Source organism: Pseudoalteromonas aurantia (genome assembly GCF_005886875.1).
Classification (GTDB): domain Bacteria; phylum Pseudomonadota; class Gammaproteobacteria; order Enterobacterales; family Alteromonadaceae; genus Pseudoalteromonas; species Pseudoalteromonas aurantia_A.
The window spans coordinates 1-115,343 of the sequence record NZ_PNBY01000010.1; the positions used below are offsets into that span (position 1 = coordinate 1).

The 115,343-nt window shown below is 42.0% G+C and carries 114 protein-coding genes, 4 tRNA genes and 2 riboswitches (1 of these 120 running past the window's edge); of the genes, 39 read left to right on the forward strand and 79 right to left on the reverse strand.

Translation table 11 applies throughout. The features are described 5' to 3' along the window. Positions 1–587 (forward strand): hypothetical protein (locus tag CWC18_RS20935; protein WP_212747711.1); only part of this gene is annotated, 587 nt, incomplete at its 5' end. A 64-nt stretch (positions 588–651) separates the two neighbouring features. Here the strand turns inward: CWC18_RS20935 and groL are convergent. The 3 genes from groL to CWC18_RS01650 all read right to left on the reverse strand — a co-directional run bounded on the left by groL (position 652) and on the right by CWC18_RS01650 (position 3,254). Further along, positions 652–2,301: a chaperonin GroEL gene (gene groL, locus CWC18_RS01640; RefSeq protein ID WP_138674603.1), complete on the reverse strand. Its 1,650-nt coding sequence runs from the start codon at positions 2,299–2,301 to the stop codon at positions 652–654. A gap of 47 nt (positions 2,302–2,348) precedes the next feature. Next, positions 2,349–2,636, reverse strand: a complete 288-nt coding sequence (locus CWC18_RS01645; RefSeq protein ID WP_138593326.1) for a co-chaperone GroES — start codon at positions 2,634–2,636, stop codon at positions 2,349–2,351. 111 nt (positions 2,637–2,747) lie between these two features. Continuing rightward, positions 2,748–3,254, reverse strand: a complete 507-nt coding sequence (locus CWC18_RS01650; RefSeq protein WP_138593324.1) for an FxsA family protein — start codon at positions 3,252–3,254, stop codon at positions 2,748–2,750. Between the two features lie 397 nt (positions 3,255–3,651). Between CWC18_RS01650 and CWC18_RS01655 the strand changes: the two genes are divergently transcribed. The 5 genes from CWC18_RS01655 (at position 3,652) to CWC18_RS01675 (ending at position 8,276) form a co-directional block, all read left to right on the forward strand. After that, positions 3,652–5,445 carry a protein-disulfide reductase DsbD gene (locus CWC18_RS01655; RefSeq protein WP_138593322.1) on the forward strand — a complete coding sequence of 598 codons (1,794 nt, stop codon included), beginning with the start codon at positions 3,652–3,654 and terminating at the stop codon, positions 5,443–5,445. A 230-nt stretch (positions 5,446–5,675) separates the two neighbouring features. After that, positions 5,676–6,137 carry a type II 3-dehydroquinate dehydratase gene (gene aroQ, locus CWC18_RS01660; RefSeq protein WP_138593320.1) on the forward strand — a complete coding sequence of 154 codons (462 nt, stop codon included), beginning with the start codon at positions 5,676–5,678 and terminating at the stop codon, positions 6,135–6,137. A 19-nt stretch (positions 6,138–6,156) separates the two neighbouring features. Beyond that, the gene (gene accB, locus CWC18_RS01665; RefSeq protein ID WP_138674604.1) at positions 6,157–6,615 is read left to right on the forward strand and encodes an acetyl-CoA carboxylase biotin carboxyl carrier protein; all 459 of its coding nucleotides are present in this window, start codon (positions 6,157–6,159) and stop codon (positions 6,613–6,615) included. Between the two features lie 26 nt (positions 6,616–6,641). Continuing rightward, positions 6,642–7,985, forward strand: coding sequence for an acetyl-CoA carboxylase biotin carboxylase subunit (accC, locus tag CWC18_RS01670; RefSeq protein ID WP_138593316.1), 1,344 nt, complete (start codon positions 6,642–6,644; stop codon positions 7,983–7,985). A gap of 214 nt (positions 7,986–8,199) precedes the next feature. Continuing rightward, a tRNA-Ile gene (locus tag CWC18_RS01675) sits at positions 8,200–8,276 on the forward strand. A 291-nt stretch (positions 8,277–8,567) separates the two neighbouring features. Here CWC18_RS01675 and CWC18_RS01680 read toward each other — a convergent pair. Next, positions 8,568–9,059: a hypothetical protein gene (locus tag CWC18_RS01680; RefSeq protein WP_138591198.1), complete on the reverse strand. Its 492-nt coding sequence runs from the start codon at positions 9,057–9,059 to the stop codon at positions 8,568–8,570. Between the two features lie 465 nt (positions 9,060–9,524). Here CWC18_RS01680 and CWC18_RS01685 point away from each other — a divergent pair, with 465 nt between their 5' ends. From CWC18_RS01685 to CWC18_RS01695, 3 genes are all read left to right on the forward strand, one after another. Next, entirely contained in the window at positions 9,525–9,959 is a 435-nt protein-coding gene (locus tag CWC18_RS01685) for a transcriptional repressor (protein ID WP_138591197.1), read from the forward strand. Between the two features lie 79 nt (positions 9,960–10,038). Next, positions 10,039–10,506, forward strand: coding sequence for a chemotaxis protein CheX (locus CWC18_RS01690; protein WP_138591196.1), 468 nt, complete (start codon positions 10,039–10,041; stop codon positions 10,504–10,506). After that, on the forward strand, positions 10,503–10,934 hold the full coding sequence (locus CWC18_RS01695; protein WP_138591195.1) for a secondary thiamine-phosphate synthase enzyme YjbQ: 432 nt from the start codon (positions 10,503–10,505) through the stop codon (positions 10,932–10,934). Before CWC18_RS01690 ends, CWC18_RS01695 begins: the two co-directional genes overlap by 4 nt. Positions 10,935–10,944: 10 nt before the next feature. Here CWC18_RS01695 and alr read toward each other — a convergent pair whose 3' ends face one another. From alr to orn, 18 genes are all read right to left on the reverse strand, one after another. Then, positions 10,945–12,024, reverse strand: a complete 1,080-nt coding sequence (gene alr / locus CWC18_RS01700; protein WP_138591194.1) for an alanine racemase — start codon at positions 12,022–12,024, stop codon at positions 10,945–10,947. 44 nt (positions 12,025–12,068) lie between these two features. Further along, the gene (gene dnaB, locus CWC18_RS01705) at positions 12,069–13,448 is read right to left on the reverse strand and encodes a replicative DNA helicase (RefSeq protein ID WP_119859921.1); all 1,380 of its coding nucleotides are present in this window, start codon (positions 13,446–13,448) and stop codon (positions 12,069–12,071) included. 121 nt (positions 13,449–13,569) lie between these two features. Then, positions 13,570–14,514 (reverse strand): DUF4097 family beta strand repeat-containing protein, encoded by a 945-nt coding sequence (locus CWC18_RS01710; RefSeq protein WP_138591193.1) that lies wholly within the window; start codon positions 14,512–14,514, stop codon positions 13,570–13,572. Between the two features lie 9 nt (positions 14,515–14,523). Further along, positions 14,524–14,997 carry a tetratricopeptide repeat protein gene (locus CWC18_RS01715; protein WP_138591204.1) on the reverse strand — a complete coding sequence of 158 codons (474 nt, stop codon included), beginning with the start codon at positions 14,995–14,997 and terminating at the stop codon, positions 14,524–14,526. Next, complete coding sequence (locus tag CWC18_RS01720; RefSeq protein ID WP_138591192.1) at positions 14,990–15,553, reverse strand: RNA polymerase sigma factor; 564 nt, start codon at positions 15,551–15,553, stop codon at positions 14,990–14,992. The genes CWC18_RS01715 and CWC18_RS01720 overlap by 8 nt, the downstream gene beginning before the upstream one ends. A 358-nt stretch (positions 15,554–15,911) precedes the next feature. Further along, on the reverse strand, positions 15,912–17,696 hold the full coding sequence (locus CWC18_RS01725; protein ID WP_249348210.1) for a polymer-forming cytoskeletal protein: 1,785 nt from the start codon (positions 17,694–17,696) through the stop codon (positions 15,912–15,914). A gap of 7 nt (positions 17,697–17,703) precedes the next feature. Continuing rightward, positions 17,704–18,219: a PilW family protein gene (locus CWC18_RS01730; protein WP_138591190.1), complete on the reverse strand. Its 516-nt coding sequence runs from the start codon at positions 18,217–18,219 to the stop codon at positions 17,704–17,706. Further along, positions 18,219–18,710 (reverse strand): type IV pilus modification PilV family protein, encoded by a 492-nt coding sequence (locus CWC18_RS01735; protein ID WP_249348209.1) that lies wholly within the window; start codon positions 18,708–18,710, stop codon positions 18,219–18,221. Before CWC18_RS01735 ends, CWC18_RS01730 begins: the two co-directional genes overlap by 1 nt. After that, the gene (locus tag CWC18_RS01740; RefSeq protein ID WP_138591188.1) at positions 18,707–19,171 is read right to left on the reverse strand and encodes a GspH/FimT family pseudopilin; all 465 of its coding nucleotides are present in this window, start codon (positions 19,169–19,171) and stop codon (positions 18,707–18,709) included. The genes CWC18_RS01735 and CWC18_RS01740 overlap by 4 nt, the downstream gene beginning before the upstream one ends. After that, a complete protein-coding gene (locus tag CWC18_RS01745) occupies positions 19,158–19,571 on the reverse strand; it encodes a type IV pilin protein (RefSeq protein ID WP_171041007.1) in 414 nt (137 codons plus the stop codon). The genes CWC18_RS01740 and CWC18_RS01745 overlap by 14 nt, the downstream gene beginning before the upstream one ends. Positions 19,572–19,900: 329 nt before the next feature. Then, entirely contained in the window at positions 19,901–20,353 is a 453-nt protein-coding gene (rplI, locus tag CWC18_RS01750) for a 50S ribosomal protein L9 (RefSeq protein ID WP_010365594.1), read from the reverse strand. Between the two features lie 35 nt (positions 20,354–20,388). Continuing rightward, on the reverse strand, positions 20,389–20,616 hold the full coding sequence (gene rpsR / locus CWC18_RS01755; RefSeq protein ID WP_002962753.1) for a 30S ribosomal protein S18: 228 nt from the start codon (positions 20,614–20,616) through the stop codon (positions 20,389–20,391). A gap of 10 nt (positions 20,617–20,626) precedes the next feature. Further along, a complete protein-coding gene (gene priB, locus CWC18_RS01760; protein WP_138674622.1) occupies positions 20,627–20,929 on the reverse strand; it encodes a primosomal replication protein N in 303 nt (100 codons plus the stop codon). Between the two features lie 60 nt (positions 20,930–20,989). Continuing rightward, a complete protein-coding gene (gene rpsF / locus CWC18_RS01765) occupies positions 20,990–21,331 on the reverse strand; it encodes a 30S ribosomal protein S6 (RefSeq protein ID WP_138591187.1) in 342 nt (113 codons plus the stop codon). Positions 21,332–21,512: 181 nt separating this feature from the next. Continuing rightward, positions 21,513–21,588, reverse strand: a tRNA-Gly gene (locus CWC18_RS01770). Between the two features lie 36 nt (positions 21,589–21,624). Beyond that, a tRNA-Gly gene (locus tag CWC18_RS01775) sits at positions 21,625–21,700 on the reverse strand. Between the two features lie 25 nt (positions 21,701–21,725). Further along, positions 21,726–21,801, reverse strand: a tRNA-Gly gene (locus CWC18_RS01780). A gap of 104 nt (positions 21,802–21,905) precedes the next feature. Continuing rightward, on the reverse strand, positions 21,906–22,451 hold the full coding sequence (orn, locus tag CWC18_RS01785; protein WP_010365568.1) for an oligoribonuclease: 546 nt from the start codon (positions 22,449–22,451) through the stop codon (positions 21,906–21,908). Positions 22,452–22,655: 204 nt separating this feature from the next. Here orn and rsgA point away from each other — a divergent pair, with 204 nt between their 5' ends. Then, entirely contained in the window at positions 22,656–23,714 is a 1,059-nt protein-coding gene (gene rsgA, locus CWC18_RS01790) for a small ribosomal subunit biogenesis GTPase RsgA (protein WP_138674605.1), read from the forward strand. A gap of 51 nt (positions 23,715–23,765) precedes the next feature. After that, the gene (asd, locus tag CWC18_RS01795) at positions 23,766–24,635 is read left to right on the forward strand and encodes an archaetidylserine decarboxylase (RefSeq protein WP_138592432.1); all 870 of its coding nucleotides are present in this window, start codon (positions 23,766–23,768) and stop codon (positions 24,633–24,635) included. Between the two features lie 71 nt (positions 24,636–24,706). Here asd and CWC18_RS01800 read toward each other — a convergent pair whose 3' ends face one another. The 8 genes from CWC18_RS01800 to CWC18_RS01835 form a co-directional block, all read right to left on the reverse strand. After that, on the reverse strand, positions 24,707–25,495 hold the full coding sequence (locus CWC18_RS01800) for a HesA/MoeB/ThiF family protein (RefSeq protein WP_138674606.1): 789 nt from the start codon (positions 25,493–25,495) through the stop codon (positions 24,707–24,709). Next, positions 25,488–27,008, reverse strand: coding sequence for a thiamine phosphate synthase (gene thiE / locus CWC18_RS01805; RefSeq protein WP_138592434.1), 1,521 nt, complete (start codon positions 27,006–27,008; stop codon positions 25,488–25,490). The genes CWC18_RS01800 and thiE overlap by 8 nt, the downstream gene beginning before the upstream one ends. A gap of 58 nt (positions 27,009–27,066) precedes the next feature. Further along, positions 27,067–27,855: a thiazole synthase gene (locus CWC18_RS01810; protein WP_138592435.1), complete on the reverse strand. Its 789-nt coding sequence runs from the start codon at positions 27,853–27,855 to the stop codon at positions 27,067–27,069. 3 nt (positions 27,856–27,858) lie between these two features. Then, entirely contained in the window at positions 27,859–28,053 is a 195-nt protein-coding gene (thiS, locus tag CWC18_RS01815; protein WP_138592436.1) for a sulfur carrier protein ThiS, read from the reverse strand. After that, the gene (locus CWC18_RS01820; protein ID WP_171041008.1) at positions 28,050–29,075 is read right to left on the reverse strand and encodes an FAD-dependent oxidoreductase; all 1,026 of its coding nucleotides are present in this window, start codon (positions 29,073–29,075) and stop codon (positions 28,050–28,052) included. The genes thiS and CWC18_RS01820 overlap by 4 nt, the downstream gene beginning before the upstream one ends. Positions 29,076–29,194: 119 nt before the next feature. Continuing rightward, complete coding sequence (gene thiC, locus CWC18_RS01825) at positions 29,195–31,147, reverse strand: phosphomethylpyrimidine synthase ThiC (RefSeq protein ID WP_138592438.1); 1,953 nt, start codon at positions 31,145–31,147, stop codon at positions 29,195–29,197. A gap of 135 nt (positions 31,148–31,282) precedes the next feature. Next, positions 31,283–31,383: riboswitch (TPP riboswitch) on the reverse strand. 29 nt (positions 31,384–31,412) lie between these two features. Next, on the reverse strand, positions 31,413–31,823 hold the full coding sequence (locus CWC18_RS01830) for an META domain-containing protein (protein WP_138592439.1): 411 nt from the start codon (positions 31,821–31,823) through the stop codon (positions 31,413–31,415). 95 nt (positions 31,824–31,918) lie between these two features. Then, positions 31,919–32,308 carry an acyl-CoA thioesterase gene (locus CWC18_RS01835; protein WP_138592440.1) on the reverse strand — a complete coding sequence of 130 codons (390 nt, stop codon included), beginning with the start codon at positions 32,306–32,308 and terminating at the stop codon, positions 31,919–31,921. Positions 32,309–32,425: 117 nt separating this feature from the next. Here CWC18_RS01835 and CWC18_RS01840 point away from each other — a divergent pair, with 117 nt between their 5' ends. Then, complete coding sequence (locus CWC18_RS01840; RefSeq protein ID WP_138592441.1) at positions 32,426–34,510, forward strand: TonB-dependent receptor; 2,085 nt, start codon at positions 32,426–32,428, stop codon at positions 34,508–34,510. 73 nt (positions 34,511–34,583) lie between these two features. Here CWC18_RS01840 and speD read toward each other — a convergent pair whose 3' ends face one another. The 8 genes from speD to CWC18_RS01880 all read right to left on the reverse strand — a co-directional run bounded on the left by speD (position 34,584) and on the right by CWC18_RS01880 (position 42,375). Further along, a complete protein-coding gene (speD, locus tag CWC18_RS01845; RefSeq protein WP_138592442.1) occupies positions 34,584–35,393 on the reverse strand; it encodes an adenosylmethionine decarboxylase in 810 nt (269 codons plus the stop codon). Positions 35,394–35,477: 84 nt separating this feature from the next. Beyond that, positions 35,478–35,891: an OsmC family protein gene (locus tag CWC18_RS01850; RefSeq protein WP_138592443.1), complete on the reverse strand. Its 414-nt coding sequence runs from the start codon at positions 35,889–35,891 to the stop codon at positions 35,478–35,480. Between the two features lie 80 nt (positions 35,892–35,971). After that, a complete protein-coding gene (locus CWC18_RS01855) occupies positions 35,972–36,307 on the reverse strand; it encodes a DUF3802 family protein (protein ID WP_119860070.1) in 336 nt (111 codons plus the stop codon). Positions 36,308–36,483: 176 nt separating this feature from the next. After that, entirely contained in the window at positions 36,484–37,956 is a 1,473-nt protein-coding gene (gene astD, locus CWC18_RS01860) for a succinylglutamate-semialdehyde dehydrogenase (RefSeq protein ID WP_138592444.1), read from the reverse strand. A gap of 16 nt (positions 37,957–37,972) precedes the next feature. Next, positions 37,973–38,989: an arginine N-succinyltransferase gene (astA, locus tag CWC18_RS01865; RefSeq protein ID WP_138592445.1), complete on the reverse strand. Its 1,017-nt coding sequence runs from the start codon at positions 38,987–38,989 to the stop codon at positions 37,973–37,975. Between the two features lie 72 nt (positions 38,990–39,061). Further along, positions 39,062–40,273: an aspartate aminotransferase family protein gene (locus tag CWC18_RS01870; protein ID WP_138592446.1), complete on the reverse strand. Its 1,212-nt coding sequence runs from the start codon at positions 40,271–40,273 to the stop codon at positions 39,062–39,064. A gap of 311 nt (positions 40,274–40,584) precedes the next feature. Next, a complete protein-coding gene (locus tag CWC18_RS01875; protein ID WP_138592447.1) occupies positions 40,585–41,754 on the reverse strand; it encodes an HDOD domain-containing protein in 1,170 nt (389 codons plus the stop codon). A gap of 39 nt (positions 41,755–41,793) precedes the next feature. After that, positions 41,794–42,375, reverse strand: a complete 582-nt coding sequence (locus CWC18_RS01880; RefSeq protein ID WP_138592448.1) for an anthranilate synthase component II — start codon at positions 42,373–42,375, stop codon at positions 41,794–41,796. Between the two features lie 671 nt (positions 42,376–43,046). On the opposite strand from CWC18_RS01880, the gene CWC18_RS01885 reads away from it, so the two are divergent. Continuing rightward, entirely contained in the window at positions 43,047–43,619 is a 573-nt protein-coding gene (locus CWC18_RS01885) for a YceI family protein (RefSeq protein ID WP_138592449.1), read from the forward strand. Next, positions 43,603–44,121: a DUF1285 domain-containing protein gene (locus tag CWC18_RS01890; protein ID WP_138592450.1), complete on the forward strand. Its 519-nt coding sequence runs from the start codon at positions 43,603–43,605 to the stop codon at positions 44,119–44,121. The genes CWC18_RS01885 and CWC18_RS01890 overlap by 17 nt, the downstream gene beginning before the upstream one ends. 35 nt (positions 44,122–44,156) lie before the next feature. Here CWC18_RS01890 and yihA read toward each other — a convergent pair whose 3' ends face one another. Next, on the reverse strand, positions 44,157–44,789 hold the full coding sequence (yihA, locus tag CWC18_RS01895; RefSeq protein ID WP_138592451.1) for a ribosome biogenesis GTP-binding protein YihA/YsxC: 633 nt from the start codon (positions 44,787–44,789) through the stop codon (positions 44,157–44,159). Positions 44,790–45,097: 308 nt separating this feature from the next. Between yihA and CWC18_RS01900 the strand changes: the two genes are divergently transcribed. The 4 genes from CWC18_RS01900 to CWC18_RS01915 all read left to right on the forward strand — a co-directional run bounded on the left by CWC18_RS01900 (position 45,098) and on the right by CWC18_RS01915 (position 48,155). Next, positions 45,098–45,730: a c-type cytochrome gene (locus tag CWC18_RS01900; protein ID WP_138592452.1), complete on the forward strand. Its 633-nt coding sequence runs from the start codon at positions 45,098–45,100 to the stop codon at positions 45,728–45,730. A 654-nt stretch (positions 45,731–46,384) separates the two neighbouring features. Further along, on the forward strand, positions 46,385–47,062 hold the full coding sequence (locus tag CWC18_RS01905) for a class I SAM-dependent methyltransferase (protein WP_138592453.1): 678 nt from the start codon (positions 46,385–46,387) through the stop codon (positions 47,060–47,062). Then, entirely contained in the window at positions 47,059–47,640 is a 582-nt protein-coding gene (gene yihI, locus CWC18_RS01910) for a Der GTPase-activating protein YihI (RefSeq protein ID WP_138592454.1), read from the forward strand. The genes CWC18_RS01905 and yihI overlap by 4 nt, the downstream gene beginning before the upstream one ends. Next, a complete protein-coding gene (locus CWC18_RS01915) occupies positions 47,640–48,155 on the forward strand; it encodes a DUF2489 domain-containing protein (RefSeq protein WP_138674608.1) in 516 nt (171 codons plus the stop codon). The genes yihI and CWC18_RS01915 overlap by 1 nt, the downstream gene beginning before the upstream one ends. 74 nt (positions 48,156–48,229) lie before the next feature. On the opposite strand, the gene polA is transcribed toward CWC18_RS01915, so the two are convergent. Then, positions 48,230–50,977: a DNA polymerase I gene (gene polA / locus CWC18_RS01920; RefSeq protein WP_138592456.1), complete on the reverse strand. Its 2,748-nt coding sequence runs from the start codon at positions 50,975–50,977 to the stop codon at positions 48,230–48,232. Positions 50,978–51,409: 432 nt separating this feature from the next. Between polA and elbB the strand changes: the two genes are divergently transcribed. From elbB to CWC18_RS01935, 3 genes are all read left to right on the forward strand, one after another. Next, positions 51,410–52,060, forward strand: a complete 651-nt coding sequence (elbB, locus tag CWC18_RS01925; RefSeq protein WP_138592457.1) for an isoprenoid biosynthesis glyoxalase ElbB — start codon at positions 51,410–51,412, stop codon at positions 52,058–52,060. 177 nt (positions 52,061–52,237) lie between these two features. Then, complete coding sequence (locus tag CWC18_RS01930; RefSeq protein WP_138592458.1) at positions 52,238–52,627, forward strand: c-type cytochrome; 390 nt, start codon at positions 52,238–52,240, stop codon at positions 52,625–52,627. Between the two features lie 153 nt (positions 52,628–52,780). Continuing rightward, a complete protein-coding gene (locus CWC18_RS01935; protein ID WP_138674609.1) occupies positions 52,781–55,357 on the forward strand; it encodes a bifunctional diguanylate cyclase/phosphodiesterase in 2,577 nt (858 codons plus the stop codon). On the opposite strand, the gene rep is transcribed toward CWC18_RS01935, so the two are convergent. Together rep and CWC18_RS01945 are read right to left on the reverse strand one after the other, a co-directional pair. Beyond that, positions 55,346–57,361: a DNA helicase Rep gene (gene rep / locus CWC18_RS01940; RefSeq protein ID WP_138674610.1), complete on the reverse strand. Its 2,016-nt coding sequence runs from the start codon at positions 57,359–57,361 to the stop codon at positions 55,346–55,348. The two genes, CWC18_RS01935 and rep, sit on opposite strands and share 12 nt — an antisense overlap. A 108-nt stretch (positions 57,362–57,469) precedes the next feature. Continuing rightward, on the reverse strand, positions 57,470–57,739 hold the full coding sequence (locus CWC18_RS01945; protein ID WP_171041009.1) for a helix-turn-helix transcriptional regulator: 270 nt from the start codon (positions 57,737–57,739) through the stop codon (positions 57,470–57,472). Between CWC18_RS01945 and CWC18_RS20940 the strand changes: the two genes are divergently transcribed. Together CWC18_RS20940 and ubiK are read left to right on the forward strand one after the other, a co-directional pair. After that, positions 57,732–58,163: a hypothetical protein gene (locus tag CWC18_RS20940; RefSeq protein ID WP_171041010.1), complete on the forward strand. Its 432-nt coding sequence runs from the start codon at positions 57,732–57,734 to the stop codon at positions 58,161–58,163. The genes CWC18_RS01945 and CWC18_RS20940 overlap by 8 nt on opposite strands. A gap of 102 nt (positions 58,164–58,265) precedes the next feature. Continuing rightward, the gene (gene ubiK, locus CWC18_RS01950) at positions 58,266–58,529 is read left to right on the forward strand and encodes a ubiquinone biosynthesis accessory factor UbiK (RefSeq protein WP_138592462.1); all 264 of its coding nucleotides are present in this window, start codon (positions 58,266–58,268) and stop codon (positions 58,527–58,529) included. A 2-nt stretch (positions 58,530–58,531) separates the two neighbouring features. Here ubiK and can read toward each other — a convergent pair whose 3' ends face one another. The 8 genes from can to ilvG form a co-directional block, all read right to left on the reverse strand. Continuing rightward, positions 58,532–59,188 (reverse strand): carbonate dehydratase, encoded by a 657-nt coding sequence (gene can, locus CWC18_RS01955; RefSeq protein WP_138674612.1) that lies wholly within the window; start codon positions 59,186–59,188, stop codon positions 58,532–58,534. 17 nt (positions 59,189–59,205) lie between these two features. Next, complete coding sequence (locus CWC18_RS01960; RefSeq protein WP_138592464.1) at positions 59,206–60,384, reverse strand: methyltransferase; 1,179 nt, start codon at positions 60,382–60,384, stop codon at positions 59,206–59,208. A 25-nt stretch (positions 60,385–60,409) separates the two neighbouring features. Further along, positions 60,410–61,504 (reverse strand): ABC transporter substrate-binding protein, encoded by a 1,095-nt coding sequence (locus CWC18_RS01965; protein ID WP_138674613.1) that lies wholly within the window; start codon positions 61,502–61,504, stop codon positions 60,410–60,412. A gap of 66 nt (positions 61,505–61,570) precedes the next feature. Next, a complete protein-coding gene (gene ilvA, locus CWC18_RS01970; protein WP_138592466.1) occupies positions 61,571–63,112 on the reverse strand; it encodes a threonine ammonia-lyase, biosynthetic in 1,542 nt (513 codons plus the stop codon). A gap of 2 nt (positions 63,113–63,114) precedes the next feature. Then, positions 63,115–64,971: a dihydroxy-acid dehydratase gene (gene ilvD / locus CWC18_RS01975; RefSeq protein ID WP_138592467.1), complete on the reverse strand. Its 1,857-nt coding sequence runs from the start codon at positions 64,969–64,971 to the stop codon at positions 63,115–63,117. A gap of 92 nt (positions 64,972–65,063) precedes the next feature. Further along, on the reverse strand, positions 65,064–65,990 hold the full coding sequence (locus tag CWC18_RS01980; protein WP_138592468.1) for a branched-chain amino acid transaminase: 927 nt from the start codon (positions 65,988–65,990) through the stop codon (positions 65,064–65,066). A gap of 34 nt (positions 65,991–66,024) precedes the next feature. Further along, positions 66,025–66,267 (reverse strand): acetolactate synthase 2 small subunit, encoded by a 243-nt coding sequence (gene ilvM / locus CWC18_RS01985; protein ID WP_138592469.1) that lies wholly within the window; start codon positions 66,265–66,267, stop codon positions 66,025–66,027. Next, on the reverse strand, positions 66,264–67,913 hold the full coding sequence (gene ilvG, locus CWC18_RS01990) for an acetolactate synthase 2 catalytic subunit (RefSeq protein WP_138674614.1): 1,650 nt from the start codon (positions 67,911–67,913) through the stop codon (positions 66,264–66,266). The genes ilvM and ilvG overlap by 4 nt, the downstream gene beginning before the upstream one ends. A gap of 517 nt (positions 67,914–68,430) precedes the next feature. Here ilvG and CWC18_RS01995 point away from each other — a divergent pair. Together CWC18_RS01995 and CWC18_RS02000 are read left to right on the forward strand one after the other, a co-directional pair. Further along, positions 68,431–69,315 (forward strand): TraB/GumN family protein, encoded by an 885-nt coding sequence (locus CWC18_RS01995; protein WP_138674615.1) that lies wholly within the window; start codon positions 68,431–68,433, stop codon positions 69,313–69,315. 141 nt (positions 69,316–69,456) lie between these two features. Next, positions 69,457–70,077: a hypothetical protein gene (locus CWC18_RS02000; RefSeq protein ID WP_138592471.1), complete on the forward strand. Its 621-nt coding sequence runs from the start codon at positions 69,457–69,459 to the stop codon at positions 70,075–70,077. Here the strand turns inward: CWC18_RS02000 and CWC18_RS02005 are convergent. Genes CWC18_RS02005 through CWC18_RS02015 form a run of 3 tightly spaced genes read right to left on the reverse strand, consistent with a single transcriptional unit; the run spans position 70,074 to position 71,609 of the window. After that, positions 70,074–70,964 carry a response regulator gene (locus CWC18_RS02005; RefSeq protein WP_138674616.1) on the reverse strand — a complete coding sequence of 297 codons (891 nt, stop codon included), beginning with the start codon at positions 70,962–70,964 and terminating at the stop codon, positions 70,074–70,076. The genes CWC18_RS02000 and CWC18_RS02005 overlap by 4 nt on opposite strands. Then, positions 70,900–71,067 carry a hypothetical protein gene (locus CWC18_RS21900; RefSeq protein WP_138674617.1) on the reverse strand — a complete coding sequence of 56 codons (168 nt, stop codon included), beginning with the start codon at positions 71,065–71,067 and terminating at the stop codon, positions 70,900–70,902. Before CWC18_RS21900 ends, CWC18_RS02005 begins: the two co-directional genes overlap by 65 nt. 8 nt (positions 71,068–71,075) lie before the next feature. After that, the gene (locus tag CWC18_RS02015; RefSeq protein WP_138674618.1) at positions 71,076–71,609 is read right to left on the reverse strand and encodes a hypothetical protein; all 534 of its coding nucleotides are present in this window, start codon (positions 71,607–71,609) and stop codon (positions 71,076–71,078) included. Positions 71,610–71,931: 322 nt separating this feature from the next. Beyond that, positions 71,932–72,134: riboswitch (Lysine riboswitch) on the forward strand. 113 nt (positions 72,135–72,247) lie between these two features. Here CWC18_RS02015 and dapA point away from each other — a divergent pair. The 5 genes from dapA to CWC18_RS02040 all read left to right on the forward strand — a co-directional run bounded on the left by dapA (position 72,248) and on the right by CWC18_RS02040 (position 77,435). Next, a complete protein-coding gene (gene dapA, locus CWC18_RS02020) occupies positions 72,248–73,132 on the forward strand; it encodes a 4-hydroxy-tetrahydrodipicolinate synthase (RefSeq protein ID WP_138592473.1) in 885 nt (294 codons plus the stop codon). Positions 73,133–73,142: 10 nt separating this feature from the next. Continuing rightward, positions 73,143–73,883, forward strand: coding sequence for a 2,3,4,5-tetrahydropyridine-2,6-dicarboxylate N-succinyltransferase (locus CWC18_RS02025; protein ID WP_138592474.1), 741 nt, complete (start codon positions 73,143–73,145; stop codon positions 73,881–73,883). Next, positions 73,883–75,088, forward strand: a complete 1,206-nt coding sequence (locus tag CWC18_RS02030) for a PLP-dependent decarboxylase (protein WP_138674619.1) — start codon at positions 73,883–73,885, stop codon at positions 75,086–75,088. The genes CWC18_RS02025 and CWC18_RS02030 overlap by 1 nt, the downstream gene beginning before the upstream one ends. Before the next feature lie 10 nt (positions 75,089–75,098). Then, complete coding sequence (locus CWC18_RS02035; protein ID WP_138592476.1) at positions 75,099–76,211, forward strand: succinylglutamate desuccinylase/aspartoacylase family protein; 1,113 nt, start codon at positions 75,099–75,101, stop codon at positions 76,209–76,211. Positions 76,212–76,409: 198 nt separating this feature from the next. Continuing rightward, positions 76,410–77,435, forward strand: coding sequence for a phospholipase A (locus CWC18_RS02040; RefSeq protein ID WP_138592477.1), 1,026 nt, complete (start codon positions 76,410–76,412; stop codon positions 77,433–77,435). Positions 77,436–77,496: 61 nt separating this feature from the next. On the opposite strand, the gene metL is transcribed toward CWC18_RS02040, so the two are convergent. Together metL and metB are read right to left on the reverse strand one after the other, a co-directional pair. Next, positions 77,497–79,845 (reverse strand): bifunctional aspartate kinase/homoserine dehydrogenase II, encoded by a 2,349-nt coding sequence (gene metL / locus CWC18_RS02045; RefSeq protein ID WP_138674620.1) that lies wholly within the window; start codon positions 79,843–79,845, stop codon positions 77,497–77,499. Between the two features lie 4 nt (positions 79,846–79,849). Next, complete coding sequence (metB, locus tag CWC18_RS02050; RefSeq protein WP_138592479.1) at positions 79,850–81,073, reverse strand: cystathionine gamma-synthase; 1,224 nt, start codon at positions 81,071–81,073, stop codon at positions 79,850–79,852. A 295-nt stretch (positions 81,074–81,368) separates the two neighbouring features. On the opposite strand from metB, the gene metJ reads away from it, so the two are divergent. Continuing rightward, positions 81,369–81,689, forward strand: a complete 321-nt coding sequence (metJ, locus tag CWC18_RS02055; protein ID WP_138592480.1) for a met regulon transcriptional regulator MetJ — start codon at positions 81,369–81,371, stop codon at positions 81,687–81,689. A gap of 565 nt (positions 81,690–82,254) precedes the next feature. On the opposite strand, the gene rpsQ is transcribed toward metJ, so the two are convergent. Genes rpsQ through rpsJ form a run of 11 tightly spaced genes read right to left on the reverse strand, consistent with a single transcriptional unit; the run spans position 82,255 to position 87,219 of the window. Continuing rightward, the gene (gene rpsQ / locus CWC18_RS02060) at positions 82,255–82,512 is read right to left on the reverse strand and encodes a 30S ribosomal protein S17 (protein ID WP_010367075.1); all 258 of its coding nucleotides are present in this window, start codon (positions 82,510–82,512) and stop codon (positions 82,255–82,257) included. Beyond that, positions 82,512–82,703, reverse strand: a complete 192-nt coding sequence (gene rpmC / locus CWC18_RS02065; protein ID WP_010367076.1) for a 50S ribosomal protein L29 — start codon at positions 82,701–82,703, stop codon at positions 82,512–82,514. The genes rpsQ and rpmC overlap by 1 nt, the downstream gene beginning before the upstream one ends. Then, positions 82,703–83,116 carry a 50S ribosomal protein L16 gene (gene rplP, locus CWC18_RS02070; RefSeq protein WP_010367077.1) on the reverse strand — a complete coding sequence of 138 codons (414 nt, stop codon included), beginning with the start codon at positions 83,114–83,116 and terminating at the stop codon, positions 82,703–82,705. Before rplP ends, rpmC begins: the two co-directional genes overlap by 1 nt. 13 nt (positions 83,117–83,129) lie before the next feature. Continuing rightward, positions 83,130–83,831: a 30S ribosomal protein S3 gene (gene rpsC, locus CWC18_RS02075; protein ID WP_010367078.1), complete on the reverse strand. Its 702-nt coding sequence runs from the start codon at positions 83,829–83,831 to the stop codon at positions 83,130–83,132. 12 nt (positions 83,832–83,843) lie between these two features. Then, positions 83,844–84,176: a 50S ribosomal protein L22 gene (gene rplV, locus CWC18_RS02080; protein WP_010367080.1), complete on the reverse strand. Its 333-nt coding sequence runs from the start codon at positions 84,174–84,176 to the stop codon at positions 83,844–83,846. A 12-nt stretch (positions 84,177–84,188) separates the two neighbouring features. Next, entirely contained in the window at positions 84,189–84,467 is a 279-nt protein-coding gene (rpsS, locus tag CWC18_RS02085; protein ID WP_010367084.1) for a 30S ribosomal protein S19, read from the reverse strand. 16 nt (positions 84,468–84,483) lie between these two features. Next, positions 84,484–85,308 (reverse strand): 50S ribosomal protein L2, encoded by an 825-nt coding sequence (rplB, locus tag CWC18_RS02090; protein ID WP_138592481.1) that lies wholly within the window; start codon positions 85,306–85,308, stop codon positions 84,484–84,486. A gap of 17 nt (positions 85,309–85,325) precedes the next feature. Continuing rightward, a complete protein-coding gene (rplW, locus tag CWC18_RS02095) occupies positions 85,326–85,628 on the reverse strand; it encodes a 50S ribosomal protein L23 (protein ID WP_010367088.1) in 303 nt (100 codons plus the stop codon). Next, positions 85,625–86,227 (reverse strand): 50S ribosomal protein L4, encoded by a 603-nt coding sequence (gene rplD, locus CWC18_RS02100; RefSeq protein WP_010367090.1) that lies wholly within the window; start codon positions 86,225–86,227, stop codon positions 85,625–85,627. Before rplD ends, rplW begins: the two co-directional genes overlap by 4 nt. Before the next feature lie 17 nt (positions 86,228–86,244). After that, entirely contained in the window at positions 86,245–86,880 is a 636-nt protein-coding gene (gene rplC / locus CWC18_RS02105) for a 50S ribosomal protein L3 (RefSeq protein WP_010367093.1), read from the reverse strand. A gap of 27 nt (positions 86,881–86,907) precedes the next feature. Beyond that, positions 86,908–87,219 carry a 30S ribosomal protein S10 gene (gene rpsJ, locus CWC18_RS02110; protein WP_010367096.1) on the reverse strand — a complete coding sequence of 104 codons (312 nt, stop codon included), beginning with the start codon at positions 87,217–87,219 and terminating at the stop codon, positions 86,908–86,910. Positions 87,220–87,599: 380 nt separating this feature from the next. On the opposite strand from rpsJ, the gene plsB reads away from it, so the two are divergent. Then, entirely contained in the window at positions 87,600–90,026 is a 2,427-nt protein-coding gene (plsB, locus tag CWC18_RS02115; RefSeq protein WP_138592482.1) for a glycerol-3-phosphate 1-O-acyltransferase PlsB, read from the forward strand. Between the two features lie 152 nt (positions 90,027–90,178). Here the strand turns inward: plsB and tesB are convergent, their stop codons facing one another. Then, positions 90,179–91,039 (reverse strand): acyl-CoA thioesterase II, encoded by an 861-nt coding sequence (gene tesB / locus CWC18_RS02120; RefSeq protein WP_138592483.1) that lies wholly within the window; start codon positions 91,037–91,039, stop codon positions 90,179–90,181. Between the two features lie 168 nt (positions 91,040–91,207). Here tesB and CWC18_RS02125 point away from each other — a divergent pair, with 168 nt between their 5' ends. Further along, entirely contained in the window at positions 91,208–91,660 is a 453-nt protein-coding gene (locus CWC18_RS02125; protein WP_138592484.1) for an EVE domain-containing protein, read from the forward strand. Here the strand turns inward: CWC18_RS02125 and CWC18_RS02130 are convergent. Together CWC18_RS02130 and CWC18_RS02135 are read right to left on the reverse strand one after the other, a co-directional pair. Continuing rightward, complete coding sequence (locus CWC18_RS02130) at positions 91,657–91,860, reverse strand: hypothetical protein (RefSeq protein ID WP_138592485.1); 204 nt, start codon at positions 91,858–91,860, stop codon at positions 91,657–91,659. The genes CWC18_RS02125 and CWC18_RS02130 overlap by 4 nt on opposite strands. Further along, a complete protein-coding gene (locus CWC18_RS02135; protein WP_138592486.1) occupies positions 91,857–92,918 on the reverse strand; it encodes a potassium channel family protein in 1,062 nt (353 codons plus the stop codon). Before CWC18_RS02135 ends, CWC18_RS02130 begins: the two co-directional genes overlap by 4 nt. Before the next feature lie 185 nt (positions 92,919–93,103). Between CWC18_RS02135 and CWC18_RS02140 the strand changes: the two genes are divergently transcribed. From CWC18_RS02140 to CWC18_RS02160, 5 genes are all read left to right on the forward strand, one after another. Continuing rightward, positions 93,104–94,051 (forward strand): chemotaxis protein CheV, encoded by a 948-nt coding sequence (locus CWC18_RS02140; RefSeq protein WP_138592487.1) that lies wholly within the window; start codon positions 93,104–93,106, stop codon positions 94,049–94,051. A 147-nt stretch (positions 94,052–94,198) separates the two neighbouring features. Continuing rightward, complete coding sequence (gene uvrD, locus CWC18_RS02145; protein WP_138592504.1) at positions 94,199–96,364, forward strand: DNA helicase II; 2,166 nt, start codon at positions 94,199–94,201, stop codon at positions 96,362–96,364. Then, positions 96,342–98,429: a GNAT family N-acetyltransferase gene (locus tag CWC18_RS02150; protein WP_138592488.1), complete on the forward strand. Its 2,088-nt coding sequence runs from the start codon at positions 96,342–96,344 to the stop codon at positions 98,427–98,429. The genes uvrD and CWC18_RS02150 overlap by 23 nt, the downstream gene beginning before the upstream one ends. Continuing rightward, positions 98,401–99,507: an ABC transporter substrate-binding protein gene (locus CWC18_RS02155; RefSeq protein WP_138592489.1), complete on the forward strand. Its 1,107-nt coding sequence runs from the start codon at positions 98,401–98,403 to the stop codon at positions 99,505–99,507. Before CWC18_RS02150 ends, CWC18_RS02155 begins: the two co-directional genes overlap by 29 nt. A gap of 43 nt (positions 99,508–99,550) precedes the next feature. Further along, positions 99,551–100,399: a CZB domain-containing protein gene (locus tag CWC18_RS02160; RefSeq protein WP_138592490.1), complete on the forward strand. Its 849-nt coding sequence runs from the start codon at positions 99,551–99,553 to the stop codon at positions 100,397–100,399. A 68-nt stretch (positions 100,400–100,467) separates the two neighbouring features. Here CWC18_RS02160 and typA read toward each other — a convergent pair whose 3' ends face one another. After that, positions 100,468–102,291 (reverse strand): translational GTPase TypA, encoded by a 1,824-nt coding sequence (gene typA, locus CWC18_RS02165; RefSeq protein ID WP_138592491.1) that lies wholly within the window; start codon positions 102,289–102,291, stop codon positions 100,468–100,470. A 453-nt stretch (positions 102,292–102,744) separates the two neighbouring features. Here typA and glnA point away from each other — a divergent pair, with 453 nt between their 5' ends. After that, positions 102,745–104,151 carry a glutamate--ammonia ligase gene (gene glnA / locus CWC18_RS02170; protein WP_138592492.1) on the forward strand — a complete coding sequence of 469 codons (1,407 nt, stop codon included), beginning with the start codon at positions 102,745–102,747 and terminating at the stop codon, positions 104,149–104,151. A gap of 191 nt (positions 104,152–104,342) precedes the next feature. On the opposite strand, the gene CWC18_RS02175 is transcribed toward glnA, so the two are convergent. The 9 genes from CWC18_RS02175 to CWC18_RS02215 all read right to left on the reverse strand — a co-directional run. Further along, entirely contained in the window at positions 104,343–105,056 is a 714-nt protein-coding gene (locus CWC18_RS02175) for a LytR/AlgR family response regulator transcription factor (RefSeq protein ID WP_138592493.1), read from the reverse strand. Further along, on the reverse strand, positions 105,049–106,173 hold the full coding sequence (locus CWC18_RS02180) for a sensor histidine kinase (RefSeq protein WP_171041012.1): 1,125 nt from the start codon (positions 106,171–106,173) through the stop codon (positions 105,049–105,051). The genes CWC18_RS02175 and CWC18_RS02180 overlap by 8 nt, the downstream gene beginning before the upstream one ends. Further along, positions 106,166–107,359 carry an ABC transporter permease gene (locus tag CWC18_RS02185; protein ID WP_249348208.1) on the reverse strand — a complete coding sequence of 398 codons (1,194 nt, stop codon included), beginning with the start codon at positions 107,357–107,359 and terminating at the stop codon, positions 106,166–106,168. The genes CWC18_RS02180 and CWC18_RS02185 overlap by 8 nt, the downstream gene beginning before the upstream one ends. Positions 107,360–107,399: 40 nt before the next feature. After that, complete coding sequence (locus tag CWC18_RS02190) at positions 107,400–108,131, reverse strand: ABC transporter ATP-binding protein (RefSeq protein ID WP_138592496.1); 732 nt, start codon at positions 108,129–108,131, stop codon at positions 107,400–107,402. 8 nt (positions 108,132–108,139) lie between these two features. Beyond that, complete coding sequence (locus tag CWC18_RS02195; protein WP_138592497.1) at positions 108,140–109,291, reverse strand: efflux RND transporter periplasmic adaptor subunit; 1,152 nt, start codon at positions 109,289–109,291, stop codon at positions 108,140–108,142. An 11-nt stretch (positions 109,292–109,302) separates the two neighbouring features. Continuing rightward, positions 109,303–110,013, reverse strand: a complete 711-nt coding sequence (locus CWC18_RS02200) for a YIP1 family protein (RefSeq protein ID WP_138592498.1) — start codon at positions 110,011–110,013, stop codon at positions 109,303–109,305. Next, positions 110,010–110,303, reverse strand: coding sequence for a superinfection immunity protein (locus CWC18_RS02205; RefSeq protein ID WP_212747712.1), 294 nt, complete (start codon positions 110,301–110,303; stop codon positions 110,010–110,012). Before CWC18_RS02205 ends, CWC18_RS02200 begins: the two co-directional genes overlap by 4 nt. Positions 110,304–110,421: 118 nt before the next feature. Next, positions 110,422–115,251 carry an FkbM family methyltransferase gene (locus CWC18_RS02210; protein ID WP_138592499.1) on the reverse strand — a complete coding sequence of 1,610 codons (4,830 nt, stop codon included), beginning with the start codon at positions 115,249–115,251 and terminating at the stop codon, positions 110,422–110,424. A 15-nt stretch (positions 115,252–115,266) separates the two neighbouring features. Continuing rightward, positions 115,267–115,343 carry the end of an ABC transporter permease gene (locus tag CWC18_RS02215; protein ID WP_138592500.1) on the reverse strand. 697 nt of this gene lie beyond the right edge of the window, so the window shows 77 of its 774 coding nt (coding positions 698–774); its start codon lies off the right edge, out of view — the gene reads right to left on this strand; the stop codon is at positions 115,267–115,269.

Sequence of the window (115,343 nt, forward strand, 5' to 3'; positions counted from 1 at the left end):
CACTCACGATCTCACCCTGCCTGGATGAATTACAGCAGTTTAAGAATTTACGCACGTTAGCTTTCTCCAAAAACCTTTTTACTACAATTGATTTAAGTAGTTTAAAGGCATTAGAACATTTAACTATTTCTGATACGCCACTGAATTCAATAGACCTAACATATAACACAGAGCTAACACGGCTAAACATTTTTAATACTCACATTAGTCAGCTTGACACCACTTACAACTTGAAATTACAACAGCTCAATATTCCAAAAAATCAGTTATCATACTTAAATGTTGATCACTTAACCAAGTTACGATATCTTGGGATCAGCTATAATGAAATCAACTATTTATCACTCGCAGAACACCCCTTGTTAAAAATACTCGAAGCTAACGACAACAACCTTAAACAGCTTGATACATTTAGGTTACCCAACATTGAAGAACTCAAGTTACATAATAATAACTTTCAAATACTTAACTTAAGCCTTAACCAAAAGCTCTTCATTTTAAACATAGGCAACAACCCACTTACACCAAACACACAGCAATATTTAGAACAATTAAGTCAACTACGACGCTTTTATCTTTTCGATTAACGTAAAAGCAAAAAACCCGCTGAGTAGCGGGTTTTCTTTGCGCATTTAAGTGCTCAGAGGATGATTACATCATGCCGCCCATTCCACCCATGCCGCCCATGCCGCCCATATCTGGTGCTGCTGGTGCTGCTTCTTGTGGAATTTCTGCAACCATTGCTTCTGTGGTGATCATTAGACCCGCAATCGATGCTGCAAATTGTAGTGCAGAGCGAGTTACTTTAGTTGGGTCAAGGATACCCATTGCAATCATATCGCTGTATTCACCGTTTGCTGCGTTATAACCGTAGTTACCTTCACCACCTTTTACGTTGTTTACAACAACAGAGGCTTCATCACCCGCATTTGATACGATTTGACGAAGTGGTGCTTCCATCGCACGAAGTGCTACTTTAATACCGTGGTTTTGATCTTCGTTGTCACCAAGTAGTTCTGTAAGCTTGTTCGCTACACGTACTAGCGCAACACCACCACCTGGTACCACACCTTCTTCAACCGCTGCGCGTGTTGCATGTAATGCATCTTCTACGCGGTCTTTTTTCTCTTTCATTTCAACTTCAGTCGCTGCACCAACTTTAATGACTGCAACACCGCCAGCAAGTTTCGCCATGCGCTCTTGAAGCTTTTCTTTGTCATAGTCTGACGTTGCTTCTTCAATTTGTGCTTTAATTTGTGAAACACGACCGTCGATACCGTCTTGCTCACCTGCACCATCAATGATTGTTGTGTCATCTTTGGTGATCACAACGCGCTTAGCAGTACCTAAGTCTTCAATCGTTGATTTCTCAAGCTCTAGACCTATCTCTTCAGAGATAACTGTACCACCCGTTAGAGTTGCGATGTCTTGTAGCATTGCTTTACGACGGTCACCAAAGCCTGGTGCTTTAACCGCAGCAACTTTAACAATACCACGCATGTTATTTACAACGAGCGTTGCCAGTGCTTCACCTTCAAGGTCTTCAGCAATAATAAGTAATGGCTTACTTGTTTTAGCAACCGCTTCTAATGTAGGAAGTAATTCACGGATATTAGAGATTTTCTTATCAACTAAAAGAATAAGTGGGCTATCTAGTTCAACAGCCCCTTTTTCTGCGTTGTTAATGAAATAAGGAGAAAGGTAACCACGGTCAAACTGCATACCTTCAACAACATCTAGTTCATTTTCTAGAGATTGACCTTCTTCTACTGTGATAACGCCAGACTCACGGCCTACACGCTCCATTGCATTGGCAATGATTTCACCGATTTCTTTATCTGAGTTTGCAGAGATAGTACCTACCTGAGCAATGGCTTTTGTATCAGCACATGGCACAGACAATGCTTTAAGCTCATTAACCGCAGCAATAACTGCTTTATCGATACCACGTTTAAGATCCATTGGGTTCATACCCGCAGCAACCGCTTTTAAACCTTCGTTTACGATAGACTGAGCCAATACTGTCGCTGTCGTTGTACCATCACCCGCTGCATCATTTGCCTTAGATGCAACTTCTTTAACCATTTGTGCACCCATGTTCTCAAACTTGTCTTCAAGTTCAATCTCTTTTGCTACAGATACACCATCTTTGGTGATCACTGGTGCGCCAAATGACTTGTCTAAAATAACGTTACGGCCTTTAGGACCTAAAGTTACACGTACTGCGTTTGCTAGCGTGTTTACACCCGCAAGCATCTTTGTGCGTGCGTCGTTTGCAAAGAATACTTCTTTTGCTGCCATGATTAAATTCCTCTAAATTTGAATGCTTTGAAAGTTGAAAAGTAGGATTAGCCTACAATGCCTAAGATGTTGTCTTCACGCATGATCAGGTACTCTTGACCTTCGATCTTTTCAGTTTTTTCAACGTAAGAACCAAACAGCACAGTGTCGCCTGCTTTTACTTCTAATGCTCTTACTTCACCACTGTCTAAAACACGGCCATTACCAACAGCAACTACTTCACCGCGTGTTGATTTTTCTGCAGCAGAGCCAGTTAATACAATACCACCAGCAGATTTTGTTTCTTCTTCAAGGCGCTTGATGATTACACGATCATGTAAAGGGCGAATATTCATAAAATTTGTTCTCCTAACAGTTTCTGCAAATAACAGAAAAAAAGTTAATTTTCAGTTGCCATCATTAATGGGGATGGCATTTTTAAAACCCAAGTAAAAATTGTAATTTTTTTAATCTTTTCGCTGATATTCGCCTTCAATGGTGCTTGATTGCTCTTGCACACTCTCGGTTTTATCAAACTGTGATTGTGGTCGCTCAAATGGGTTTTGTTGCGCATGATGTGCAAAACCACCTTGCTGAGCCGACATTTTGGCATGCATTTGTGCGCCAATTTGCTTAACCAACGCATTGGCTAAATGCACTCGAATAGCAGGTGTTAATAACATAAAGCCAATTGCATCTGTCATGATCCCGGGGGTCATCAACAAAACACCGGCAATTATCACACATAAACCGCTAAACAGCTCACTGGCTGGCATTTGCCCTTGGGCCATTTGCCCTTGTACATTGGTAAATGCACTGAGGCCTTGTTTTTTGACCAACTTCGCACCAATGACCGCCGTCAGCACGACCAATGCAATGGTTGCAAAGCCACCGATAACATCACTGACTTGAATTAATAAAGCTATTTCTATAATTGGAATGACAATAAACAGTACAAATAAAATACGAAACATACTTTCTCCTAACGCTTATGAAAGATAAATATGGGTGATCAGGTCTCATTTCAAGCCAGCGCAATCCGCTTGGGAATTTTGAGTCAATCCGCTACTATGATCTTGATTTAAATTTCACACATATGATGTCTGTATGATGCCACAATTGTGAGGTTGTTTTAACAAAATGCGCTTATCAGCGCACGTTACTATGTAGACTCCCTATATATGTAACTAAAACCACCGTCTGCGGGAACAAACAGCGGGCGATGCGGTCTGCCTAACTAGCGTAAATAGTAAGTAATATATAAGGGAACAACAATACTGTTGTTCATACACAGTCAGATTACATCGACGCTTAGCCATTACGGTACATAAACTAAGCGGCGATTTCTGATATAGATGAGGTATTCAATTAATGAGATTGTTGGTTTTTCTTTTTTCTTTATTGTGGCTAAGCCCTATACATGCAAGCAACAATGTACTCGATAGCTTGCTTGCACCTAAACAAGACACTTTTTTACCCGTTGATGAGGCATTTAAGTTTGATTTTGATCAACAAGGTAACATTCTATTTATTGGCTGGGACATCGAGCCTGGATATTACATCTATCAAAAAAAGCTGGAGATCATCGCCAAAGAAGCAAAGATAAAAATACCAGACTTCGCCGACGGTGAAATTATCGAGGATGAATTCTTTGGTAAAACCCCTGTGTATTTTGATTCATTTTCTGTGGTATCAAAACTGAGTGATATAAAAGATGATGCCGTTGTGAAAGTGCGTTACCAAGGCTGCGCAGAAGCTGGGCTTTGCTACCCGCCGGAAGTAATCACACTACCTTTGACTAAACTGGTCAATACAAATGCTGAAACCAGCACAGGGAATAATAGCACTCCAGTTGCCCAAGATACCACCATGACAGGTGGAGAAAAAGAAGAATTATCGTTCACTGAACAACTTGCACAACAAAGCTTTTTGACGAATTTAGCTATTTTCTTTGCTGTTGGGGTTGGCTTAGCCTTTACGCCTTGTGTGTTCCCCATGTTCCCTATCCTTTCGAGCCTCATTGCGGGTCAACAAGGGTTATCGACCAAAAAAGCGTTTCGCTTATCATTTGTTTATATTCAGGGTATGGCGGTTACCTATGCGGCGTTGGGCTTAGTTGTTGCAGCTCTGGGCGGCCAAGTACAAGGGTATATTCAACACCCAGCTGTACTAATTAGCTTTAGTTTACTGTTTGTACTCCTCGCCATGTCGATGTTTGGCTGGTACGAAATAAAGCTGCCTAGCAGCATGCTGAATAAGCTGACCTCTGTCAGCAATAAACAACAAGGCGGCAGCTACTTTGGCGTCTTTTCTATGGGGGTACTATCAGGCTTAATTGCATCTCCTTGTACTACAGCGCCCTTATCGGCGGCACTGCTCTACGTTGCTCAAAGCGGCGACTATGTTGTCGGTGGTGTTACCTTGTATGTATTAAGCTTGGGTATGGGATTACCTTTATTATTGCTCGGCACATCAGGTGGTAAGTTACTACCCAAAGCAGGGGGTTGGATGGAGCAAGTTAAAACCCTCTTCGGATTTATCATGCTTGTGGTACCCCTTATATTACTTGAACGTATTTTGGACTTTAACACTATTTTACTGCTGGCTTCAGGCTTGATGGCTGCAACAGCGCTGTATTTACACTATTGGCAAAGCACGCAAACTGCTGGAAAACTCAAAACACTATTATGGGCTTGCGCTAGTATGCTACTGCTGGTTAGTGCGTTGACAACAAAACAAGTATTGTTGCCGAATCAAAATACCACCGTACAGTCCGCTGACGCAATCAGTAAAAAAGAGTTTAGCCTGCTAGCAGACCTTGCTGCGCTGAAAGTAGCCACCAGCGAGGCAAACGACAATGGTCAAATTGCCATGGTTGATTTATACGCTGACTGGTGCGTTGCCTGTAAAGAGTTTGAAAAATATAGCTTCCCAGCAGAGAACGTCCAAGCTGAGTTTAAACATTTTTCACTATTGAAACTTGATCTAACCGAAACAAACGAGACCAGCATTGAGATCATGGAAGAATATACGGTGTTTGGTCTGCCGAGCATTTTATTTTTTGATAAACAAGGCAATGAGGTGCCCGAGCTTAGAGTCACTGGCTTTTTAGATGCCGATGATTTTGCCGCTCACCTTCAAAAAGTCCGCACCGCTCTTCAGTAAAGTCGAATAAAAAAGAAGAGAAAGTGTCACTTCCTCTTCTTTTTACTTATTTTTATTCATTTCTAATACCTGCTCATTAGACCAGTATTTTGCTGCTATTTACCTCGAACTCTCTATAATAGTCCGCGAACGTGAGAAAAATTTGCTATTTCTTGTTGAACAGCTTAAGTTAACTTATAGAACAAGCTAAATTACTCGTTAGTTTAATATTTAAGGGAATTTCACGCATTATGTCTACACAGTTAAAGATTTTAGTCTTAAATGGACCTAACTTGAACATGTTAGGACGACGCGAACCAAATAAGTACGGTACGCAGACACTTGTTGACATTATGCAACCCTTAACTAACTACGCACAGCAACATAATGTGACACTCACGCATCTGCAGAGTAATAGCGAAGCAGAGCTTATAAATGCAATTCATGATGGATGGCAAAAAATAGATGCCATTATCATTAACCCTGCAGCGTTTACACACACCAGTATAGCGCTACGCGATGCATTATTAAGCGTTTCAATACCCTTTTATGAAGTGCATATCACCAATGTGTATGCACGAGAACCCTTTCGCCATAAATCTTATTTCTCAGATGTGGCGCAAGGCGTTATATGTGGATTAGGCGCAATGGGCTATCAAGCAGCGTTAACAGCTGCAATAAGTACATTGCAAAGCGAAAATAACTCAAATTAACTAACAGGCGGGTCATTGTATGGATATTCGCAAGATCAAAAAACTTATCGAATTAGTAGAAGAATCAGGCATTGCAGAACTAGAGATCACCGAAGGTGAAGAATCAGTACGCATTAATCGTTACAGTAACGCACCTGTAGTGGCTGCTCCACAGCAGTTCGCAGCGCCTTTAGCGCCTGCTGCACCAGCGCCAGCTCCAGAAGCGCCTGTAGCAGCGGCACCAGCAGCTCCAGCAGCACCTGCTGGCCATCAAATACTTTCTCCAATGGTTGGTACTTTTTACACAGCAGCTTCGCCAGAAGCACCGGCCTATGTAGAAGTTGGCTCTAAAGTAAATGTTGGCGACACGTTATGTATCGTTGAAGCAATGAAAATGATGAACCAAATCGAAGCTGACAAAGCGGGTGTTGTTAAAGCGATCCTAGTAGCAAATGGCGAACCAATTGAATTCGACCAACCGCTATTCATCATCGAATAATCACGCACTTTTAGAAGGCAAACGCTATGTTAGATAAAGTAGTCATTGCAAACCGAGGTGAGATTGCACTTCGCGTATTGCGTGCCTGCAAGGAACTTGGGATCAAAACTGTCGCTGTGCATTCAACAGCAGACCGTGATCTTAAGCACGTCTTGCTTGCAGATGAAACCATTTGTATCGGTAAACCAGCAGCAACTGAAAGCTACTTAGATATTCCACGTATTATTGCAGCCGCAGAAGTAACCGATGCTGTTGCAATTCACCCTGGATACGGCTTTTTATCGGAAAACGCCGATTTTGCAGACCAAGTTGAACAAAGTGGCTTTATTTTCATTGGTCCTAAAGGCGATACAATTCGCATTATGGGCGATAAAGTTGCAGCAATTGAGGCTATGCGAAAAGCGGGTGTACCTTGTGTACCAGGTTCTGACGGCCCATTAACTGATGATAAAGATCGTAACGTACAAATCGCGAAGCGTATTGGTTACCCAGTTATCATCAAAGCCGCTGGTGGTGGTGGTGGTCGTGGTATGCGTGTAGTACGCAATGAAGCAGAGCTTATTGACTCAATCGCGTTAACACAGCAAGAAGCAAAGCAGTTCTTTGGTAATGGCATGGTATACATGGAGAAATTCCTAGAAAACCCACGTCATATCGAAGTTCAGGTATTAGCCGATGGCCAAGGTAATGCTGTTCACTTAGGTGAGCGTGACTGCTCTATGCAACGTCGTCACCAAAAAGTCGTTGAAGAAGCGCCTGCGCCGGGTATTACTGAAGAAATGCGTAAGTTTATTGGTGAACGCTGTACCCGTGCATGTATTGAAATTGGTTATCGCGGTGCGGGGACATTTGAGTTCTTGTATGAGAATGGCGAGTTCTACTTCATTGAAATGAATACGCGAATTCAGGTTGAGCACCCTGTTACTGAAATGGTAACTGGTGTCGACTTAATTAAAGAACAGCTGAAAATCGCAGCGGGACAACCTTTGTCATTCACGCAAGATGACGTAGTGATCAGAGGTCACGCCGTTGAGTGCCGTATCAACGCTGAAGACCCAGATTCGTTTATTCCATCACCAGGTAAAATCACCCGATTCCATCCTGCTGGCGGTCTAGGGATTCGCTGGGACAGCCATATTTACGCTGATTACACAGTCCCTCCTCATTATGACTCTATGATTGGTAAATTAATCACTTATGGTGAAAACCGTGATGTGGCTATTGCACGTGCACGTAATGCGTTAAATGAACTTGTTATCGACGGGATCAAAACCAATACGCCACTGCATAAGAAAATTCTTGCTGATGAAAACTTCCATAATGGTGGCACAAACATCCACTATTTAGAGAAAAAATTGGGCATTGCCTAATTACATCACAAATCAGAAAGTCGGTTCATAGCCGACTTTCTGTTCGAAATATAGGTATTTCACTAAAATAGAATAAAAATTAACCGTTTGATTTACAGATAGTTAAATTTATGACATTTCCTAGTGACAAGGCTTTTAAAAGTTTTTATACTGCACCCGCTTGTTAATACTTTAAAGCAAAATTCAATATGACATGTCTTGTCATATTGTGGATGGCCCCTTAGCTCAGTTGGTTAGAGCACACGACTCATAATCGTTAGGTCCCCAGTTCGAGTCTGGGAGGGGCCACCATTTAGTTTTTTAGTTTCTTTATTAAAATAATCTTACCTCATAAAGTATTACAATTTTAAGCGATTTAACCACCCGACTCGTATTATGCTTTACCACTGCTAATCAGGCACACCTCCACACCATAGAAACTTAATGTTATTAAAGCTAATATTAAGAACGTTTCCGACCGATAAATAAATGGCTTTGTAAGATCGAGCGCTGAGTAAAATATTAACAAGAGCAGTTAGGAAGATAAGATCCGGTAAGCGATGACATGTTTGGAGCGGCCCTTTACACTACATACTGCCTCATTTATAGCAAAAATGTTCTTATGATCTTAGAAATGGATGCCAAATCAGTTGCTCGGCTTTGCGCCTCTGCTTTTCCGATCCCTTGAATAGCTTCATAATCATCTAAGAAGAACGCACTATCATATTGCTGAGTAGTTTGGCTTTTCACATATACTAATACGAAATAATACATGGACATATGATCTAAAGCTCGAAAAAAATCAATATCTACCGCTGAAATTGTGGGCTTTACTTGGTTTTTTATGTCATTTATAAACACATGTTTTATGAAGACAGAACGTGTTTTTAATGTGTATTTTGAGACATCTTCTACTGCGTGGTCTGTCACCTTTTCTGTTTTTACATCATCAATAAGTAACCAGTGCGGCGAAGGTATATTGCTCTTTAACGCTTGCTCAATGCCCATATCACTATTCGTATAACGACGATAATTAGGCCTGTGAGCTAAATTATGAAACCAGCATTTCAATTTTATCTGTGCACCTTGAAACATAACCACCTCTCAATGCTTTTTCGAGCCTAATTTCTCATTTATTTGCGTTAGTAGTCGTAATTTGTTCATAACTTTAGAACAAATCGCGCAATTATTAATCTGTAAAACTATACTCCAAACAATATAAATATGTTCATACTCGGTAAATTCGCCTAAAAATATAGATGCAAATGCCATAGATAAATGTTCAACGAAAGATACAAGTCACGAATACACTAATGAGGCCCTCAGTGACATCCTTTTATGCCTGTCTATTTCGCTTTCTAACACCATTGACTAACATTATTGAATCTCTCACTAAAACTCGCACATTTGCACTGATTCACTTACAATGTAATCCTATCCACAGCAACAGTGCTACATAGCAATATGATTCTACTTTGTTGACTTAAAAATAATTTTTAACAACACAAGACTATTAAAAAGAATATGTTAGTATTGCTAAGCAGTGTAAGGATTTAAATTATGAATATTGAATTATTGGTAAGTAAAGCTAAGCTAGTTTGTGATAACAAAGGGGCCCGCTTCACACCAATTCGTGAAAAAGTGTTTCGCCTTTTAGCGAGTAAACAAGGTGGCGTTGGCGCATATGACTTGCTGGAAGAGCTAAAGCTTACAGAAGCAGGCGCAAAGCCAGCCACTATTTACCGCGCACTCGACTTTTTATCTGAACTGGGGTTCATTCATAAAATCGAAAGCGCAAATGCATTTATGCTCTGCCACCATTTTGATCACATTCACCCAGTTCAGCTATTGATCTGTGATACATGTGGCCATGTTGATGAATTGCACTCTAGTATTATTTCTCATGAATTAAATAACTTAGCAGCAGAAAAAGGATTCATTGTCAGTGCTCAAACCATAGAAGCTCATGGCCAATGCGAAAAATGCAAACAGTAGAGGCAATAGCCTTTAAAAAGCACTACACTGATATATTAACAAAGTGCATTATTAAATATAAAGAACAAAGGAACCACTAATGAAGGTAGAGTTCATCAATCCTTTTTTGGCGTCTTTAATTAACGTGCTATCGACAATGGCGCAAACAGAGCTGACTCCAGGGAAGCCAAAAATCAAAAAAGACGAAGTTGCTCGTGGTGATGTATCCGGATTAATAGGTATGGTGGGTCCACAAACTAAAGGCTCATTTTCTATTTCTTTTGACGAGAGCTTAGCACTGACCATTATGGAGAGAATGCTTGGCGAACGCCCTGATGAAATCAATGAAGAAGTAACTGATATGGTCGGGGAAATAACTAACATGGTCACTGGTGGTGCAAAAAACTTGTTAGGTGAAAAAGGCTATGACTTTGAAATGGCCACGCCTATTGTCGTCTCTGGTGCTGGGCATACTATTGCGCACAAATGCGATGGTGCAAAACTCATGATGCCGTTCACTTCTGAAGATGGTAACGCACACATCGAGGTTAGCTTCGACACCTTATGAGCTGGCAACAAACAATGATAAAACTCTCGGCAAAGTGCCGAGGTTTTCATCTTATAGATCACGAAATACTGCAACATCTACCACAGATCAAAAGCTACCAAGTCGGTTTGTTGCATTTATTTCTTCAACACACTTCAGCCAGCTTAACGATTAATGAGAACGCTGATCCCACTGTTCGCATGGATTTAGAAAGTCACTTTAATCATTTTGTACCTGAATGTCAGGAATATTATAAGCATGACGATGAGGGAGATGATGATATGCCTGCGCACATTAAATCAAGTACCTTGGGCTGTGAATTAACTATCCCAATAAAACGAGGCCAATTGCAATTAGGGACTTGGCAAGGCATTTATTTAGGTGAGCATAGAGATCATGCTTCAAGCCGATGTGTTGTCGCAACACTACAAGGCACCAAAATTAAATGAATGTTTTACGTTACGAAATATATTGATAGCCCACGCGTGGTGTAACATTACAAAGCAACTCATACGCAATGGTATCTGCACACTCAGCTATCTCCTCTACCGCTAAATTTGGCCCCCACATTTCAACTTCATCGCCCACTGCTATTTGCTCACTATTCTCGCCAATATCAACCGTGATCATGTCCATCGACACGCTGCCAACAATACCATAACGATGTCCTTTAATAACAACTGGAGTACCGTGTTTGGCATGTCGTGGGTAGCCATCTCCGTAACCCATTGCAACTACCGCAAGCTTGGTAGGTTGGTTACTTTGCCATCGGCCACCATAACCCACTTGTTCTCCTGCGGGTATATCGCGTATTGCAATCACTTTAGTCGTTAAACGCATAACCGGTTTCAGACCGTGATCAACACCTTGGCAATGTAGCATGGGTGATACTCCGTAGATCATTAGTCCTGGACGGATCCAATCACAGTGGCTCTCAGTCCAGCCTAAAATACCCGCAGAATTAGCTAAACAAAGCTGCTCATTATGATCATTAGTGAGCTGTTTAAATGCCGTAATTTGATTTTGCGTACGGGCGTTGTTTAGATCATCAGCACATGGAAAGTGGGTCATCAAATTCACGGCACTGTGTGTATTTTTACTCGCTTTTAAACGACGATAAAACCCCTCCAACTGACTAGGTTCAATCCCTAAACGGTGCATGCCAGTATCAACCTTTAACCACGTAGCAATCGGTGCATCAAGTTCTGCAGATTCTAACATCGCTAATTGGTTTTCATCATGAATGATAGTTTGGAAGTTATTGGCCAGTAAAATCGGTAAATCACTTTTATTAAAAAAGCCTTCAAGCAGGACTATGGGCTTTGTCACCCCTCCTGCACGTAGAGCCAATGCTTCATCAATGCGTGCAACAGCAAAGGCATCTGCTGTAGTCAGATGCTGAGCAATTGTCACTAAACCATGGCCATACGCATTCGCTTTGAGCACCGCCATCACTTTGCTGTGAGGGGCTAGCTGTTTGGTCTTTGACAAATTGTATGACAAAGCCACTAAATCAATTTTAGCAATCGCAAGTCTCATAATGCTCCACTACTACGCGATGCGCCAGCTTGGTACTGTTAACTTTAGTACTCGTCGTCTACAGCTGGCCCAGTATAATTATCAAATCGAGAGTATTGCCCTTGGAAAGTTAACCTAACCTTACCAATTGGCCCATTACGTTGCTTTCCGATGATAATTTCTGCTACCCCTTTATCCATACTGTCTTCGTTATACACTTCATCACGATAAATAAACATGATCAAATCGGCATCCTGCTCAATAGAGCCTGATTCACGTAAATCAGAGTTGATTGGTCGTTTATCTGCACGTTGCTCTAGGGTACGGTTAAGCTGTGATAACGCGACGACAGGGCATTGTAGCTCTTTCGCTAACGCTTTTAAGGAACGAGATATTTCTGCGATCTCTAACGTACGATTGTCAGACAATGATGGCACACGCATTAACTGTAAATAATCAACCATGATCATACTGATCCCCCCATGGTCACGGGCAATACGCCGAGCACGAGAACGCACATCTGTTGGGGTTAGACCTGATGCGTCATCTACGTACATTTTCCCTTTCTCCATGAGTAGCCCCATGGTGGAAGACAATCGTGCCCAGTCATCATCATCAAGCTGACCTGTACGTACTTTTGTTTGGTTAATACGACCCAACGACGCCAACATCCTCATCATGATCTGTTCCGACGGCATCTCCAGTGAATAAATAAGGACCGGCTTGTCTTGAGTCATCGCAGCATGCTCAGCAAGATTCATCGCAAAGGTGGTTTTACCCATTGATGGACGTGCGGCTACAATGATCAAGTCTGATGGCTGTAGACCTGTGGTCATTTTATCTAAATCAGTATAACCAGAGCTCACCCCGGTAATGCCATCTTGCGGTGATTGATACAACTCTTCTATTTTATCAACCGTTTTTTCTAAGATGTTGTGTAAGCTTTGTGGGCCTTCACTGCTCTTGGTACGTTGTTCTGCTATTTTAAATACTTTACTCTCAGCCAAGTCTAATAACTCATGGCTATCTCGACCTTCTGGATTAAAACCCGCTTCAGCAATCTCATTGGCGACTCCAATCATTTCACGCACCACGGCACGCTCTCGCACGATATTTGCGTATGCATCAATATTGGCTGCACTGGGCGTGTTTTTCGCAATTTCTGCTAAATAGGCAAATCCACCGACCATTGCCAGTTGGTTGTTCTTTTCCAAGTTCTCAGAAATGGTAATTAAGTCAATTGGTTCACTAAGCTCAACCAACTTTTCCATCGCTTCAAAAATCAGCTTGTGAGTACGAGTGTAAAAATCTTGTGCTACGACATGCTCCGCAACTCTGTCAAACGCTTGGTTATCTAGCATTAAGCCACCTAAAACAGATTGCTCTGCTTCAATGGAGTGAGGAGGGACCTTTAACGAGTCGACTTGAAGATCTGGTTTAGACATAGCACTACAGTTTTTGCGAATAAGGCTGTCATTTTAGCTTTTTGGCAGGTAACTGCAAAGGAATATATAGTGTATCTTTAAAGTGTGTGCCGCTACGCTTTGGGTAACGGCACATAGCACATTAGTTTTTCTTTATCTCTATACGACCACTGACAGTGTCAATCTCAACATCTGCTTGGCCACCATTTAAAATAAACTCAAGTTCTCTAGAAGGACCATATTTCGCTTTTTTTGCTTGATGTTCACTTAAGTCATTAAAAATATTTCCACCAGAGTGGGCGTCAATATCAAAGCGGGCCGATACATCACGAGGTAAAAATAGCTGTACATCGCCACTAACTGTGTCCATATTAATGCTCGCGTTGCTCCCCATTTTTTCCACGTGGATATCAATCTCGCCGTTCACCGTGTTCAAACGTAAATCTTCCAGCTCTTTTATTTTGAACTCAACTTCGCCATTGACATTTTCTAGTCTAATATCAGTTGCACTCGTATTACTTTCGATATCGCCATTCACTGCATTAAAACGTAATTTTCCAGATGAATTGTGATCGTTGATCTCACCATTAACGGTTTCAAAGCGGATATTCCCTGATAAATCAATGGCATCTACATCTCCATTAACAGTCTCCAATGCGATTTTCCCTGTTAACTTTGTTGCTTTAACATTGCCATTCACCGTCTTTAACTGTGCACCCGCTGAAAAATCCGTCGCTGATACATTAACATTTACGCCTTCAAAGCTCAGTTCACTGGTCTTAGGCATATAAATAGTCAAAGTCGAGCCATCACCTCCACCATAATTCCATCCTCGTGTACGCTTTGGCATTTTTACGGTAAATTCAGTAACAGATCCTTGCGTTTCTAAAGTATAGCCTTGTGCTTTATCATCTAAAGTACCTGTTACCTTAAACACATTTTTATCCCACGATTTTATCGTTACATCACCACGTTGATTTTCGATCAATATCTTGCCGTCTTTTGGCACCTCAACCTGCTGGTCAATTTTATCCCCCGCCAACGCTGCCAAAGGCAATAATGCGATACTCGCTACTATATTTTTCATACTGTTCTCCTAAATTTGCTGCCAACGAGGCTCATGAACCTTGTTAATTAAATCCAATTGTTGCTGATACACTTGTGCTAACATTTTTAATAATGCGGCGTTTTCAGGATCATTTTTTAGGGCGAGTTTCACTGCTTGTTCTGCACTTTCAAGCTCCTGTAATTGGACTTGCCAATCATTGACTATCGCCGGCTGCGTATCATACTTTACTAACAAAACATGCTTTTGCTGTTCAAAAAAGTGGCTCATTGACGCCATCGTGTTATGGTGGGGTTGTTTGACTACGACTTGCCACGCAACTAAACCAGCCATAAAACAGGCAGCAATCCCCGTGACTTTTGGCCAAAATAAGGCGTTTGTAACGTTCGTCACCTCACCATCAATTGCCCGCTCAATACCTGGCCATAAATCTTTATCAGGCGTTATATCACTAGGTTCTGCGATTGATTGTGAAACAAATGTATCAAAATCAGGTTTATTCATTGTCATACCACTCCATTAACAGCTGCCTAGCACGATGATATTGTGATTTACTTGACCCTATAGCCATTCCAAGCATCGCCGCTATCTCCTCGTGTCGATAACCTTCAATTGCATGAAGTACAAACACCATGCGAGCTCGCTCAGGTAGGCGCACTATCAGCTTATCTAACCCATTTAAGCCTTTACATAACGCGACACTGCTTTCATCCATCCCCGCCCCTTCAATGCTCACCACTTTTTGTAACCAATTTTTGTGCTGCCGAAGGTAACTGATGGCAATATTGCTCGTAACACTATGCAGCCATGTTGTAAATTTTGACTGACCTTTAAACTGAGCAATTTTATGCCATAACTGCACAAACACTTCTTGTGTCACATCCTCAGCATAATCTTTATCAGCGAGCAATCGCAAGCACAGCGCGTAAACCCGCTTATGATGCTCACGATATAACTGTGCAAATGCGGCTTGATCACCTTTTTGAGCACCGTGTATTACGGCTTCACTGGAACCATCATCTGATGTTTTCGAGAATGCCTGCTGGGCATCAATTAACATTATCTTGTTCCCTTTATTATTATCAGACTAGCTTGATATAAATGAGCATTACTTTCAAGTTACTAAGTTAGACGTCATTCATATAAAAAAAGGTTTAAAGACGATTAATTTATTTTTTAAGATTAAGATGAATTGTTAAGCTCGGTGGGGAAATAGGCAGATTACTCAATTAATTAGTATGGCTTTAATATACTAGCACACTGGAGCCTTGTTCTTATTACTGGGTCATATCTGAGCCTTTATCCAGTAATACGCAGGACAAGTTAGGTAAAACACAGCTCGCAGATTAATTAGAAATCGCTATCATGAGTAATGTCACACAACGAGGGGAAAAGAAAAAGCAATGCCATGATTGCTACTATTTGCTAGAAACATCAGCACCACTTACCGGAAGTGCACCGGCATGCTTATAAGACCAGCCTAAAAACTTTAACACGGCTTCATTACCTGTTTTGCCAGCACCTATTCTAGAAGTCTTGAGGATTTCATCAAAGTGTACGCCGCTCCCACCAGAGGAGTTAATCACCGCACCTCGCACCGAGCCATATAACTGGCCGCTACCCGAGAGCTGAACAGAGGTTAGAGGTGCATAAATAGAAGCATACAGATCCGCAGCGCCATTCACAATAATGCCATCAGCCTGATCATAAGATGAATAGATGCTAAAGACCATGTGCTCTGTTTTAGCAATGCCTTCTTTTTCGGTAATAATTTGTGCACTTGCACCAAAGTTTGTCTTACCCGTGACAAAGACAGTCAAAGTAGAATCTTCTTTAATCGTAATTGTCGTATGCCCAGATAACGTAAAGTCCCCATCAACTAACCAAATGATATCGCCACCATCACTCCCTGCGTCAATAAGGATTTCTCCATCACTGCCTAGGTTAAAGTTTTTCATACCAAATACATACTCAGTATCGACATCACTGTATCCATGTTGTTGTTTTACAGTATCAAAAATATATATGTCGTGTGGTTTTGCGATCCAAAAACTTTCATCTCGCGTACTTTGCGTAAAGAAGCCTCGCTGTGGTGAAAAGGTATATTTTTCTTGGGCTCCTACTGAAAAGTCAGTATATTCAGTAACATTTCCTAGCACATCAGTCATATTTAAAGGCAGTGCTAACGGATCGCACTCTTTATCAGGGTTGTTTGGGTCATAATCAGAAGAGCTTGGATCATAAACTTTAACTGGTGCGACGACTTCTTCTACTTCAGGATCGAATTGGTAGATTTCATCCGAGTAATGTACACCGTTTTGAGTAAAAGCCGCGTCATTTGGAAATGACCCAACGCCACCATAGCGAATATCAAGCTCACTCGAACTCACGTTCGCAATATCACTGCCCCAGTTCATCGTCACATCACCGTGCGCACGTACATGCCCTGATACGGTGCCACCACGATGCATCACAAAACCACGAGACAATACATTGCCGACGACACGAACACCGCTACCTGAGGAGATATCTACACCCGTGTTCGATTGAATATTACCGATAACCGGAGAAGATCCCTTTAAATACACAATACCTGACGCTTTTACATCGCCTTTAATCGGTGAATGGCCATTCAGTACTACATCTGCATCACCGATAACCGTATTAACATCGCCATTATTGGTTTTCGTTTCTTCATAGGTGCCTTTCGAAGAATCATAACTATCGACCGAACCACTGCCAGATAAGTTAACCCCTTTACAACCAGTGACTGCGTTAGCAAATAATGACTCTTCTACTGCTGGTAAATATTCAAATTGTGCAACCAAGTAGCTGTTCGCATCTTGGTTATAGCGTGAACCATGACTCCGGACCTCAATAATGTCGCCACTTGGATTTGTCACAGTGGTGCTATATTGCGCACCACTAACCAGGTCATTCGCTTCCTTAGCATGCTGTCCGTGGATTGCGAGTAATTGGGCTATTGACATGCTGGGAGAAGTATCGCTCTCGTTTTTAATTGCTGTGATACTGTCTATGACGCCTTTTTCAGCTTGTAGTCGTGCATTAAGCTCTTTTTGAAAGTTACCCGTTAAACGCTCTTGAACAATACTTTCTTGCAAGGTCCCAAACACCACAACACTGGCCATGGTGCTTAACAGCATAACTTTGATTAAGGTGAAACCGTGCTGACTCTTCATCATATTCACGCTAAAACTGACCGATTATTGGCCGGGTAACTGCAATATCAATATCAATACCATTTTCAAATAACTCAGGCACATTCTCAGGCGTTATCGTAATACGAACCAATCTATCCGAATATAAAGTTTTAAAACTCAGAGTATTAACCCCTTTAAGTAAATTAACTGTCACCGCATCACCTCCCGCTGTAGGAGTAATAGAGCACACCAGAAATCCATCCACTAATGTATAGTCTTCAATATAAGCAAATATTGGCTCATCACCATGGCATGATATGGAGCCACTGGTTTGATATACGCTCAGTTGAGTTAATCCATTGGAAACAACTGGAGAGGCATTCGTTTGTTTGATACTGCGAGTAAACACCTGACTTGTATAGCGCACCACCTCTTGTGCATGAGATAGCTCTTGGGTCACCACAATGGTACTTTTTATCGCTGAATACGACATACTCACACCAGCAAGTAAAAACATTCCAGCGGCCATAGCTACCATTAGCTCAAGTAACGTATACCCCTTCATTATAATATCGTACACCCACTTTCTGGCTGTGATGAGGTTGCTGGTATATTAGATGGTAGTGGTATATAACTGGTATTTAAGCTGACCTGATCAGTTATATTATACGTTGCTTTATCTGATTCAAGCGTGCGTTTATCTACCCAATTAACTGTAAACGTCATTTCTGTTGATTGCACCACATTCGCAGGGTTTGCAGAAGGAGTAATCACAATAGGCTGCAATGTATAACGATGCGAAATAGACAAATTAGGGCTCAAAAAGGCCATAAATTCGGGCGATGTGACATCAATATCATTTGTTTGTACTTCACACCATCGTACCCATAAACGTTCTATCGCATTTTGCCCTTGTATTAAGGAGATTGTGTAATCAAAGCTATTATTAGCAAATTGTAATGATTTTAATTGCGTCGCAGCAAGGCCTAACAAGGCAAGTCCAGCAATAAGCATAGACACCATGACTTCCAGCAGCGAAAAACCATTTTTTCTCATGCGCAATTGTTCACAGCCTTATCAACCCAGCTTTGACCACTTTGTAAAATACATAAACGTAAATCTGTCGTACTATTATCTTTATCTGTTACTAAGATATTACTGGCCAAGTTTAGTTCCCCTGTGGAGCGAACAATTCGCTCAACCAGGCCTACATCTATACTTTCATGCAACGGTTCAAAACGCTTTAGCGTAACAACAACACCATTACGTGTTGCTTGTACCAACCAACTATTCTCATCTTGCGTAAGTGTAATGGTTTCAACACGTTTAACTGCTTCACTACGCGCAAACTTATAAACAGCACTTAAGTGGTTAGCGCTCGTTGTTAAACGATCTTGTTTGATAAAAACTGCAAATGAGGGCGCTGCTAAGCTAGCTAGTACTGCAATAATGGTTACTGTAATAAGTAACTCTATTAGCGTAAAGCCCTGAACTTTTTTATATTTACCAACAATCATTGTCTACTGGCCCTTTTATACCTTGGTGATTAAGCGTTAACGTGCTGCATTTATCTGTAATTTGCGGCCCTCCTGTTTTAGGTTTTGCCGATAATAAAAATGCCAGACTACGGAAATCCGCTGCGCCTTCGGGCTTTTCTAGATTCACGTAAATAAAGTCATATGCACTGTCTGTTTGCGTTAGCGAAAAGCTACTGGCATCAGGGTATCCCCCATTTCGAGAATAAATACGTTCTAATATCGCCGCAATTTGTAACATCTTTTGCTGCGCTTCTGAACGGCGGCTCTCTTGAACATACTGAAAATAAGAAGGCAAGGCTAAACTGCCAAGCACAGCAACAATCAACACCGAGATAAGTAACTCAGTTAAGGTAAACCCTTTTAATGAACGTATTTGCACATAAACTCCAAAACAAATGATAGCGCTGTCATTAAGCCAATAACAGGAACAAGTATAGACTGAGTCGTAGTTTGTTAATAATTATTTATTAACCAAATTATCACATTCAGCATATATTTAAAAATTATGACGAGCCCAATCTAAATCAATAAAATGAACAACATGCCCGTATTAAGAATTTAAGCGGTTATGTACATCCTGTGTAGTCATCTTTTTGTTGCTATAACAACCGATTTTTACACTGAAAATATGAATTTTTTTTATTTTTCAGGGGAAGGAAACTAAAAAGCCGCACATTGGCATGTACGGCTGGCTGTACTTAATAAAGATTAAGCTTCAGCAATAACGATTACTTTGATAGTAGCTGTTACGTCTGAATGTACTGCGATTGCAACGTCAAATTCGCCAGTCTCACGGATAGTACCTAGAGGTAGACGAACTTCTGACTTAGCAACTTCAACACCAACAGCTGAGATAGCGTCAGCGATGTCGCGAGTACCGATAGAACCGAATAGCTTACCTTCGTCACCAGCTTTAGATACTAAAGTAACTTCAGCTAATGCTTCTAGTTTGTCAGCGCGTGCTTGAGCCGCAACTAACCCTTCAGCGATTTTCGCTTCTAGTTCAGCACGGCGTGCTTCGAAAGTTTCGATATTTGCTTTAGTCGCAGGAACTGCTCTACCCTTCGGGAATAAGAAGTTACGTGCGAAGCCAGATTTAACTGCAACCTGGTCACCTAGGCCACCTAGGTTAGCGATCTTGTCTAGTAGAATAACTTGCATATCTCTACACCTTTTAAAAACTGTTAATCCGCTGCTTACTTATGTAAGTCAGTGTATGGAAGAAGGGCTAAGTAGCGAGCACGCTTGATAGCAGTTGCTAGCTGGCGCTGGTATTTAGCGCTAGTACCTGTAATACGGCTAGGTACGATTTTGCCACTTTCTGTTACATAGTTTCTAAGAGTAGCTAGATCTTTATAATCGATTTGTTGTACGCCTTCCGCTTTAAAACGGCAGAACTTACGACGTCTGAAATAACGTGCCATGAGTAATTCCTCAATTAATTCTTTCAATATGTTGTGCATGTAACACAAGTTGACTCAAACCACTTCGGCTTTCGTGACGGTTTAAAAAACCGCGGACTTGTATTGCCTGCCCAACGTATAAATGCTGAGTTTGATCCTGGAATGATCTCCCGCTAGCAACCACTTGAAGTCGAACATAACTATTACGGTTAAGATCAGCTTCAATTTGCATTGATTTATGTTCAAGAACAAAAATACAATGTGGAATACCTGCAGGACTTTGACTAAATTTGGGTGTTTTACAAATCATGCCCGAAAGCACATATTGATTTATATACAGGTCAGCCTGTTGTTGCACCGCAAACCCTCGGTCAATATCCAGAGTCAATAACGATTAAGCAGTAGCTGCTTCTTTTTTCTCTTCTCTTACAAGAGGAGATGCTTCAGTTACAGCAGTTTTAGTACGCATAACTAAGTTACGAAGTACTGCATCGTTGTAGCGGAAAGAAGTTTCAAGCTCGCTGATTACTTCAGTTGTTGCTTCAACGTTCATAAGAACATAGTGTGCTTTATGAAGCTTTTCGATTGGGTATGCCAATTGACGACGGCCCCAGTCTTCAAGACGGTGAATAGTACCACCAGCTTCAGTGATAGAACCAGTATAACGCTCGATCATACCAGGTACTTGCTCACTTTGATCTGGGTGAACCATGAATACGATTTCGTAATGACGCATGGATATTCCTTACGGTTAATATAGCCTTGTCCCGTTTCGGCCAGTCGGGGTAAGGCAAGGAACTAAATATGATAGCCGAAATGAGCGCGTATTTTACGCGTAGATTGAAAAATACGCAATAAGATTTTTTAGGAAATTAGGCAAAAAAAAAGGGAATATAAAACAATAAGATAAATAATAATGGAGCGGCACACGAGGCTCGAACTCGTGACCTCGACCTTGGCAAGGTCGCGCTCTACCAACTGAGCTAGTGCCGCATTGCAGATCTGATTCAGGTCAGATTGATATGAAATTGGAGCGGCACACGAGGCTCGAACTCGTGACCTCGACCTTGGCAAGGTCGCGCTCTACCAACTGAGCTAGTGCCGCATCACAATGTGTAAGTTAAAATGTTTGGAGCGGCACACGAGGCTCGAACTCGTGACCTCGACCTTGGCAAGGTCGCGCTCTACCAACTGAGCTAGTGCCGCTTCATAACTTACGCACTTAAGTCTGGTATAAAAAACCCCGCAAGGCTTCTTGTCTTAAGCGGGGCAGGATTCTACAAGATAAAAAAAGCTTTGCAAGCACTTTTTTACAGATTAAAGAATTTTTGTTGGTATACCTTTAATTCCATAATTGAATCTTTGATGTCATCCAAAGCAAGGTGTGAGCTTTTTTTCGTCACATCTTTCAATAACTCAGGCTTCCAACGTCGTGCTAACTCTTTCACTGTACTCACATCTAAATTTCGATAATGAAAATACGCTTCAAGTTCTGGCATATATTTATTTAAAAATCGACGATCTTGACCAATTGAATTACCACACATTGGTGATTTAGCTGGCGGTACCCATGCTTTCAAAAAATCTAATGTTTGTTTAATAGCATCTTCTTCAGTGAACTTGCTTGCTTTACAGCGCGCAGTTAACCCAGAACGGCCGTGCTGGTTTGTACACCACTCGTCCATACCATCAAGGAGCTCATCACTTTGATGAACCGCGATTACTGGCCCTTCAGCCAATATATTTAAGTCGCCATCAGTGATCACTGTGGCTATTTCTAGTATTTTATCTGTTTTTGGTTCTAACCCCGTCATTTCGAGATCAAGCCAAATCAAATTTGATTCATTAAAAGACATAAACTACCTTAGCGGTACTTTCCTTTAGATCCAGTGCAATAAGATATATCATATTAGCTTCATCAGTTGACCTAAAGCTTTTTTTTTAAAAGCGGGGCATTTAATTGAGTTATAGACCAATTACATGCGGCTCACAAAACAAACAGTACATTAATAGGCAAATTTAAACAAATTTCCTATTGTGAACGAAAGATCAAAGTGAACATGGCAAAACAAAAGAAACTTAGTAAAGGCCAATCCAGACGGATCAGCGCCAACCATCAAAAGCGTTTGCATAAAGCGAAACAGCAAAAAGCAGACACAACAGATACGACATGGCAGGCCGATAATTTAGGCCCGACCGAATCTGCTGTGGTACTCAGCCGTTTTGGTCAACATGCCGATATTGAAACGCACAATGGTGAAGTCTTACGCTGTAATATTCGCCGGACCGTATCAAACTTAGTCTGTGGTGACAAAGTGATATTTCGTCGCGCAAAAGTCAGCGAAGGTGATTTGGCCGGCGTAATTGAAGCAACAGAAGAGCGTCGTAGTCAACTCACTCGCCCCGACTTTTATGACGGCATTAAAGTCGTTGCAGCCAATATTGATCAAATATTAATGGTTTCTGCTGTCTTACCTGAGTTTACACCGCAAATTATCGACCGTTATTTAGTTGCCTGTGAAGATATGGGTATTGAGCCTATTTTAGTACTCAATAAAATTGATTTACTCGATGATGAAGGGCTACAGAACATCGAAGAAGTCCTCGATATTTATCGTGAGTTAGGATATAAAGTTTTGCTGGTGAGTAATAAATCAGAGCAAGGTATTGATGAACTAAAGCAGCAACTTGTAGATAAAAACAGTATCTTCGTTGGCCAATCCGGTGTGGGTAAGTCGACTTTGGTGAACACAGTTTTACCCAATGCAGATATTCTGACGAAACAAGTGTCTGAAAACAGCGGGCTAGGTCAGCACACCACCACAGTTTCTCGATTACATCATTTACCATCAGGCGGTAATCTCATTGATTCACCCGGTATTCGCGAATTTGGTTTATGGCACCTTGATGTCGAACGTGTGACTTTTTGTTTTAAAGAGTTTAGAGAGTATATCGGCGGATGCCGCTTTAGAGACTGTAAACATTTGAACGACCCAGGTTGCTTGTTAATTGAAGCGGTTGAGCAAGGAAAAATCAGCCAATTACGTTTTGATAGCTATCACCGCATACTTGAGTCTATGGCTGATGGCCGAGCAGGTGCTAGAGCACCACGTGTCTAAGCGCAAACGAAAAGTATGTTAGACTAATTCAAATTTTTTAGGAATCGTAAAGTGAACTTGGATAAATTTAAAATTGCCATGCAATATGCTATGCCGAAGCATGCCATATCACGCCTTGTCGGTAAACTTGCTGCAGCACAAGCGGGCGCATTAACCACTCAGTTAATTAAGCTTTTCATCAAGCAATACAAAATTAATATGCGTGAAGCGTTATATGAAGATCCCGCTCATTATAAAACCTTCAATGAATTTTTTACTCGCCCGTTAAAGCCGGGGATCCGCCCCCTTGCAGAAGATGAGCATATCGTTGCCCATCCGGTTGATGGTGCAATTAGCCAATTAGGCGATGTCGTTGATGGGCAAATTATTCAAGCTAAAGGCCACGATTACAGCCTACAAACCTTGCTTGGTGGTAAAGAAGAAGATGTTTCACCTTTTTTAGGGGGTAAATTTGCTTGTATTTACCTTGCTCCAAAAGATTACCACCGCATTCACATGCCGGTTGATGGCGTGCTAAAGCGCATGATTTATGTGCCTGGTGACTTATTTTCGGTCAACCCACTAACAGCACAAAATGTCCCAAATTTATTTGCTCGTAATGAACGCGTTGTGGCCATTTTTGATACTGCTATGGGCCCATTAGCCATGGTTTTGGTTGGCGCAACAATAGTCGCCAGTATTGAAACCATTTGGGCGGGCACAGTAACCCCCCCTGCTGGTAAAGACGTATTTAGCTGGGATTACCCTGAGAGTGGCACAAATGCCGTTCATTTGAAAAAAGGCGAAGAAATGGGTCGCTTTAAATTAGGCTCAACGGTTATTTTAGCTTGGGGTGCCAATGAAGCTGATTTCTTAGAAGGCGAGTTGCCTGAAACAACCACACGTATGGGTGCTCCATTTGCCCAAAAAGTGTCTGCTTAAAACTAGCTGTTCTTTATAAAAAAGCCTGCAAAACACAGGCTTTTTTTAATGATATCGTCAGCGCCCGATAGTCACCCACAATTGTGACATTCAGGGTCAACATGCAACTGAAATTCTCGTACAGAGAGCCCCATCGCCTCAACTTGCCGCATACCACTGCCGGATACGTGTCCAAGTAGCATATTCACCGCCAATAATGCCTGCATCGACCCGATCATGCCCAGTAAGGGCCCTAATACGCCAAAATTATCACAATTGAGTGGTGCGTCATAATCATTTTGAGGAAATACACATGCATAACATGCTGATGGTCGCCTAAAATCAAAATGCATCACTTGGCCTTGCGTACCAATTGCAGCACCTGATATCAAAATGGTCTGGTGCTTAGAACAAAAACGATTCAATAAATAACGCGTTTGATAATTATCACTACAATCTAGCACGACATCAGGAGAGCCGATATGCTGCATAATATTGTCTGCATCAATGCGCGCATTAATTGGCTGCACATCAATCTGGTTGTTCAAACTGGCCAACACTTTACTCGCCGATTTTGCTTTTCCCTGCCCTAAGTGATTTACCTTGTATAAAATTTGTCGCTGTAAATTAGATAAATCAACTTCGTCGTTATCAATAAAGGTTAATTTACCAATACCCGCTGCGGCCAAATACAGTAGAGCAGGACTCCCTAGCCCACCACAGCCGACAACACACACATGGGCATTCTTTAACGCCAACTGCCCCTCTAAACCCACTTCACTAAGCAGTAAATGCCGGCTGTAACGGATCTGCTCTTTCTCTGTTAATACCAACGGCTCATCATGTAAAGAAGAGAGAGTTCCAGTGCTAGATTCAGCCATTGATCATAACTTGTAATTGCGAGATAGCAGCTTCATAGTCATCTGCTTCAGTAATGGCTCGTACCACAGCAACACTCCCCACTCCAGTGTCGGCAACTTGTGCAGCACGCGTTAAATCTATTCCCCCAATTGCGACTGTCGGGTAGGTATCACGCATCAGCGGGACAAAATGCTGTAACTTCTCTAGGCCTTGAATTTGCCCTGTCATATCTTTGGTCGTTGTTGGGTAAATAGCACCAAACGCTAAATAGCTTGGCCGATAGTTATGCGCACGAACCATTTCATAAAAGCCATGTGTTGAGACGCCTAAACACAGTCCAGCGGACTGAATGGCTGCTAAATTGGCTTTATCTAAATCCTCTTGGCCCAAATGTACACCATATGCGCCGTGCTGAATAGCTAACTGCCAATGATCATTAATAAAGACACGCCCTTGGTATTTTTTGCCTAAGGTAATCGCCGTTTCAATATCCTGTTCTAAGGTCGGCGACTGAGCGTTTTTAACGCGTAACTGTACTGTTGGTACACCCGCAGCCAAACACTTTTCAACCCAATCGAGCGTATCAACGACAGCATATAAGCCTAATTCTCCTCCGGTACTGGCAAACCCGGCTGAAAAGTTAAATTCAGAGGGTGTTTCCAACTCAAGTTCATCGCCTAGCCAGCTTCCGGCTTCTATTACTTGCGGAAAGTACTGTAACTCTTCAGGAAAAGACGTATGAGCAACAGGCCCTATTCCTTCACCATAGCGCCTACTAATATTTAATCCCTTGTTAATATAGGCTTTACCCAAAATAAATGCATCTTTAAGTGGGTAGCCTTTGGCTAAGCAAGCGGCAATAACAGACGAGAGACTACACCCTGTACCATGAGTATGCGGCGTCACAACGGCTTCATTACCTAACCAATATGCTTCTTGCTCAGCTGACAAAGCAAAATCGACACAATACCCTTTGGGAAAGTCCCAATGCCCCCCTTTTATAACAACCGCTTTAGCCCCAAAAGACTGTAACTTTTGTGCCGCTTCTTTTACCGCACTGGGGCCAATTAAATACACGCCTGTCAGAAGCTGCGTTTCATGGGTGTTAGGTGTGATCACATCAACCAAAGGCAATAAGTGGGTTTTCAGTGCATCAACCGTATCTTCTTCTGTTAGTAAATCACCACTGGTGGCGATTGCCACCGGATCATAAACAACAACTGGTGGCTCTGACCATGTTTGCTTATAATGCCTTAAATGCTCAGCAACCAATTGAATCTGCTGAACGTTTACCAGCATACCAATTTTAATCACTTTGGCTGGCATATCGTGAATAAGCGCTTGTAGCTGAGACTCAATGACATCCGTTGACATGGCGTTTAGTGCTTCTACCCCTAAGCTATTTTGCGCCGTTAGCGCTGTTATCACAGTACAAGCATGCACATTAAAGCTTTGCATTGCTTTTATATCCGCTTGAATACCTGCTCCACCGCCCGAATCCGATCCAGCGATACTCCATACAACATCAGCCACAAAGACTCCTTAAAATTTATTCACATTCAATGTTTATAGTCTCACGTTTAAACCGAAACTATTGGTGCCAAAATGGCATTCCCATTGTTGGGGTTGAAGGTACTGCCACCTCTTTTTCTGGCATCGCTTGTGCCACATAAGCTGCACGCCCGGCACTCACAGCATGCGAAAAGGCAGTCGCCATCAATACAGGACAGCCCGCCCCAGCAATCGCTGAGTTTAATAGCACCGCATCGTACCCCATTTCTAACGCTTGGCAAGCGTGTGATGGCAAACCGAGTCCGGCATCCACAATCAATGTCATGTCAGGTAACCGCTCACGAATGGTTGTTAAGTTATAGGGGTTTAATAGCCCTTTACCTGTGCCAATAGGCGCCCCCCATGGCATCAATACTTCACAACCTAATGTAGCCAAGCGTTGGCATAAAACCAGGTCATCGGTGCAATAAGGTAAAACCTTAAAACCATCATTTAACAATATTTCAGTCGCTTCTAATAAAGCAATTGGATCGGGCTGTAGATTATATTCGTCGCCGATCAATTCTAATTTGATCCAATCAGTGGCAAACACTTCGCGGCACATCTTCGCCAAGGTCACGACTTCTTTTACACTGTGGCACCCTGCGGTATTAGGCAACACGGTCAACCCTGTATCTTTGATCAACTGCCAAAAATCCTCTCCGGCAGCAACCGAATTTTGTCGACGTAATGACACAGTCACTATTTGCGAACCAGCCGCTACAATTGACTGCTGCATAATTTTGGGTGATGGATACAGCGCAGAGCCTATCAGTAAACGATTAGAGAATGTTTCTCCATAAATAGTTAAAGGGGTATTTTCACGCATACATCACCCACCTTGGATCGGAGAAAGTAGATCAATCCTATCTCCCACTTTTAATTCTGTGTCAGCACACTGGCTACGCGGTACAAATTCTCCATTAACCGCCACAGCAAAAGGTTCTTTCGCCCCTTTAGCCACAATAAATTCTCGTAAGTTTGGCGTATTCAATTGTGTTGTTTCGCCATTAAAAACTACATTCATAACAACCCTTTACTAAGTGCTTCAGAAACCACAGCAGGCGCAAGTAAATAACCATGACGGTAAAGCCCATTGATACGGATCACATTCCCATTGCGTTCAACGCGCGGCCTATTATCACTGAATGCAGGCCTTAAACCTGCGTTCATTGCCATTACTCTGGCCTCAGCAAAGCCACTGTGAACGGTATAAGCAGCAGACAGTAATTCTAAGGTAGAGCGTACGGTAATCGGGCCATTATCTTGTGATTCAATCTCGGTTGCCCCTATTACAAACTCATGATTTGGTTTAGGTGCAATATAAATTGGATAGCGCGGGTGCATTAATCTCACAGGTCTATTAAGCTCAACTTCTGGCGCATAGACCCGTGCCACTTCGCCTCTAACACCACGCAGATCTGACGACTCAGTTTGTGCACCAAGCCCACGACAATCAATCACCCAATCAAACTGATGCCCATCAATAAGCACAGGCTCACTTGGCGTTGTTGAAAGCTCAATCTTATGATTAAAATTAAATTGCACATCGCTGTTTTGCAAATAAGCAAAACTCGACCGATAAAAAGCTAGGTTATCTAGTTGACCTTCGCAAGATAAATACAAACCTTGATGAAAGCGCCCCTCTAACTCTGGCTCTAAGTCATGAATTTGCGCACTGCCCACAGTATACGCAGTGTGGCCTTCCAAGGGCTTTAAACGCTGAGAAAAGCTATTCAGATCCCCCTTATCTTGTGTATGCGCTACAACCAATGTGCCTGCTTGTTGAAAAAAAACAGGATCGGGTAGTTTTGCCAACAAACTCGGCCACATCGCCATTGATTGAAGGCCTAATTGCGCTAAATCCGCTTCACAAATGACTGACTCTGCCAATGGTGCCAACATCGCTGCCGCTAATGCTCCAGCACTATTACTTGCATGTTCATCACTGGCTTCATAAACATTAAGGTGTGCTTTATCATGCAACATCAGCGCAGTAACACGCCCCAACAGCCCAAACCCTAGAATCGCGACTTTTGGTTTGTTCATCAAAATGCCTTATTTATACGTGACTGTGGTATACCGTAGGCAAGTTAGCACATTACATGTACTCGCTTGCCATTGGTTAATAATGAGGAGGTGTGACTCCTCACCTCAAGCGCTTCACATTAGACAGCTTTATGATAAATCTCTGAGCCGGTACTTTTAAACTCTTCTGATTTAGCTTTCATTTCAGCCTCCACGTCCACCATTTTTATTTCAATGGCGTCACCCACGTTATTTGGGTCAATACCTCGTGACTCTAAATCTTTAGCGTAATCTCGCACTTCTTGGGTAATTTTCATTGAACAGAACTTAGGTCCACACATAGAACAAAAGTGTGCAACTTTGCCAGATTCTTGTGGCAAGGTTTCATCATGATATTCACGTGCACGATCTGGGTCTAAACCTAGGTTAAACTGATCATACCAACGGAACTCAAAACGCGCTTTCGATAAGGCATTATCGCGCACTTGTGCACCAGGGTGACCTTTTGCCAAATCCGCCGCATGTGCTGCGATCTTGTAGGTGATCAAACCTTCTTTGACATCTTCTTTATTCGGTAAGCCTAGGTGCTCTTTTGGTGTTACATAACATAACATCGCACAACCATACCAAGCGATTTGTGCAGCACCAATCCCTGAGGTAAAGTGGTCATAACCAGGTGCAATATCCGTGGTCAAAGGGCCTAAGGTATAAAATGGGGCTTCATGACAGTGCTCTAACTGCTCTTTCATGTTTTCTTCAATCATGTGCATTGGTACGTGACCTGGCCCTTCAATAAACACCTGTACGTCATGTTTCCAAGCCAATTGAGTCAGCTCACCCAATGTCCGTAGCTCTGAAAATTGTGCATCATCGTTAGCATCAGCAATCGAACCTGGACGCAAACCATCACCTAAAGAAAAACACACATCATACTGCTTCATAATTTCACAGATATCTTCAAAGTGGGTGTATAAGAAGTTTTCTTTGTGATGCGCTAAACACCACTTCGCCATGATAGAGCCACCACGTGACACGATCCCCGTCACACGCTTTGCCGTCATTGGGACATAACGCAACAATACGCCCGCATGAATCGTAAAGTAATCCACACCCTGCTCTGCTTGTTCAATCAAAGTGTCACGGAAAATTTCCCACGTAAGATCTTCTGCAACACCATTGACTTTTTCCAGCGCCTGGTAGATAGGTACGGTCCCGATTGGTACAGGTGAATTACGTACAACCCATTCACGTGTTTCATGGATATAGCGCCCTGTAGAGAGATCCATCACCGTATCTGCGCCCCAACGCGTAGACCAAACTAGCTTTTCAACTTCTTCTTCAATTGATGAAGTTACCGAAGAATTACCTATATTGGCGTTTACTTTAACCAAAAAGTTACGGCCAACAATCATCGGCTCTGATTCAGGGTGATTGATGTTATTTGGCAAAATAGCACGACCACGCGCTATTTCATCGCGAACAAATTCAGGGGTAATAAACTCAGGAATTGACGCACCGAACGAGTTGCCTTTGTGCTGTTCAGCCAAAATCTCTTCACGTAGTTTTGCACGGCCCATGTTCTCGCGGATCGCAACATATTCCATTTCAGGCGTCACTATGCCTTGTCGTGCATAGTACATCTGTGTGACGTTTTTACCCGGCTTTGCACAGCGAATTTTTGGCAAATGCTCAAAGCGTAAGTGATCAAGCCCTTCATCAGCCATACGCTGCTGTGAGAACTGTGAAGTCACTGACTCGAGCCACTGTGTATCTTCACGCGCGTCTATCCAAGCTTGCCTAAACTTTGGTAGTCCCTCTCGCACATTTAATTCAAAATCTGGATCTGTGTAAGGGCCTGACGTGTCATACACTCGAATTGGCTCATTTTTTTCATACACAGGGTTTTCTTCTGTGCCGCCAACAAAACTATCTGTTTGAGTGATTTCACGCATACCAACGCGCACACCAGGTGCATCGCCATCAACGTATACTTTGTGAGAACTAGGAAAAGGTTGGCCGGTTAAGTTGTAAATATACTCAGATGCTGCTGCACGAGTTTCACGACGGGACGGCTTGCTACTATTGTTTGACATGACTTGCCTCATTATTAGTTAAGGTGTCTTGTCAGAACTCCAATAAAGGAGCGAGATGAGGTTGCCCTCAGAAGATCTAAATTACAACACTTAAACAATGTGATAATTTATGGCAGCCTACAAACAGTACGTTTGTAATTTAGGCAGCTTGTTCCCTACGCAGGTGTTAGCCTGATCAGGTTCACGGATCCCGCACGAATGCGATCTCAGCCCAAAGGGCACTCCGACAAGTAACGAATTAGAATTGAGTCTACTTAAGATGTGCTCAGCCTGCAACTGAAATGATAGATTTAAACGTTAAACGTGGCTGTCCACTAAAAATCAATGTGCCCTTTTCTATTTTTGCAGGTACACCAATTTCTAGCATATTCAATAGCATTTGCTCAACCTTGTTCACGGGTTCATCACACAACTTTCTGGTCATGCCCATGTCACGCACAAAGAGTTGGCCCTCTTCGATTTTGCCCAAACCAAAGAAACGATTACACCCCGAAAATCCGTTTACTTGCATTGCTTCAATAAAGCGTAAAGATACAGACGAGTCGACAATAACATCTTGCCCTATATGCGTAAGCTGCCACTGTGTATATTTTAGTTGCTCACGATTTACAGTCCCCGTTAATGAACATCCAACCAAAAAAGCGCCCAATGCGCATAAAAACATGCTGATTTTCATGGTAAACCAAATAAAATTGAATTACGTCAATTATACACCGATATCAGATGCTAATGATGGAAAAAACCGACTTTTTCTCACTAAAACACTTAACGTTAATCAAAAAGGCAGCTTATTTCCTCTGCTAGGTACGGTCGACTGTGTTTATTCACCGACGTCCAGGTGATCACCGCGTTAAGCATCAATTTGCCATCTGCTTTGCGCACAATTTTCTGTAAAAAATGAGATTTTAATTTACTCACACGTTCCGCCTTTACCTCAACAGAAAATATGTCTCCGGGTTTTAGTGAGCTTTTATAATCAACCTCAGACCGGATCACGACTAAGTTAACATTACGGGCAGCCAGCTCAGCAAAGTCCACCCCTTTAGACAGTAAAAATTCATGTCGAGCATGCTCTAAATAATTAAAGTACACACTGTTGTTCACTATTCCCTGTAAATCACACTCATAATCACGTACTTTTAAATCTACCGAAAATGTCACTGTCGACCTCCAAAATAGCTATTTCCGCATTTTATAGCATATTTCTAGATGATAATGATTCTAAGTTGCTAGTCATTTGCTAAAATGTGGCCAATTAACACGGAACCACTTAAAAATATGAATAAGCTAAAACTCTCTTGCCTTGCTACAGCATTACTCGGATTAATTTCACAGCCTGCTTTTGCTGATGATAAATCTATCGAAACAATCGAAGTCACAGGTGACTTTCATAAAGAACGCATACTTACACTCAGTGCCAGTGCGTCGGTATTTGATCAAAAAACCGTAAACGCACGGGGGGCAGCATATTTAGATGAAATTCTCAATAACGCAGCCAATGTGAACTTTACCGCAGGCGCATCTCGTGGCCGCTTTATTCAGATCCGCGGTGTCGGCTTACGCTCTCAATTTGTTGACCCCATCACTCCGAGTGTTGGTCTGTTGATTGATGGCATTAATTATTCAGGGCTTGGTGGTAGTGCACTATTATTTGATATTGATCAAGTAGCTATATATCGTGGCCCTCAAGGTACACGTTTTGGCGCTGACGCCATGGCAGGCATGATTGACATGCAATCAAATATGCCAACGACAGAGCATGCGCTAAATCTAAAGTTAGGCGCAAGCAATTATAATGGTAAAGAAGCTGGAATAGCCGCGGGCACAGCGATTAGCGATGATACTTCAGCTAGAGCTAGCTTTTTCAAGAAACGCTCAGACGGCTATGTTGAAACGCTCTATGCTAACGACCCAACCAACCAACAAGATGAACAAGTGGCGCGTTTAAAAGTTCACACGCTCTGGAGTGATACTCTAAAGACAGAACTGGTTGCACACAACATCGACATTGATAACGGCTATGATGGTTTCACACTCGATAACAGCCGTAATAGTGTGGCCGATGCACCAGGAAAAGATAACCAGAAAAGTAATGCCGTCGCACTGAGTGCACAATATAGTGGCAGCGAACTGTTTAATTTAGACATTACTACCACGCATTTAAATGCTGACACGCTCTACAGTTATGATGAAGATTGGGTCTGTAATGATACAGCACAACCAATATTATGCGCACCAGGCCTGCACCCATACAGTTATACCTCAAAAGACAGCTACGCTCGCGATCATCAGCGCGGTACCTTTGAATTTAAACTATCAGGTAAAAATAATGATTGGGTAACAGGGTTATTTGCACAACGTCGAGACGTAGATCTTACCCGAGTATATACATATAACGATAACCCTTTTAACTCTCATAATAGTGTGAGTCAAATTGCGTTATATGGCCAAAAGATCACAGCCATTGCTGGCAACCTGTCACTGATCACGGGTATTCGTGCAGAGCGCTATAGTACAGATTACTTTGATAATAATCAGATCACCAATAAAGCCGATGACACCATGTGGGGCGCAAAGGTCGCACTAGAATACCAAGTGGTACCACGTACCATGATTTACACTAGTTTATCACGTGGTTATAAAATCGGGGGAGTCAATGGCGAAGCGCTTGCTAAGGCAAATGACGAAGGGTTAAGTATTCCCGCAGACAACTTTACGTTTGCACCTGAATACCTTTGGAATACAGAGTTTGGCGTAAAAGGACAATCTGAAGATAAGCGTCATATATTAAGCTTAAGTGCATTTTATATGCATCGTGATGACATGCAACTCAAAGCATGGCAAGTACAAGATCAGCAATTTACCGGCTATATTGCCAATGCAAGTCAAGGACGTAATTACGGTTTAGAGCTAGAAGGTAGCTTGCAATACACTGACAGCTTAAGCTTTACCTATAGTGCCAGTTATCTTGATACGAAAATTGAAGACTTTGTGACGCAAAGCGGCATAGATCAAAATGGTAGAGAGCAGGCGCAAGCGCCACGGTATCAATATGCCATTCGAGCTAACTATTTCTTTAGCGATAACCTAGAAGGTCAAATTGGTATCGAAGGTAAAGATGACTATTATCACTCAGATAGTCACAATGCCCAAGCTGATAGCCAAAACTTACTCAATGCAAGTCTCAGTTATTATGGTGAGAATTGGACACTGACTGCATGGGGGCGCAACTTAGCAGACCGGGATGTCCCGGTAAGAGGATTTAGGTTTGGTAATAATGCATTAAAGGATTATACAACTGAAACGTTTGTACAATATGGCGAACCGCGTGTTGCAGGGCTAACCTTTAGCTACCAACTGTAAAGTTACAATAAAAAAGCGCTCTATCTAATGAGCGCTTTTTCTATGAATCACACAGTGAGTCCGTACCTAACGCTTATTCTACGTCAGGTAAGTTACGACCATAAAATACTTCTTGAATTTCACGGTTCAAACGAGTGCGGATCTCTCCTTCTTCTTCACTGCTTAAATCATCGGTCGTAATACCAAACAAATACGTATTAAGATCGGTTTCTTTGAGCATCATTTTGGTGTGAAAGAGGTTCTCTTGATATACGTTCACATCGACCATTTGGTATGCCTCTTTGGTATCTTCGCTCATGTAATTTTGAATTGAGTGAATCGCATGATCAATGTAATGCTTCACACCACTGATATCTCGAGTAAAACCGCGTACACGATAATCAATAGTAACCACATCAGACTCTAAAGAGTGAATTAAAAAGTTCAGCGCTTTTAGTGGTGAAATAACACCACAGGTCGACACTTCAATATCCGCTCTAAACGTGCATATGCCGTCATTTGGGTGCGCTTCTGGGTAAGTATGCACACAGATGTGACTTTTATCTAAATGCGCGACCACAGATTCAGGTAAAGGTCCGGGTGTTTCATTGCTATCGAAAGTCTGCTGCTCTACTGGCTCTTCCGAAACCAATATAGTTACACTGGCCCCTTGAGGATCATAATCTTGGCGAGCTATATTCAGCACATTCGCACCAATAATATCTACGACGTCTTTTAAAATATCAGTTAATCGATCAGCACTATATTGCTCATCAATATACTCTAAATATTCTTTACGCTGTTGCTCTGTTTTAGCATAACAAATATCGTAAATACTAAAGCTTAAACTCTTAGTTAAGTTGTTAAAGCCATGGAGTTTAATTTTATCAAAGGGCTTGTTCACGATAGACAACCTATAAACTGTAAATCTGCGATGCAGAACGAAAAGTTCGCGGATTTTATACGAAAATTGGACTGTGAAAAAGTGTTATTTTACATCGCTTGCTATGACTTCATGGCTATGCGTAATTTCTACTGCTTTATCAAGCATTAACGCAACAGAACAATACTTTTCAGCTGACAATTGAACCGCCCTAGCCAAGTGTTTCTCTGATACATTAGTGCCCGTTACCACAAAGTGTAGATTCATTTTCGTAAATACTCTAGGTGCAGACTCTGCGCGCTCACTGGTCAACTTTACTTCAACGTTTTCGATTTGTTGTTTTGCTTTTCTTAGAATACTCACCACATCAACAGAAGAACAACAACCCGCAGACATTAACACCATCTCCATTGGGCTGGGTGCTGCGCTGTCTGAGCCCGTATCAAACACCACATTATGTCCTGATTCTGAACGTCCGATAAACGTATCGCCTTCTACCCACTTAACACTTGCTTGCATACTACTACCTCGTTATAAAGCATAACACCGCCCTACAGGCGGTGTTATAAAAATTATGTGCTGCTAGTTACAGCGTCTGCTTAAACAGCTGAATCGAACAAGTTCTTCACTAATCCAGCAAACTCTTCGATGAATGCATTTTGTTCTTGCGTCACGCGCTGATCGGTAACACTAGATAGCACTTCTTGTAAGTCATATACAATGCCATCTACTTCACGCACAATCAAGCTACGCTGCTCTGTCGTTAACTCTGTGTGTTGTTCACAAATACGGATCACATTTTCAGCAATCACATCTTCGATCAGCTCCATCACCGTTGGTGCACTAGGAATAATTTCTCCTGGCTTTTCAAATAAGGCTAAATTTTGCGTTAAGTACATGACTAGTTCATCATACCCGTGCTTATCTAACACCATACTTTGCTCACCTGATTCTATCAAAGATATCTCCTATTGATTTAAGCAGAAACTTACGTCTATTGCTACTTTTGTAGCGTCGACAAGGACAAAAAAGCAGCCGAAGCTGCTTTTTATCACTCTAAAGACTTGGATAATACGGTAATTTATTCCGCCAACCAAGCTTACCAGTACCTTTAATCGATATTTAAGCCTGGGCTCAAAGTACCTGGCAGAGAAACCTTTTCAAGCTCCACTGAAGCAACAGGGTATGCACAGTAATCAGCGGCATAATATGCACTTGCTCTGTGGTTACCCGATGCACCAATACCACCAAATGGAGCTGCGCTTGAAGCACCCGTAATTGGGCGGTTCCAATTCACAATACCAGCACGAATACGACGTAAGAAATAGTCATAATCAGCTTCGCTATCGCTTAGAAGGCCAGCTGATAAACCAAAGCTTGTATCATTTGCTTGTTCTATTGCGGCATCAAAGTCATCAAAACGGAATACTTTCAGTAATGGACCAAAATGCTCGTCATCTGGGAAATCAATAACCTTAGAGCACTCTAAAATTCCCGGCGTTACAAAACCAGTCCCTTCAGTATGCGTTAGCTCAATGAGTGCTTCTGCACCCAAATCAAGTAACTGTTGTTGCGCTGCAACCATACCAGAAGCTGCCTGTGATGAGATCATCGACCCCATGAAAGGCTGATCAGCTGCATCAAAGTTACCCACTTTAATGGCTTTAGTTGCACGAATAAGGTGTGCCAATATTTCATCACCTTGCGCACCTGTTGGTAAAAATAACTTACGCGCACACGTACAGCGTTGACCACTAGAGATAAATGCAGACTGAATAATGTCGTGCACAACCGCTTTTGTGTCTGTCGCATCTTTAACGATTAATGGATTATTTCCACCCATTTCTAACGCTAAGATTTTACCTGGCTGACCTGCGTATTGCTCATGCAAAATATGCCCCGTACGTGAAGAACCAGTAAAGAACAAACCATCTATCCCTTTATGAGATGCTAATGCTTTACCTGTTTCCACTTCACCTTGTACTAGGTTGATCACACCGGCCGGTAAACCCGCTTCTAACCAAAACTTGAGTGTTAACTCTGCAACGTGCGGTGTTAACTCTGACGGTTTAAAAATCACCGTGTTACCTGCTAGTAGCGCGGGTACTATGTGGCCATTAGGTAAATGACCTGGGAAGTTGTAAGGTCCAAATACAGCCACTACACCATGTGCTTTATGGCGGATAACAGCACGCCCTACTGGCATGGCGTTTTCGACTGTGCCCGTTCTTTCCTGATATGCTTTCTCAGAAATAGCAATTTTACCTACCATGGCACCCGCTTCAGTGCGCGTTTCCCATAATGGTTTGCCCGTTTCTTGTGCTATCGCAACAGCAAGCTCTTCACTATTTGCTTTAAGTATTTCAGCAAAACGCTTTACGATGACCAAACGCTCTGAAAAGTCTAAATCACTCCAGCTAAAGAATGCTTGACGTGCAGAATTAACCGCTGTGTCTACTTGTGCTGCTGACGCAGCATTAGCAGTCCATATCACGTCGTTATTAGCTGGATTTACTGAATTAAATTCACCACCTAGACCAGCTACCCATTCGCCATTAATTAATTGAGCAGGATGTGTTGTCATAATTAGTCCCTACAAATTAGAGTGTTGCGATGCTGACTGTGTCACCATCAACGATGTTTAGTGCATTAGCAACGTCAGCCCCAATGATAACTTCATTGCTGTCGCTATCAATATGAAGATCTGCAATCGTTGCGCGATATCCGGCTAGTTTATCATTGGCAATCATCACAGGGAAACCACCTGTGTAACTTCCAACCTTAACTACCTTTTGCTGCGAACCTCGCACAGTACGAATATTGTCGACTTTTGCTTCAACAGTGGGTCCGGCGTCAAAAATATCCACGTAACCATTAAAAGTGAAGCCTTCACTTTTCAATAATTCAATGGCTGGGCGAGTATTATCATGTACTTGGCCTATCACCTCTTGAGCAGCTTTACTCAATAGGTTGACATAAATAGGGTACTTAGGCATTAACTCTGCAATAAAAACTTTTTGCCCTATGCCGGTTAAATAATCAGCTGTTGGGAAATCCATTGAAAAGAAATGCTCCTCTAGCCACTGCCAAAATGGGCTTTGTCCAGAGTCGTCAGATACGCCACGCATTTCAGCAATCACGGTATCGGCAAATCGTTTTTGATGCTGTTTTATAAACATAAAACGTGATTTAGATAACAGCTTACCATTTAAGCCTTTACGATAATCACCTTTTAAAAACAAAGTACATAATTCTGTTGCACCTGTGTAATCGTTACAAAGCGTCAAAATATCCACTGCTTTATAGACATCAAGCGTACGTGAAGAGTGGATCACCTTACTCAAATGATAATGATAAAAAGCATCATCGAGACCAACCGCAGCTTCAATCGCACTAGTCCCTACAACTTCTCCGGTTTCACTATCTTCAAGGACAAACAAATACCCTTCATCAGAAGGCACATCCGTTTGCTTTTCAAATGACGCCTCTGAGCGCGTAATTTTTTTCTGCAAAAGCTCTTCATTAATAGGTAATGAAGTAAAACCATGCCCAGATTCATGAGCAATGTTTAAAAGCGCTGGATAGTCGCTTTTTTGGATTGGGCGAAGGATCATCATGAGCCCGCTTACTCCTCAAATAAAAACACGTGACATTAAACTGGGGCCAAATATAGTCGGCCCCAATAAGAATTAGGCGTTATTAGCAACAACACTGGCTACCGCTTTTTCAAAGCGTGCCATACCTTCGCGGATGTCCGTTTCAGGAATAACAAGTGATGGCGTGAAACGCACCACATCGGCACCTGCAACTAATGACATAACGCCTTCTTGCGTTGCAGCCACTAAAAATTCTTTAGCACGACCTTTATATTGCTCTGACACTACGCCACCTAGCAATAGACCTTTACCACGAATTTCACTGAACACGTTATACTTATCGTTTATTGCAGTTAATAGTTCACGGAATAGTAACTCTTTGGCTTTAACACCATTTAATACTTCTTCGGTATTAACAGTATCAAATGCAGCTTCAGCAACAGCACATGCTAATGGGTTACCGCCGTAAGTCGAACCGTGTGTACCAATTTTCAGGTGCTTTGCAATATCTGCTGTCGTTATCATTGCACCAATTGGGAAACCACCGCCTAACGCTTTAGCCGTTGTTAAAATATCCGGTGTCACATCTAAACCTTGGTATGCGTATAAATCGCCTGTACGGCCCACACCCGTTTGCACTTCATCAAAAATTAGTAACGCATTGTGCTTAGAACACAGGTCACGTACACCTTTTACAAAATCAACATTAGGAGACACAATACCGCCTTCACCTTGCAAAGGTTCCATCATAACCGCACAAGTGTTATCTGAAATAAGCGCTTCGAATGCTGCCAAATCATTGTAGTCACAATGTGCAATATCACCAGGTTTAGGACCAAAGCCATCTGAGTATGCAGCTTGACCACCCACTGTTACCGTGAAGAAAGTACGGCCATGGAAACCTTTATTAAATGAGATAATTTGTGACTTGTGTTCACCATGATTATCAAGTGCAAAGCGACGAGCTAACTTTAATGCTGCTTCATTTGCTTCAGCACCTGAGTTTGCGAAATACACTTTATCTGCAAATGTCGCATTTACCAGCTTTTTAGCTAAACGCAGTGATGGTTCATTGGTCATCACGTTAGACAAATGCCAAATTTTTTCGCCTTGCTCTTTCAGCGCACTCACCAAAGCAGGATGACAATGGCCTAAACAATTTACCGCAATACCACCGGCAAAGTCGATGAACTCACGTCCGTCTTGATCCCACACTCGAGAGCCTTCGCCTTTCACTGGAATAACAGCTGATGGGGCGTAATTAGGTACCATTACTTGGTCAAATAGTTCACGATTAATAGTCATTTCTTTTCCTCATTTGGTTGAGTACAGCACGCTATATTGTGGATTAAAAAGCAAGAAACCTCATAGCTAATGTGCTCAAAAATCATCACATGGTGCAAAATTCATTCGGTTATTATTCCAGAAAAACAGGCAAAAGTCTCTTATAAGACTTACGCACAGACCCTATTATGCAAGGGGCTGGGGTAAACTTTCATCGTCAGTGAATAACTATCTACCGGAAAGTTTAACGATCCTATAAGCTATAACGTCATCGTAGGGAGTAGGCAAAAATCAGGCATGAATGAATAGTCGTAAAAAACTTTGCTTAATTTTTATAAAATTGTCAGTTGCAGGCTCTGAAAAGCACATTTAGCCAGTATTTTTTGCTCTTCTTGCGACAGGCCCAAATGCAAAAACCACACTTGGGCTTCATCTGGTTCAATAAGCTGGCTATCCTTTAATGATAAATATTGCGCGTAGCCATGCGCTTTACGTACAACCTCTGTCAGAGGTAAAGGGTCTGTGACATTCTTTGTAGTCGTCGGTAAATAGCCAGCTGTAAATTCTTCCATAGTGGCATGAAAGGGCAAATATCGAAATGCCATCTTTTCAATTAGCGTACGCGATAGAGTGGGCGCGCGTTCTAACAATAGGTGCCTTAAAAATAAAGGGTCAGGACCCAGTTCCAGTAAAGCTGTGTGTAAATCTTTATGACTTTTATCGCGCGCAATACGTACTTTTTCTTGCCAAACCTTTTCAAAAGTATGTAGATATAGTCGCGTAAGTGCAATCTTCCCAGCATCAACAAGCATCCCCAATGTAAACGCATGCTGCTCTTTAACACCATATAAAGGTGCAAGTTCCTTTGCTGCAATCGCCGTTGACATACTCATATCACGTAATTTGCGCTTTAACAGAGGGAAAGGTTCTGTTGAATGCGGCATCCAATGGCGCATAGCAAACGTTGGGATCACCATCTGTAAGTTTTCTAGCCCCAAATATCTGAGCGCTAAAGCAGGCGTATCTACTTTGATTGCAGTGCCCTTTTGCTTGCGGTATTGAGGTAAATTAACCAATGATACTAAATCTCGCCCCAACCAAGGTAAATCGTTAACTAATGGCTCTAAGCGGCCAATGGATGCTGACTTTACGGCTAATAAGTCGAGTATCGTAGGCACAGAATCTTGAATGCCAACGACTTCATGATAAATATTATCAATATCGGCGATTTGTGATTCAATTGAAGACTCAATTATTTGGTGTAAGTGAATGCTCGCTTTTGCAATATACTTATGATGACTTGTGCTGGTTTGCTGACGTTTTTCCGCAGCCGCAATTTCCACCTCTAGCATGGTGCGTTGTGCTATTTTCTCGCCATAATTAATTTCAAGCGTATGAATATAGCCAATTTGCTGCTGAGCAAAGTTATGGCTAATCAATAAATCATGTGCTCGTTCCGCAAGAGCTTGAGCAATTCTTACCTGCTTAGTGTCTTCAGTCATATATGGATAATTTTGCTTTTAGCATGCTAAATTTATAGCTTAGAATCGCCCGAGAAAGTTATCAAGTAATGCTAAACCTTCTTCAGTCAAAATCGCTTCTGGGTGAAACTGTACCCCTTCCAGTGCCAAATCATGATGAGATAGGCCCATGATTTCATCTACCTCATTATAGTCATCTACTGTCCATGCAGTGACTTTAAGCATGTCAGGTAATGTGGATTTATCAACAATTAATGAATGATATCGGCACACCGTTAATGGATCTGGAAGCCCAGCAAACACCCCTTCATCACCATGGCGTATGACGCTGGTTTTGCCATGCATCACTTGACGCGCTCGGCGCACTGTAGCCCCCAATGCTTGTGCAATGCTCTGATGTCCTAAACATATGCCCAAAATGGGATACACCCCTTTGAGCTGCTCAACAACACTGAGCGATATCCCAGCCTCATCAGGTGTACAAGGGCCAGGGGACAACACAATATGCTTTGGATTTAACGCTTTGATCTCTGCAATAGATAATTCATCATTGCGCTTGACTAACACCTCTTGGTCTAAACGCTGAAAATACTGCACCAAGTTGTATGTAAATGAATCATAGTTATCTATCATCAACAGCATTCAGTTATTACTCTTTCAATCATTTTTCTGTTCTTTATTAGAAGGTGTATCGTTAAAAATATATTTATCAAACCTGTTGCAACACAATGACCTCGCCTAGCTTGGCAAACCTACACTATGATTATCATTCATGACGACATGAACGCCAACCCGCTTCTACTATTACCCTGGCGTATTTTAAAGCATTATCAGTATTGATGTAACAATTTTAAGCAATGCTCCCCGTTAGTTTCATGTCAAAAAGTGTAAAATAGCCAATATAACCCAGTCGAAAACCTACCACATTACAATAAGATCAAAACAGGAACACCCTTTAATAATGAGCCACACAGGCTACCAACGTAAAAAAACAGTTAAAAAAAACAACTGAATGTATATTAAATATAAATTTGGCCCGAAATTTGCTGAAAGCATTTATTTCTATTGCACTATTTGTTAGAGTGCGCGCGTCCTCATCCTGTAGGACATCCTGTTGATGATGTATCTCTCGCAAGAGGATACACCGTATTAATAGCTTCTCCCCAGATTGCTATACCGGCTCACTGCTATTGGTGGGCCGTGTTTTTCTGCTACATTTATGACATACCATAGGTTTTTTAACGACTTTACACACTCTCTCCATCCTTGCATGATAGTATGGTTCTTTCCTCTTTATGAAATAGGACATCATAGTGTTAAAACCTTTACTGATCGCACTGAGCATATTCTCTACTAATGCATTCGCTACATGGCAACTGGATAATAGCAAAAGCGACTTAAGCTTTACGTCTATTAAAAAAGCACAAATCGCTGAAAATCATCACTTTGATAAACTCGAAGGCCAGATTGATAAGGAAGGTACATTACAAGTTAGCATCGACCTGAGCAGTGTAGAATCGATGATCCCTATTCGTAATCAACGTATGCAAACGATGCTTTTTGAAGTCGCAAAATTTCCAAAAGCCCATGTCAGTGCCGATGTGTCAACACACTTAATGTCATTGAAAAATGGCACACAGCAGCTAAAAAATGTAAAAGCGACTTTAGACTTACATGGTCAGCAGCAAACGTTCATCATGGATTTGGTTGTTAATAAACACAAAAACCAGCTACAAGTAAGCCCTGTACGTACAATATTAATTAATGCTGCCTCACATGAGCTGACTCAAGGCATTGAAGCGCTTAGAAAAGTAGCTGGGTTAGATCGCATCGCGACCACTGTTCCTGTCACATTTAGCCTGGTCTTTAATGCACACACTAAATGATCTAATTGCGGCGCTAACAACGCCGCATGCGCCCACCGAACAGTGGCATTCAGGCACCTGTGGATTAATAGACATTTCGATTGATAGCCAAGCCAAGTGGTACCACCATGGCAGCGAGATCACACGTATTGGCCTACTTAAGCTTTTTGCATCGGTATTAAACTACACTAATGGCACCTATACCCTTACCACACCTTCTGAACAGTGTGAGATTAACGTGCAAGATGCGCCATTTTTAATTACCGCTTGGCACACACACCCTGTAGATATCGGTTCGGTCATTATTTGTGAAGATAACTTAGGACGCCATTGGCCACTCTGTGAACAATTCCCGCTAGAAATCAAAGAATATCAAGGGCAACCAGTACCTTATTTGGTGCTGTCTCATGGTCTCACAGCGAGAATACAGCGAAATGTTTACTATCAATGGGCTGAAGTTGCTGAGCAAGATATACAGGGGGCCTATCTTCTCTCAGCAAATAAAAAGTACTATTTAACTTAACGTAACGGCGCGCGCCGAGACCACTAAGATCATGCTTAGTCTTGTATTAGCTCTTCTTTTACAAATGGCCCCAAATACCAATCATCTAACTTCCAGCCTAATTCATTCAAGCCAATCCCTTTTAGAGATGAAAATGCATGCACCGTAATATCGGCATCAAGTTCAGCCAGCTTTCGGCGCACTTGTAGCACTTCAGCTTTACGCTTACCTTGTTTTAACTTATCGGCTTTAGTGAGTAACGCAAGGATTGGAATTTTGCTATCAACAGCCCAATTGATCAGATCCATATCTAAATCTTTTAGAGGATGGCGTATATCCATTAATACTACCAATCCCTTTAAGCTTTTACGCTTTTGTAAGTACTCACCCAAAGAACGCTGCCACTTTTTCTTCATTTCGATAGGCACCTTAGCAAACCCATAGCCAGGTAAATCAATTAAACGCTTCTGCTCATCAAGCTCAAAAGTGTTTATTAACTGCGTCCGTCCAGGGGTTTTACTCGTGCGCGCTAATTTTTGATCCGTTAATGCATTTAGTGCACTAGACTTACCCGCATTAGAGCGACCAGCAAAAGCTACTTCAATACCTTCATCTAAAGGCAGCTTTGAAATATCAGGGGCACTGGTAATAAAACTAGCAGTGTTATATTTAATACGAGATTTGAGCACGCGCTCTCCTACAAAAACAAAATAGCAATGACTTCTATAGTTTATATCAGATAGTCGCTACGCAAAAGTAAACATTTAGTGTTGGGGCATGATAAAAACCGTCATTTCGTGCCGCACAAACTTAATCTAAGTCAAAACCTCATAATTTATAGGTCTAATATGAGTAGAAAACGTGCCAGAGAATTCAATATCGTGTAGAATATGAAAATTGCAATGTAAAGATAGAGTTTGTTTACTCAAGCTACACGAAAAGTACTTTTCGAGTCGCCTGAGTTTTGGATTACAGGGTCGGAAACAGAGAATTTACCATGAAAAAAATAGCATTAACTTTAACAGTGTTGCTTGGTACGTTGTCAGCAAGCAACGCAACAGCATTTGATGGCGACGCCGAAGCGGGTAAAGCAAAGTCTGCAACATGTGCAGCGTGTCACGGCCCAGATGGCAATGCACCTGTTAATATTTATCCAAAAATTGCGGGCCAGCACGCCGATTATATCTATAAGCAATTAAAGGAATTTAAACTTGGTATGACATCAGGTGGTAGTGAAGGTCGTATGGATCCTGTCATGAGTGGAATGGCTATGCCATTATCAGATCAAGACATGAAAGACCTAGCTGCGTACTTCGCCACTTTAAACATGAGTGCAGGTACAACGCCAGAAGATGTCATTGAAGTGGGGCAAAAACTATATCGCGCAGGTGATGCAGAACGAGGCATTCCGTCATGTGCCGCGTGTCATGGCCCTCGTGGTAATGGTACATCACTTGCAAAATTCCCGAAGATTTCATTCCAACATCCAGAATATATCAAAGCACAGCTTGAAAAGTTCCGTGATGGTAGTCGTAACAACGACATGAATGGCATGATGGGCGATATTGCGAAAAAGCTCACAGATAAAGACATCGAAGTTTTATCAAAATACTTGGGTGGCTTGCACTAATCAGTGGCGACTAAAGTTATATTCAACACTTTGATGTACTAATAAAAAATAGTATTTGTGTAAAAAAGGTAGCCAACGGCTACCTTTTTTGATTTCTGCCACTCTACGATATATCTCAAAAACCTTGTAAGACATTTGCCATACAACCTTGTGCGCTTTAACTTATTTTCATTCTGTTATTTTTTGTAAATTATTGTAATTAAATAATTTTAATCTTACCCATATAAACAAGAGTAAGAATTTTGTTATTAATTAGTTGTAACTAATTCAATAAAGCGTAGATTAATTGCTGTCGCCAAGGCAAAACAATAAAAGGGACAAGTCGATAAGGAAGCGTAGGTGACAATATTGATATCGGATGGATATCACCATAAAGGAAATAACAATAAAGCGTCAAAGAAGACCGACAATAACAAATGCATGGAAGTTTAATAATAAAAACAATATGGAAAGAAGCAAGGAAGTAAAAATAAAAACAAAACGGATGACAACATAATAAAAATAACAAAGACTTGAATAGTCGAAGGGAGAAGTGTCCAGATTGTGACGCTCAGATTAGCAGACGGTAGAGAGTCATCTCTACCGTCTTTTTATTTATGGATTGTTTGATTACTGTTACAATACCCATCCTAATTTATTTCCAAGAGTTTTTTCGTGCAGCCGGTCTCTAATTGCAACTTATGCGCATCGAGTAATGTGAGCCACTATTATAGTGATAAACGCCGTGATTACTGGCAGTGTTCACAGTGCGATTTAGTTTTTGTCGACGCGCACCAACACATCAGTGCAGCACAAGAAAAAGCAATTTACGATAGTCACGAAAATGCCTTAGAGGATCTAGGCTATAGACATTTTTTATCACGTGTAAGTGAACCGTTACTCCCTCGGCTCAAACCAACAAGCAACGGATTAGACTTTGGCTGTGGGCCTGGGCCACTACTGGCTAAAATGTTCACCGAAGCAGGCCATAAGATGGCTGTGTATGACCTATACTACGCAAACGATATGTCTGTATTCAACGACGCATACGATTTTATTACATGCACTGAGGTCATTGAGCACCTAGCACACCCCCAGCAAATATTAACACAGCTATTCACCCTATTAAAAAGTGGTGCACCACTGGCAGTCATGACCAAATTGGTTATTGACGTGGATCGTTTCGCAAATTGGCACTATAAAAATGATATGACCCATATCTCATTTTTTAGCCGTAAGACATTTAAATATATCGCAGCACACTATCGCTGCGAGCTCGAATTTATTGGCAGTGATGTCATTATCCTAACTAAACCTATCGCGCCAAAGGCGTTGAGTGAAGAAATACTATGACCAGAGAGAAAAAGAACCGTAAAGTAGCGCCGAGCAATGGGCCGGCTAGATTGAGCAAAGATAAACTACGTGAATTGCGTGCTCTTAAAGAACAGCGTATTAAAAAGCATAAAGGTGCCAAGCCAGGATCCCGTAATGCTCAAGAAGCGAAAATAGAGACTACAAGTTCTGAAGCCAATAAAAACAGAGATAAGCGTATCGGTAGTAAAAAGCCCATTGCACTTACATCAGAACACGTAAAACCAGCGATAGAAGAACCTAAGTTACAACGCCATCTAGCGCCGCAAGTTGAGTTAAAGAAAGTCAAAGATACTTTAACACCTGAGCAAGAGCTAAATCAGCTAGAAAACGATGAACGCTTAATGGCCTTATTAGACCGTCATGAGCGAGGTGAATTACTCACAGGTAAAGATGCAAAGTTCTTCAACCGTTCAATAGCACGTCACCAGCAGCTTTGTGAAATGTTAGGTATCGATGATGAATTTGAAGAACAAGAAGTCATTGAAGATGATCCATTATCATCATTGATGAGTAATGACCTAGCCGATGAATGGCTAGATGATGACGAGGAAAAGTAATGGCATTAACTTGGGTGATCGCGATAATAATAGGTGCAGCCATTATCGCCGGTTTATCTTTTTACGCGGGTAAACTGCTCTGGCAATTAAAAGCACAAAAAGCACAAATTGAAAAAAAGCAGGTTGAGCAACAAGCAAAGCTTAAAGAGGCACGTCAAACACGTAATGCAAAGCTTGCAGATAGTATTAACCTGATTGCACGCGCAATGAAAGAAAAGCAGTGTGAGTACTCTGAGGGCTGCTTAAGAATATGGGTACTTATCTCACAGTATAGCTTTGATAAAGAAGTTTCATTATCAGACACCTATCCTGGGGTATATCAGATGTATGAAGAGGTAAAAGATATGCCAACCCATGAGAGTCGTAAAAAGTATTCAAAAAAAGAAATTTTTAAAATGGATAAACAGCGGTGGCGTGCAGAAGAACGTCTTGAAAATGCCATAATGACTGATTGTGAAAAGCTCGCTAGTGAATTCCAAGCACTGCCAAGCAGTCAGAATGTGGTTTTTCAATAATCACAGCAAAACACACTAACAAAAAAACCGATAGTAGCTGAACTACTATCGGTTTTTTCTTTTAAGACGACAAATTAATGTGCTTGTTCCCAGTTTTTACCATGATCTGCTTCAACAATTAAAGGCACATCTAAAGACACTGCATCAGACATCAATTCACAAATTTTATTGCTAAGCTCCGCAACTTTGTCAGCAGAGATCTCAAATACCAATTCATCGTGTACCTGCATAAGCAGCTGAATATCATCACGTGATTGTGTTTGTAGCCAAGCTGATACATCTAACATAGCCTTTTTAATAATATCGGCCGCGGTGCCTTGCATTGGCGCATTTATCGCTGCGCGTTCTGCAGCTTTGCGTCGTGCGCCATTTCGTGCGCTGATATCAGGTAAATGTAAACGACGACCGAATAAAGTTTCAACATAGCCTTTATCTGCAGCCGCTTCACGCGTACGTTCCATATACTCAAGCACCCCGGGGAATCGTTCGAAATACTTATCCATATAATGTTGCGCTTCATTGCGAGGAATATCCAATTGTCGCGCTAAACCAAACGCACTCATGCCATAAATAAGTCCAAAGTTAACGGCTTTAGCTTTACGACGCATATCAGAGGTTACATCGTCTAATTCAACTGAAAAAACTTCCGACGCAGTGGCACTGTGCACATCCTTACCTTGCTCAAAGGCATTTAATAACCCTTTGTCTTGAGATAAATGCGCCATAATGCGCAGTTCTATTTGACTATAGTCCGCTGCCAAAATAACTTTATCTGTTTGGGTCACAAATGCTTGTCGAATGCGACGACCTGACTCATTTCGAATAGGGATATTCTGTAAATTCGGATCACTGGAGCTTAAGCGCCCAGTCGCAGTCACAGCTTGGTGATAAGAGGTGTGTACGCGACCTGTCTGTTCATTTACCAACTTAGGTAATTTATCAGTATAAGTTGACTTTAACTTTGCTAAACCACGGTGCTCTATTATCAGTTTTGGTAACGGATAATCATGAGCAAGTTCTTGCAATACTTCTTCGGCAGTAGACGGCGCACCTTTTGGCGTTTTCTTAATAATTGGTAAGCCTTGCTTTTCAAACAATATCGCCTGTAACTGCTTTGTTGAGCTTAGATTAAACTCTTCACCTGCCAACTCAAATGCTGACTTTTCGATTTCAGTCAGTCTCGCAGCAATCTCAACACTTTGATGTGCCAACATACCACTGTCTATTTGCACACCAGTACGCTCTATATCAGACAATACGCTCAACAAAGGCAGCTCAATGTCGTTAAAAACTGATAGCAATGTCGCATGCTCTTCTAACAGTGGCCACAAATGTAAATGCAGTCTCAATGTAATATCTGCATCTTCTGCTGCATACGGCCCGGCTTTGTCTAACTCAATTTGGTTAAAAGTCAGCTGAGACTTGCCTTTTCCTGCAATTTCTTCAAAAGAGATATTTTTATGGCCTAAATATTTTAGTGCTAGCGAGTCCATATCATGGCGTGTGCCAACACTGTTTAAAACATAAGACTCCAGCATGGTGTCATAGGCAATACCATTAAGTTCAAGACCCGCTCTAGCTAGAACACTTTTATCGTACTTTAAATTTTGACCAACTTTTTTAATACTGCTGTCAGCTAATATTTCACCCATTTTTTCAAAAACCATCGCTTTGTCGAGCTGCTCTGGCGCACCCATATAGTCATGTGCAATAGGTAAATATGCCGCTTCACCAGGCTCTACCGCAAAGCTCATACCGACGAGATCCGCTTGCATATAATCCAGACTCGTGGTTTCTGTATCAAATGCGACTAACTCTGCAGACTTGAGTTTGTCTAACCATACATCAAACTGTGCTTGCGTTAAGATCGTTTCATAATTTGCTTCAATCGCTGGTACTGACGGCGTAGGAACCGATTGATTTATTACAGGTGCTGCAGTGCCATCTAATAGATCCGCTAACCAACGTTTAAACTCACACTCAGCAAACAACTCGATTAAACGATCTTTATTTGTCTCAGTGATAGCAAAAGTATTTAAATCTTGCTCTACTTCCACATCTAATTTGATCGTTGCTAATTCATATGACAGTGTTAATTGAGCTTTATGCTCTTCCAGCTTTTTCGCCATGGTTTTTGAACCACGAAAGCCTAAACCAGCTATTTGATCTAGGTTAGCATATAAATTATCAATAGAACCCAAGCCTTGTAGCATCGCTAAGGCTGTTTTCTCGCCCACCCCAGGGACGCCTGGAATATTATCGACCTTGTCTCCCATCAACGCTAAATAATCAATGATCAATTCAGGTGCAACACCAAACTTATCGACGACACCTTGGGGATCCAAAATGGTGTCGGTCATGGTATTGATCAGCGTCACATGATCATCAACCAATTGAGCCATGTCTTTATCGCCTGTGCTGATCAGTACATGACGCTTTTGCCCTGATGCAATTTTAGCAAAAGTACCAATCACATCATCGGCTTCAACCCCGCTAATACAAACCAAGGGTAAGCCCATAGCTTTAATAATTTCGTGAATTGGTTCAATTTGCGTGCGCAGATCATCAGGCATTGGCGGACGATTTGCTTTATATTCGCTGTACATTTCATTTCTGAATGTTGGGCCTTTCGCGTCAAAAACAACCACCATGTGACTTGGGCTATATTGCTTCAACAAGCTTTTCAGCATGTTTATCACGCCATATATGGCCCCTGTCGCTTCCCCTCTAGAATTCGTTAAGTGTGGCGGTGAATGATAAGCACGAAAGAGGTAAGACGAGCCATCAACCAAGATCAAAGGATTTTCTGGGATCTGAGACATAATAAGGAGGATCCTAAATGAGCTTCAATAAAAACATCATAAGCATGCCATATGGCTAACTATAAGACGAGGAGTAATACACAGGTAATTTGTCATTGATTTATAGAGTAAACTGTGGATAACTTTGTAGATAAACACAGAAATTCGCAACCGACATAAATTAAAACGCCGCCCGTAAAACTTAAGTATTTGATAATAAAAAGAGAATACAAGTTCTTTTTTATTCTTATTAATTGATAAAATGTGGAAAAAATTTCTGTGTTGCAAAAATATTAGAACACTCCGTTCAAAAATCAAGCTGTTATTTTCAAGCGGGAGGGTATACTACCACAAACGATCTCAGATCACAGAAGATCCTTTATAATATTTTTATCTGTCGCTACACTACTCCAAGCATAAGCCCCTTATTATTTGACTAAACGAGACTATCTCATGAAAAAAATTGCGATCATTATCAGTGGTTGTGGTGTATTCGATGGTGCAGAAATCCACGAAACCGTCTTAACCATGCTTCACATAGAACAACTTGGTGCTCAATACCAATGTTTTGCACCCGATCAAACCCAGCATCATGTTATCAATCACCTTACTGGCGAAGAACAACAAGACTCACGTAATATATTAACTGAAGCTGCGCGTATCGCTCGTGGTGACATTCACGACTTAGCCACTCTTAACGTTGATGAGTTTGACGCACTGGTTGTTCCTGGAGGTTTTGGCGTCGCGAAAAACCTCAGTGACTTTGCTTTCAGAGGCGCAGACTCTAAAATATTAGACACCTTTAAAGAAACTTGCCAAAGTTTTTCTATACAAAAAAAACCCATTGCATATTTGTGTATTGCGCCTGCTTTAATAGGCCATATTCACCCCCGTGGAACCGTTGCTACAATTGGTAATGATACGGATACAGCCACTGCCGCTGAGGCACTCGGCATAAAACACGAGGCATGTTCTGCAACCAATATTGTCGTAGACTCCCAGAACAAAGTGGTGAGTACACCTGCTTATATGTTAGCTAATTCAATCTCAGAAGCGTCCCATGGCATTGCCAAAGCAATTCAGCAACTGATTGATATGACCTAACGTCACACATATAAAATAGATCAATCATGTGCTTTATTGCGACAGCGCAAGAAAATGACTTTTTTGTCGTGATATAAGTAAGTTTACGTTTTATAAATGAGTAGGTGGCGTTATAATTGCTAAAAATTCCGTCATCTATCGTGATTGATCACGTCACAACCGAAGTGAGCAAGACAAATGAAAAAACTTTCAGCAGCACTTTTACTGCTATCTACAACAGCAATAGCGCAACCTTACGACAATACTTTAACTGAAGAAGCAATTAAAAAACGCTTAGCTCCAGTTGGAACTGTGTATTTAGCTGGTGCAACACCTGTTGAAGTTGTCCCAAGTGGCCCTCGCTCTGGTGAGCAAGTTTATCAAGCTGCATGCTTTGCCTGTCACGGTACTGGCGCGCTTGGCGCACCAAAAACAACTGATGAATGGGCAACACGATTAACAAAAGGGCGCGATGTGTTGATCGATCATGCTATCAACGGTTTTAATGCAATGCCTCCACGTGGTACGTGCATGGACTGTTCTGATGAAGAAATTACAGCTGCCATTGATTTCATGACAGCAAAATAATTTTTTGAGCTGAGGCTCCTTAGATCTTCAGCTCTTTCCTTGTTTGCTTTCATTCTTCAAAATTTATCATGAAGATTGCCTTGACCCCTGTTGATAAAAATGAAAATATACGGTTAATATTCGTGCAAATAATAATAACTTTGGGTTAAATCATTGGAAGATCCCGCAGCACTACTGCGCAAGCTTACTCGTAAAAACCAAAAACTCGAGTCCTTGTTAAGAAAGTACAAACAAAACAACCACTTACAACATGCTCTTATTCTATTATCTGAGCAAGCAAGTACGGTTGCTGAATTAACGCTGCTCTACCCAGCTATTCACGATATTCTTGTTCAACATCTTCCCTGCAAAAGTTTTTATGTTGTTCTGCAAAACCAATTTTCTCAAGCACTTGAATTATCTTATTTTGTAGATGAAAAAGATGGTATTGCTGTGCCGTTACATGAAGCGCACCATTTTTCACAAGGTGTAACTGGACACGTGTTTAGAGAAGGAAAAACACTCTATTTAACACTCGATGAAATGCGCAAGCAAGCCGAATTGGGGATATTTAAAGCGCTGGGTAGTCCCGCTGAACACTGGGTTGGGGTCCCTATTTATCGTGAAAAGACCATTATTGGCGTCATGGTATCTCAAAGCTATCAAAAAGAGCAAAGCTATAGTGAACAACAAATTGAGCTGCTCGAAGTGATGTCACTCTATTTGGCGACGGCAATAGAGCGAGTAAAAAAACGAGAATTACTTGAATCAGAAGTGAAAATTCGTACTCGTGCTTTAATGCAAAGCAACGAAGCGTTAAATAAAGAAATTGATCAAAGAAAGCGCGCATTAGAGCGGCAACAGATCCTCTTTAAGATCTCTGAATTAGCGACACAATTCAACGATATTGACGAGGTCTATCAGCAAGTTCATCATATCATCCGTTCAATCACATTTTCCGATAACCTATTTATTGCCCTATATGATAAAAATACAGGATGGCTCAGCTTTCCTTATTGTGTTGATGAAGTCTCTGATTATAAACCTCGACCTTTCGCCAAAGGGTATAGCGAGTTAGTCATTAGTACCGAGCAGAGCCAGCTTATTGATATTGAAAGAGCACAGGCTTTGGTAAATAATCAGATTGTGGTGCGATCTAAACACTATAACCTTCAAAAGTTCGCAACTAGCTGGATGGGCGCACCACTTAAGACCGCAAATGGAGTAATAGGGCTCATCGCATGCCAAGCATATGATCATAACTATGAATTTAATTATGACGATATGGAACTCATTTCATTTGTGTCAAACCAAATCGCCTCTGTTTTACAAACCCATTTAGCAAATCAAGCACTCAAAGCCAGCCATTCGCAACTAGAGCATCGAGTTGCAGAAAAAACCAAAGCACTACAACAGTCCAATATGCACTTACACATGCAAATTGAAGAGCGAAAAAAGATTGAACAACAGCTATATCATGACGCACATCATGACTCACTCACCAGCTTACCCAATCGTAGCCTTTTCCTGACCCAATTAGAAAAAACACTGAAACAGTTTCAACGCTATCCGGAACACAACTTTGCCGTGCTTTTTATTGATCTTGATAAATTCAAACGGATCAATGATGAGCTCGGTCATCAAGCGGGTGATCAGTTTTTAATTTGGGTTGCACAAGCTTTTTCTGAGTGCATACGCGAACATGATTTACTGGCCAGACTAGCTGGGGACGAGTTTGTTATTTTGCTCGATCATTTAAGTGATCGACAGCAAGCGGAAGATGTGGCTAAACGTATTATCAAAGTGATGCAACAGCCCTTCTGTATGAAAGGAGTATGTATGCAAAGTGGTGCCAGTATAGGTATCACCTACAGCAATAAACACTACCATAACACAGATGAAATTATTCGTGATGCTGATGCCGCCATGTACTATGCAAAAAATGCAGGGAGAGGTCGCTATGAGTTTTATCACCCATTATTGACAGTCGGCACAGGTAATCATAAAACACCGGAGTATCATCATTTAAGTGCACTACCAACCCATTTTAGAGGCACCGATATCAGTGATTTAACACTCGTCAGTGATGACATAACCATGCTAGAAGCATTTGGTGAGCACCCGGTTTTAGGCAGTACTAGTTTTGATATATTGAAAAAATTTGCGGCCGAGAAAGCAGAGCATATAGCCATCGAATTGCAGTTGTTAGAACAAGCACTGCAATTAGCGAGTGTACCGGGGAAGGATTTATTACTTGCCTGCTCCACAATTTTATTAGAACAACAAGTCTTTACGCAATTATGTGAAAAGTTAGCCAATCAACCTCACTCGCTGTGCTTACTGTTTGAGGAAACGGACATTCGCTATGCCTCGAATCAACAGCAAGAAAATCTAAACGAACTTACCAATCTGGGCTATACAATTGGTATCAATGACTTTGCTAAAGACCGATGCGATCTGACACTACTCAGTAAAATCCCCTTTACTTATGTGTTACTAAGCTCAACTTTTAGCAAAAGGGTACTACAGCAGACCAGTTACGAAGCACAGTTAAAAGGCATATTAGCCGTCACACAACTACAGGATATGCAGATCATTGCCAAAGGACCTGCTATTTTAAACTTTAGGAGTTTACTTGAAAGTCATGGCCTAACGCGATTCTTTGGCAAACAGCACAATATAAATCAAATACAGACCACACATATTTCAGAGCGGGGTACCCGCTCTGAGTCAGAAAAACTAACGTTTTAACATTGCCCTTAAGTTAGCAACTCGTGCTTGACCTTGTTCCATGCGCTCATTTTGAGACGCAACCGTTTTCTTTTTCCCCTCATATTGTAAATCGTCTTGCGGCAGCTCTAATACAAAGCGACTTAACTCTGGGGTAGACACATCGCCAAACTGACGACGGTTTTTCGCATAGGTCATTGTTAATGTTTCTTGTGCTCGAGTTATTCCCACATAAGCCAAACGACGCTCTTCTTCTACATTCTCTTCATCGATGCTAGTCTGATGCGGTAGAAAACCTTCTTCCATCCCCACCATAAACACATGAGGGTATTCCAACCCTTTCGATGCATGTAACGTCAGTAGTTGAACCGCGTCACTGTCATCTTCTTCTTCGTTGCGTTCCAACATATCCCGTAATGTGAGCTTACTTACTACCTCTGGTAATGTCATCGGCGGGTTATCCACATCACCAGTTAACATATCTGTGATCCATTTATACAGCTCAGAGACATTTTTCATCCGCATTTCAGCGGCTTTCGGGCTTGGTGAAGACTCATATAAATACGCTTCATAATTAATTTCACGTACCATATCTTTAACCGCCTCCAATGTATCTCCCCGAACAGCTCGATATGATAGCTCAACAACCCAACGGGCAAAGCCCATCAATGCATTGTAACCCCGTCCAGCTAAACGCTGTGTCAGCTCTGGGTCAAAACAAGCTGCAAATAAGCCAATATGGCGCTCGTTGGCCAAACTACCTAACTTCTCTAACGTCACAGGGCCTATTTCTCTACGTGGAGTATTCACGACACGAAGGAATGCATTATCATCATCTTGATTCACCAATAACCGTAAGTAAGCCATAATGTCTTTAATCTCGCTGCGTGAGAAGAACGACATACCGCCACTAATTTTATAAGGAATACGATTGCTCATCAGGGACTTTTCAAACACCCGAGCCTGATGATTACCGCGATACAAAATAGCATAATCACGATAACTGGTGCGTTTCATGAATTTATGCGAGATAATTTCTGCTACCACACGCTCAGCTTCATGCTCTTCATCTCGGGTAGCAATCACACGAATGGGCTCTCCCATCTCTAACTCACTAAACAGCTGCTTTTCAAATTCATGCGGATTATTTGCGATCAGAATATTGGCAGCTTTTAGCACCCGTTTCACACTGCGATAGTTTTGTTCCAACTTAATGAGTCTTAAACCCGGAAAGTCTTTAGAAAGTAGAACTAAGTTTTGTGGTTTTGCGCCTCGCCATGAGTAAATGGACTGGTCGTCATCCCCTACTACAGTAAACCGAGCGCGCTCCCCAACTAACAACTTAACCAGTTGGTATTGGCTGGTATTGGTATCTTGATATTCGTCTACCAATAAATAACGAAAACGACTTTGCCAACGTTCCTTTACGGCTGCATTTTGGCCCAATAAAAGGGTTGGGATCATAATTAAATCATCAAAGTCTAATGCATTATAAGCCCGTAATTGAATTTGATACCGGGCATAAAGCTGAGCAAATAACGCTTTTTGCGGCTCCCGTGCGTCTTGTATTGCCCGCTCAGGTAAAATAAGCTCATTTTTCCAATTACCAATCTGCATTTTCAGCAAGTTAAGTAAATCTTTGTCTTTTTCTAACTCTTTTTCTGTTAGGTCACTTAATAGCTGGTTGGTATCTTGATCGTCCAGTAATGAAAAGCCTGGCTTGTAACCCAAAGTTTTAAGTTCTTTTTTGATTACCTCTAAGCCCAGCGTGTGAAATGTAGAAACCCATAGCCCTTTAGACTCTTTTTTTCCGAGGGTCTGTAGTACCCGTTCTCGCATTTCTTTTGCAGCTTTATTGGTAAATGTCACCGCCGCAATATTTTTAGCCTGATATTCACACTCTTGGACTAAATACGCGATTTTATTCGTTATCACACGAGTTTTACCTGATCCTGCTCCAGCCAAGACCAAACATGGGCCACTTATATATTTTACTGCTTCGTCTTGTTTTGGATTCAGTTTCATTATCGTGCTTATTAATTACCATCAATGACCGCATTTTAACGTAAACCGTACTATGCGCCTAGCCGCTATACTCACTTAACCCTCAGTATCAGATATACTTTTTACATACTACTTCGGTGTCATTGAAAACTGTTTTTTAAAACATGCACTAAAATAGGCAGGAGAATTAAATCCAACCTCATGAGATACTGGAAATATACTGCTTACCTGACGTAACATGGGCAAAGATTGGAATAGTCTATATTGACGGATGTATTCATTCGGTCTGACAGCAGCAACCGACGTTAACTTACGATGTAACTGCCTTTCGCTTAGTGCAACCTTTTTTTCAAGCTGAGAAACTGACAATGACGCATCTGAATACAGGCAGTTGAGCACTTTATCTACTTTAGCAATAAACAGCACTGCTGCACTATCAACTGACTTTACAGAAACTGAGCAGCGTGTTTTCACCATCTCACATGATGAGAACCAGGTTAACCACCATACTCAAATACATCAACGTCTCAGTAATAACAGTAAGGTCTACCTAAACGACTGGCATAACTTATCTCACAAATCAGACTCCCTTGATAGTCAAGACCTTATCAAGCACTTAGAGAATTCTGGTTATTTGTTCAGTGAAGAACCAAGCATTGCTTTTTCTTCATGGTTTAAAAGACTCACTTATGACAGTTTAGCCAACCGTGTTACCACTGAGCGCAATCACCTCAATGAGTGGGTAAAATACACCTATGCAAGTGATGGTACACATGTAACACAATGTAGTACTGACGGTGAAAAATGGCTACGTTGTAATTAATCAAGGCTGGGTGAAGTGAATAGCTATACGCCAGTCACTTCACTATTTTGTTATGTGATCATTTGCTACTATACCAATAAGCAACTTTTATAGGTAATGATGATGATTAACCCAGCAAAAATTGAAGAAATTGCGAAACAGATCTCAGGCAATTTGCCACAAGGCGTAAAAAACTTAGCAGATACATTTGAATCAAAAACCAAACAAGCCATTCAAAATAAACTGGCTGAAATGGATTTTGTCAGCAGAGAGGAGTTTGATATTCAAAGTAAAGTACTAATCAGGACACGAGAGAAGCTTGCTGAGCTTGAAGCAAAAGTCGCTGAAATAGAAGCCAAGCTAGACAGCGACAAACACGCAGAATAAGGCTATTCTGCGTAACGGTCTTTGACCTGCGCAATCGCCAGAGCATATTGATCAGCTATTTGCTCTGGTTTAGCCGCTAGAGCATTGAGCTCATGTAACAGCCCATCCGCCAACCCATATACCCAACCATGAATCGTTAAATTTTGCCCGCGTCGCCATGCATCTTGCACAATGTTAGTTTGGCAAACATTTCGCACTTGGTCGATAACATTCAACTCACATAACGCGTCACACTGTTTTTGCGGTGCTATATTATCAATGATACTTTGGTGTTTTTCTTTCACGTCTGCAACATGACGCAACCAATTGTCTATTAACCCAAAACGCGCTTCATTAAGTACAGCTTGGACGCCACCACAGCCATAATGACCAACAACCATAATGTGCTTTACTTTCAGTACTTCAACTGCGTACTGCATCACTGACAAACAATTGTGATCAGTATGCACCACCACATTTGCCACATTACGGTGCACAAATAGCTCACCAGGCATTAAATCTACAATTTCATTCGCAGGTACACGTGAATCAGAACAGCCAATCCACAAATATTCTGGTTTTTGCTGACCTAACAGCTTTTTAAAGTAATCAGGATCTCTCGCTCGTTCGCGTTCAGCCCATTGCTGGTTGTTTTCTAATAAGTGGTCGAGCGTACACATCTCAGATTTTCCTCTATTTATTGTCGGGTAGCTTGTATTAAAACATTCCTTGGGGTGAGCTGCTTCTCACAAAACTCACTCAGGCTGACATCATACCCAGCTTGCTGTAAATATAAACCCCTATCGAGTACCAACCAAATCTCTAACGCTCTACGAAAAACATGCCTAACTAATTCAATACGATCTGTTACTCGTTTACGCTGCTCACCTTGCTTTAAATAAGTTGCATAATCAATACCTGAAGGTAACGTAATGTCTTTTTGTGCTGCTGCCCAACAGCAGAAAGATGAAAAGTCACCAGAAAATATACTTTTGTTAACCGATGGCACACTAATATATTCCGTCGACCCAGTACAGTCGCGGCGCAGTGCATCAAACCCCAAACGCCAAGTGACCTCTTTTCGCCTCACAGTAGCAATACGTGGCGCGGCCGTCACGGTTTCTTGTAACGCCAGCTTCATATCACTGTGATTCAAATGTAATGCACTGTGCTTAGCTGCCTCACTCATTGGTTGGTAAGTCGGCTCAGTAAATAAATGATAACAACACGGCGAGAGGCTTATTTTTTCACATTTGTGCTCTGTTGCTCTATGCATAAACGTTTGATGAAGAGCACCGCACGCATGTAATGCAACAGCATGTTGTTGTGGTTTAAAGTAAGCGCCTGTATCATCAGTAAGTACGTTTGCACAGCTAAAATGGACGTTTAATTCTTGCTGTTTTGCACTATGGGCGCCCTGTTCACACAAAGCGGACTGTAATTCAATACTATGAACATGCGGTGCACCTAAATGCGCCATTAAACGCCCTAAATGACCTTTACCTGCACACCACTCTAACACCGGTAATTGCTGCTCAGGGACATGACTCACAAAATCTTGCAGCTGCGTTAATTTGCGGCCTTTTATCCCGTTGCTTAGCCAAAATGGCAGAGCTGCTCTCGGTTTTTCGCTGTAAGGCAATGCTGTCAACCCAGCAAGTAAATCAACACCAGGTATGTAATCAGAAAACACATCGTATAAACAAGCTTGATCAGCGTCGAGCCGTGCTACTTCAGCATCATCCAAGCTCAACAAAAACTGATTTAATTGCACACTAAACGGTAACGTTAAATGATCAAACGCCACACGCTGCCAAAAGTCCCGCGTGCTCGTTAGAAAAGTATCTAATTGTTGAAATTGAGAAAGTAATGACATGAACCACAACACATAAAATAAAACGCTATTCTACCGTGTTTTCGTCTTTATAGGGCAGTTGTTGAATGCGATATTTTCGCTTGTGGAAGAACATCAGATAACCATACATAGGCAGAGATAATATGGTTAATATACAAGCTAACACTAACATCCAAGACCATGTATCTTCTGATGGTTCTCGTGTGCGATGATAGATAAAGGTGGATTTAATACCTTCCCATTGCGTTAAATCTAAACTGTATAATTGCGCGATCCATTGCCAGCGCGTCTCTGACATACTGCCAATCGGCACACCAGAATGCGTAATATAAACAGCAAGCTCATCTGCTTCAAAGCTCAGCTGCTCCTTCGTCTTGTGACGAGCATATTTCTCATGGATCACTTCAATACTGTGCTGCATATTCAACAATGCATAGCGCCAACCTTTTAAGCTCGCCTGTTTAAACCTCTCCACGACATCAGGCTTTTGCGACAGCATATTTTCACTGGTAAATAAAATATCACCATATACATTTAGTCCGTATTGCTTGGGGCAGATCTGCCGAGTTTCGACCCCTTGCTGCTGCATTTTATAAGGTTCATTAGTCACATAGACTTGGAGTGCATCAAACACACCACGTTTAAAATCTGCAAGTGGATTGAGTCCAGCATACGTGGGTAAGTCTGTTATGTTTATTCCAGCTCGCGCGAGCATAACTGTCAGCTCAGCGCTTTCATCTTTACCTAAGTGGCTGACTTTTTTACCTACGAAATCTTCTGGCGTGAAAATATCGCTGCTTTCTTTCACCATCCAGCAATACGGCGACGATTGAAATATGGCAGCCATTGCCACTAGGGGCTTACCCTGCATCTTCGCTTGTAATATGCCTGAGTGCGTCACGCCAAATTGAGCTTGACCTGATAGCACTTTAAAATGTGTATCAGGATTACCTGGATTTGCAGGTAGAATACTCACCTTAAGCCCAGCATCTTTATAAAAACCTTGTTCTGCCGCCATATAATAGCCGGCAAACTGAAACTGATGCGTCCACTTTAATTGCAATACAACGGGCTCAAGTGCACTAACACTTGAGCTACATAGTGTGAATAAAAGAAATAAACCTAGTCGAACCTTATTCATATACGCTTGTTACTTTCCCAGTAAATTGCCGCTATTAACTATAGGAAAGTAAACTGTATTTGCCAATTACCCGACCTTACGCGCCTCTTCAAAAGGCGCTTGTAAATACTGGCTAAAGCAAGGGTTGTTCGTTTCATCTTGGTAAGCATAACCAAGCTGTGACAGATGCTCATCAAATTTCTCATAATCACTCGGAGCAATATCAAAGGCAGCAAGCACATTGCCCTCTGCAGCACCATGATTTCGATAATGAAATAACGTAATATTCCAATTACACCCCAATGTGTCTAAGAATCGCGCTAGGGCACCTGGGTATTCGGGAAACTCAAAGCGTAGTAATCGCTCTTGCAGTTCAACTGGAGGCTTACCACCAACCATGTATCTAATATGTAATTTTGCCAGCTCATTATCAGAAAGATCTTTAAGTAAATACCCCTTTCGCTCTAATGTGCCTTTGACATCATCTAGTTCAACTTGCCCCCCGCGCAAACCTACCCCCACAAAAATCTGGGCATTGTCCTCGCCAGCATAACGGTAATTAAACTCAGTAATTGCACGCCCTTCTAGATCATGGCAAAACTGTTTGAAACTGCCTTTTTCTTCCGCAATTGTCACACCAAACAAAGCCTCGTTCTTAGCGCCAAGCGCAGTACGCTCAGCGATGTAACGTAAGCGGTCAAAATTCAAATTAGCACCCGACAGTACCGCGGCTAACGTCAGTCCGGCACGATTACTTTGCGCACTCCACTTTTTAATACCTGCGACCGATAATGCCCCCGAAGGCTCTGCAATCGCTCGAGTTTCAACAAAAATATCTTGTACGGCAGCACAAATTTCATCTGAGCTTACCGTCACAACTTCATCGCAAAACTTTTGTGCCAAACGGAACGTTTCAGTGCCAATCACCTTAACAGCAACCCCATCAGCAAAGCTGCCTACTTGTGGTAACGTAACGGGCTCCCCCGCATCTAAAGCGGCTTTTAAACACGCACTTTCCTGCGCTTCAACTCCGATAACCTTGATATCAGGACGTAATGACTTAATGTAAACCGCCATACCCGCAAGTAACCCCCCGCCTCCGACGGGAATAAAGACCGCGTCTAACTCATTTACTTGCTGCATCAACTCGCGTGCTACCGTCCCTTGACCGATAATAACGTCTTTATCGTCAAAAGGCGGCACAAATACCGCTTGTGCTTGTTCGGTTAATATATACGAATGCGCTTTTGCCTCATCAAAATTGTGCCCGTGTAAAACAACCTGGGCGCCAAAATTACGCACCGCATTGACTTTTATTTCAGGGGTTGTCACTGGCATAACAATGGTTGCTTGGTGACCCAAATGTGCAGCACTTAGCGCCACACCTTGCGCATGATTACCTGCAGACGCTGTGACCACTTGGCTACCAACAGGAAGCTGCTGTAACTTATGATATGCGCCACGCAATTTAAAAGAATAAACCGGTTGCTGGTCTTCACGTTTGAGCCAGATTTTTTGTCCCAAACGCTCTGAAAGTGCGCGCATTTCACTTAATTCAGTCACCTTAACTAACGGTGACATATCAGCTTGAATGATGGCACGAAAATAATCTAGCTCTTGTGAAACCATGGTTAGCTTAGCTCCTCTAACTTAGCTAAGTCACGCACAGCACCTTTATCCGCACTGGTTGCCAATAGCGCATACGCTTTTAAAGCAGGACTCACAACACGCTGTCGATCCAACGGTTTATAAGCGTCCTTTCCACGTGCCAATTGCTTGTCGCGACGCGCTTGTAATTGCGTATCATCAAGCAATAAATGAATACCTCGATTATAGATATCAATATGGATCAAGTCGCCATTTTCTACCAAAGCCAACGCTCCACCACTTGCCGCCTCAGGAGAGGCGTGGCCTATTGATAAGCCAGATGTCCCACCAGAAAAACGCCCATCAGTGAGTAGCGCACAGTCTCTATCTAGCCCCATTGATTTTAAGTAACTGGTGGGATACAACATCTCTTGCATGCCTGGACCACCTTTAGGCCCTTCATAACGGATAATGATGACATCACCTTTTTTAATCTCACCAGCCAAAATGCTATCTACCGCATCATCTTGAGACTCAAAAACCACTGCTGGGCCAGTAAAATCAAGCATTTCGTCAAGCACACCGGCACTTTTAACGATACAGCCATCGGGGGTTAAGTTACCCGATAACACCGCTAAACCACCATCTTGTCGAAATGCATGTTCAATACTGCGTATACAGCCATTCTCTCGGTCGAGATCCAGTGTATCCCAGCGATATGCCTGGCTCATACCTTTGGTCGTACGGATCCCCGCAGGACCGGCACGAAAGAAGGTTTGTGCCTTTTCATTATTGTGATCTGTTGCATCCCAACGCGTTATCACCTCGCCTAATGTACCGCCCGCAACATGACCTACCGTTAAATCTAAACGATCCCCTTTCGCTAATTCATTCAGCATGCTCATCATGCCACCAGCACGATGTACATCTTCGATGTGATACTGCTGAGTTGCCGGTGCAACTTTGCATAAAAATGGTGTTTTGCGAGAGAGCTCATCGATATGGCTCATATCAAAATCAACCCCACCTTCTTGCGCCGCAGCTAATAAATGTAATACCGTATTTGATGAACCACCCATTGCAATGTCTAAGGTCATCGCGTTCATAAAAGCCGCTCTATTGGCGATATTTCTTGGCAGTACAGCGTCATTATCCTTTTGATAATACTCATTGCACAAAGCGACGATACGCTTACCTGCGGCTTCATATAATTGCTGACGATCTTTGTGGGTTGCTAACGTTGTACCATTACCCGGAAGTGCCAACCCAAGCGCTTCTAACAAACAGTTCATTGAATTTGCTGTAAACATCCCAGAGCATGAGCCACATGTTGGGCACGCTGAACGCTCAACCTGCTCGGAGTCTGCATCACTCACGGTCGGATCTGCGCCTTTGACCATGGCATCGACTAAGTCTAATTTAATATCGATGTCTGCTAACCGCGTTTTTCCAGCCTCCATCGGGCCACCTGACACAAAAATAACGGGGATATTTAACCGCAGTGCCGCCAATAACATACCTGGGGTGATCTTATCGCAGTTGGAAATACAGACCATCGCATCAGCGCAGTGCGCATTAACCATATACTCCACTGAATCAGCGATGAGATCTCGTGATGGCAGTGAATACAACATGCCGCCATGCCCCATCGCAATACCATCATCAATGGCGATGGTATTAAACTCTCTAGGTACACCACCTGCATCACGAATAGTATCAGCCATTAAGTCACTTAGCTGATTGAGGTGCACATGACCAGGTACAAATTGCGTATAAGAATTGACGACCGCAACAATTGGCTTTTCAAAGTCACTATCTGTCATGCCTGTTGCACGCCACAGCGCTCTGGCGCCAGCGCGTTTTCTACCTTCTGTTGTCGTTTTACTTCTTAACTTGGCCATGCTAAACCCCTTCATGTTATGCGTCGCTACTTTATATAACGCCGCCTTTTCCTCATTCCCAAAAAAGCCACGTGATTGTGGCTCTCTATGTTCTATGCCTGATTGACGTATTCTAACCAACCGTTATTATCGTTAGCTTGTCCTTTCACTAAATCAAAATACGCTTTTTGTAGCTCTTCAGTAATAGGGCCTCGCTTGCCATCTCCCACTTGGATTTGGTCTACGCTGCGCACCGGAACAACCTCGGCAGCGGTGCCCGTCATAAAGAACTCATCTGCTAAGTAGAGTGCTTCACGCGCAATTGACTCTTCTCGTACTTCATATCCTCTAGCACGAGCAAGCTCCATAATGGTGTCACGCGTCAAACCTGGTAAAATACACGCGGTTGTCGGCGGTGTATAAAGTACCCCTTTTTTGATAACAAATAGATTTTCTCCGGCACCTTCACTTAAGCACCCATTGACATCTAGCGCGATCCCTTCAACATACCCATTGCGCTTTGCTTCACCAGAAATAAGCTGTGATGACAGATAGTTGCCACCAGCCTTTGCTGCCGTCGGCATGGTGTTTGGCGCTAAACGATTCCAAGAAGAAATACATACATCAACGCCCTCAGCTAAACTGTCATCACCTAAATAGGCGCCCCACTGCATTGCGGCAACCGTCACATCAGCAAGGTGTGATTTCGGATTTAAACCCAGCCCTACATTACCTAAAAACGCGAATGGACGAATGTAGGCGTCTTTAAAGCCATTTTCACGCACAGCATCTTTACATGCCTGAATAATTTGCTCTGGGGTGAATGGGATCTCCATGCGGTAAATTTTTGCTGAGTCATATAAACGCTGAATATGATCCGTTAAACGAAAGATTGCCGGGCCATTTGGCGTATCATAGGCGCGTATTCCTTCGAACACTGAGCTGCCATAATGTAATGCATGGCTAAGTACATGAGTCGTTGCTTGCTCGTAAGGGATCATCTCGCCGTTGTGCCAAATTAATTCCGAAGTTTTAGTCATTTGTAATACCTTGTTCTTTTCTTAATAATTAGGTTTAAATAGCCTGTTGCTGTAGTGTGTGCAAATCAACCTGTTGCACCTCAACCAGCTTACTCAGTTGTGTCGTTAATAGATAGATAGGCTTGTCACTGTCTACTGTCATTTTAACGTGAAACAAATCATCATGGCCCTCCAACTCTAATTGGGTTAAATGAAATCCACGATGACGCGCCACTCTTAAAAAGCGCTCAACGGCGATACTTTGGTTTTTAATTGCCACTGTTAATTGGTGTCTCATTGCGCTTTCTCCGTCATCATTTCATCATTTGCGGCCCCAGGTGGTACCAAAGGCCAAACGTTTTCTTTGTCATCTATACAGGCATGAATGATATAAGGCCCTGTAGAATTCACTAATTCATCAATGGCATCATCAACTTCGTTTGCATGGGTAATTGTTTGACCCGGTATACCAAACACCGCGGCCAATTGCACAAAATCAGGGTTATCAGATAAGTTTGTCTCGCTATAACGCCCTTCAAAAAATAACTGCTGCCATTGACGTACCATGCCAAGGCGTTGATTATCTAATATCACTATTTTTACGGGTAAATTGTTACGGCGAATCGTAGCAAGTTCTTGAATATTCATCATGATTGAACCGTCACCAGAAACCGTTACGACCATGTTCTGTGGCCGTGCGATTTGTGCACCTATGGCTGCAGGCAAACCAAACCCCATTGTTCCAGCACCACCACTGCTGAGGTGATTACTCGGATGCGTAAACTTCATATGTTGTGCAACCCACATTTGATGTTGTCCAACATCGCAGCACACCACACTATCACGAGGCATTTTTCTACTGAGTTCTTTTAATAAATACGGGGCAAATACTTTTTCACCCGGGTAATCATACCGCCACGCATGTGCCGTTTTAAGCTCCATGACGGTGTTTAACCACTGTGCGTTAGTAACAAAGCACGCCAATGCTGGAATAGATGTTTTTAAATCGGTAATTAGTGACGCTGCCGCAGGTTTACGCTTTCCAACTTCCGCAGGGTCTATGTCTAAATGTATTACCTTCGCCTTTGCTGCAAACTTCGCTAAATTACCCGTCACTCTGTCATCAAACCGAGCGCCAATACATACCAGTAAATCACATTCTTGTACTGCAATATTTGCTGCTTGCCCACCGTGCATACCCAACATTCCTAAGTCATATTCATACTCAGGTAACACGCTCCCCAATGCCTTTAATGTTGAAACAGCTGGCATCTGAGTTTTGTTTAAAAATTGCATCAATTCAGCTTGCGCATCCGCACTTTGTACGCCCCCGCCGACATAAGCCACAGGACGCTGAGCTTCAGACAATAACACTTCTGCTGTTTGCACTTCGCAGCTTAATAGCTCAGGAAAAGACTCTTCTCTTGCCAACCAAGGTTTAAAAGGGGCTTGTGCCAACTGAATGTCTTTAGGGATATCAACCAATACAGGTCCTGGTCTACCAGACAAGGCCAAGTGCATCGCTTCTTGTAGTATTTCAGCCAAATCTTCAGCACGTTCAACCATGTAACTGTGCTTCGTGCATGACAGAGACATCCCCAAAACATCAACTTCTTGAAACGCATCAGAGCCAATAGCGGCAGTGGGCACCTGCCCAGTTATCGCGAGCAAAGGCACCGAATCCATCATGGCATCGGCAAGCGATGTTACTAGGTTTGTTGCACCGGGGCCTGAAGTTGCAAAACAAACGCCAAGTTTGCCAGTACTGCGCGCATACCCCACGGCTGCAAACCCTGCTCCTTGCTCATGACGAGTCAAATAATGTTTTACAGGCGCACCGTAGAGCGCATCGTAGATCGGCATAATCGCACCGCCTGGATAACCAAAGACTTCTTGAACGCCATGCTTGGCAAGTAAGTCGATAAGTAATTGTGCGCCTGTCATCGTGTTCCCCATTCCCAATCTTTTTAATGATTTCTAAAAATTTAACCCTAAAACCAAGAAGCCCCCCGAACTTTTCAGTGCGGGGGGCTTCTCGTTGATACTTTTTAAAGCACTAACTCGCCCCCGCGGTAATAATAATCACCACGTTGATAATCAGGACTAAAGTTAGTGCTGTTGTTAACATATTCAGTATCACCAAATTAAATTATTACTTGTAAGTGCGCGCTTATTCACAGCGTGCCTTGCTCTTTTTCTATTAGTAACCCGAAGTACAATGTAAGTCAACCATAAAAACAATGCTTTAAAAGCACTAAAAAAAACAATAAAAGGTATCTATATTCAACAATAGCCAAAAATCGAATAAAAAAACCTTTATTTTGTCTATCCTTTCGTTTTTAAAGTGTTCATATTTTATTTACAACACTTTTCATTCAACGAAAAAATCATATGAAACTTTTATGATTTGCCCAATAGATTGATTATGATGTTTATCAGCTATTAATTATTAAGGATAACCATGCCCAAACCTATTACTCAGGTGAGTGCCCTCTGCCTCATATTGTGCCTGTCACTATTTAGCCGACTAGGTTACACAGCACCCGCGCTCTATAAAGTAGAAAAAGCGGGGATCACATCTTACCTATTAGGAACCGTGCACGTTGGCGATCACTCAATGGCAGGGTTAAGTCAGCGGATCACCTCTGCAATAGATGCCACTAGCGCTTTGGTTGTAGAAGTGGATATCAACGCACTTAGTCCCAGTGAAATTCAGCGTCGTTCTAGCCCTTTTATGCTTTTAACACCACCTAAGAGCCTAAAAAACCAGATCAGCTCTCATAATTACACACGACTTAAAGATTACTTAGCCAAGAAAAACATTAGCATTGATCTGTTTAGCCAATTTACACCTTGGGCGGTTATGGTCACGATATTACAAATGGAATATCAAAAATTAGGTTTCAAAGATGATTTTGGTATTGATAAACAAGTGATCAACTATGCGCAAAGTAAAGCAATGCCAATTATTGAACTAGAGACCCTAGAGCAACAGTTAACTATGTTCAACCACCTCAGCACACATGGCGATCACATGTTGACGGAAACATTTAAACAAATGGATGATATAGAACATTACTTCCTCGACTTAATTCATGCCTGGAAAAAAGGCGATATGGCCGCCTTAAGCCAATATTATCAATTAAGTTTTGATGGCAGTGAGTACGGTCAACTTAGTGAAAAAGTGATGCTTATCGAACGTAATAATAACTGGATAAAGCAACTAGGTAGCCAGCTTGTAAAGCAGCCTTTATTTATTGCGGTGGGTGCCCTCCACTTACCCGAGAAGCACGGCTTACTTATCCAACTTCAACAACAAGGATTTACGGTTAACAAAATGCTGTAACGCATCCCCCTCTAAAAAGGCAACGTATAGAGATACTTTTTAGGGGGCAGATAAAACAAAAAATTATTTTTCAACTTGTTTAAACCGTTACTGAATTTCCTGCGTCAAATAGATATAACACCCTCAATAAGGATGCATATTATGAAAAAATTTTTACTTTTGACAGCTACTGCTGCAAGCTTATCTTTCAATGTACTGGCAAACGAAAGCCACACGATTAAACAAAGTTTTGCTGCACATAATAACCAGCAACTTGAGATTGACTTTCCTGTTGGGCGCTTAGACATGACAAGCTACGATGGTGATAAGATTGAAGTGTCAATCCGATTAGAAGTACAACAAAATGACAGCTGGTTTAATAGTAACGTCAACCTTGATGAAATAACGCTTAATCACCACACTAAAAGTGACACACTGTCACTTGAAATTGATGAAAAAGATTTAAAACAACATTGGCAAGTTAAAGTTCCCAGCTCAATGCAATTAGACATAGAAGTAGGCGTCGGTAATGTTAAAATTTCAGAGCTAGCCAATTCGGCAGATATTGAGGTCGGGGTAGGCAAAGTGAGCATTGATACTAGCGAAGCGGATTTTAAGTCTATATCCCTCGAGTCTGGGGTTGGCACTACCAGCGTCAAAGGTCTGATTAATACAGCAACGCAGCATAAAAAATTAACCCGTTCAGAAACCCATTACACAGGTAAGGGCAGCCATAATATTGAGGTTGAGGTCGGCGTTGGCAACATTCAAGTTCGTCATTAAATTAACCCTACCTGCTCAAGCGCTGTGCGTACTGACTTTTCGTCTAATGGTTTTAGAATCATAGTATTCGTACCTAGCGCTTTGGCACGCTCTAGCTCTTGTGCCTCACTGTTAGCAGTCACTACAGTGATGGGCTCTTCTAAGTTTAAAGAATTGCGTATGTATTCAATGGCTTGAAAACCATCCATAATCGGCATATTTAAATCCATAAAAATAACATCATAGTGATTTGTATTTAAATCATCTATTGCAGCAAGCCCATGCTCTACATGGTTAACTGCAATAGAAAACCCTTGAAGTACCTTAATAATAACTTGTGCATTGAGTGGATTATCTTCAACGAGTAACCCTGTAATCTTGTTCTTGGTAATGCATTGTTCCGGTGGTATGCCTACCATGTAAATAGGTAGTTTTATATGGACTGAAGTTCCTGATGTTTGCCCTTTTTCAAACTGGATCTCACCACTCATAGCATCCAATAACCACTTACAACGCACTAACCCCAACTGCAATCCTTGATAATGAGTGTCTCTCACATTGGTCGAGAAAGGGGATGCTCCACTAAAGCCACACCCAGTGTCTTCAATCGCTACTAATAGAGTTGATTGACTATGATCTAAACAGGCCTGTAATATCATTGAACCTTGTTCAGTAAATTTAACGGCATTATCAATCAGCTGACCAATAACCCAAGCCAAATGGTCATGATCACAGGCTACATTTAACGATTTATCAAACCCAAATTCCGTCACTAAATTCACACCTTTGCTTTTTGCTTCAAGTTGATAAGGTGAAATAGCTTGTAGTAAGGTTTTGGTCATTTCATCTGGGATAACACTGACAGGAATGTCCCCCTTTCTCCCAAAGACTGAACTCCTGAATTGCATTTAATTGATTGACTAACTGTTTTGCAGATACTTCAACTTGTAACAATTGCTCTTTTTTACCGTCTTGGCGATACAAATTTAAAAAGCCTAATATCGCTTGCAATGGTGTTCTTAATTCATAACTGCACGTGCCAAAAAATGGGGTTTCATAGCCAACGCGTGCTGAGTCTCTTGCTTTTGTTGTTCTAAAGAGTCAATAACTCGCTTCACTTGTCTTTCCATTGGTTGAAATATATAAACAACCTCGAGCCAAAGTAAAATGATTGCACTCACCCAAAACACGAATTCAAACATGCGAGTTAATTCTACTTTTCGATTCGCCACTTGTTCAAAAAACTTCACAGCTTGGTCTAGATACAGGAGTAATATGCGCGCATCGTGCGCTACTGTGTAGGCAATCTCTTTATTAAAATCACCTTGTTCATATAGGGCTATAAAATCTTTAATTCGCTTATCTAAATACACTGGGGAGGTAGAATAGAGCATGGTTAAATCTGTCGTTAAAAACTCATACTCACCCGATTTTTCACGTAAAATAAATTGATGATTCATTAAAAATGACAGCACATTTTTATCTAATTCAGCTAACAGTGATTGCGTTGATTTTCCTTCTTGGTGAAACAACACGACCTGATTAATACCCATGCACCTTTTGCGATAGCATATGTTGCATACCCGCCCGGTTTATCAGCTCTGCATACTGTTGTTTTTGTTTAAGAAAAAATCACATTACTGCCGCTACCAATGTTACTAAAATAGCCATAGCTAATACTGCAAGAACATATCTGCTGCGCATCGATTTAATAATTTGACGCATCTAGAGCACCTATTTTGTTGACTAGTAAGTGTAGTGTAAAAAAGAGAAAACTCACGTAGGTTCACTTGACACCTAGACGGCTAAAATGTTTCAATGCGTGCCTACCCTATTTGAGGGCCAGTGTTGTACTTTTGCGTATGACCTTGGTCTAGGGCTGGAAGAGGTGCGTTATTCAGGTAACTGTATTGAGGAGAGCAAACTCCAATGACATGCAGTGAGGGGAATTAACGCCGAGAAACAGTGATTATTTGTTTGGTCACTATTTCGGGCGACTGGGTTGAATCCCAGCGACTGTCACCAATTGCATTGTGAATTAACAAAGCAAGTAAGTTTGGTGGAGAGCTTCTGGTCTTAAAATAATAAGGCCACTTGCCTTGTCATTTTTAAGTCCATTGCTCTTCGAATTTTAACTGTTCGAAGTTTGGGCTCCTTCCTTAACTCCGAACAAGATATAAGTTCGGTAGAGATGAAATCACAATACGATTTATCCAACTATCCCTTATGGACAGCTTTGGTTACGCCTTTTGACGCGAATAACCAGGTTGACTATAACATATTACGCACTTTGGTGTGTGAGCAAGCACAAGCAAACAATGGCATTCTACTCCTTGGTAGCACTGGTGAAGGTCTAGCGCTTACAACAGAAGAGCATCAACACATTGTAAGGTATGTCTGTGATCTAAACCTAGACGTCCCCTTAATGGTCGCTGTCGGTGGCGCCAATTTGCAAGAACAAATCGCGTGGGTCGAATTTTGTAACACTCTGCCTATCCATGCCTTTTTACTCGGCTCTCCACTTTATGCAAAGCCAGGTATCGTTGGACAAGCTCACTGGTTTGATGCATTACTTAGCGCCTCAGATCTGCCGTGTATGCTCTATAACGTCCCCGGTCGCAGCGCAGTTGCTATTGACCCTCAAGTACTCCAAAACCTAACGCACCACACTAATTTATGGGCTCTGAAAGAAGCCAGTGGTGACATTGCCGTATTTGAAGCATTCCGTAAAGCCGCGCCACAATTGGCTATTTATAGCGGTGATGATGGCTTAATGCCTTATTTTGCACAAGCAGGCGCAACGGGCCTCGTTTCTGTCGCAGCCAATGCATGGCCCCAACAAACGGCTGAGTTTGTACGTCGTTCAATGGCAGGGACTTTCCCAAACCTGTTTACTACATGGACCGATGCGGTTGATAGCCTATTTACAGTCGCTAACCCTATACCGGTTAAAGTACTAATGCATGCACAAGGCAAACTCAATACGCCGAATTTACGCCCCCCTTTAACGCACTTGGAGCTGCCTTGTACTCAGGCAATTAACAGTGCAAACACCACAATTTTATCTTGGAATTAAGGCAGTTATTATGAGCTGGTTAGAACTACTAAATAATTTAGAAAATGGCACTGTGCGTGCTGCAACGCAAGATGAGCAAGGCAATTGGCATGCTAATATCGACGTAAAGCAAGGGATCTTAGAAGCCTTTAAAAATGGCAATAACACGGAATTCCCGGGGGGGTTTGTTGATAAACATAATCTTGCACCACAAGGGTTTTCCGCTGATGCTGGGGTACGTATGGTGCCAGGCGGCAGCAGTGTCCGTCGCGGTGCTCACGTTGCTTCAGGCACCATCATTATGCCACCAGCTTATGTAAATATCGGTGCTTATATTGGTGAAGGAACTATGGTCGATAGCCATGCATTGGTTGGTTCATGTGCACAAGTTGGTAAAAATGTTCACTTAAGTGCTGCAGTGCAACTAGGTGGCGTACTTGAGCCAATTGGCGCAAGCCCGGTTGTTGTTGAAGACGATGCATTCATCGGTGCTGGCTGCGTTATCGTTGAAGGTGTTGTTGTGAAAAAAGGAGCCGTACTTGCACCAGGTGTACGTTTATCTGCAACGATCCCTGTCTATGACTGTATCAACGAGCGCCAGCTAGATAAAGGGGAAGCCATTCCAGAGAATGCCATTGTGATCCCTGGTTCTCGCCCTTCATCAAGTGAGTGGGGACGTAATCACGGTTTAAGCATGTCATGTGCACTTATCGTAAAATATCGTGATGAACAAAGCGACGCATCTCTAGAATTAGAAGAGGTATTACGATAATGCCTTTTTTGAGCACACCATTGCGTCAAACGATTACTGAGTTAACCGAACAAGAGCATACCCCGTTTTTTGTTTACGACTTAGATGGCTTACTGTCACACCTAAAACCACTCACAGAGCAATCTGTTGTAAAATTATGGTATGCAGTTAAAGCGAATCCTTTATCGAAGGTGATCCAAACCTTAGATAAAGCGGGATTTGATTTCGATGTGGCAAGTAGCGGTGAACTTGATCAAGTTTTACGTCAGGACATCGATGCAAGCCGAGTGCTCAATACGGGTCCTGCCAAATCCAAAAGACAGATCCAGCACTTTCTGTCACAAGGGGTACGTACCTTTGTGGCGGAAAGTCACAATCAAGTCCAGTGGCTCAATGAGGCAGCAACAGAGCACGATATTCAACTACGTATTTTACTTAGAGTACAATTACGTTGGCCTGAAGGTGAAAAAAACCCACTTGGTGGTGACAGCTTAACGCCTTTTGGTTTAGGTACAGAGCAGTGGCAATCACTACAATTAGATACATACCCAGCACTTAATTTTGTTGGCCTACATATTTTCCAATGGGGCAACATGTTGTGTACAGAAAAACTAGCCCAACTGTGGGCACAAATGGTGCCACCACTTAAGGCACTCGCTGAAAACCTAGGCTTTACATTAGAGGTACTAGACTTAGGCGGTGGCTTAGGGATCCCTTATTCTGAAAACGACGACCAATTAACTTGGTCAGTATTAATTGATGCACTTGCGCAAATTAAAGCGTCAGCCGGTGTCACAGAGTTATGGATGGAACTTGGACGATATGCTGTAGGTGAGTTTGGCCATTATGCCAACCCTGTCGTAGAAAAAAAACAAAACTACAATGAGCATCAACTTATAGTATCTGGTGGTATCAATCATCTATTGCGTCCAGCGGTGACTACCCAGGCATTCCCATGCACACTACTGCGCAACTCCGGTGCCACTTCGCACAGCTATTTAATCCATGGACCCTTGTGTACTGCGCTTGACCACTTAGGGCGCCATACTTTGCCCGGTGATATTAACGCGCAAGACTGGTTAGTCTTCAGTCAATGCGGCGCCTATGGCTTCACCGAAAGTATGCCGTATTTCTTATGTCATGAATTACCTGCGGAATATGTAATTGAACACGGTGAAGTGCGCCAAGTTCGAGCCATGCAAAGTGCCAGTGATTATTTAAGATAGAGTATTCGATATGAACAAGATTACCCATGAAAACATTCAAGTTGGTGAAATAGCAAATGGACTGCCATTGACGATCCCGGTGTATCGTTTAAAAGGCGATGGTACAGGCCCGCGCGTTTATATCCAAGCGAATATGCATGGCGCTGAAGTGCAAGGTAATGCCGTAATCTATCAATTATTAGAGCAATTACACCACTCAACTTTAGCCAGCGATATTACATTAGTGCCGTACGCCAACCCAATTGGGTGTAATCAAAAATCAGGGGAGTTTACTCTAGGCCGCTTTGATCCAATTACAGGTACCAATTGGAATCGTATGTATCATAGTCATCTATCATTAGTTGATAGCTTTGTGGCGGAACACCTCGATAGTCCTTTAACAGAAATCAAAGAACAATTCTCCGCAGCTTTGGTACAAGCAACTCAGACCCTACTTGATAGACCAGCCCATAGCATCAATACAGGTAAACGCATTGCTTTAAATTTGCAACGCTTGGCTCATGAAGCCGATATTGTATTGGACTTACACACTGGGCCAATTTCATCTAAACACCTATATTGCCCAGAATATGCAAAGGCAAGCGCCCGTTACTTTAATATTCCACATGTACTGCTCATCCCCAATGACTTTGATGGTGCACTCGATGAAGCGTGTTTTTGTCCTTGGTGGGCATTAAGTGACGCGTATAAAAAGCAAGGGCGAGATGTTCCCGTGTTAGTTGAGGCATTCACGGTTGAACTCGGCTCTCAAGAAAAGATTGATTTAACCGAAGCAAAAGCAGATGCCGTAAGCCTGCTTAGCTATTTAAGCCATAAAGAAGCAGTGTTAGATTCATCATTTAAACCACAAACAATGACCCGTTACGCTTGTATGCTGCAAGATTATCTTACTTACTATGCGCCAATGGGGGGCATGGTTGAATACACAGCGGCACTGGGCAACCATATAAAATCGGGCGATACTATCGCGAATATCCTGCGTATGGAACGCTACCTATCGGAGCAGCCTTTGCACAGTATCACTTTAGATCAAGATGCCATCGCCATCTTGCATTTTGCGTCAGCAAGTGTCAACCAAGGAACAGAATTGTATAAGTTCTTTACCAACTACTTTGAGTTATAGCTCAGTAATATATTGCGTGAGAGTAAGCAAAGCATACTTTGCTTACTAAGGAATGGCGGTTTCTGCCGCCACCCTTTTTAACTTAACCATTGTATATCGGCTGTTCAGTAATTACATAACCCATCCGTTATTAATCCTCATTTAATGCAAAGCTGTGTATACTTATTGCTTCAATAACACTCAACGAAACAACATACTATGGAACTGCGTTCATTTGTTTTTGGCACTTTACTTTCAGGGCTTTCATTCACTGTGTTTGCCGAAACACCAAACAATCAGGATGTAATTGACCTCGTTAAACAATGCATACTCAATGAAATTATTGGTGGTGATAAAAACCAAACCGTCGAACAATTAAGAACTCGCTGCGCGAAACTTGATACCGCCAAACAGCTCAGCTCTTTAGATAAGCGTGTTGCGCGTGAGCGAGTAAGTGAAAAAAACCGCAATGTACTGACGCCGCATCATCGCAACTATATTTTACCTATTTCCTATATTAGTAACCCGAATAACCGCCTGTTTGACGGCCTTAAAAACATTGACCTAGAAGCCGGTGAGCCACTTGATAACTTTGAAGTTAAATACCAACTTTCACTCAAAGTCCCCATTTACAATAACTTCTCCGATAACGACCAAGCCATTTATATGGGTTTCACTTTGCAATCTTATTGGCAGTTTTATAACAAAGATATTTCTTCGCCTTTTCGTGAAACAAATTATGAACCCGAATTATTTTGGCTGAATTTTTTAGATGACGAAAATGTCCTGTGGGGTGACGAAATGGCAATTGTACTGGGTATTTCGCATCAATCAAATGGCAGAAGCCAACCAAACTCACGGTCTTGGAATCGCCTATATGCCAATTTCATATGGGAAAATAATGGCTTTGTATTTAGCTTTAAACCTTGGTATCGACTTCCTGAAGATGATAAGCCGTCACCTTTAGATGCAAAAGGTGACGACAACCCCGATATTCACAAATACATGGGCTACTTTGAGTTCCGTGGCGTATACCGTTATGAAGAGCATGAGTTTGGTTTTATGACTCGGAACAACCTCAATAGTGATAACCGAGGTGCGATACAGTTAGACTGGTCATTTCCTATCTGGGGTAGACTTCGTGGTTACACACAATACTTCAACGGGTATGGAGAAAGCTTGATTGATTATGATGCCGACATCCAACGTTTTGGGGTAGGTATACTTCTTACTGATATTTTATAATTTGGCGCTTATAAAACAGGGCAGTGTATCACCATACATTGCCCTCAAAATTAACACATTATTATTTAAGTTGCTGTGTTAACCAGTACAAATCTGAGTGAATACCTGCAGCAGTGACTTCTTTACCCGCCCCAGGACCTTGGATCACAAGCGGGTTTTGCTCATACCACACACTTTTTATCACAAATATATTATCACCCGGTGTTAAATTCGCAATCGCGGAGCCTGCCTCAGCAAAGGCAATTCCGACTTTTGCAGTCACTTTACCACTGTCACTAATACTTAATTGCCCTGTGTAACGCAGCGCTTTACCTTCATCAGATGCTTGTTGGTATTTCGCAGCATAAAATGTGTCTAATTCATCACGTTTCGCTAAAAAATCATCCCAACTACCTTCCGCTAAATACACCGGCATTAAAGGCTCTAATGCAATGTCATCAACATCGAGTTCCAAGCCTAAATCACGCGCCAATATGAGCAACTTTCGTTGCATATCTCTGCCTGATAAGTCTTCCCTAGGATCTGGTTCGGTATACCCCATTTCTTGTGCAGCTAACACCAAGTCAGAAAACTTTTGATCCGCTGTAAAACTGCTACACAACCAAGAGAGAGTACCTGAAAATACTCCTTCAATTGACGTGATCACATCACCGCTATTTTGTAAATCAGCCAAGGCAAAGTTGATAGGCAAACCAGCACCAACACTGGTGTTGTAACGCCAATGTAAATTACGCTCACGTTGCTGCTCTCGCAATGACTGATACCAATTTCTATCGGCAGTTCCGGCGTATTTATTGGCGCTGATCAGATTGCAGTCACTGGCGACAAAATCCGGATACAAAAAACTAAATGCTTCACTTGCAGTGATATCAATCACCACTTTATGTTCATAATCTAATTCTGAAATATGCTCAACAAGCGACTTACTGTTGTAACTCTGCGCTTCATTTTTCCATTGTGCCTGCCATGCCGATAACTCGATACCGCTCGGTGAAAACATCATCTCTTTTGAGCGCAACAGACCAACCACCTTTAAATCAAATTGTGATTGTAAACGGGTAATTTGTTGCTCGCATTGTTGTAAAAATACATCCCCGACATTACCAATACCGGCAATAATGACCGCCAGCTCCCGACCTTTATTTATAAGCTTATCGTGCAATACAGCTAAGAGATCACTGTCTAATGCCTGATCAGTCAAGAACAAAGCGTATTCACTGTCTTGATGAGCAAAGCGAACGACCACTTCACGATCATGGAATAATTGCTCAGCTTGCTGCTTAAGCCCTGAGAGCTCTGAGGAAGGCGCAACCAATGCTCCCCCTTGTAGGTTACTTTCTACAATATTAATGCGCCCAGCGAGTTGCTGTGCAACAATATGCGTAAATGTTGCAGGCAATAATAAATACGCTTCACCATTAACAGTAAAATGATGAATACTGTGTTGAATAAGCTGACTTAACGACCGTACTTCGCCTTTCGCTAAGTTTTCTACGCGCACTAAATCAAGGTTCTCAAAAGTGGTAATAAAGCGTTTTGCTTTGCTATACCCTTCTTTAACTATTTCTGTTGGTGACGCCTCAGGATCATAACTGCTGCGCACTTGTAGCTTGATGTTACTACCCTTTAAAGGAGAGAGTGTCTTGGCATGCAGCACCGGATTACCCAGCCTTGCCAATAAGTTTGCTTGAGCACGGCACACCTTTGGGTATTTAAGCGCACTGCTCACTTTACGTGGATCGGTACTATACACACCCTGCGTATCAGTCCAGATTGAAACTGCACAGGCATCAATATAACTGGCGAGTAGTGTGGCACTATAGTCACTGCCATTACGACCCAATGTGACGGTATTTTTATCACAATCTTGTGCAATAAACCCGGTAATCACATAAACCACTGCATCTTGCAACTGAGCGTAACATGCAGCTTTATTCTGTTGGTGCAACAACTGTGCATCATGCAACGTAAACAATTGACGGGCATCAATGCTGCGTGCCGCTACCTTGAGCTCATTTAGATAATGCGCTAATAACCGAGCTGACCATAGCTCACCATGGGCAAGTAAAGGGGATTCTTGTAGTTCTGATTTTTGAGCTAATTGCGTAATGGCAACTAACTCAGCGTCTAGCTGGCCTTTGAGTGCTCGGTACACATCGCCAGAGAACAACTCGTCAACCAGCTCGCTCTGGTGCTTTTCCAACTGAATCAATACGTCCGAAAACGCTTGTTGATCTTGCTGTTTATAGCTTTGCCAAAGCTTCACTAACGTGTTGGTGGTTTTACCCGCCGCGGAAACCACGACACAATCACCACTTTGACAATGCCCAAGTATTATTTGAGCAACGGCTTGATAGCGTGACGCAGAGCTTAAGCTTGAGCCACCGAATTTATGTACTACTCTTGTCATTTTTCTACCACAAAACCGTATGAGCCGGTGTTAATTTAAAAGTTTTTGCCTCATCAGATCCTGTGCTTTGACCTGGTGAAGTGCGTTTAAACGCTTGCTCTAGATCAGCCACCAAATCATCTAATTCTTCAATACCCACAGAAATTCGGATCAGCGTATCACCTACGCCTGCTTCAAGACGTGCTGTCGCATCCATACCCGCATGCGTCATGGTTGCAGGATGGCAAATTAAGCTCTCTACGCCACCCAGAGATTCCGCCAATGAAAACTCTTTTAATGAAGTCAAAAATGCAGCTGAGTCACCTAACCCACCTTTTATGTCAAAACTCACCATGCCGCCAAAACCAGCCTGCTGCTTTTTTGCTAATTCATGTTGTGGATGAGATTCTAAGCCTGGGTAATACACTTGACTCACATAGTCCGATTGCTCCAAATACTTGGCAATCGCCAAGGCATTTTCTTGATGCTGCTTTAAACGTACATTCAGCGTTCGTAAGCCACGAAGCGTTAAATAACTATCAAAAGGCGCCCCCGTAATACCAATGTTATTTGCCCACCATGCTAGCTCCTCACCCAGTTGCGCAGTCCGTGCGATCACGGCACCACCGACCACATCTGAATGACCATTAATATATTTAGTGGTTGAGTGAACCACTATGTCTACACCAAACTTAATCGGGTTCTGTAATGCCGGTGACAAAAAAGTGTTATCTGCAGCAACTAATGCACCTGCTCGCTTAGCGGTTTTCACAACAGCTTCGATATCTGTTAGACGAAGAATTGGATTACTCGGTGTTTCAATCCATACTACTTTTGGCTTTATATCTAAAATTTGCTGATAGCTTTCAGGCTGTGTTAAATCAAGTACGACAAGGTTTAATAAGCCACGCTTTTGCAATGATGTGAATAAACGATAACTGCCGCCATAACAGTCATGGGGGATCACCAACGTATCATCGTTATTTAATAGTTGCGTCACTAGGTGAACAGCAGACATACCCGTTGCAGTAATAATACCTCTCTCACCACCTTCTAGCTGAGCTAATGTTTCAGCTAAAATATCTCGATTAGGGTTACCACTGCGACCATAATCATAATCTCGTTTGGTATCAAAATCTGCGAATGAGTACGTAGTTGATAGGTATAATGGTGGTACGACCGCGCCATGGTGTTTATCTGCTTCTATACCATGGCGTACTGCGATGGTTGATTTATTACGTTCACTCATATCATCACCTAGATAGTTGGATGTTTAGACGTCTAAAAGGTTAGATTAATAAATGCTAGAAGTCAAAACATTTATACTGCTAAATGGCTATTTACTTAGTATTTGACTATCTTATTTAAACCGATAAAATTTCGCCACTTCAAAAAAATGGTCGCGAATACGATTGAATAAAATACTTACTATGGCAAGTAAAGTGGCTTTTGCCTAGACCATCGTAAACAATGTCATATAATGACAGTGGTAAGTAAATAGTTTCGTCGGATAGGCACTACACAATAAAGGCAACAACAACATTATGGCTAAATGGAATGGTGAGTATGTTCACCCGTATGCAGAACACGGCAAAAAATCTGAACAAGTAAAAAAGATAACGGTATCGATACCGTTAAACGTATTAAAAGTATTAACTGACGAGCGTACGCGACGACAAGTTAATAACTTACGTCATGCAACAAACAGTGAATTACTGTGTGAAGCATTTTTACATGCGTTTACAGGACAACCTTTACCCAATGACGAAGACTTACGTAAAGATAATCCAGAAAAAGTGCCAGAAGAAGTGCGTCAAATTATGGAATCAATGGGGTTAGAAGTGCCGACCATTGACGAAGAGTAGCCAATATGAAGCCCCATAGTGGGCTTCCTATTCTCGCTTAGGTCACCACTAACGCAAATCACCCTCGCTACATTTTCAGCACATTCATGCTCTTTAACTGTCTCTAAACGCTTTTCTACTATGGCACGTAATCCTAAAGCTTCATAACATGTCATCTCGCTGTCATCGTAAATAAAACCACGCTGACGATAGACGCATCTAAATTGATAAACAAAACGACGATGCGATAACTTCCTCCGTGCATTGATATTTACTTTTAAGCCAAAACTTTCAGGGCACAGGAAACTCAGGCCATTTTTGCTGCTTGTACTCGTCTAAAAAATGGTCGCGTATATAACGTAATTAAGCTGTCACTTGTCGTGTTATCAAAACACTTAGTCATAAAAGCTCACAGCGACATATCATGGTATGAAAAGATAGGAAGGAGGAACGAGGGAAAAGGCAATATGTATCTAGAGGCCAGTAACATCGTCGCTATGTAAGTAATAATGGCTATATAAAACAAAAGCCCCAACCAAAGGCTGGGGCTTTCAAAGACAAATCTTAAATTAGTTTAAAACTAAAATTAAGCTTGCTTAGGACGTGCAATAACGTCTACTAAAGTCCAAGATTTATTCTTAGAGATAGGAGCACATTCACGAATAGTAACTGTGTCGCCTGCTTTAGCTGTATTGCTCTCGTCATGTACGTGCAACTTAGTTGTACGCTTGATGTATTTACCGTAGATCGGGTGCTTAACCTGACGTTCGATACCTACAACAATAGACTTTTCCATCTTATCGCTGATCACACGACCTTGAAGAGTACGGATTTTATCAGTCATTATGCACCTGCCTTCTGGTTGATAACCGTTTTAACACGCGCAATACTGCGACGTACTTTTCTTAACTCGTGAGTCTGAGCTAGCTGACCCGTGCTTGTTTGCATGCGCAGGTTAAACTGCTCACGAAGAAGCTCAAGAAGTTCAGCATTAAGCTCTTCAACGCTTTTGTCTTTAAGTTCGCTAGCTTTCATCACATTACCGTCCGAGTTACAAATGTTGTTTTGAAAGGTAATTTACGAGCTGCAAGGTTGAATGCTTCACGAGCAAGCTCTTCTGGCACACCTTCCATCTCATAAAGTACTTTGCCTGGCTGGATTTCTGCAACCCAGTACTCAACAGAGCCTTTACCTTTACCCATACGAACTTCAAGCGGTTTGTTTGTGATTGGCTTGTCTGGGAACACACGGATCCAGATTTTACCTTGACGCTTTACGTGACGTGTCATAGCACGACGAGCTGCTTCAATTTGACGTGCAGTCATACGACCACGGCCAGTTGCTTTCAAACCGAAAGAACCGAAGCTTACTTTGTTTCCGCTTGTAGCAAGACCGCGGTTGCGACCTTTATGCATTTTACGGAATTTTGTACGTTTTGGCTGTAACATTAATCGCTACCCCTTACTTAGCACTTTTTTTGGCTTTCTTCGGTGCACGTTTAGCTGGCTTCTCTTGCTCTTGAACTAGTGGTAAACCACCAATTACTTCGCCTTTGAAGATCCAAACTTTAACACCGATGATGCCGTAAGTGGTTAAAGCTTCAGAAGTTGCGTAGTCGATATCAGCACGTAGAGTATGTAGAGGTACACGACCTTCACGATACCATTCAGAACGTGCGATTTCAGCGCCGCCTAGACGACCACTTACTTCAACTTTGATACCTTTAGCACCAATGCGCATTGCGTTTTGTACCGAGCGCTTCATAGCACGACGGAACATAACACGACGCTCTAACTGAGATGCAATACCGTCAGCAACTAATTGTGCGTCAAGTTCAGGCTTACGTACTTCAGAAATGTTGATCTGAGCAGGTACACCAGCAATCTTAGTTACAGCTTGACGAAGTTTTTCAACATCTTCGCCTTTCTTACCGATAACAACACCAGGACGAGCTGTATGAATTGTTACACGGATTGACTTAGCTGGACGCTCGATAACGATTTTAGACACAGAAGCCGCTTTCAATTCCTTAGTAAGGAATGTACGTACTTTGTGATCGCCAAAAAGCTGCCCAGAGAAATCTTTTGTACTCGCGTACCAGGTAGAAACCCAAGGTTTAGAGATACCTAGGCGAATACCAGTAGGATGAACTTTTTGTCCCATTACTTATATCTCCTAGCTATCTGAAACCACAACAGTGATGTGGCTTGAACGCTTAAGGATGCGGTCTGCGCGTCCTTTAGCACGTGGCATAATACGCTTCATTGTAGGACCATCGTCCACAAAGATCGTAGCTACACGTAGCTCATCAATGTCAGCACCTTCGTTATGCTCTGCGTTAGCAATAGCAGACTCAAGTACTTTCTTAACCAATACAGCCGCTTTCTTTGGGCTGTATGCCAGGATTTCTAGTGCGCGATCTACCGGAAGTCCGCGGATCTGATCTGCAACTAGACGTGCTTTTTGCGCCGAACCAGAGGCGAATTTGTGTTTAGCTAATGCTTCCATCATATTCCCCTATTAACGCTTCTTCGCTTTCTTATCCGCAGCATGGCCGCGGTAAGTACGAGTAGGTGCAAACTCACCTAGTTTGTGACCGATCATTTCGTCTGTAACGAATACAGGTACGTGCTGACGACCATTATGGACAGCGATGGTCAATCCGATCATGTTAGGGATGATCATTGAACGACGGCTCCAAGTCTTTATAGGCTTCTTGTCACCGCTTTCCAACGCCTTCTCTACCTTCTTCAGCAAGTGTAGGTCTATGAATGGACCCTTCTTGAGAGAACGTGGCATGGCAATTCCTCAACTATTACTTAGTACGACGACGTACTATTAGTTTATCCGTACGCTTGTTCTTGCGCGTTTTAGCACCTTTAGTAGGCTTACCCCATGGAGACACAGGATGACGACCACCAGAAGTACGACCTTCACCACCACCATGTGGGTGATCAACCGGGTTCATGGCAACACCACGAACTGTCGGACGAATACCACGCCAGCGGTTAGCACCTGCTTTACCTAGTGAACGAAGCATATGCTCAGCATTGCCTACTTCACCTAAGGTAGCGCGACAGTCAGACTCAACTTTACGAACTTCGCCTGAACGAAGACGTAGAGTCACGTATTGACCTTCACGTGCTAGGATTTGAACGTATGCACCAGCAGAGCGTGCAATTTGCGCACCCTTACCAGGTTTTAACTCTACGTTGTGTACAGTCGAACCTACAGGCATGTTACGCATCGGTAATGTGTTACCAGCTTTGATAGGTGCATCAACACCTGACTGGATCTGATCACCGGCTTTAAGGCCTTTAGGTGCAATAATGTAACGACGCTCACCGTCTGCATATAATACAAGAGCGATGTTTGCGCTACGGTTAGGATCATACTCTAAACGCTCAACAGTGGCTGGAATGCCATCTTTAGTGCGTTTGAAGTCGATTAAACGATAGTGTTGCTTATGACCACCACCGATATGACGAACCGTGATACGACCGTTGTTGTTACGACCACCTGATTTAGAGTTTTTCTCTAAAAGCGGTGCGTGTGGCTTACCCTTGTGTAGCTCAGAGTTAACCACTTTAACGACGTGACGACGACCCGCAGAAGTTGGTTTACACTTTTGAAGTGCCATAATTCTAACTCCCCTTATTACTCGGCGCCGCCGACAAAGTCTAGCTCGCTACCTTCTTTAAGAGTAACGTAGGCTTTTTTCCAGTCGCTACGACGACCGAAACGTTGACCTGTACGTTTTGTTTTACCCTTAACGTTTAGAGTGCGAACACCAGTTACTTCTACTTCAAAAAGCTTCTCAACTGCCGCTTTAACTTCAGCTTTAGTTGCATCGTTTACTACTTTGAAAACAATCGTGTTGTTTTCTTCAGCAGCGATTGTGCTTTTCTCAGAGATGTGTGGAGCAAGAATTACTTTTAAAAGACGTTCTTCACGGATCATGCTAGCGCCTCCTCAAGTTGCTTAATAGCACCTGCAGTAATAAGTACCTTATCGAAAGCGATTAGGCTTACTGGGTCGATGCCAGCTACATCACGAGTGTCAACCTTATAAAGGTTACGTGAAGATAGGAATAGATTCTCATCTACTTCTTCAGTCACGATAAGCACGTCTTTAAGCTCAAGTTCTTTAAGCTTAGAAACTAATTCTTTTGTTTTTGGTGCTTCAAGACCAAAACTTTCAACAACGATTAAACGCTCTTGACGAACAAGCTCAGACAAAATGCTTTTGATTGCACCGCGATACATCTTACGGTTAACTTTTTGGCTGTGATCTTGCGGCTTAGCTGCAAAACTTACACCACCGCTGCGCCAGATTGGGCTGCGGATTGTACCAGCACGTGCACGGCCAGTACCTTTTTGAGCGAATGGTTTTTTACCACCGCCTCTAACTTCAGAACGTGTCTTCTGAGCACGAGTACCTTGGCGAGCACCTGCTGCATATGCAACAACTACTTGGTGTACCAATGCTTCGTTAAACTCACGTCCAAAAGTAGCTTCGGAAACTTCAAGCGCGCCAGCGCCTTTAATTGCTAATTCCATCACTAAATCTCCAGGACTTATGCTTTAACAGCAGGTTTAACGATAACGTCGCCGCCAATAGCGCCAGGTACAGCACCTTTAACTAGAAGCAGATTACGTTCAGCGTCAACACGTACTAGTTCAAGATTCTGAGTCGTTACACGCTCAGCACCCATATGACCGGCCATTTTCTTACCTTTAAACACCTTACCAGGTGATTGGTTTTGACCGATTGAACCAGGAGCACGGTGAGACAAAGAGTTACCGTGTGTAGCGTCTTGCATGCTGAAGTTCCAGCGCTTAACACCACCTTGGAAACCTTTACCTTTCGAAGAACCAGTAACGTCTACTTTGTTGATATCAGTAAATAATTCAACAGTAAGTTCATTACCTACTTCAAAATCGCCTTCACCACCATTTAGGCGGAATTCCCACAGGCCACGACCCGCTTCAACACCAGCTTTTGCGAAATGACCCGCATCTGCTTTGTTTACACGGCTTGCTTTTTTCTCGCCTGCAGTAACTTGAAGCGCATTGTAACCGTCTGTTGCGTCAGATTTGATCTGAGTAACACGGTTAGGAGTTGCTTCAATAACTGTCACAGGGATAGATACACCATCTTCAGTGAAGATGCGTGTCATACCCACTTTACGACCGACTAGACCTAATGCCATTTTCCTAAAACCTCTCTAATCTTCCGATTAACCCAGGCTGATTTGAACATCAACACCAGCAGCAAGATCTAGGCGCATTAGAGCGTCTACAGTCTTGTCAGTTGGTTCTACGATGTCGATCAGACGTTTATGGGTGCGGATCTCATATTGATCTCGCGCGTCTTTATTCACGTGCGGAGAAGTCAATATTGTAAAACGTTCAAAGCGAGTTGGAAGTGGGATTGGACCACGTACCTGAGCGCCAGTGCGTTTCGCTGTTTCCACGATTTCCGCCGTTGATTGGTCAATCAAACGGTGGTCAAAAGCTTTTAGGCGAATACGAATGCGTTGATTTGACATTCTTTAACAACCTCAATTAAAAGAGCATTTAAAAAGAGCATAAAAATACCACCAGAACAAAATAACGAATTATTTGCCGGTTGGGATTCTTATTTCTACCATTGAACTCCAAATCGGAGTTCCTGTTTTAGCTTGAAATCCAAGCTCTATTTGCTTTCTAACTGTCTACAACAGTAGAAAGTCCGCATATTATAATGATATTGGTGATAAATGCAACAAGTAATACTAAGTTATTTATAGGCGTATAAATATCAATAAATGCAGATATTTTACGCGCCCCTAAGCGCTTCCTTACTTTCATCAATCTTAGACCGCACGCTGAAATGGTCAGTCCAATGAAAGCTTGCTATGCTATCGCAAATTTTTAAATGTGGTGTTTTATGAGACTTATTTCGCAAGGTTTAAATCAACTCTCACGGTGGGCTAATGCATTATTGGTTAGAACTAAACTGTTACCCGAAAACCCTGTCGAACAATTTAAACTCAATCCTGAGTTACCCACATTTTATGTGGCGCGTTTAAATGCCCCTTCAGATATAGCAGCTTTAGATAGCGTATGCCAACAGTTGCAATTACCACGTCCAACACACTTACAAACACTTGCTGGAAAAGAGATCCCCCGATTCATCGGCTTACAAAACCCGACGCCACTGTTTGCTAAACAGGCCAAACAAAGCAATGCCCTTGAGATAGGCAAAGAGATTTTTGCCGCATTACAGCTCGACCCACAGTGCCAAGCACAAATTATTCCAGTCACCATATTGTGGGGCCGTAACCCCGGAAAAGAAAAACCGGGTATCGGCACCCTATTCTCTCATTCATTAACGCCCAGCTGGCTGCGCAAACTCTTTGTACTGATTTTCTCTGGTCGCGACAACTTGGTACGATTCAGCAAACCCATTGAACTTAATCAATTGATCAATGACAAAGCTGATGTTGAAGAATTGCCACATAAGTTAGTCAGAGTAGCAAGAGTGCACTTTCGTCGCCAGAAGCTCGCAGCGACTGGACCTAAGCTACCTTCTAGAGAGCAGCTGTTTAACTCTTTACTTGCATCGCCAAGTATTAAAAAAGCCATTGCTGAAGAAGCAAAAAGTAAGGGACTGACCCATAAAGAAGCTCGCTTAAATGCACAAAACCTATTAGAAGAGATCGCCGCAAATTATTCAGATGCGATGGTGAGAGTTGGTGAACGGCTACTAACGTGGCTTTGGAACAAGCTTTATAATGGGATAGAAATTAAATATGCCGACCGCGTTCACAACTTAGTCGACAAAGGCCACGAAATTATTTATGTACCATGCCACAGAAGCCATATGGATTATTTACTGCTTACCTACGTGATTTATCACCAAGGATTGGTTCCTCCCCATATTGCAGCCGGTGTGAATTTAAACTTTTTCCCTGCAGGCGGCATATTTAGACGCTCAGGTGCATTCTTTATTCGACGCTCATTTGCCGGTAACAAACTCTATTCTGCCGTATTCAAAGAATATTTAAGCCAACTATTTATTAAAGGGTACTCTGTTAAGTTTTATACCGAAGGGGGACGCAGTCGCACAGGGCGTTTACTCCCACCTAAAACAGGTATGCTGGCAATGACCATCCAGTCCATGTTGCGTGGTATTGATAGACCCATTTCTATTGTACCTGTGTATATCGGCTACGAGCATGTCATGGAGATCAACACCTACCTTAAAGAGTTGGCAGGAAGTAACAAAAAGAATGAGTCTGTATTTGCAGTATTTAAAGCAATGAAGAACTTAAAAAATTATGGCCGTGGCTATTTAAATTTTGGTGAACCCATTAACGTCAACCAATACCTTAATGAGCATCAAGCAGATTGGCACCAAGCTGTGCACCCGACAGACGTGCAAAAGCCAACATGGCTGAATAGCAGAGTGGCCGACTTAGCGAACGATATTATGACTAACATCAATAGTGCTGCCGCTTTGAATGCCGTGAATTTACTCGCCACAATATTACTCAGCAATAGTCAATTTGCATTGAGTAAACAAAAGCTACTTTCACAACTGGAGTTTTACCTTTCTCTACACCGTGATGCTAAATACAACGATCAAGTAACGCTGCCAGCAGACAGTACTGAACAACTGCTTGAACATGCGTTACAGCTAAACAAGTTTGATGTTTTACATGATGAATTAGGTGATATTGTCGCGATAAAAGAGCAAGAGCGTACACTCTTTAATTACTATCGAAATAACATTATTCATTTATTTGCGGTCCCGAGTGTAATTGCACAGCAGTTGGTGAACTGTCGCTCCACAACATTGGTTGAGTGCGAAGCACAACTGGCGTGTTTATACCCATTTTTTGCAAAGGAGTGGTTTTTAACGCCACTTCGCTCAGGCTATATAACTGACATACTTAACGCGTTTGCCAGCAACAACCTCATCGAGTTTGATGGTACAACCGCAGTTACACGTACTGACAGTCATGCATTTTCCCAACTCGAAATGCTAGGTAAAGTCAGTCATTTAACCTTACAGCGCTATGCTATCACGGTGAATTTAATCGATTCGAATCAGGGTATTACACGTGCAAATCTTGAGTCTGAAAATGATGTTTTGGCACAGCGTTTGGGCACTTTACACGGCATTAAAAGCCCAGAGTTTTTCGACAAGAAGGTATTAGTCTCATTCATTTCAAGTCTTAAAGCACACGGCTTTATTACTATTTCAGAACAACAATGTATTGAGCCTACTGCGCAATTATCCGATCTTAAAGCTCACTTACATGCATTATTACCCGCAAGTATCTGGCAATCTATCAGTGATACACTATAACGATACCGCAATAAAGTGAGTATATAACCTCAGGTTTGGATAAGGGTTTTGGAATAGAAAGTGTTTTGAAAGCAAACATACGTACAATCCAATGATGATATTTCGTTCAATATCAAGGTGCCTATGTAAAATAGGCGCCTTACACCGCATGATTAACCACGCTGACGCATCACGCCTTCTTGCATCGTCGACGCAATCAACTCCCCATCTCGATTAAAAAACTGACCGCGTACTAAGCCCCTGCCATTACTTGCACTTGGGCTGTCGACACTATATAAAATCCAATCATCTAACCTAAACGGGCGATGAAACCACATGGCGTGATCAATCGTTGCAACCTGCATACTGGGATGCATAAACGATAAGCCATGGGGCTGTAGTGCCGTTGGTAAAAACTCAAAATCAGACGCATACGCTAACAGGTAGTTATGAATACGGCGATCATCTGGCATCGCACCATTTGCCTTGAACCAAACATGCCGCTGCGGTGTGGTTTTTTGGGGTTTAAATGGGTTTTGAAAGTCCACAGGGCGCATTTCAAGTGGCATTTCCCGTGTAAATTTACGACGCAGTGACTCAGGGATCAAGCTGGCATTTTCTTGATAAAACTCTATCGATGACTTGAGAGTTTCTGGTTCTGGTACTTTGGGCATGTCACTTTGGTGAGATAACCCAGCTTCATCACCTTGGAATGACGCCGTCATATAAAAAATAGGTTTGCCATATTGAATTGCACTGACTCTGCGTGTGCTAAAGCTTTTACCATCTCTGATTGTTTCAACATCATAAACGATTGGTTTTGCAGGGTCGCCCGGACGCAAAAAATAAGAATGTAATGAATTCACATAGCGCGCTTCAGGCAACGTGTATTTTGCCGCCGACAATGCCTGCCCCATCACTTGTCCACCAAATACTTGCGGGAAACCCAAATCTTGGCTTTGCCCTCGATAAATGCCCTGTTCGATTTCTTCTAATTTTAACAATGACAAAAGATTATCTAGTACCTGACTCATCAGCTTTCCTAATACGTTGATCTACACTTTTAATCATACTATAAATTACAACGATCCGAACCCGTATAAAATAAACGAAATACGTTTTTGCATTTATTTTCTTATTGGTTACCATTCACCCTAAAACCTATCAGACTAGCTGATATTGAATTGACTAGGATAATTACCATGGCCTATTGGTTATTTAAAACAGAGCCGGATACATTTTCAATTGGTGATTTAAAAGAGGCACCGCAGCAAAGTACGTTTTGGGAAGGGATAAGAAATTATCAAGCGCGAAACTTTTTACGTGATCAAGTTAAAGTTGGTGACCAAGTATTTATTTACCACTCTAGCTGCAAAACACCGGCGATTGTCGGGGTTGCCATTGTTACACATGCTGCTGAAGCCGACCCATATCAATTCGATATGAGCAGTGACTATTACGATGCCAAAGCAACATTAAAATCACCAAGATGGGTAGGTGTCACCATACAATATCAACGACACCTAAAACCGATTACACTGGCGGCAATTAAAGCCAATAATGACATCACCGAACTCGCGCTCAAAAAAGCCAACCGCTTGTCTATTATGCCTGTGAGCGAGCGTGAATGGGACTTACTTATTGCGCATGGCTAGCGCATTTTTCGTTTTGGCTTCATACCTTGTTTTGGAATGATTGAAAAGTACATCAATAACGCTAACCAGGAAAATACCAACGTACCGATAAGCCATGCATTCTTTTCATGCTTATGTGTTCTACGACTCCCTGAGATCAAGCCAATAGGGAGTAAGTAGGCACTGATAGCGCCGACTAAAAGCATAAGGTCATAGGTCATATTGCTTGCCAAAGCACCTCTTTAGCGAGCACACGACTTGGGGCGATGTAATGCAGTACATCGCCGGCACAGATCTTATAATCTAACGGCGGGTTCAAATCTAAGTTTTGTGCACTTTTATCGTGAGCGACGCCAAGCAAAATAGCATTATGATGCGCCTTGAAGTAAGGAAACAACTCTCCAAATTGATAGCTTTTAACACCTTGTGGTAACTGCAAACTAAACTGCGTATCGCCATGTAAACTAGACAGTAATTCTTCTTGTACGCGACTCGAACCAGGATCTTGCATCGCACGCACTAATATTTCCGCCGACTTTACTGATGAACACTCGACATTTTTACAGTGTGAGCGCAACAGTGACACTTTACTTTCATCTTGAAAATGCGCGCTAATATGCGCATCAGCTTTGATCATCGGGCTGAGTTTAAGGGCGGTGGTAAATGTTTGATCATCATCTTGACCGTCAATGATCACTTTATCGGCATCCACAATAGCAATTCTGGCTAATTGCTCATCTTCCGTAAAACTGGTTAGCCGCGCAAAGTTCACTTCAGGATAACCCATTAACGGGTGTTCAATAGCATCAGTCACCGCTAGCACAATGCGACGATTATCTCGCTTGGTATCAGCCAAGATATAATCAATGATTTTTTTTGTTCTTGTGGGGTGCCAACCAAAAATAATAATGTGATTTCGAAAATCAAAATAATCTTTATCGCCAGTCATTGCTCGTTTTATCCAAAAAGTTGCCATCTGCCCTGCTTTACCCAACAAGACACCAAATAAACCTAAACCAAACGGGACCTGTACTAATGCAACAACCCACCGTCCAAAGTCGGTTGTGGCACTAAAATCCCCATACCCCACAGTTGAGGTCGTAATAATGTAATAGTAGAAAAACACATTAGCTGGTAACAATGCTTGCTCATTGGCAAGCATTAATAGCCCCCACACCAATCCCATATGTAGCGCTGTCACCAAACAGAGTAAGCGCCAGCTTGCCCTATCAACATGCGCTCGTAATAAAACCACCAAGCGTTTAAAAATAATCATAATAAAGTGACTAAAACAAATATGCTGCTACATTACTTGATTTGCATAATTTTGAAAACCTCAGCTTGAAATCAATCTTAATTTTTATAGATGCCATTGAATAATATAAACTTTTTTACAAGCTCGTAATTTGCAATAACTTGGGTATACTAAAACACGAAATGGCACGATGAGAATAGGTTAATAAAATGGCTGGTGTATTAGCTTCAGTGGATCAACGAACACAGTTAGTCGGTGAGAACCGCCTTGAGCTGTTACTATTTCATTTGCATAGTCGCCATTTATTTGCGCTCAATGTGTTTAAAGTAAAAGAAGTCGTCAAACTGCAACATTTAAATATTATGCCTAATGCGCATCCTAAGGTCTGTGGCGTCACCACGATACGCAGAGAGTCTATTCCCGTTATAGATTTACGTCGTGCTATTTGTATGCCTGAGTGTGAGAGAGATGCAGATTGTAATTTAGTGATCACCGAATACAATCGCTCGGTACAAGCGTTTCTAGTAGGTAGAGTCGATCAAATTGTCAACACCACTTGGTCCGATATCATGCCCACACCAAGCTCGGTAGGTAAAAACCATTACCTAACCGCGCTCACAAAAGTTACCCGAGGTGACGTAGAACACATAGTCGAAATTATCGATGTAGAGAAAGTCCTTGCTGAAATAATAGAATATGACATAGGTATTTCAGATGATATCTTAGATGAATCAATTCGTGAGGAATTTAAAGGTCGTAAAATTTTACATGCAGACGACTCCCCTACCGCACGCAGGCAAGTTGCAGACACCCTCGCACAGCTGGGTATTGAGATCATCCCTGCAACCGATGGTCAAGAAGCCTTAAATCTTCTGACCGAATGGGCAGACGAAGGCATTGATGTAAATAAAAAATTATTAGCAGTGATCACCGACGCAGAAATGCCCGTCATGGACGGATACCGCCTCACTTATGAAATTCGTAACGATCCGCGTTTAAAAGATTTATATGTGGTTTTAAACACGTCATTAAGTGGCAGCTTTAACCAAGCGATGGTTGAAAAAGTCGGATGCAATGCGTTTTTATCTAAATTTCAACCAGACCTACTTGTCCAAGAAGTTCAAAACCGCTTAAAAGCGCTTTTACCATCAGAATAACTGGCTGTTTATACAGTGGAAATATATATTTTTTTTGCTACTTATCAATAATTTATATAATTACAAACACTGAAATATAGAACAAAACTGGGCATCCGAAGTACACAAAGGTATACTTTGCGTTCATTTTCTCTAACAGGCGTGATGATGGACGTTTCTGAATTAATCGACGGGTTAAACGATAAACAGCGCGAGGCTGTGGCTGCTCCACTACAAAATATGTTGGTTTTAGCCGGTGCAGGATCTGGTAAAACTCGTGTGCTGGTACATCGTATTGCGTGGTTAATGCAAGTCGAACATGCATCACCTTACAGTATTTTTGCGGTCACATTTACCAATAAAGCAGCCAAAGAAATGCGGTCCCGTGTGGAGGAAACCATTAAATCATCCGTTGGTGGCATGTGGATTGGTACCTTTCACGGTTTATCACACCGTATTTTACGCGCACATTATAGAGATGCTAACTTACCTGAGTCTTTTCAAATTTTAGATACTGACGACCAAGTTCGTATGATCCGCCGCTTACTCAAAGCAATGAATATTGATGAGAAAAAATGGCCAGCGAAACAAATAGCTTGGTATATCAGCGCCAAAAAAGACGAAGGTGCACGTCCAAAAGATATTCAAGCCTATGATATCAACGAACAGCTATTACTCAAGGTTTATACCGCCTACCAAGAAGCGTGTGACCGCGCAGGATTAGTTGATTTCGCAGAAATACTCCTGCGCTGTTACGAGTTACTGCAGCACAACCCTACTTTACTTCAACATTACCAACAGCGCTTTCGCTATATGCTTGTGGACGAATTCCAAGATACCAACAGTATTCAGTATCAATGGTTAAAACTATTAGCTGGCACAGAAAATACCATGATGATCGTCGGTGATGATGATCAGAGCATTTACGGTTGGCGAGGCGCTAAGATTGAAAATATAAAACGCTTTGTCAGTGATTTTGATGCCGAAACCATTCGTCTTGAGCAGAATTATCGCTCAACAGCGACGATACTCAAAGCCTCAAATGCGCTGATAGAAAATAACTCAGATCGCATGGGTAAGAGCTTATGGACAGAAGGCACTGAAGGAGAACCAATTTCCATTTATGCCGCATTTAATGAACTCGATGAATCGCGCTTTACGGCCAGTAAAATACGCAGCTGGCTAAACGCTGGCAACTTGTTAGAACACTGTGCGATTTTATATCGGAACAATGCCCAATCTCGAGTACTTGAGGAAGCATTATTACAAGAAGGCTTAAAATACCGTATTTACGGGGGGATGCGCTTCTTCGAAAGGCAAGAAATAAAAGATGCACTGGCTTATTTACGACTCATCAGCAACCGGCAAGATGATGCTGCTTTTGAGCGTGTTATTAATACACCCGCGCGGGGTATTGGCGATAAAACCCTCAGCCATATCCGGGATTGTGCGCGCAATGAATCTATGCCGTTGTGGTATGCCGCCAAAGCAGTAATAGAAGAAAAACACTTAGCAGGCAGAGCAGCAACAGCCATTAGCCGATTCATTAAACTCGTTGAGCAGTTAGACGATAATATTACTGAGCTGGAGCTTGCCGAACAAGCAAAGCTGACAATCGAACAATCAGGCCTCATAGCCATGTATCAAGCTGAAAAGGGCGAAAAAGGCCGTGCACGCGTCGAAAACTTAGAAGAGCTGATCAGTGCATGTGGCCAATATGACTTGCCGATTGACGAAGATTTTAGCTCTCCATTACAAGGCTTTTTAGCATATACCTCGCTTGAGTCTGGTGAAGGTCAAGCCGACGAGCATGAAGATGCAGTGCAGATGATGACCTTGCACTCAGCCAAAGGTCTAGAGTTTCCACTGGTGTTTATGGTTGGTGTCGAAGAAGGCATGTTTCCTTCTCAGCAAAGTCATGAAGAATCAGGTCGATTAGAAGAAGAACGCCGACTGTGTTATGTCGGCATGACCCGAGCAATGGAAAAGCTGTACATCAGCCATGCTGAAAGTCGCAGGCTCTACGGACAAGAAAAACACCATAGTCCCTCGCGCTTTCTGCGTGAATTACCCGATGACTGCATAGAAGAAATTCGCATTAAAACGCAGGTATCACGCCCAGCCGCAACAGGCAGGTTTAGCCCTTCGGTTACTCATGCGGTATTTGAAGACAGTGGTTATAACCTTGGCCAGCGGGTGTTACACGCAAAATTTGGTGCTGGAACCGTTTTAAATTACGAAGGCAGTGGTGCGCAATCTCGCATTCAAGTAAATTTTGATGATGTTGGTAGTAAGTGGTTAGTCACGGCATATGCACGTCTTCAAGCCATGTGACTTAATCCACCTTACAACGCAACTGGCAAAAAACCATCATCGCCAGTTGCTTGTTTTGTGTGGTGACCACGATTGGGCGATTAAACAATACGCGTGCCTCGTTGACACTGGCGCCGAGCAAACGTTAACGCTATCAACCCATAAACAGTTACAGCACGCCCAATGGCCAGAACATTTGCATGAAATATTAGGCCAAGAGTTTTCGGTTGCACTATATGATGGTTATAGCGGGATCACACCCAATAAACTGGCTGCGCTCAGCGGAACAGTAAAGGCTGGCGGGTTATTGATACTTATTCTTCCTGAATTGTCAAAACTTGATAACTGGATAGACCCCGCAATAAAAACATGGCTTTCGTATGGGTATCAGACTAACACCAGTCTATTTTTAAAGCGCTGGCAAAGACTTATTCCGAGCTTGCCTATCAGTGTGCTGTCTCAAAAGTATGGTGCCAACCTCAACATACCCGCTTCGCAACACAACCACCAAGACAACGCGTTACAAACACAATGCCGCGTTATATCAACACTGCGTGCCCAATTACAACAAGGGTGTACTTCACCCAGCTTACTCAGTGCTGATAGGGGCAGAGGAAAATCTGCAACACTAGGCTTGCTGGTTGCCAGTATGCCCGAACAATCATTTATTATTTGTACAATACAATACCGAGCAATAAAAACTGCTTTTAAGCATTTAGCGTTAGAATTAGGTATAGAATATAAAGGATATGAAAAGCAATTAGCAAATTTGCACTATGTGCCACCCGATCAAGTATTAACTATGCCGCTAGATGATACAATCGTGCTAGTCGATGAAGCCGCTACCTTACCAGTACCCACGTTGGTCGCTATCGAGCAACGCGCTTCACAGTGTATTTTCTCCAGTACTTTGGTGGGCTATGAAGGGAATGGGCGAGGATATACACTCAAGTTTGCAGATTATTTATCAAAGAAATATACAACCTATACACAACTCTCGCTCACACAGCCACTCAGATACAATCACGGTGATCCTTTAGAATTTGCGATAAATCGTTTATTTGCCCTAGACAGGCACTTCCAGACCGATGCTATCGCTACATTGAATAGCATTCACTTTACTGAGTTGACAGCTCCACAGCTTGAACGAGACGACTCTTTACTACAGCAAACCTTTGCCCTGCTGGTGACAGCGCATTATCAAACTACAGTAAACGACTTTAGACAATTACTTGATAGCCCCAGCCAACGCCTATTTGCCATAATGCAACAAAGCAATATATTAGGGGTTTGCTTAGTCAATATTGAAGGGCAGTTAGAAGAAGCCATACAAAGTGCTATCATCCAGGGAACTCGACGGCCACAAGGGCATTTGCTGCCCCAACAGCTATTTCATGTTCAAGGACAAGCGGCTTTTTTATCCTCTCGATGTGCACGAATTGTCAGAATAGCCATCGCACCACAGCAACAAAAACGTCAATTAGGCACTCAGCTCCTTAATTATACGGAGCAACAGCTCAGTGAAGCGGTTGACTATTTTGGCAGCAGTTTTGGCTGCGATCCTCAATTACTCCAATTTTGGCAAAATAGTGGCTATCAGTTAGTTAAATTGGGCTTCAAAAAAGACAAGTCCAGTGGACAATATGCTGCGATGGTCATCAAGAGCCAATCGGCTTTGCAGAATCAGCAACAGTCCTTGCAAAACTACTTTGAAAAAACATTTTACTATCAGCTAATGAATCATTATCGTGATTTGCCGTGCTCCTTAGTACTCAAAATGATTCTAAAATTTAAAGAAAAACCGCTCTGTGAAGCATTGCTTGCACAGTTTCGTTTTGTCGTGACTAAAAATACCAACCTCGAACAGTATTCACCGCTAATCTGGCAAGTGCTCACAACACGCCCCACACTGCTATCAGGCTTACCGCGTATTTCCCAACAGTTAGCTATTCGTCTATTATTACAAAATAATACTAAGGGATGGGTCCAGCAAACACTGTCGCTGCACTCAAAAAAGCAATTTGATATTGCATTGCAAGCTTTGGTGAAAGAACTTTATGCACGGATCTCTATTAAAAGCGAGTAAAGTCGCTCTCTGTTATCTGATATTACATACCTATTGTTTCGCACAAGCTCCCTTAGATATTAAGTTAGGGATGTCTACAGCTTTGAGCGGTCCTGCTCAAGCGATAGGCAGCCAACTCAAAGCAGGTGCAAATATTTATTTTGAGCAGCTTAACCAAAATGGTGGAATAAAGGGTGCCAAAGTGGACCTTTTGGTATTAGATGATGGGTATGAGCCTCGCCGAACCGTGAATAACACTCGCTACTTTATTTACGAACAAAAAGTCGATGCTTTATTTAGCTTTATGGGCACCCCAACAATCTCAGCAATACGACCCTTGTTAGAACACAGCCAAACCTCTTTGCTTATGCCATTCTCGGGCGCGGACTTTTTACGTAACGACCGTGCAATTAAAGTATTTAATTTAAGAGCGAGTTATTTTGATGAAGCGGCTGAACAAATTAATTACCTAGTCAACGAACGAAAGCACACCAATATCGCGTTATTTATTCAGGCTGATGAATTTGGGATCACATTAGAAAAAAGCCTGACACAGCTATTAGCAAGTAAAGGCCTTAGCCCATCGATTATCACGCGCTTTCGTCGCAATTCTAGCAATGTAGATAAAGCCTTAAGAAAAATAAAAGCGTCACGAGCCACTGCAGTTGCGCTCATTGGTACTTACCAACCTTTAGCAAAATTTATTAATCGAGCACAATTGAAAGGAGTTAAAGCTGATTACACCAGTGTGTCATTCGCCTCAAGCAATGAACTCCTCGCCCGCATAAAATCCTCGCAACTATTGATGATCACTGAAGTCGTCCCTAACCCATTCAAGTGCTCATCACGGTTATGTAACGAGTTTAGAGTACATACCGCAGAGTACCCAAATATCAAAATTGATCACGTCCTATTCGAAGGTTATCTTAACGCAGTTGTATTTAGTAAAGCGGCTCAACAATGTCCTGTTAATTTTGATGATCAGTGCATTCTCGACAAGCTCTCTCTTATGCTAGAGCATGACGCTGATTTACAAGAACTATTTAACCTAGAATCGGGTAAAAAGAAATTGCCAGTTTTCCGCTCATATTCGTCATAATGTTCTACTCTTAAAAGATAATTATAATTTTTTAGAGGCGAACATGGATTTAATAAACTTTCGAGTTGGACAAAAAACCATATCTCTGAAGATATTAGATATTTTGCTCACTGAACGTTATGAAGGGAACCTAACCTCGCTACCTAATGGCAATCCAAGCTTTTTGGGCGTTAAAGATTATATGGGCGCCCCGACCCCAATTTTTGATTTGGGCCTTATTCTTAATAATCAATCTTCCCATGATATAAATCGTGCACTTATTGATTTATTGATGGAGCATGAGCAAGAGCAAAAGTCTTGGTTTCAAGCACTAGAGCAAAGTGTAAACAATGGCTCTGTATTTAGCGAAACGAGAGATGCCAAACATTGTGAGTTTGGCAAGTGGCTTTATCATTTTAAAACTGAAAATGAAGACTTAAAAGCAATATTAGCCCGTTTTGATAAACCACATACCCAATTGCATTCACTACCCGATAAGATTTTAGCACTGTATCACGATGATAATGTGGACGAAGCAAAGCGCTTACTCGCAAAAGAAAAATCAACAACCTATATGAAGCTCATCCGCTTATTTGAATCAGCGCGAGAACAAATATCGTTAGATCATAAACCAATCATCGTGTTTACAACACAAGATGGGCAACAGCCACATATCGGGTTATTAGTGGATCAAGTTGAAGATAACATTCACTGTGAAGAGAGTGAAATTAAGTCGTTAAGTGAATTGACGAACGTGGGCTTTGAAATAGATTCACAGACTAAAAAAATGATGCGAGGACTCATTAAACGGGGTGAAACACACAGCGTTGTCATTGATCCCAGTGCGATATTTAGACCGGATCACCTTCAAGACTATGAACCAGAAGAAACAGAAAGCTACGGCTTATTTTAATCTGTAAGTTTTTAGGGCATAAAAAAACGCCGCTCTAAGAACGGCGTTTTTAACTTATACTGTCTGTATTAGTCTTTAAGTTGACGACCAGCGCGCTTACGCTCACTTTCTGTCAATAACTTTTTACGAATACGGATATTCTCAGGCGTCACTTCTACTAGCTCATCATCATCGATGAACTCAAGCGCTTGCTCAAGAGACATTCTGATTGGTGGTACAAGTGTTTGCGCCTCATCTGTACCTGATGCACGAACATTTGTTAGCTGTTTACCTTTAAGAGCGTTAACAGTCAGGTCGTTATCACGGCTATGAATACCGATAACCATACCTTCATAAACCTCTACACCATGTCCAATAAACAACTTACCACGTTCTTGTAGGTTGAATAACGCGTTAGTTAGCGCTTTACCTGTTGCATTCGCAATCAATACACCATTCTTACGCTTACCAATAGTACCGCCTTTGTATGGGCCGTAGTGGTCAAACGTGTGGTACATTAAGCCAGAACCTGATGTCAATGTCATAAAGTCAGTTTGGAAACCGATTAAACCACGTGAAGGCATCATGAAGTCCATACGAACACGGCCTTTACCATCTGGTGCCATATCCGTCATTTCAGCTTTACGAAGACCAAGCTGCTCCATGATAGAACCTTGGTGCTCATCTTGAACATCGATAGTTACTGTTTCAAACGGTTCTTCTAACTGACCGTCTACTTCACGAAGAATTACTTCTGGACGCGAAACGGCTAGCTCATAACCTTCACGACGCATGTTTTCAATCAAGATACCTAAGTGTAATTCACCACGGCCAGATACTCGGAAGCTATCTGGGTTCTCAGTCTCTTCAACACGTAATGCTACGTTGTGAACTAATTCATTTTCAAGGCGCTCTAAGATGTTACGTGAAGTAACAAACTTACCTTCTTGTCCTGCAAACGGTGAAGTATTTACAGAGAAAGTCATTGTTACAGTCGGCTCATCAACTGACAATGCTGGTAATGCTTCTACAGCATTTACGTCACAGATAGTGTCAGAAATTTTCAGCTCACCAAGTCCAGTGATTGCAATAATGTCGCCTGCTTGTGCTTCAGCTGCTTCATGGCGGTCAAGACCTAAGTAACTCATTACTTGACCAACTTTACCATTGCGCGTTGTGCCATCAGCACCCACGATTGTTACTTGCTGATTAGGCTTAACAGAACCACGCTTAATACGACCTACACCGATAACACCAATGTATGAATTGTAATCTAGCTGAGAGATCTGCATTTGAAAGTCACCCGCTGGATCAGCATCTGGCGCTTCAACTTGCTCTACAATCGCTTCAAACATCGGTTGCATGTTATCTGATTTATTATCAAGATCTAGTGTAGCCCAACCATTGATCGCTGACGCATAGATAACTTGGAAATCAAGCTGCTCATCAGTCGCACCTAGGTTGTCAAATAAATCAAATACCTGATCCATAACCCAGTCAGGTCGTGCTCCTGGCTTATCAATCTTGTTGATAACAACGATTGGCTTAAGGCCTAATGCGAATGCTTTTTGCGTTACGAAACGCGTTTGCGGCATTGGACCTTCTTGCGCGTCTACTAATAGAAGAACTGAATCTACCATTGAAAGTACACGCTCTACTTCACCACCGAAATCGGCATGACCTGGAGTATCTACGATATTGATGTGGTAATCATTCCACTCAATCGCAGTATTTTTTGCAAGGATTGTGATACCGCGTTCTTTTTCGATATCATTTGAATCCATTACACGCTCTTCGTTACCGCCGCGTGTTTCTAGTGTGCCAGATTGCTCTAGCAACTTATCAACTAGGGTTGTTTTACCGTGGTCAACGTGTGCGATAATCGCAATATTTCTTAACTTTTCGATGCTCATATTATTACTCAGAGAAAGTTGAATCTCAGTGATCCTAGTCGATCTACGCGATTTCACTAAATGTTGGCGCGCCAGAGATGTCCCAATATAGGATTTAAACGGCGCACATTATCCCTTATTCCGGCCATGGATGAAAGTTTATCCAACATAAATTTTATGACTTTATAAAGTCAGCGTATTTTTTGGTGCCTTTTCAGAGTAATAAATTGCACAACAGATAAATCCCACTAAGCTTGTTTCATTATGCACCACACTAGCGCATTCGATTCTAGTGCGCACCATTACGAAACAATTACGCACCACCATGGTGCAAAACTCAAAAGGAAATATACTGAAATATTTATTTTCCCATATATATCATAAAGTTGGATAATTGGCACAGATCGCGCTTATAACTTATCAATAGCGCATCAATATGCTGCACAAAAATATAACCCACGCGTCGGAGGACACATGTCACAATCGGTTTTAGATTTTATACAAGAAAATGATGTTAAATTTGTAGACTTACGCTTTACAGACACTAAAGGCAAAGAGCAGCACGTTTCTATTCCTCATCACCAAGCCGATGAGGACTTCTTCGAAGAAGGTAAAATGTTCGACGGTTCATCGATTGCTGGTTGGAAAGGTATTAACGAATCTGACATGGTACTGATGCCAGATGTAGCCTCTGTTAAATTAGACCCATTTGCTGAAGAAACGACAATGATTGTACGTTGTGATGTGGTAGAGCCAGCAACATTACAAGGGTATGAGCGAGATCCTCGCTCTGTAGCGAAACGCGCTGAAGAATACATGCGCTCAACAGGCATTGCTGACACTGTATTGTTTGGTCCAGAGCCTGAATTCTTTGTGTTTGATGATGTAAAATACAAAACTGATATGTCTGGGTCTATGTACAAAATCGATTCTAAGCAAGCTGCTTGGAATTCAGATAAAGATTATGAAGGTGGCAACACTGGTCATCGTCCTGGCGTTAAAGGTGGTTATTTCCCCGTTGCACCTGTTGATGACTTCCAAGATTGGCGCAGCGCGACGTGTCTAGTACTTGAAGAACTAGGCCAAGTCGTAGAAGCTCACCACCATGAAGTGGCGACTGCTGGGCAAAACGAAATCGCAACACGCTTTAATACTATGGTATTGAAAGCTGATGAAATTCAAGAAATGAAGTATGTTATTCATAACATGGCGCATTTGTACGGCAAAACAGCAACCTTCATGCCTAAGCCTGTTGTTGGTGATAATGGTTCAGGTATGCACTGCCACCAATCTCTTGCTAAAGATGGTAAAAACTTATTTGCAGGCGATAAGTACGGTGGTCTATCTGAAGATGCACTTTACTACATTGGCGGTATCATCAAACATGCAAAAGCAATCAATGCATTTGCTAATGCATCAACCAACTCATACAAGCGTTTAGTACCAGGCTTTGAAGCGCCAGTTATGCTGGCATACTCTGCACGTAACCGCTCAGCATCTATTCGTATTCCTGTTGTACCAACTGAACGCGCACGTCGTATTGAAGTTCGCTTCCCTGACCCAACAGCTAACCCATACCTAGCGTTCTCTGCAATGCTTATGGCAGGCCTTGACGGGATCAAGAATAAGATCCACCCTGGTGATGCAATGGATAAAGATTTATACGACCTACCAGCTGAAGAAGCGGCTGAAATTCCAACTGTAGCGGCATCATTTGACGAAGCACTGTCAAGCCTAGACGCAGATCGTGAATTCTTAGTACAAGGTGGTGTATTCACTCATGACCTAATTGACGCCTATATTGCGCTTAAGTCACAAGAGGTGGAAAAACTAAACATGACAACTCATCCTGTTGAGTTTGAAATGTACTACAGCGTTTAATTGCGCTTTTAAATCATATGTGTTCTCAAGCCCGCGAAAGCGGGCTTTTTTATCAATCTGCTCAGCAAGTGATAACCCCCCCCTTCAACATCATGCTATTAATTCAAGTACAAAATAAGCTGCAAGCATATATAACTGTAACGTAATGGCATTGACAATAGGCGTCTATTATTCAAAGTACTTAACCAATTTTATTCAGTAAACGTATTACCATGTAAGCGTTTAAGCTCTTTAGTTTGACGACGGCTAACATGGATTTGATCAGATGACTGCATAATCGCAAGCATTGTGGCACCGACCGTCACTTCAAAACGCATGACTTTATCAAGACTAATAATTTCAGACCGATTTGCTTTAAAGTATTTATTACTATCTAAATTTTGCTCTAATCGGCTAATTGGCGTACGTAAATAAGATTTACCATAAACGGTATATAGCGCGATATCGTTGCCAACAACTTCAAAGCGCTCAATTTGATCTAAACGTACCATACGTTGTATTTCATCAAACTTTAATAAGAACTGGTGGCTACCTGATAAATACATAGGCTGTCTGCTTGCAAAGTTGCATCGCTCAATTGCTTGCTGTAAACGCTCTAATCGCACAGGCTTTACCAAATAATCAGCCGCTTTTAAGTCAAACGCTTCGACAGCATATTCAGCATATGCTGTACAAAAGATGAAATTAACATCCCCTCCCAACCTCGCTGCAGCTTCAATACCAGATAAATTAGGCATATGAATATCAAGAAAAATTAAGTCTGGCGCAAGTTTTTCCACGTTATCAAGTAACGCTTGTGCATTGTCAAATTCGGCGATGATCTCAATATTGTCGATGCTTGCGAGCAACCGCTTTAAATTGACTCTTCCTAATCTTTCATCATCAATAATCACTGTTTTAATCACGTTCGAGCTCCAAAATTACAATAAACTGCCCTGCTTGTTTGTAATAATGTAAATAACCAGAATGCCCATATAACAATTTCAGTCTACGCTTTAAATTTTTTAAGCCAGTGCCCGTACCATAGACTTGAACCTGACGAACTATCATATTTTCTATTCTTAGCTGCCAACGATGTTCATTAATAAGCTGCGCTTTCAGCACAACCTCATGAGCATGAGTTCCGCCAATGCCAAACTTTATAGCATTCTCGAGTAAAGATAGTAAAGTAAATGTCGGCAACCGGCAGCCCCAACATTCGGGTGCAATTTGCATATTCAGGTTTAATTTTTCTTCAAACCTAATTTTTTCTATGTTTACATAGCGCTGAGCAATATCCCACTCCTCTTCTAACGAAGCAATAGGCGTTCTATCGAACTGTAATTGCTCGCGAAAAAGATCCGATAGACAGAGTAACATTTCTTCAGCTTGGTACTGATCTTCATGGATCAGCGCTCTAATAGAATTAAATGAATTAAATAAAAAATGAGGGTTGAGTTGATTGAGTAACAAAGTACTTTGTAATAACTTTAATTGTTCTAGAACCCTTTTTCGGTCCGCATAGGCACACGCCAAGCTATAACAAACACACCACACGATAAACATTATGATGTAATTCGATATAGGTAATATAAACGTAAAAAGCAATTGCTGTAAGTCAGCCGTATTAAAAAATAGGCTAGTATCGACCTGTTGCCATATTGAAATCATTAATGAATGCCACATTATGCTATGTCCAGTTGTAAGCCCTATTTGCAGTAAAGAAACAAATACAACTAAACCGATACTGGATATAGCACTTAATGCAGTTAACGGTTTTTTAAATACATAGACATCAATAAACGGTTTCAAGCATAGATGTGTAAGAAGTAAAAAATGCAAAACGTCAATAGTAGCCAACATCCATAAACCACCACCTATCACAACAAGCTCATTGCTGTAATAAAAAGCTCCCTGCTGCACCAACCAAATAACTAAACCAATACCAATAAAGCATTGCAATACGAAATACTCTTTCGGTGCCTGTATTAATAGCAGAAATTTTCTTATCCTCAGCACAGCGCCTTGGGTAGTTTTATTCATAACGCAAAGCATCTATCGGATCGAGCCTTGAGGCTTTTATTGCTGGCGCGAGTCCAAAAAATACCCCGATGAACGATGTAAAACCAAACGACAACCAAATAGCCCAACTTGGTACTAACTCTAAGGCTGTTGCCGACGGCAAAAGCATCGCAAATATCGCAGCAGCAGAAAATCCAATCAATAACCCTACAACCCCTCCCAAAATGGATAACATAAGTGACTCTACTAAAAACTGTAGCATAATAAAATGAGGAGTTGCCCCCAGTGACTTAACAATACCTATTTCTTTGGTTCGCTCAGTTACAGAAACCAACATGATATTCATAACCCCAATACCACCTACGAGCAAACTTAATCCAACCACACCAGATGTCACCGTTAATACCATACTGACGATACTGTCGAACTTTTCTTGCATTTTTTCTGCGGTAATAAACTCAAATGTATCCTTTTCCCCATCAGGCACATTCATTCTATAACGTAATAACTCACTCAACTGACTTTTAACTGCATCAAAATGCACTCCGTCATTGGGCCGAAAAAGAATATTTAAGTTGTTAGATATTGAATCTCCATAGATAGACCGGAGCGTATTAAGCGGCACAATAATATAATTATCCTGATCAAAACCGAATAACGAACCTCTTTTTTCACCCACACCAATAATACGTAACCAATCATCGTTCAAACGGACAAATTGGCCCACAGGGTCTTTAGGGAGGTTTAAGTTTTTAACAACCGTCGCACCTAAAAAGACGACTCGACGACGGTATCGGTCATCGCTGGGTGATAAAAACCGTCCAACTTCTGGGTATACTTTTACAACACGTTGGTAAACACTGTCAGTCCCAATCAACTGCGTAGAAACCCCTTTACCGGCAAACTCTAGTTGTGCTGAAAACTCCGTAGGTTGCATTGATGGTGATACATCACGTATAAAATCAGCTTTGTTCTTTAACCATAAATAGTCATCATAATTCAACTCACTTTGCTGGCCAAGTAACCTTTGCTGTTCAGATGTTTTTGCTGTCAATGTCACCATATCACTCGCAAAATCATTAAGTTGATTACCGATCATCGAGCTCATACCATTCATCACAGCAACCACCGAGATCACAGCTGCCACGCCTATAACAATACCTAAAGTCGTTAAAATACTTCGTAGGCCATTACTATATATTGACATAACAGATGCCTTTAGGCACTGCCAAATCATATTTATAAAATCAAACATACAGTACCACCTTCTCAGAGTTACCTTGAGGCGACATCATAAGTGTATCTTGTGACACTTGCCCATCAACAATACGAATAGTCCTTTGGCAATGTTCTGCAATATGCTGCTCATGAGTTACCAGTACGATCGTATGCCCTTCTTGATGCAGCTCATCAAATAGCTGCATAATTTCATCTGTTGTTTTACTATCTAAATTACCTGTCGGCTCATCTCCAAGTAGGATCGTTGGCTTTGTTACCAAAGCACGTGCGATTGCCACTCGCTGCCGCTGCCCACCAGAAAGTTGATTAGGCAACAAATTGGCTTTATCCGTTAACCCAACCCTTTTTAATGCATGTAAAGCAGCATCCTTACGTGCTTTGTCAGGCATACGCCGATAAATCAATGGTTGCATTACATTTGCCAACGCCGTTGATTTAGGCAATAAATTAAAGCTCTGAAAAATAAATCCAATTTCTTTATTTCTCACCGAAGCTAACCGGCTTTGGGTCAAGCCAGCAACATGCTCACCATTTAAAATATAATCACCCTGAGTTGGTGAATCTAAGCATCCTAATATATTCATTAATGTCGACTTTCCAGAGCCTGACGGTCCTATTATTGCGTTATAGCTGTTCTCATATATTGCTAAATCAATGCCGTTTAAAGCGTAAAAAACCTCATCGCCTAACTGATAAGATTTACAAATGTCTTGCAGCTGAATAACCGTCTTGCTAGTCATAGCAACTCCTATAAACTACTTGTATTGACGCGCATATTTTCACGCAGTGAATAAAGTGTTCTACCTGGACCGGTGATCACCAATTGATCTTGACCCAACCCATCAAGGACAACTTGCTGGGTGTCATTAGAAATACCCAGACTGACAAGTTGACGCGTCGCTCTGCTGTCTTTTACTGTCCAGACATAATGTTCAGAATCATCTAACGTATCTTGTAACACAGCGGCTATCGGGATATGGACAGCTGGGTTAGAGTGATGATGAATAACTTCTGCTCGGCAGCTCATTCCTGCAAATAACTTTTGGTCGTGCTCTCCCAGCTCTAATTTAAGTAGCATTACCAAGCCTCGGTTCTTATCAATCCTTTTTGCCAACGGGCTTATTTCTGCCACCTTAGCCATAATTGGATCCTTTGGCTTCATCGCAGAGAACACTTTCACCTGTTGGCCTAACTTAATATTTCCAATATCAGCTTCATCAACTCGCAGTTCTACTTCTAAAGATTTTGGTTCAGCAAGTTCCAACAAAGCAGAGCCTATGATATTAGTCGTCCCAGCAACCACGGTTTCACCCTCCTTCACACCAACTTGCGTTATAACGCCTGAGATAGGTGCTCTGAACTCTGTTTTTGCCAATTCTTGCGTAGCTTCTTTAAGTGACGCTTGTGCCTGACCGAGGCCTTGCTTTGCCGCTTGAATATCATACTTAGCGATCCGTAATTGAGTTCGCAACTCATCAATCAAATCCTGACCAACTAAATTACTCGTGAATAACTCGCTGTGACGCTCTAACTTACGCTTATTATTTTTGTATACTTCCTCATTACGTTTTAACGTTATTTGCTGTGAACGAACTTGTGCCTCAGCCCGATTAACACGAGCACTAAATGCACTGTCGTCTAGGCGTACTAATAGATCGCCCGCATTGACCTTTTGCCCTTCTTTCACTAACACTTCAATCACTCTGCCCGTCACCTCCGAGCGGATCTGGACATTAGAGCCATACACAAAATTACCTGAGGCAAGGATACTTTGTTCCAAAATACCTTTTTGAGAAGTTGCCACTACGACGTCTACTGTCTCTGCTTTTTGTGACTTTTTAACCCCTACTAATGCGGTGATCCCCAGCACAATACTTAACCCTATAATGAGTTTTTTCATAATATTTCCCTTTAAATCAGCAGTAGCCAAATGATGAAAATAGATAAGTAAGGTATAGCAGCCAACAGAATGGATTTAGAATACGAAAACTGACACCAAACTTTTAATCCAACAGCCGCTAATGCTATTTGCCAAAGATAAAAAACATCCAAATATTCAGCCCATTGATATAATGGTTCACTGCTATTTAGTGTCAGCAACAATTGGTTTAATGAGGAGTAGTTAATTAAATCTAACTCTAATTCATATGCTGGAGTCAGAAAAAACAGTACCAAAAAGCCTAAATACTTCACAACAATCGGCAGCTGTGTAAATAAGGTAAATAGAAACCAATCATTGAATTCAATTTTACGATCGGCACTGTTTGCAGCAATCATGTAATACGCAGCTAACATTACTGAGCCCAATAACGTCATGACCATCGATATGATGCCTCCAGAAACACCTGAATACTCTGCAAAATTTCGGAATATTCGCGCCATTTCTTCACGCTCGCTCGGTGATAAATCACCTGCTGCAGCCAATTGTTTATTAACAACCCATTCAGGATCAATTGCCCCAAAGAAAACCAAATTACTAAGCATGCACATAGCAAATATGGCTAAAAAAACCAGCCAGCTTAAATGCCGTGATTCTTTCAGTTTACTGAACACCTCACTGGGTGATAAATAGATGAGCGTAAATGCTTGTTGCACTTGTAAGCTTGAAGCTGAAGCTTTCATTGTTTATCCCCACTGACATTGGCATCTGCGACATCCTTTTTCAGACCACCTTGAATCTTGCCAGAAAACGCCCATACCAAGAGTGCCCCCCAAGCCGCCCATGACAAACCTGCTGGGATATTAGCAACCAAGATTTTTACGAGATTTTTCCTGTTAAAGAAAGCCGCTAAAATCGTTGGTAAAAACCATACACAAAGGAAGAGCACAAGAAATAATGCTGCGCTCATCGGGTTCATTGATGTAATCGTATTAATAATTAAATCTAACTGTGCTTTGATGTCAAAATCCATCGTCGTTTCCCTCAATAAATAGTGTAATTATGATTTAACCAAGCCGTTAGACACATCTCAAAAAAACATGGCTAACGGTCATATAGTGTTGTGAATGGTCAAATTCTTATCTAGATGCCTAAAGTGACTCTAGACTGCTTATAAATTTGTTTGCGAAATGCACCGCATCTTGCTCTGTAATAAGTTGAGTGTCATATTTGATATTTATATGTAACCGTCCCCTAATCTCTAAACACTCCACCGCGATATCAACCTGCCCACATTGCTGAACCATGCCTTTCAAAGCAGCCTTGTAAGGGCCAAGTGAGAACTGAGGACTCTGCTCATTTGGCACAAATGCATATTCAATATGTGACTGTGAAGCACGTGGTTGGTGAAGAGCAAAGGTAGTCTGAGTTAAGCCAGCTCGACCCGACGGCGGTTGATCGCAAAACTCTTTAACTAATTTTAAAAATGGGATTTCCCGATACTGTAAGCTTGCATATACCTCCTTAGATGTCTGCTCTAAAAGCTGTGCCCAAGTTTTGTCTTCATTAAACTGCATGACAACCGGTACCTGATTTACAAAGTTACCTATGCATTGATGCTCATCTCCTTGACGAAGCGAGACAGGTGTTCCAATCACCACTTTCGAGTCACCACTGTAGTTATTCAAAAACTGGAAGTAGGCCGCCAATAAAAATACATAATCACTCTGACCACTGCGTTGCATTTTTTCTTTGATTGTAATTGAGCTTTCTAAAGATAAGGATACTGTAAATCCCTTCCCCATCAGTCCTTGCCGTTCTGCATTATCCGTGACAGGTAACGATAATATAGGCGCATCAGAGAGCCTCGACTGCCAATGTGCCATCGCTTCATCTATAAATGATTGCTCCAGTGACACAATGCGTTGGGTAAATGCCCTTTGAACACCCAGAGGCTCACCTATCGACTGCCCTGATAGCACCTGTTTTAAGTTGTTTAGAAGCAATTCCATACTTTGTAAGTCAACTGCTAGGTGGTGTGTCACCAAGAGGACAAGTGTACTGTCTTTGCCACACAGTACATGTAAATGCACGAGAGGGCCTGTTTTGATATTAACGGGTCTTTGTGCTGCTTTTTCCAGATAGCCATCGATGTCACCTTGAGTCCAAGTCTCAATATCATGACTTTCGACTTGTAACGTATTTTCTATCTGTGCTGCTTTTGTATCTCTACCGACTTGTTTGTAACCCGTTGATAGGTTAGGAGAAGCAACAATAATTTTCTGCACTGCATTGGCAAGCAAGTCGCTGACTATCACTTCATCTATCGAGAGAAGAATAGGTACCGTATAGGCTGACGTAGATGGGTTAAGAAGCGAAGCGAAGTATAGCCCTTGCAGCGTCGGAGAAATATCAGGTATATCTACATCACATGCGGTATCACATACCTGCGGTGACGCCCCCCCATTAATTTCCTGTTCGACCTTTTCGGCTAAAGTTCGTAGTGCATTGTATTTAATACCATCAAATAGAGATAACTTAACTCCAAACTTCTGATAAATAAGTTCTAAAACTCTCACCAGCAATAAAGAGCGGCCACCTAGTGATGTAAATTCATCATCAAGAGAGTTCGGCGCAACACCTAAAACACTTCCCCAAATTTCCGCTAAAGTTTGTTGCAAGCTTGTTGCGCCTACAATACGAATATCAGCACTATCAAATCCAGGCCAAGCATGTTCGACAAGTAAGTCAAGATCAACACTGCGCATATATAATGCATCTAAAACACGTAATGGTAAGCCCTGATTATCGGCTTCTAATTTAACGTTGCCTGGTTCGGTTTGTTCATACGAACGAGTTTGAGGATCAAACTCTAAAGATGCTAATGATACTGCTTCAATACATAAGGGGCTCTTCATCGGAACTTGCGTAAAGGTTTTAGCAATATCCCCATAGAAATTGCGCAATGGTAAATTTCTTTCCGTCACTTGCCACTGCAAATGCACTTCGTCGCAACCATTATCAAGAGCACTTTGAGCAATCATGCGTAAGAATCGGTGTTCAATTCCTTTGTTAAGTGCCCGGCAGCTCAGTAAAATATTTTCAACGAGACAAGTTGCCCCCTGCAATTGATAAAGCGCAACCCCTACTAGGCCATAATCACCAAATTTGTCAGCAGCATGCAAGGTAAGAATCTCTTCATCTTGTTGCTTATGAATCAACTCATTAACAGAGTAACTACGCTTGTTTGCGTTAAACTGATTAGTGCGACTCGTCAATTGACTGACCCGCTCCAATTGCGCTTCTCCAACTGGAGCAATTTGTACCTCGACACCCAGATCTTTAATAAAGTCCGCGTACGATTTACTGCTTTTTAAAGCTGTACTTCGTTGTCCTTGATCAATATAAAGCTGATGTCGCTTTGCATCAAAAGCATTGCCTTCAAACTCATTGAACACCCAATGTTGCGAGATCAAACGAGTTGCTGAAGATTCATCTGAAGGAAATAACAAACATAGCGTCTCTGGATGTTGAGCTGCAACTTCCGCACATTCAGCTTCATTATCATCAATAAATATAAATGAATTGGCACTGAGAGATAAGGCATCTTCAATTTCTGTAATATTTTCTGATTTCGCCTGCCAGTTTACTTTTTTAACAATAAAATCATCACTGGAAAGTAGCATGTCCGGATGTTGCTCTAGTGCTGTAACAACATCTTTTTCTATATTTTTACTGCAAAGTGCCAATAGCACACCTTGTGCCTTTTGTTTTAGTAAACGACTTTGTAACGCCTTATGCTGCGCATGAACTTCAAGCCCTTGTACACCGACCTCACCAACAACACCATGCCAAAGTGTATTATCTGCATCAACGACAATCACTTTATGTGGTTGCTTTTGCGTAATGGATAAATATTTCAAACTACAACTTGCAGCTGCAGCATACCAATCCTGACTAAAAGGGATCATTGCCTCTGCAACAATGTTCTCAGAAAATGCTTTCAACTGTGGGTAGTCGGCCGTTAAATTCTCAGGTAAGACAAACTGCAAATTCTTTTGATTCGTTTGTTTTAAACACCATGCTCTTAATTCCGCCGCAAGTGGCTCTTTCGCTTGTGTTGGTGCAATAATAACAGTTAGAGGTACATTCGATTGACTGGTATAGGTAGCTAATGCCTGCTCTAATGTCGACAAATCAAGCTCAACCCCATATTTCTCACATGGTGTACGCTGAGAGGTGTTAGCTTCGTGTGCGATTCTTTTTGCCGTAACAGTATACAATCCTGTATTTGACAACTCAGACTCCACTTCAACTAAGACTGAGAAGCCATTCTGTTCCAAGATAGTAACCGCCGCTTTGAGGTTATCTCCAATTTCATCATGAACTTCCAAGCAAATCTGCCTCACTTTGGCAAAGTCCTCTGTCGTCATTGCCTGCAAGATACCCAGTTCAGCCTTTTCTGCGTCGATTTTTAATAAACCTATTTTCTCTATCTTCTGTTCTTCAATAAATGCGGAGAGGCCTATAAGGTCGCAATCAATATCTTGCTTCTCAAGTCTGTCACTCAGCATCTGCTCTGTCAGCTCTGATAGGAAAACCTCATCCTCACTGCTCGTGATATGTTTAACTTGATTATAAATAACGTGGCGTACTGCTTCAAAATCGGCTTCGTCATCAGTAAAAAAGCCTGAAAACACCGATGTTTTTGGGTAGAAAGTAAAGCATGCTTGACCATGATGCCCCGACACACCACTTTGATAAACATGCACATTACCTCTACCAGACACATTGCTCGCCAAGCATTGGGCAGCCATCGGGGAGGGCTCAAAAGCATGCACAGTGACATTGTTCGCCTGATTGATCGCATATAGAGAAAACATCCCAATATTCGCACCCACATCAAGCACAATATCATTGTCTTCAATCACGACCCCATTTCTGGCGTAACATCTGTCTAAAAAGATTTCTTTATATAAATAATCCGTTTCATATATATTTATTTGAGCGACTTCCATCCCATTTGGAAGGCTGTGAGTTGTCAAATCATTGGGTTCATTATCCAGTGGTGAACGCTTAATGAGATCTTCAGGACGAAGAATCAATACATTGGCCAAACTACTCGTGGATTGAATAGCAGGTTCTAATAAAAAGTGTTGCCAATGTCGGTATTCATATAGCTCAGTACCAACATGCAAAGAAGAATCCGACGTCAATGCATTAAGCGCTTCTGCAATTGGCTGTAACGTGAATGAACCACCTACATTCACCATCTGTGTTGCTTTGCTATCTAGTGCCGTAAATACAATGCCGTTAAGTTGGCATACCAATGTTCCGTTTTGCGCATATACACACAGATCAGAAGTTAACGTTGCATTAGTATGTACTGTATTGTCAAAGCATACCTTAAGCGGCGCTTGTAAAGTCTGATTTGATAGCCAAACCTGCTCAATGCCTTTGAGCACCATAGTCGACTTAACCAGCTCACTATTTTTAATGAGTAAACTATGAATACAGGCATCTAAAAGTTCTGTTTCAGATAAATCTTCTTGATGACTAATAATGCACTCATCTGGCACTGCTTTAACAAAATTCACACAGCGATAGTTATCTAAAAATGTGTTACCCACGTAGCTAAGCTGCTCGTATTGCTCCTGCGCTTGTACACTTTGCTCTGTGCTCCAAGGGCGAACTTCACCATCAGTTAAAGGGAACGGCAATAAGTTGGCTTTGAGCGCAGGTTGACCACTGTGTGTTAATATCACAGAGGCATATTCAGCTTGATACTCAACGTCTGTATCAACAAAGTCCTGTGCAAAACACAAAGCCGGAAACTCAACATTTTGTAAATACTGCGCTCCAGTATTGTGCTTATTATTGCGGCTAGCCTGTAACACAAAATATGCTCCAGGAACCACCGACTCATGATTAACTTTATGCCCTGAAAACATATTGCTTGGCGTTATATTCTTGTTATTCACCGCTTTACTCCTACATTAATGCTGTGACAATAAACCCAGCTTCTGTGCTCGGCTTGTCGCTAAAGAAAACATCAGATAACCAACAAGGAAAT

Coding starts and splice junctions, on each gene's coding strand:
- CWC18_RS02185 (WP_249348208.1), bottom strand. CDS start 107,359: ATGTCAATATATAGTAATGGCCTACGAAGTATTTTAACGACTTTAGGT.
- polA (WP_138592456.1), bottom strand. CDS start 50,977: ATGTCTCAGATCCCAGAAAATCCTTTGATCTTGGTTGATGGCTCGTCT.
- CWC18_RS02200 (WP_138592498.1), bottom strand. CDS start 110,013: ATGAAAGCTTCAGCTTCAAGCTTACAAGTGCAACAAGCATTTACGCTC.
- CWC18_RS02015 (WP_138674618.1), bottom strand. CDS start 71,609: ATGGGTATTAATCAGGTCGTGTTGTTTCACCAAGAAGGAAAATCAACG.
- thiC (WP_138592438.1), bottom strand. CDS start 31,147: ATGTCAAACAATAGTAGCAAGCCGTCCCGTCGTGAAACTCGTGCAGCA.
- CWC18_RS02030 (WP_138674619.1), top strand. CDS start 73,883: ATGCCTTTTTTGAGCACACCATTGCGTCAAACGATTACTGAGTTAACC.
- dapA (WP_138592473.1), top strand. CDS start 72,248: ATGAAATCACAATACGATTTATCCAACTATCCCTTATGGACAGCTTTG.
- metJ (WP_138592480.1), top strand. CDS start 81,369: ATGGCTAAATGGAATGGTGAGTATGTTCACCCGTATGCAGAACACGGC.
- rplB (WP_138592481.1), bottom strand. CDS start 85,308: ATGGCACTTCAAAAGTGTAAACCAACTTCTGCGGGTCGTCGTCACGTC.
- CWC18_RS01890 (WP_138592450.1), top strand. CDS start 43,603: ATGCACACACTAAATGATCTAATTGCGGCGCTAACAACGCCGCATGCG.
- metL (WP_138674620.1), bottom strand. CDS start 79,845: ATGACAAGAGTAGTACATAAATTCGGTGGCTCAAGCTTAAGCTCTGCG.
- CWC18_RS02130 (WP_138592485.1), bottom strand. CDS start 91,860: ATGACCTATGACCTTATGCTTTTAGTCGGCGCTATCAGTGCCTACTTA.
- CWC18_RS02140 (WP_138592487.1), top strand. CDS start 93,104: ATGGCTGGTGTATTAGCTTCAGTGGATCAACGAACACAGTTAGTCGGT.
- yihI (WP_138592454.1), top strand. CDS start 47,059: ATGACCAGAGAGAAAAAGAACCGTAAAGTAGCGCCGAGCAATGGGCCG.
- CWC18_RS01715 (WP_138591204.1), bottom strand. CDS start 14,997: ATGAATAAACCTGATTTTGATACATTTGTTTCACAATCAATCGCAGAA.
- CWC18_RS01690 (WP_138591196.1), top strand. CDS start 10,039: ATGAAGGTAGAGTTCATCAATCCTTTTTTGGCGTCTTTAATTAACGTG.
- CWC18_RS01740 (WP_138591188.1), bottom strand. CDS start 19,171: ATGATTGTTGGTAAATATAAAAAAGTTCAGGGCTTTACGCTAATAGAG.
- orn (WP_010365568.1), bottom strand. CDS start 22,451: ATGTCTTTTAATGAATCAAATTTGATTTGGCTTGATCTCGAAATGACG.
- CWC18_RS01850 (WP_138592443.1), bottom strand. CDS start 35,891: ATGCAAGCAAGTGTTAAGTGGGTAGAAGGCGATACGTTTATCGGACGT.
- CWC18_RS01720 (WP_138591192.1), bottom strand. CDS start 15,553: ATGTTAATTGATGCCCAGCAGGCATTCTCGAAAACATCAGATGATGGT.
- rplW (WP_010367088.1), bottom strand. CDS start 85,628: ATGATCCGTGAAGAACGTCTTTTAAAAGTAATTCTTGCTCCACACATC.
- glnA (WP_138592492.1), top strand. CDS start 102,745: ATGTCACAATCGGTTTTAGATTTTATACAAGAAAATGATGTTAAATTT.
- ilvM (WP_138592469.1), bottom strand. CDS start 66,267: ATGAGACACCAATTAACAGTGGCAATTAAAAACCAAAGTATCGCCGTT.
- can (WP_138674612.1), bottom strand. CDS start 59,188: ATGTGTACGCTCGACCACTTATTAGAAAACAACCAGCAATGGGCTGAA.
- ubiK (WP_138592462.1), top strand. CDS start 58,266: ATGATTAACCCAGCAAAAATTGAAGAAATTGCGAAACAGATCTCAGGC.
- ilvG (WP_138674614.1), bottom strand. CDS start 67,913: ATGACAGGCGCACAATTACTTATCGACTTACTTGCCAAGCATGGCGTT.
- tesB (WP_138592483.1), bottom strand. CDS start 91,039: ATGAGTCAGGTACTAGATAATCTTTTGTCATTGTTAAAATTAGAAGAA.
- aroQ (WP_138593320.1), top strand. CDS start 5,676: ATGTCTACACAGTTAAAGATTTTAGTCTTAAATGGACCTAACTTGAAC.
- CWC18_RS01650 (WP_138593324.1), bottom strand. CDS start 3,254: ATGTTTCGTATTTTATTTGTACTGTTTATTGTCATTCCAATTATAGAA.
- astD (WP_138592444.1), bottom strand. CDS start 37,956: ATGACAACACATCCTGCTCAATTAATTAATGGCGAATGGGTAGCTGGT.
- accB (WP_138674604.1), top strand. CDS start 6,157: ATGGATATTCGCAAGATCAAAAAACTTATCGAATTAGTAGAAGAATCA.
- CWC18_RS01915 (WP_138674608.1), top strand. CDS start 47,640: ATGGCATTAACTTGGGTGATCGCGATAATAATAGGTGCAGCCATTATC.
- dnaB (WP_119859921.1), bottom strand. CDS start 13,448: ATGTCTAAACCAGATCTTCAAGTCGACTCGTTAAAGGTCCCTCCTCAC.
- CWC18_RS01735 (WP_249348209.1), bottom strand. CDS start 18,710: ATGAGAAAAAATGGTTTTTCGCTGCTGGAAGTCATGGTGTCTATGCTT.
- CWC18_RS01875 (WP_138592447.1), bottom strand. CDS start 41,754: ATGACTGAAGACACTAAGCAGGTAAGAATTGCTCAAGCTCTTGCGGAA.
- rpsC (WP_010367078.1), bottom strand. CDS start 83,831: ATGGGACAAAAAGTTCATCCTACTGGTATTCGCCTAGGTATCTCTAAA.
- CWC18_RS02000 (WP_138592471.1), top strand. CDS start 69,457: ATGAAAAAATTTTTACTTTTGACAGCTACTGCTGCAAGCTTATCTTTC.
- accC (WP_138593316.1), top strand. CDS start 6,642: ATGTTAGATAAAGTAGTCATTGCAAACCGAGGTGAGATTGCACTTCGC.
- CWC18_RS01725 (WP_249348210.1), bottom strand. CDS start 17,696: ATGATGAAGAGTCAGCACGGTTTCACCTTAATCAAAGTTATGCTGTTA.
- CWC18_RS02180 (WP_171041012.1), bottom strand. CDS start 106,173: ATGAATAAAACTACCCAAGGCGCTGTGCTGAGGATAAGAAAATTTCTG.
- rpsR (WP_002962753.1), bottom strand. CDS start 20,616: ATGGCACGTTATTTCAGACGTCGTAAGTTCTGCCGTTTTAAAGCGGAA.
- CWC18_RS01830 (WP_138592439.1), bottom strand. CDS start 31,823: ATGAAAATCAGCATGTTTTTATGCGCATTGGGCGCTTTTTTGGTTGGA.
- rplD (WP_010367090.1), bottom strand. CDS start 86,227: ATGGAATTAGCAATTAAAGGCGCTGGCGCGCTTGAAGTTTCCGAAGCT.
- rsgA (WP_138674605.1), top strand. CDS start 22,656: ATGGCAAAACAAAAGAAACTTAGTAAAGGCCAATCCAGACGGATCAGC.
- plsB (WP_138592482.1), top strand. CDS start 87,600: ATGAGACTTATTTCGCAAGGTTTAAATCAACTCTCACGGTGGGCTAAT.
- CWC18_RS01930 (WP_138592458.1), top strand. CDS start 52,238: ATGAAAAAACTTTCAGCAGCACTTTTACTGCTATCTACAACAGCAATA.
- rplC (WP_010367093.1), bottom strand. CDS start 86,880: ATGGCATTAGGTCTAGTCGGTCGTAAAGTGGGTATGACACGCATCTTC.
- CWC18_RS01855 (WP_119860070.1), bottom strand. CDS start 36,307: ATGGTGTTAGATAAGCACGGGTATGATGAACTAGTCATGTACTTAACG.
- CWC18_RS02125 (WP_138592484.1), top strand. CDS start 91,208: ATGGCCTATTGGTTATTTAAAACAGAGCCGGATACATTTTCAATTGGT.
- rpsF (WP_138591187.1), bottom strand. CDS start 21,331: ATGCGTCATTACGAAATCGTATTCATGGTTCACCCAGATCAAAGTGAG.
- rep (WP_138674610.1), bottom strand. CDS start 57,361: ATGAAACTGAATCCAAAACAAGACGAAGCAGTAAAATATATAAGTGGC.
- ilvA (WP_138592466.1), bottom strand. CDS start 63,112: ATGGTTTCACAAGAGCTAGATTATTTTCGTGCCATCATTCAAGCTGAT.
- CWC18_RS01995 (WP_138674615.1), top strand. CDS start 68,431: ATGCCCAAACCTATTACTCAGGTGAGTGCCCTCTGCCTCATATTGTGC.
- CWC18_RS01645 (WP_138593326.1), bottom strand. CDS start 2,636: ATGAATATTCGCCCTTTACATGATCGTGTAATCATCAAGCGCCTTGAA.
- CWC18_RS02160 (WP_138592490.1), top strand. CDS start 99,551: ATGGATTTAATAAACTTTCGAGTTGGACAAAAAACCATATCTCTGAAG.
- rpmC (WP_010367076.1), bottom strand. CDS start 82,703: ATGAAAGCTAGCGAACTTAAAGACAAAAGCGTTGAAGAGCTTAATGCT.
- CWC18_RS01680 (WP_138591198.1), bottom strand. CDS start 9,059: ATGTTTCAAGGTGCACAGATAAAATTGAAATGCTGGTTTCATAATTTA.
- CWC18_RS02190 (WP_138592496.1), bottom strand. CDS start 108,131: ATGACTAGCAAGACGGTTATTCAGCTGCAAGACATTTGTAAATCTTAT.
- CWC18_RS02205 (WP_212747712.1), bottom strand. CDS start 110,303: ATGGATTTTGACATCAAAGCACAGTTAGATTTAATTATTAATACGATT.
- CWC18_RS01800 (WP_138674606.1), bottom strand. CDS start 25,495: ATGGCTGAATCTAGCACTGGAACTCTCTCTTCTTTACATGATGAGCCG.
- astA (WP_138592445.1), bottom strand. CDS start 38,989: ATGATGATCCTTCGCCCAATCCAAAAAAGCGACTATCCAGCGCTTTTA.
- rplP (WP_010367077.1), bottom strand. CDS start 83,116: ATGTTACAGCCAAAACGTACAAAATTCCGTAAAATGCATAAAGGTCGC.
- CWC18_RS01655 (WP_138593322.1), top strand. CDS start 3,652: ATGAGATTGTTGGTTTTTCTTTTTTCTTTATTGTGGCTAAGCCCTATA.
- CWC18_RS02025 (WP_138592474.1), top strand. CDS start 73,143: ATGAGCTGGTTAGAACTACTAAATAATTTAGAAAATGGCACTGTGCGT.
- CWC18_RS01685 (WP_138591197.1), top strand. CDS start 9,525: ATGAATATTGAATTATTGGTAAGTAAAGCTAAGCTAGTTTGTGATAAC.
- CWC18_RS02005 (WP_138674616.1), bottom strand. CDS start 70,964: ATGCAATTCAGGAGTTCAGTCTTTGGGAGAAAGGGGGACATTCCTGTC.
- uvrD (WP_138592504.1), top strand. CDS start 94,199: ATGGACGTTTCTGAATTAATCGACGGGTTAAACGATAAACAGCGCGAG.
- CWC18_RS01695 (WP_138591195.1), top strand. CDS start 10,503: ATGAGCTGGCAACAAACAATGATAAAACTCTCGGCAAAGTGCCGAGGT.
- CWC18_RS01960 (WP_138592464.1), bottom strand. CDS start 60,384: ATGTCATTACTTTCTCAATTTCAACAATTAGATACTTTTCTAACGAGC.
- alr (WP_138591194.1), bottom strand. CDS start 12,024: ATGAGACTTGCGATTGCTAAAATTGATTTAGTGGCTTTGTCATACAAT.
- CWC18_RS02150 (WP_138592488.1), top strand. CDS start 96,342: ATGCACGTCTTCAAGCCATGTGACTTAATCCACCTTACAACGCAACTG.
- CWC18_RS01980 (WP_138592468.1), bottom strand. CDS start 65,990: ATGACTAAAACTTCGGAATTAATTTGGCACAACGGCGAGATGATCCCT.
- rpsJ (WP_010367096.1), bottom strand. CDS start 87,219: ATGTCAAATCAACGCATTCGTATTCGCCTAAAAGCTTTTGACCACCGT.
- groL (WP_138674603.1), bottom strand. CDS start 2,301: ATGGCAGCAAAAGAAGTATTCTTTGCAAACGACGCACGCACAAAGATG.
- CWC18_RS01900 (WP_138592452.1), top strand. CDS start 45,098: ATGAAAAAAATAGCATTAACTTTAACAGTGTTGCTTGGTACGTTGTCA.
- thiS (WP_138592436.1), bottom strand. CDS start 28,053: ATGAATGTAGTTTTTAATGGCGAAACAACACAATTGAATACGCCAAAC.
- CWC18_RS01870 (WP_138592446.1), bottom strand. CDS start 40,273: ATGACTATTAATCGTGAACTATTTGACCAAGTAATGGTACCTAATTAC.
- CWC18_RS02195 (WP_138592497.1), bottom strand. CDS start 109,291: ATGAAAAAACTCATTATAGGGTTAAGTATTGTGCTGGGGATCACCGCA.
- CWC18_RS02155 (WP_138592489.1), top strand. CDS start 98,401: ATGCACGGATCTCTATTAAAAGCGAGTAAAGTCGCTCTCTGTTATCTG.
- rpsS (WP_010367084.1), bottom strand. CDS start 84,467: ATGCCACGTTCTCTCAAGAAGGGTCCATTCATAGACCTACACTTGCTG.
- rplI (WP_010365594.1), bottom strand. CDS start 20,353: ATGCAAGTTATTCTACTAGACAAGATCGCTAACCTAGGTGGCCTAGGT.
- CWC18_RS02040 (WP_138592477.1), top strand. CDS start 76,410: ATGGAACTGCGTTCATTTGTTTTTGGCACTTTACTTTCAGGGCTTTCA.
- typA (WP_138592491.1), bottom strand. CDS start 102,291: ATGAGCATCGAAAAGTTAAGAAATATTGCGATTATCGCACACGTTGAC.
- CWC18_RS01730 (WP_138591190.1), bottom strand. CDS start 18,219: ATGAAGGGGTATACGTTACTTGAGCTAATGGTAGCTATGGCCGCTGGA.
- CWC18_RS02035 (WP_138592476.1), top strand. CDS start 75,099: ATGAACAAGATTACCCATGAAAACATTCAAGTTGGTGAAATAGCAAAT.
- CWC18_RS01710 (WP_138591193.1), bottom strand. CDS start 14,514: ATGAAAAATATAGTAGCGAGTATCGCATTATTGCCTTTGGCAGCGTTG.
- ilvD (WP_138592467.1), bottom strand. CDS start 64,971: ATGGCCAAGTTAAGAAGTAAAACGACAACAGAAGGTAGAAAACGCGCT.
- metB (WP_138592479.1), bottom strand. CDS start 81,073: ATGAGTGAACGTAATAAATCAACCATCGCAGTACGCCATGGTATAGAA.
- rplV (WP_010367080.1), bottom strand. CDS start 84,176: ATGGAAGCATTAGCTAAACACAAATTCGCCTCTGGTTCGGCGCAAAAA.
- CWC18_RS01810 (WP_138592435.1), bottom strand. CDS start 27,855: ATGCGTGAAAATACCCCTTTAACTATTTATGGAGAAACATTCTCTAAT.
- rpsQ (WP_010367075.1), bottom strand. CDS start 82,512: ATGACTGATAAAATCCGTACTCTTCAAGGTCGTGTGATCAGCGATAAG.
- CWC18_RS01880 (WP_138592448.1), bottom strand. CDS start 42,375: ATGCTGTTGATGATAGATAACTATGATTCATTTACATACAACTTGGTG.
- elbB (WP_138592457.1), top strand. CDS start 51,410: ATGAAAAAAATTGCGATCATTATCAGTGGTTGTGGTGTATTCGATGGT.
- CWC18_RS01840 (WP_138592441.1), top strand. CDS start 32,426: ATGAATAAGCTAAAACTCTCTTGCCTTGCTACAGCATTACTCGGATTA.
- CWC18_RS01820 (WP_171041008.1), bottom strand. CDS start 29,075: ATGAACAAACCAAAAGTCGCGATTCTAGGGTTTGGGCTGTTGGGGCGT.
- CWC18_RS01965 (WP_138674613.1), bottom strand. CDS start 61,504: ATGAATAAGGTTCGACTAGGTTTATTTCTTTTATTCACACTATGTAGC.